This window comes from Variovorax sp. MPBD4-3 (genome assembly GCF_058809745.1).
The window spans coordinates 111,654-197,230 of the sequence record NZ_JBXASW010000005.1; the positions used below are offsets into that span (position 1 = coordinate 111,654).

Genomic DNA, 85,577 nt, shown 5'->3' on the forward strand with positions numbered 1-85,577 from the left:
GGCGACACCGCGAGATGAGCGACGTCATCCTCGAAACACGCCAGCTCACCAAGGAGTTCAAAGGGTTCACCGCGGTCAGCAAGGTCAACCTGTCGGTGGTGCGCGGCTCGATCCATGCGCTCATCGGCCCCAACGGCGCCGGCAAGACGACCTGCTTCAACCTGCTCACGAAGTTCCTCGAGCCGACCACCGGCACGATCCTCTTCAACGGGCAGGACATCACGCGCGAGCGACCGGCGCAGATCGCGCGGCGCGGCATCATCCGCTCGTTCCAGATCTCGGCCGTGTTCCCGCATCTCACGCTGCTGGAGAACGTGCGGCTCGGCCTGCAGCGCCGGCTCGGCACCTCGTACCACTTCTGGAAGAGCGAGAAGTCGCTCAAGCCATTGGATGCCAGGGCCCGCGAACTGCTGGCTGAAGTCGGCCTGGAAGAACTGGCTGACGAGCAGACCGTGAACCTGCCCTACGGCCGCAAGCGCGCGCTGGAGATCGCGACCACGCTGGCCATGGAACCCGAACTCATGCTGCTGGACGAGCCCACGCAGGGCATGGGCCATGAAGACGTGCACCGCGTGGCCGAGCTCATCAAGCGCGTGTCGGCAGGGCGCACGATCCTGATGGTGGAGCACAACATGAGCGTGGTCTCGACCATCGCCGACACCATCACCGTGCTCCAGCGCGGCGCGGTGCTGGCCGAGGGGCCGTACGCCGAAGTCTCGAAGAACCCGCAGGTGATGGAAGCCTACATGGGCACCACCGACGGCGAAATGCAAGGTGCCCACTGACATGACCGCCGCACTCGAAATCAAGGGCCTGCAAGCCTGGTACGGCGAATCGCACGTGCTGCACGGCGTCGACATGGTCGTGCAGCCGGGCGAAGTCGTCACGCTGCTGGGCCGCAACGGCGCGGGCCGCACCACCACGCTGCGCGCCATCATGGGCCTGACCGGCGCGCGCAAGGGCAGCATCGAGGTCAACGGCAAAGAGACCATCGGCATGCCGACGCACCGCATCGCGCACCTGGGCATCGGCTACTGCCCGGAAGAGCGCGGCATCTTCGCCAGCCTTTCGTGCGAGGAAAACCTGATGCTGCCGCCCGAGCTGAAGGGAGCGGGGCAGGGCATGTCGGTCGACGAGATCTACACCATGTTCCCCAACCTGGCCGAGCGCCGCCACAGCCAGGGCACGCGCCTGTCGGGCGGCGAGCAGCAGATGCTGGCCGTGGCGCGCATCCTGCGCACCGGCGCCAAGCTGCTGCTGCTCGACGAGATTTCAGAAGGCCTGGCGCCGGTCATCGTGCAGGCGCTGGCCCGCATGATCACCACGCTGCGCGCCAAGGGCTACACCATCGTCATGGTGGAGCAGAACTTCCGCTTTGCCGCGCCGCTGGCCGACCGCTTCTACGTGATGGAGCACGGCCGCATCGCGCTGACCTTCGGCGCGGCGGAGCTCGAAGCCAGGATGCCGGTACTCACCGAGTTGCTCGGCGTCTAGCATGAAGCCCACCCCCAGTCTTCGCGCACTTCGTGTCGCTTCGCCAACCCCCTTGCAGGGGGCGACACCGGTGGCCCGGCAGAGCCGGTTCCACGGTGTCCCCGGACAAACACCAGGCAATCACCCGTCCTTCAAGGAGACAACAGCATGAACAAAAAGAAACTCGGCCTCATCGCAACCGCGGTCGGCATCCTCGCAATGAGCGCGGGCGCCGTGCAGGCGCAGGAAAAAGTGAAGATCGGCTTCGTCACCGACCTGTCGAGCCTGTATGCCGACCTCGAAGGCAAGGGCGGTGCCACCGCCATCCAGATGGCCATCGACGACTTCGGCGGCAAGGTGCTGGGCCAGCCCATCGAGCTGCTGACGGCCGACCACCAGAACAAGGCCGACATCGCCGCCTCCAAGGCGCGCGAGTGGATCGACACCGCCGGCGTGACCATGGTCTTCGGCGGCACCAACTCGGGCGTGGCGCTGGCCACCGCCAAGGTGGCGGAAGAGAAGAAGCGCGTGTACTTCAACAACGGCGCCGGCAGCTCGGTGCTCACCAACGAGCAGTGCAGCCCGTACACCATCCACTACGCCTACGACACCGTGGCGCTGGCCAAGGGCACGGGCGCGGCGGTGGTCGATCGCGGCGGCAAGAGCTGGTTCTTCCTGACGGCGGACTACGCCTTCGGCCATGCGCTCGAAGCCGACACCACCAAGGTCGTGAAGGAGAAGGGCGGCACCGTGGTGGGCGCCGTGCGCCATCCGCTGAACGCGTCGGACTTCTCGTCCTTCCTGCTGCAGGCGCAGAACTCCAAGGCGCAGATCCTGGGCCTGGCCAACGCCGGTGGCGACACCATCAACTCGATCAAGGCGGCCAAGGAATTCGGCATCAACAAGACCATGAAGACCGCCGGCCTGCTGGTCTTCCTGAGCGACATCCACAGCCTGGGCCTGAAGAACACCGAAGGCCTGCTGCACACCACCAGCTGGTACTGGGACCTGAACGACGAGTCGCGCAAGTTCGCCAACCGCTTCTTCGAGAAGACCAAGCGCATGCCGACCGATGTGCAGGCCGCCGACTACTCGGCCACCATGACCTACCTGAAGGCCGTGGCCGCCGCCAAGACCACCGACTCCGACAAGGTGATGGCGCAGCTCAAGAGCATGAAGATCGACGACTTCTACGGCAAGGGCCAGATCCGCGCCGACGGCAGCTTCATCCACGACATGTACCTGGTCGAAGTGAAGTCGCCCGCCGAGTCGAAGAAGCCTTGGGACTACCTGAAGGTGCTCAAGACGCTGCCGGGCGACCAGGTCTTCACCACGAAGGCCGAGACCAAGTGCGCCCTCTGGAAGTAATGCTCGCCCCCAGGCTGCGCGCACTTCGTGTCGCTTCGCCTACCCCCTACCGGGGGCGGGCCGGCCGCTTCGGGCGGCCGTGCGCGGCGGCCCCCACGACTTTCCGTTTCCTCACTGGAGTCTGATGATCATGAAAAAGACAGCTGTGTTCTCGGCCGTTTCGCTTGCCATCGCGTTGGCCGCCGGCGCCGTGCAGGCGCAGGAGAAGGTCAAGATCGGTTTCATCACCGACATGTCGAGCCTCTACGCGGACGTGGAGGGCAAGAACGGTGCTCTCGCGATCCAGATGGCCATCGACGACTTCGGCGGCAAGGTCAACGGCATGCCCATCGAGCTGCTGCAGGCCGACCACCAGAACAAGGCCGACATCGCCGCCTCCAAGGCGCGCGAGTGGATCGACACGCAGGGCCTGACGATGCTGTTCGGCGGCACCAGCTCGGGCACCGGCCTGGCCATGGCCAAGGTGGCGCAGGAGAAGAAGCGCGTGTTCGTGGTGAACGGCGCGGGCAGCTCGGCGCTCACCAACGAGCAGTGCAGCCCGTACACCGTGCACTACGCCTACGACACCGTGGCGCTGGCCAAGGGCACCGGCAGCGCCGTCATTGCGCGCGGCGACAAGAGCTGGTTCTTCCTGACGGCCGACTATGCCTTCGGACAGGCGCTGGAAGCCGATGCCTCCAAGGTCGTGAAAGAGAAGGGCGGCACCGTGGTGGGCAGCGTGAAGCATCCGCTGAACACGTCGGACTTCTCTTCGTTCCTGCTGCAGGCGCAGAACTCCAAGGCCCAGGTGCTGGCGCTCGCGAACGCGGGCGGCGACACCCAGAACGCGATCAAGGCGGCCAGGGAGTTCGGCATCACCAAGACCATGAAGATGGTCGGCCTGCTGGTGTTCGTGACCGACGTGCACAGCCTGGGCCTGAAGAACACCGAAGGCCTGCTGCTGACGACCAGCTGGGACTGGAACCTCGACGACAAGACGCGCGCCTTCGGCAAGCGCTTCTTCGAGAAGACCAAGCGCATGCCCACCGACATCCAGGCCGCCGACTACTCGGCCACCATGACCTACCTGAAGGCCGTGCAGGCCGCCAAGACCGTCGATGCCGACGCGGTGATGGCGCAGATCAAGAAGACGCCCATCGACGACTTCTACGCCAAGGGCTACGTGCGCGAGGACGGCCGTTTCGTGCACGACATGTACCTGGTGCAGGTGAAGTCGCCGGCCGAATCCAAGCAGCCGTGGGACTACTACAAGGTGGTCCAGAAGCTGAAGGGTGAAGAGGTCTTCACCACCAAGGCCGAAAGCAAGTGCGCGTTGTGGAAGTAACCCCCCCAGGCTGCGCGCACTGCGTGTCGCTTCGCCAACCCCCCTTTGCAAAGGGGGCTGGCCGGCCGCTTCGGGCGGCCGTGCGCGGCGGCCCCCGCGAGAAAGAAGAAACGGCCAGAGGCTTGCTGATACGTCTATGAATATTTCCCTACCCGGCCTGCTGAGCCAGCTCCTCCTGGGGCTGGTCAACGGCTCGTTCTATGCCATCCTGAGCCTCGGGCTGGCGGTGATCTTCGGCCTGCTCAACGTCATCAACTTCGCGCACGGCGCGCTGTTCATGCTCGGTGCCGTCCTGACGTGGATGGCGATGGAGTATCTCGGCATCAACTACTGGGTGATGCTGATCGCGGCCCCCATCGTCATCGGCATCTTCGGCGTGCTGATCGAGCGGCTGCTGCTGCGCTGGATCTACAAGCTCGACCATCTCTACGGCCTGCTGCTTACGCTCGGCCTCACGCTGCTGATCGAAGGCGTGTTCCGCTCGGTCTACGGTGTGTCGGGCCTGCCCTACGACGCGCCCGATGCGCTCTCCAGCGCCACCGACCTCGGTTTCATGGTGCTGCCCAACTACCGCGCCTGGGTGGTGGTGGCGTCGCTCGTGGTGTGCTTCGCCACCTGGTACGTGATCGAGAAGACCCGCCTGGGCGCCTACCTGCGCGCGGGCACTGAAAACCCTCGCCTAGTGGAAGCCTTCGGCGTCAACGTGCCGCTGATGATCACGCTGACCTACGCCTTCGGCTGCGCGCTCGCCGCCTTCGCCGGCGTGCTGGCCGCGCCGGTCATCCAGGTGTCGCCGCTGATGGGACAGAACCTCATCATCGTGGTGTTCGCGGTGGTCGTGATCGGCGGCATGGGCTCGATCATGGGCGCCATCCTCACCGGCCTGGGCCTTGGCGTGATCGAGGGGTTCACCAAGGTCTTCTATCCGGAAGCTTCTTCCACGGTCGTGTTCGTGATCATGGTCATCGTGCTGCTGATTCGCCCCGCCGGCCTGTTCGGCAAAGAAAAATAAGGCGGACGGCATGAACATGAAAAAGATATCCACCGTCGTCTACGCGCTGCTGGTGCTCGCACTGGTGCTGGCGCCGTTCTTCGGCGCCTACCCGGTGTTCGTGATGAAGCTCATGTGCTTCGCGCTGTTCGCCGCGGCCTTCAACCTGCTGCTGGGGTTCACGGGGCTGCTGTCCTTCGGGCACGCGGCGTTCCTCGGCGGCTCCGCGTACGTCGCGGGCCATGCGATGAAGGTCTGGGGCCTCACCCCCGAGCTGGGCCTGGTCGCGGGTACGCTCACCGGTGCGTTCCTGGGCTGGATCTTCGGCGTGCTGGCCATCCGCCGGCAGGGCATCTACTTCGCGATGATCACGCTGGCGCTCGCGCAGATGATGTTCTTCGTCGCGCTGCAGGCCAAGTTCACCGGCGGCGAAGACGGCCTGCAGGGCGTGCCGCGCGGCAAGCTCTTCGGCCTGATCGACCTGTCGAGCGACCTCACGATGTACTACGTGGCGCTGGTGATCGTGGTGGCCGCGTTCCTGCTGATCGTGCGCACCATCCACTCGCCGTTCGGCCAGGTGCTCAAGGGCATCAAGGAGAACGAGCCGCGCGCGCTCTCGCTGGGCTACGACGTGAGCCGCTTCAAGCTGCTGGCCTTCGTGATCTCGGCCGCGCTGTCGGGCCTGGCGGGTTCGCTCAAGACGCTGGTGCTGGGTTTCGCCACGCTGTCGGACGTGCACTGGACCGCCTCGGGCCAGGTCATCCTGATGACGCTGGTGGGTGGCCTGGGCACGCTGTCGGGCCCGCTGGTGGGCTCGGCCGTTGTGGTGCTGCTGGAAAACAAGATCGGCGAACTCGGCAACTTCCTGGCGCGCATCACCACCATCGACTGGTTCAACACGCTGGGCGAATCGGTGACCATGGTCACCGGCCTTATCTTCGTGATCTGCGTGCTGGCGTTCCGCAAGGGGATCATGGGGGAGATCATTGCGTTCATCGAGCGGCGCAAGGGGCGGGTCAAGTAGCCGCCGCAGGCAAAGAAAAAGGGAGCCTCGGCTCCCTTTCTTCATGGCGGCCACGGGCCCGGGCTTGCGGATCAGCAGTTGCCCTTCTTCGCCTGGCCGGGCGGGCAGAAGTCGCGTTCGCGCTCATGCCAATGGTCGCGGTCGTGGCGGCGGCCGTGATCCTCGTTCCACTCGCGCTCCCGGCGTGCTTCGCGGTAGGCCTCGCGCCGGCGCCAATCGCCTTCGGCCCAGCGCCAGCCGCCGCGGTCCTCGATCCAGCGTCCCGGAGCGTAGGCATAGCCCGCGCGCTCGGGCTGCCAGCCGCCCGGGCGCCATGCGTAGGCACGCCCGTCCCAGGCCCAGCGGCCCGGCACCCAGACGAAACCGCCGCGCGGCGGTGGCAGCGGCTCGTAGCGCGGCGGCGGCGGGGGCGCCATCACCAGACCGGGCACATTGATGTTGACCGAGACCTGCGCATTGGCCGCCAGCGGGCTCGCGAGGATGCAAAGGGCGCCGGCCATGGCCAGTGCTGCGAATCGGATCTTCATGGTGGGGTCCTTTGTTTTGGATGGTTGTCGACATTTTCCCAACGCGGTCGGGAATGGTTCGGTTGTCGGTGTCTGCTCGGGGCTACAACAGTTACAGCTTCAGCGGCGCCGCGTAGCCCGTCATCTCGAGGTAGCCGCGCCCCAAGCGCCGCCCCTGTGCATCGAGCAGATCGCTCAGGCCTTCCCAATAGACGCCACCGGTCGAGCCGCGGCTGTCCAGCTCCTGGTCGTCGAGCAGCGCGCGCACCTCGAAACCGCCCGCTGGCGTCTGCATGCGCCACTGCGTAGGGTATTTGGCCTGCGTGCGCGGGCTTTCCCACGTCTTGAGGCTTTCGAAGCGCACTTCGTCGTTCTTGAAGATGCGCGCCACGCCGTCGCGCGGACGGAACGAGCCGCCGGCCCACAGAGCGCTGCCGTCGGCGCGGCGCAGGTGGAACGCGGTGAGGGCGCTGCCGTCGTCGAGGTTCATGCCTATCCAGTCCCAGCCGACGGCCTCGGGGTGCATCAGCGCTTCGCTCCATTCGTGGTCCAGCCACGCGGCGCCGTTCACTTCGAAGGACTGGCCCTTGAGCGCCAGCTTGCCCTGCGCCTTGAGCTGCGGCTCGCTGTAGTAGTAGCTGGCTTGCGATTCTTCCGGCCCCTTGCGCGAAAGGCCGGCATTGCCTTGCAGCAGCACCGGCTGCGTCGGCGTGAAGCGCAGGTCGAGTGAAAACTCGCCGGCCGGAATTCGCGCGACATAGATGCCGCCTTCCCGCGCCAGCGACCAGTCGCGGATGCGCACGTCGGTGTCGGCCTCGCTGGCCTGCGCCACGCCGAAGCCCGCGCGTGCGATGCGCTGGTCGTGCAGCAGCACGCGGCCTTCGAGGTCGGTGACGGCCGCATGCGCGAACACGAGGTTCTTCGCGGCGAAGGCCGAGCGCATGCCCTGCGTGGCCTCGACGCGCGAACGGAAGAAGGTCACCTGGAAGCCGAACTCGCGACCGGCTGCCGTCTTCGCATGGCCGGTGATGTACCACCACTCGGTGTGCAGGTCGGGGTGGCTTCCGAAATCGCGCGGGAACTGCAGCGTTCTGGGCGGCAGCGCCCACGCGGCGGGTGCGGCGCTCAAGGCTGCCATCAGCAGCGCGCGGCGCGACAGCAGGAAGGGCGAGGGAGCCATCGTCATCACGCAGCCGCTGGCGCGTCGACGTGTCGCTGCGCCGGCGCCATGTCGGCGGTTTCGCCGCGCACCCACGCCACCGGAGCGAGGCTAGGCACTTCGACCAAGCGATCGGCCAGCGTGCGTATGAAGCCGGGCTCCGCGCGCGGACGGCCGATGCCCTCGCTGCGGCGGATGGCGCTCTCGAGCCATGCGTTGCACGACGAGGAAGAGGGGGTTTGCTGCATATCGGACTCAGTCTACAAGTCAGGGCTGGCGTGCGGCGTAGGCGACGGGAGCAAGCCGGCCCCTCCGCCTACCAGTCTTCCTTCACCGCCAGCACCACGTCCCGCCCGGCCGCAGCCCGCCCCGCGAGCCACGCGGTGACGGTGCCCGCCACCACCACCGCGCCGCACAGTCCCAGCAGCCGCAGCCACGGCACCAGCAGATCCATGCTCCAGTGGAAGCTCTGCGGGTTCACCACCTTCACCAGCACCACCGACACCGCCAGTCCCAGGCCCAGCCCCGCGACGGCGCCGATGGCGGTCCATGCCGCGCCTTCGCCGGCCACCACCGCCAGCACCTGGCGCCGCGTGAAGCCCAGGTGCGCGAGCAGCCCGAATTCCTTGCGCCGCGCCAGCACCTGCGCGCTGAAGCTGGCGGCAATGCCGAAAAGGCCGATGGCGATGGCCACCGCCTGCAGCCAGTAGGTCACGGCGAAACTGCGGTCGAAGATGCGCAGCGAGGTCGTGCGGATCTGGCCTACCGACGCAATCTCCACCGACTCGGCGGAGCCGCCGGCCTGGCGCGCCGCCAGCTCGCGCACCTGCGTCTGCACCGCGCCTTCGGAGGCGCCGGGCGAAAGCCACAGCGCCACGTCGCTCACGTTGCGCTCGCCGGTGATGCGCTCGAAGTCTCGCGCGTCCATCGTGATGGCACCGAACTGCCGGGCGTAGTCGCGCCACACGCCGGCCACGAAGAACGCTGGCGGTTGCCCTTGCGCAGTCGTGGCCGCGCCCATGGCGGCGGACAGCGGTGCGAACACCGTGCCCGGCTTCGCGCCGTACAGCTCGACCATCGGCTCGCTCACGTAGATGCCGACCTGCCCCTCGGGCACCGGCAGCGCGCTGCCAACCAGCGGCAGCGACTGGGTGGCGCCGCCTTCGAGGCTGCGCGCGATCAGCGTGACGGCGGGCCGCGTGGCATCGAGCTGCAGCGTCTGCGTGCGCAGCGTGCCGGTGCGCGCCACGCCGGGCAGCTGCGCCAGGGCCTGCACGAAGGCAGGAGGGAAGGTCGCGGTGTCGGTGCTGTTGCCGTTGCCCGCGTTGCCGCCGCGCCCGCCCGAGGTGGCGCGCACATACAGGTCGGCCGGCAGCACGACGTCGAGCCAGTGCGTGACCGAATCGCGGAAGCTCGCGACCATCACGGTCAGTGCGACCGCCAGGCTCAGGCTCGCGACCACGCCGCTCACCGCCACGGCCGCGGTGCCGCGCATGCGGCGTGCGCGCTCGATGGCCAGCATCGGCAGCAGGCGCTGCGCGAACACCGGCGCGATGCGGTCGTACAGCAGCGCGATGAGCCAGGGCAGGGCGGTGATGCCGCCCACCAGCAGGCAGGCCACCGACAGGTACGCCGCCACCGGAATGCCGCCGATGGCCGGCACATTGGCCAGCACCGCGCCCAGCCCGATCAGACCCAGCGCGAGCCAGTGGCTGTTGCCCCGCGCGGGCGCCGCGCCCAGCCCCTTGAGCGTCTGCGCCTCGGGCAGCGCCTGCGCCGCCCGCGCGGGCCACCAGCCACCGACCAGCGCGGCCAGCACGCCCAGCCCGCCATAAAGCGCCGCAGCGCCTGTACTCCAGTGCAGCTTGGGCGCGACGCCTTCGAAATACCCGCCGCCCAGGTCGCCGCCGAGCACGCGCAGCGCGAAGGCCGCGAGCGCAGTGCCCAGCGCGAGCCCGGCCGCGCTGCCGATCAGGCCCAGCACCAGCGATTCGGCCAGCACCAGCCGCAGCCGTTCGCGCGGGGTGAGGCCCAGCACGCCGAGCAGCGCGAACTGCTGCGCGCGCTTGGCCACGCTGAGCGCCAGCACCGAGAACACGAGGAACGCGCCGGTGAACAGCGCGACCAGCGCCAGCACCGTGAGGTTCACGCGGTAGGCGCGCGAGAGGTTGCTCACGCGCTCCGCCGCGTCGCCCGGCTCCGCGAACTGCACGCCTGCCGGCCAGCCCGGCGATTGCCGCAGCGAGGACATGAAGGCGGCGCGGTCGGTGCCGGGCGCGAGCCGCAGGTCGATGCGGCTGAGCTGCCCCACCTGGCCGAACAGCTCCTGCGCGGCGGCAATGTCCATCACCGCGAGTGCCGTGCCGCCTGCGGCCACATGGCCGGCCACGTCGAGCCGTTGCCACGCGTCGCCGCTGCGCAGTTGCACCGTCTCGGCCGCGCCGCCGGCCGATTGCGCCGGCAGGCCCAGCGCGGTGCGGGCCGCGTTGTTGAGGAACACATGGCCGGGCGCGAACAGCGCGAAGCGGTCGGCGCCGGCCTCGGCCTGAGGCATCAGCGCGGGCGCGATGGTCGGCAGCACCAGCGCATCGACGCCGATCACGCGCATCGGCACCTGTCGCTCGCCTGCGGCCAGCGCCAAGCCCTGGAACTCCAGCACCGGGCTGGCAAGCGTGACCTGCGGCTGCTGCGCGATGCGCGCGAACACGGCCTCGTCGAAGCCGCCCTGCACGGCGCGCACCTCGAGGTCGGGCTGGCCGTTGACCGAGCGCACCGCGCTGGAGAACTCGTCGAGCGCCGAAGCGTTGATCAGCTGCACCGAGAACGCCAGCGCCACGCCCAGCATCACCGCCAGCACGGCGGCCGCGTTGCGCCAGGGGTGGTGGCGGAGTTCCTGCCAGGAGAAGGTCGTGAGCAATGCGCGCATACGCCGATTGTCGCGGCGCGCACGTTGTTACACAGGCGTGGCACGATGGCACCTCTTCGACGAAGCTGAGGAATCTCACGATGCGGCTGTTGCCCCGCGCCATGATCCGCGCCACGACCCGCGCCAGTCCCTGCCGCTGGCTCGCGGCCTGGCTCCTCGCACCGCTGCTGGCCGGCACCGCCGCCGCGCAACCGCAGCCGCAGCCGCAGCCGCTGACGCTGGCCAGCGACCCGGCCTTCATCGCCAAGGCCGCGCTCGGCGCGGAGCGCGGCACGCTGGTGGTCGGCACGCTGCGCAACGGCAAGCCCGCCTACGGCGCGGCCTACAACCCCGAGCCGCCGTCGCCGCCGCGCCCCATCGAGCCCAACAGCGCGGAGCAGCCGATGTTCGAGATCGGCTCCGTCACCAAGGTCTTCACCGGCCTGCTGCTGGCGCAGGCGGTGGAGCGCGGCGACCTCAAGCTCGACGACACCGTGGGCAAGCTGCTCGCGGGCAAGGTGCAAGGGCTGTCGCCCGCCGTGGCCTCGGTCACGCTGCGCCAGTTGGTCACCCACACCGGCTGCATGCCCGTGATGGCCGACGGCGTGAGCGGCGGCGCCCCGCTGGCGGAGCAGTTCCGCAGCTTCGACAAGCCGATGTTCTGGGCCGCGCTCACGCGCATCAAGCTCACGGCCGCGGCGCCCCCGTGCGAGGGCGCGTACAGCAACTTCGGCATGGCGCTGCTCGGCCAGTTGCTGGCGGAGCACTACGGCACCTCGTGGGGCGAGCTGGTGCGCGCGCGCATCACCGAGCCGCTGGGCATGAACGACACCGTCATCACGCTGGGCGACAAGGCTTCGCGCATGGCCCCTGCCTTTGCCGGCGACCGCCGCCAGCCGCTGTTCGACATGCAGGCCTATGCGCCGGCGAGTGCGCTGCGCTCCACCGCCGCCGACATGATGACCTTCAGCCGCGCCATCATCGCGGGCGCCGGCGGCCCGCTGGGGCCTGCCGCCGCGCGCATGCTGACGCCACTGGCGCGCTACGAGGGCGCCGAGATCGGCTACGCGGTGATGGTGCGCGGCCCCGAGGGCGGCCGCCGCACCTACTGGCACGCTGGCCTCACCGAGGGCTACCGCACGCTCTGGCTGATCGCGCCCGACACCAACGAGGCGATCGTCGTACTCGGCAGCAACGCGCGCGCGCCGCTGCAGCCGGTGATGCTGGCCATCGGCAAGAGCCGCTACCCGGTGCCGACGACCGAGGTGCCGCTCGACCCGCAGCGCCTGGACGATTACAAGGGCGAGTTCCGCATCAGCAAGGCCAAGGCGCTGAGCTTCACCGTGCGCGGCGCGAAGCTGCTGGTGCGGGAGACGGGGCGCGGCTACAACGCGCTGACGCCCACGGGCGCCGATCGCTTTGCCGTGGTGGGCATCGGCGCGCAGTTCGTGTTCCGGCGCGACGCGGCCAATGCGGTGGTCGCCGTGTCGCTGACGCAAGGGGGCAGCCAGCTCGATGCGCGTCGCGAGGGCGCTGCGGCGGCGGTGCCGTTGCAGCAGTGACCGCGCGGGCCGTTCAGCCGGCCAGCGCCAGAAGCTGGTCTGCCATCTGCTCGATCTCTTCTCGCATCACCAGCGGGCGTAGCCAGTCAGCCGGAATGGCACTGGCGCCGTAGAAGGCACCCGCCAGCTGGCCGCAGATTGCCGCGGTGGTGTCGGCGTCGTCGCCCAGGTTGGTGGCGGCAAGCACGGCTTCCTCGAACGAGCGCGTGTGCGCGAAGCACCAGAGCGCCGCTTCGAGCGACTCGACGCAGTAGCCCGATCCCTTGATGCGCTCGATGGGCTTCGACGCGTAGTCGCCGCGCGCGAGCGCCATGACCTTGTCGCTCAAGGGCGTCAGCGGCTTTGTCGAAAGAATCGCTTCCTTGCTTTCACCGCGCAATGCCGAGCGCAACTGCAGCGCGAAGAGCTGCGAGCATTCGATGGCCTCCAGGGCGCCGTGCGTGGTGCGCGTGCTTTCTCCGGCCTGCTTCCAGGTGGCCTGCGCGCTGGCCGCGTAGAACATCGGCACCGGTGCGAGCCTCATCAAGGCGCCGTTGCCGGCCGTGCGCGGATCGGGGTCGCCCGCGAACGGATCGCCGGACGCGAGATAGCGGGTGAGGGCGCCCGACACCGTGAGGCCGATGTCGAAGCAGTTGCCGGTGCTGCTCATGTAGCCCACGCTGCGCCAGTTGCAGTAGCGGTTCATCTGGTCGGCAGCATCGAAGCCCTTGCAGTGGATCAGGCTCGCGGCCAGGCACAACGCCATCGAGGTGTCGTCGGTCCATTCGCCGGCAACTAGCCCGAACGGGCCGCCACCCTGCATGCCCGTCACGGGCGTGAAGCTGCCGCGCGCGCGGAACTCGACCGTGGTGCCCACGGCGTCGCCGCAGGCCAGGCCGAGCAGGCAGCCGCGGTAGCGGTCGATGCCGTTGTTCATGGCGTCTGCCTCAAAGCATCGCGCGCGGCCATCAAGGCAAAGCCCAGCAGGTTGAGGCCCTTCCATTCGCGCGGGTCTTGCGCCGCGGGGTCGGTCGCGGCGCGTCCGATGCCCCAGATGGGATCGACCGGGCTGGCTTCCACCAGCACCTGATGGCCCGTGCCCAGCAGGAAGGCACCGAGCGCCGGGTTCTGCGCGAACTTGGCGATGTTGCCGCGCGTCACGATGTCCAGGCGAGCGGCCACCCATGCGGCTTCGTCGAAGTTGCGGATCTCGCGGCCCAGCTTCTTGGCTTCGGCGGGCGTGCGCGCCGCGAGGATGCGTTCGCAGGTCTCGGCGTCGCCGAACAGGCGCGCCTTGCCCGCCATCATGAAATGCTCGGCGGTGCGATAGCGGATGCCGTCGACGATGAACTCCGCCTCGAACCATTGGCTGAAGCAGCTCTTGTCGACGCCGATCTTCGGTGCCTGGTGGCCCCAGAACAGCAGATATTCGGGGCGGTGGCCCTGTGCGAAGTACGCGGGCAGGTCTCGGGTGCTGCGGGGTGTCGTGGTCATTTTTCTATTCTTCTTTCATGAGTTGCTCTGTGCAACTAATTGAGGGTTGTATAGTACAACTAACAAATCCGGCGTCAAGCCTTTCCCGTGAACACACCCAAGCCGAACTTCCCGCCGCTGACTTTTCCCCGCCCGCTGGTCACGGTCGACGTGGTGATGTTCACCGTGCTCGACGACGCCCTGCAGGTCCTGCTGGTGAAGCGGCCAGCCGACAGCGACGAGCCTTTTCCCGGCAAGTGGGCGCTGCCGGGCGGCTTCGTGAACATCCACGAAGACGCCACGCTGCTCGGCTGCGCCCTGCGCAAGCTGCGCGAGAAGACCGGCGTGGTCACGCCCTACCTCGAGCAGCTCGGCAGCTGGGGCGGTGCGCAGCGCGACCCGCGCGGCTGGTCGGCCACGCACTGCTTCTATGCGCTGGTTCCTGCGCAGGCAATGCAATTGCGCAGCGGCGCCAACGCGTCGGATGTGACGTGGTTCGAGGTCGGTGCCGCTTCGCGCAAGCGGCTGGCCTTCGATCACGGCGAGCTGCTCGAGGCGGCCGTCGCCCGGCTGCGCGGCAAGGTCGAATACACCTCGCTGCCGGCCTTCCTGCTCGAAGAGCCTTTCACGCTGCCCGCGCTGCAGCGCGTCTACGAAGTGGTGCTGGGCCGCGACGTCGACAAGAGCGCGTTCCGCAAGCGCATGCTCGACGGCGGGTTCATGGAAGAGGCCGGCATGGTCACGGGCAGCCTGGGCCGGCCGGCCATGAGCTACCGGCTGCGCGATCGCTCGCAGGCGGCATTGTTTCCGCGCACCTTCAACAGCACGAAGTAGGGCCGCTCAGAGCCGCTGCGACATCGCGTTGAGATACGCCCGCACCACCGCGCTGGTGCTCAGGCCGATGGCCCGGTCGTATGCCTGCCGCGCCGCCGCGCGTGCGCCGCCGGCAGCCAGCAGATGGGCACGCGCGGCCCAGAACGGCTGGTAGTTGGTGACGTCGGCCGCGGGGATCGCATCGAGCGCCTGCAATCCCGTCTCCGGTCCGCGCGCATTGGCGAGCGCGCAGGCAAGGCTGACCTGCGCGCCGATGCTGGGGCGCAAGGCCAGAAGGCCCTGGTACAGCGACACCAGGGTTTCGGGCGGCACGGGCGCGCCGGCGCGGCGTTCGCAATGTGCAGACTGGATGGCCGCCTCCAGCTGGTAGGCGCCCAGCGACTGCATCGACGAGGCCTGCCGCAAATGGTGCTCGGCCTCGGCCAGCAACTCGTGGTTCCAGCGCGTGATGTCCTGCTGGTCGAGCGGCACGTACGCACCGGCATCGTTGCGGCGCGCGGCGGTGCGCGCCTCGCAGAACAGCATGAGCGCGAGCAGGCCCAGCGGCTCGGGTTCGCGCGGCATCAGCTTGCACAGGATGCGGGCCAGGTCGATGGCCTCGTCCGTCAGGTTGCGCGGAATCGCATCGGCGCCGTCCACGTCGTCCCAGCCTGTGCCGTAGGCGGCGTAGATGCCGTCGAGCACGTCCTGCAGCCGCTGCGGCAGTTCGCGCGCCTGCGGGTATTCGAAGGGAATGCCGGCGGCGCGAATGCGTGCCTTGGCGCGCACCAGCCGTTGGCCGAGCGTCGAAGGCGAGGTCAGGAAGGCGCCTGCCATGCGCGCCGCGTCCAGGCCGAGCACGGTCTGCAGCATCAGCGGCGCGCGCGCCGGCGCGTCGATGGCCGGGTGCGCGCACACGAAGAGCAGGCGCAGCCGCTCGTCGGGCACGGCCGCGCCGTCGTTGGCGCTGTCACCGTCGTCGACCTCGCCCGCCAGCAGCATCAGCGCCTGGGTGGCCTCGTCCTGCACGCGGGTGTGGCGCCAGGCGTCGAGCTTGCGGTGCCGCGCGACGCTCAGCAGCCAGGCGTCGGGCCGGGCCGGTATGCCGTCGGCCGGCCAGCGCTCGAGCGCACGCGCGAAAGCGTCCGCCAGAGCGTCTTCCGATGCGGCGATGTCGTGCGTGCGGGCCGACAGGATGGCCAGCAGCCGCCCGTATGAATCGCGCGCCGCACGTTCGGCGGCCTGGTGAGCCACCGGGTCTTTCATCATGCGGCGACGGCGGTGGCCACGAACACGGGCCTCACTTCGACGCCGCCGCTGGTCGCGCAGGGCGCGCGCGCCGCCCATTCGAGCGCCGCGTCGAGGTCGGGCACGTCGATCACGAAGTAGCCGCCGAGCTGCTCCTTGGTGTCGGCGAACGGGCCGTCCTGCACCTGGCGCTTGTCGCCGCGCACGCGCAGGGTGGTGCCGGTCATGGGCGGGAACAGGCCGTGGCCGCCGAGCGAGATGCCGGCCTGGCGCACCGCGTCGGCATAGGCGACCCAGCTGGCGCGGTAGGCCTGGGAGGAGGCGTCGTCGCGTTGTTCGAATTCGGCCGCGGGTTGGTAGAACATCAACATGTACTGCATGGTGTCTCTCCGTCATGGAAAAGCTGTGCAGAGCAGGATCGCTCACCACAATGACGGCCCGCGTGCGGCCATTTCGACACGCCGTGGCGCGCCGTGGCAAATATTTTTTCCGTTATGGCGCGCGGGTGCAATGCAGCATTTCGCATTCACCCGCGCTGGGCGCTCACGCCACCCGCGCTTCCACCGCCGGTGCGAACATGCCTTCCATTTCGCCGCGAAGCTTGTACGCAGCGGTCGAAGTGTCGATGGCCACGTCGGCCCAGCTCAGGCTCTGGCCCTTCTTCACCGGACGCAGCAGGCGGATGCCGTGCGCCAGCCCCAGCGGCAGGCCGCCCATGCGCAGCGAGCGGTCGGCCGGCAGCAGCTTGCCCCAGACCGTGTAGCCGCCTTCGCCGTCGAGCACCTCGCCCACCGCGAGGTCGCGCTTGGCGGTGGCCACCACGTCGGCGTTCCAGCAGGTGGCGGCACCGGTGGGCTCGCCGCGCAGCGCCACGCTGGCCACCGACATGCCCACCTCCAGGCCGATCAGGTGCCAGCGCTTGTACAGCGTGAAGTAGCGCCCGCTCGGGTCGGTGTGGGCGTTGTACTCCTCGAAGCAGTTCTTGATGTACTCGGTCTCGGCCTCGACCGTGACCCACACGCCCATGCGGATGTCGTAGGGGATCTTGCGCCCGTCGGCCTCCAGCGATGAGACCACCTCCACCATGCCCTTGCGCTCGAGCACGCCGCCTTCGCTCCTGGGCCGCGTGACGAAGGGAATGTCTTCCACGCTCGCGGGCGGATAGAGCAGGCCGTCGGAAGGCACAGTGAGGCCGGTGGCGTTGGCCACCGCCGAGCTTTCGATGGACGGCTTGGAGCCGTCGAGAAAGCTGTTGAACATCTTCGGGTTGAGCCCGCCGCGCTTCGCCTGCTCGGGCGTGAGGCCGTAGTTGCCCCACACCGTCTCGGGCGTCGATTCGGTGAAGTGCGGCAGCCACTTGTGGCCGCGCCCGGCAGCCACCACCGGAAAGCCGCAGGTGCGGGCCCAGTCGACCAGGTCGCAGATCAGCGCCGGCTGGTCGCCGAAGGCCAGCGAATAGACCACGCCGGCCTGCTGTGCCCTGCGAGCGAGCAGCGGGCCGCAGAAGGCGTCGGCCTCCACGGTCACGTTCACCACGTGCTTGCCGTGCGCGAAGGCGTCCAGGCAGTGGTCTACCGCGGCGATGGGGTTGCCGGTGCACTCGACCACGATGTCGATGGACGGCTCGCGCGTCACGGCCTGCCAGTCGTCGGTGATCCAGGTGGTGCCGTGCTTCAGCGCTTCCTGCACGGATGAGGCCGCGGCACGTTCGCGCTGCCAGCCCACGCGCTCCAGGCTGACGCGGGCCGCGTCCGGTGAGAGGTCGGCAATCGCCACCAGTTGCACGCCGGGCGTGCGCGGAATCTGCGCGAGATACATGGCGCCGAACTTGCCGGCCCCTATGAGGCCGATGCGCACGGGGCGGCCTTCGGCGGCGCGCTGCTGCAGGCGGTTGTGCAGGCTCATGGGGTCAGGCCTCCGCGGTGTCGAGCACGTCCAGCGAGGTGCGCAGCGCGCTCTCGGGCAGGCCGTTCTTCCATGGCACTTCCACCGGATAGGGCTTCAACAGGCAGTCGTCGGGCAGCATCTCGATGGGCGTGAAGTCGCGATGCGCGATGAACTCGGGCCGCTTGTGGCGCCGGATGTGGTTGCTGACCGCGCACAGGCTCAGGTACACCGCCACGCGGTTGAAGGGCGACAGATTGCTGCCCGAGGCATGCACCAGGCAGCTGTGGAAAAGAATCATCGAGCCTGCCGGCCCCTTCGGCGAGACGATGCCGCCGCGCTTGCCGCCGGCACGGTCGACCAGCTGGCGGATCAGGTCGTTGTCGACCGTCCACAGCGGGTAGCTGGTGGTGGTCAGGTCATGCTTCGCATCGACCACGCCCTTGCGGTGGCTGCCCGGTATGAACATCAGCGGGCCGTTGTGCTCGTTCACGTCGTCCAGGAAGATCGCGACGTTCATCGCGCGCTCGGTGGGCATCAGGTCGTCGTTGAGCCAGGTGCCGTAGTCCTGGTGCCACTGCCACACGTCGCCTTCGAAGGCCATCTTGCCGTTGATCTTGAACTGGTGCATGTAGACCTCTTCCTCGAACAGGTCGGTCACCGGTCCCACCATGCGCGGGTGGCGCGCCAACCGCGCGAAGGGCTCGCTGATGAGGTGCGCGGCAAAGTTCGTGCGAACCGCGTCGGAGCCTTTCTCGCGCACGTTGAAGGCTTCGCGCCTGCTGTAGAGGTCCGGCACCGCGTCGGTCAGCACCTTCGTCTCTTCGGCCGAGAAATGGCCGGGGAAGAACAGATAGCCGTCGCGCTCGAACTGCGCGCGTTGCTCCGGGGTCAGCTTCATGCCTTGTCTCCTTTTCTGGTCGGTGGGGTCATGGATGCGGCGCGCGCCTGTTGCTGCGCGAGCCGCTCGCTCAGTGCCTCGCTGGCCCGCGAGACATGTTCTTCGCTCAGGCGCGCGGCACGGTCGGCGTTGCCGGCGGCGATGGCCGCGGCAATCGCCTCGTGCTCGTCCCACAGCGATTCGCGCTGCGGCTCGGCCTGCAGCACCGCGCCCATCGCGCGGCGCAGGTGGCGCCAGTGCGGATCGGCGCTCTGGCCGATCAGCGGGTTGCCCGAGGCCTCGTAGATGGCCTGGTGGAAGGCCACGTCGGCATCGAGCATGGCTTCCACATTGCGCCCGCGCGCCGCGCGACGGCCGCGCTCGATGAGCTTCGGATCGATGCGAAAGCGCTGCTGCGCCGCGAGCCGCGCGGCCAGCGCATCGAGCGCGCCGCGCACCTGGTAGACCTTGCGCATCGCCTCGGCCTCCAGCGGCGCAACCAGCACGCCGCGGCCCGGCGCGTCGAGCACGAAGCCGTCTTTCTTCAGCAGCCGCAGCGCCTGCAGCACCGGCTGGCGCGACACCGACAGGCGCTGCGCGATGTCTTCCTGCGTGATGCGCTCGCCCGGCGCGAGCGTGCCGCTGCTGATGGCGCCGAGCAGGGCGCGGTAGACCTGGTCGACGAGGTCGGGGGCGGCTTCGATGCTGACGAGCTGGGCTGGCATGGACGGGCTCCGGGTCTGAACTCTGTATACAGAGTACAAACTTCAGGGCGGCCGCGCATACCGGGTTTTTACCCATCGGGCCTGCAAAAGATTGCGAGGCGCCGCTAAGCTCGGCGCATGCAACTACCGACCTACGACGACGTCATTGCCGCTGCCCAGCGGCTCGAGGGCCATGCCCATCGCACCCCCGTGCTGCGCTCGACCACCGCCGACGAGCGCTGGGGCGCGAGCTTCTTCTTCAAGTGCGAGAACTTCCAGCGCATGGGCGCCTTCAAGTTCCGCGGCGCGTTCAATGCGCTTTCCAGGTTCGACGCGGCGCAGCGCAAGGGCGGCGTGATCGCCTTCTCGTCGGGCAACCATGCGCAGGCCATCGCGCTGTCGGCCCGACTGCTGTCGATGCCCGCCGTGATCGTGATGCCCAAGGACGCGCCCGCCGCCAAGGTCGCGGCCACGCAGGGCTACGGCGCCGAAGTGGTGATGTACGACCGCTTCACCGAAGACCGCGAGGCACTGACCAAACGGCTCGCGCAGGAGCGCGGCATGACGATGATTCCGCCCTACGACCACCCCGACGTGCTCACCGGCCAAGGCACGGCGGTGAAGGAACTGATCGAGGAGACCGGTCCGCTCGACCATCTGTTCGTGTGCCTCGGCGGCGGCGGGCTGCTGTCGGGCTCCGCGCTGTCGGCGCGCGCACTCGCGCCGAACTGCAAGGTCTACGGCGTCGAGCCCGAGGCGGGCAACGACGGCCAGCAGTCGTTCCGCGCGGGCAGGATCGTGCACATCGAAACGCCCAAGACCATCGCCGACGGCGCGCAGACGCAGCACCTGGGCGAATACACCTTCGGCATCATCCGCCGCGACGTGGACGACATCTTCACCGTGACAGACGCGCAGCTCGTCGACGCCATGCGCTTCTTCGCCGAGCGCATGAAGATGGTGGTGGAACCGACCGGCTGCCTCGCCTTTGCGGGCGCCATTGCGGCGGGCAAGGCCATCGCCGGCCAGCGCGTGGGCATCGTGATCAGCGGCGGCAACGTCGACCTGTCGCGCTACGCGGCGCTGCTTGCGCCGCAGTCATAGGTTTCAGATGGCGCGCAGCGAGCCGAAGAGCCCTTCGGTTTCGCCCTGCGGGCCCGCAGCAAAGTACAGCGCGTTGCTGTCGCCCAGCGCCACGCCATTGCCGAACTGCAGGCCCCAGATGCCGGCGATGGCGACTGGCCTGTCCTGCTCATCGCGCAGGTCGTCCACATACTGCCCGCTGCCCAGGTCGAACGCGCAGATGCGGCCTGCCCCGCCGAAATTGCCGACCAGCAGCCGGCCCGACAACGCACCGAAGTCGGCTGGCGCAATGGCCACGCCCCAGGGCGCGTTGAGCCGGCCGTCGTCGGCGTAGATGCGCAGCAGCCGGCCGTCCAGGTCGAACTCTGCCAGCTTGCCCCGCGCTGGCCGGTTGCCTGAAGCGGCTTCGGCTGCGGCGTCCAGGGCGTCTTCCTCGCCGGCGTGGAAGGCATCGGCACGTGCCGGGTCGGGCTGGCTGAGGGCATACAGCACGAACACCCGGTCGCGGGCTCCGTCGCTCACCACCTGGATGTTGAACGGCACCGGATCGCCCGGACGCGCCGTGCCTGCCGGCCCGCTCGCGAAGGGATTGGCGAAGCCCTGCGTCGGCACCGGTTGCCACCGTGCATCGAGCGTGCGTATTTGCGGCTGCGCGCCGAAGTCGGCGAGCCACAGGCGATCCCATCGGTCGGTGTGGATGGCGGCGCCGAAGAAGGCCATGCCCTGATCCGCGCCGTTGAAGACCTCCACGGCCGGGCCGTCGACGCGCACGATGGCGCCGCTGTCTGCATCGCGCTCCGTCCAGGCGCTGACGCTGCCGCTGTCGGTGACGAAGACGAAGCGCGCCGAGCCGTCGAGCATGCGCGTGCCGGCCGGCTGGCCTTGCACCCGGAACAGGTCCGAAGCCAGGGCCGCGCCGTTGAACACGACGCCCGTGACTTTGCCGGCGCTGTCCTCGCCCGTGCCTGCATCGGCGCCCGGCACGGCCACCTCGCGCAGGCCGTCCTGTTGCAGCGCATGCAATGCCGGGTCGGTGGAGCGCGTCACGTCGCCCAGGTACTGCCAGGAGATGCCGCCGCCGCCGACCCAGAAATGGCCGCCGGCACCGGCCGGGCGGATGGCGATGCCCCAGCCATTGATGAATTCAGGTTCTGTGAAACGGGCACCATGGCGCGCGTGGCTGGCCAGCAGATTGGCTTGGCGGTAGCGGTTGGTGGCCGTGGCGGCGCCGCTGCCAATGCTGCTGCTGCTGCTGCTGCCGCCGCCGCCGCCGCAGGCGACGAGCGTGGATGACGCGAGTGTGCCTAGAACGAAGTTTCTTCTGTCGAGCATCTGTGATCCCCCTGATTGCGTTGCAAAGCCGTTGTCGAGTTGGCTGGGCACGCGGGACCACCATGCCTTTGACGCAGATGAACTGCAGGCGTCGGTGTGTTCGCAGATGGCTTGGCTATGGGCCGCCGATGCTACGAGAAGCCGTGCTGTGGGCTCTGAAATCCGGCGCTGTTTCTGCCAACTTTTGCCGCACCCGGCATTGGCATCGAGCGCAGCCCGGAGATCTCAGGCAGCGATGCCGTCGGCGCGCAGATGCAGCAGGCGGTCCGCACGGGCCGCCGCGCTCTCGGAGTGAGTGACCAGCACCAGCGACGCACCATGCTCGCGCGTCTGGCCGATCAGCAGTTCCATCACCTTGGCGGCGGTGGCCGGATCGAGGTTGCCCGTGGGCTCGTCGGCCAGCAGCAGGGCGGGGCGGTGCACCAGTGCGCGGGCGATGGCCACGCGCTGCAGTTGGCCGCCCGACAGCGTCTGCGGCAGCCGCGCGCCCATGCCGGGCAGGCCTACTGCTTCAAGCATGTGCGCCACGCGGCCGTCGTCGCGCTGCTGGCCCAGCAGCATCAGCGGCAGCGACACGTTCTGCGCGACGTCCAAGTGCGGCAGCACATGGAAGGCCTGGAACACGAAACCCACGTGGCGGCGGCGCCAGAGCGCGCAGGCCTCGCCGTCGAGCGCGCCGATGTCGGTGCCGTCGTGCGTGACCGTGCCCTGGTCCCAGCTGTCGAGGCCGGCCATGCAGTTGAGCAAGGTCGACTTGCCGACGCCCGATTCGCCGACGATGGCGACGAATTCGCCGGGCTCGACGGCGAGCGTCACGTTCTCGAAGACGGGCGATTCACCGTAGTGCTTGCCGAGGTTGGAAATACGCAGCGTCATCCGGGGCTCTTTGGGCTCTTGGGGCTGTTGGGGCTCATGGCCTTTGCAATCAGTTGAACGGCGTTCTGCACCGCGTAGGGCGCGTCGCAGGCAATCACGGTGCGCTGCGGCATGCTGCGCAGCCAGGTGACCTGCCGCTTCGCGAGCTGGCGCGTGGCGGCGATGCCGCGTTCGCGCAGGTCGGCCATGGCCCGGGCGTCGGGTTGCGACGTGCCGCACGCGTCGAGCGTTTCCCACGCCTGGCGGTAGCCGACGCAGCGCATCGAGGGCAGGTCGGTCGAGAGGTCGCCGCGCGCGCGCAGCGCCTTGACCTCGTCGAGGAAGCCGGCCGCCAGCATCGCGTCGAAGCGCTCGGCAATGCGCTTGTGCAGCCACGCGCGGTCGGCGGGCTCGAGCGAGAACAGCACCCCGCCGTCGACGGGCCTGGCAGTCTTGTTGTCGCTCGCATGAAAGCTCGACAGCGGCTGCCCGCTGCTTTCCCACACCTCGAGCGCGCGCTGGATGCGTTGGCTGTCCTGCGGAGCGAGCCGTGCCGCCGTGACCGGGTCGACCTGCGCGAGCCGCGTGTGCATGGCGGGCCAGCCGAGCGTGGCCGCCTCGGCGTCGATGCGCGCGCGCACGGCGGCATCGGCTGCCGGCATGGCGTCGATGCCGTCGAACAGCGCCTTGAAATACAGCATGGTGCCGCCCACCAGCAGCGGCAGCGCGCCGCGCGCGCGGATCTCGCCGATGAGCCGCGTGGCGTCGGCCACGAAGGCTGCGGCGCTGTAGCTTTCATGCGGATCGAGGATGTCGATCAGGTGGTGCGGCACGGCGGCGCGCTCTTCGGCGGTGGGCTTGGCGGTGCCGATGTCCATGCCGCGGTAGACCAGCGCCGAATCGACGCTGACGATCTCCACCGGGCGGACCATCGCCATGGCCAGCGCCACGGCTGTCTTGCCGGATGCGGTGGGGCCGGCAAGTGCGACATAGCGCGGTGAATCGGGAAGGGTCGCGGCGCCCGGCGATGCCGGGGAGGCAGCCGCGTTGGCCGCGGCGGCCGGGGGGAAGCTGGGAGACATGATGCGCCGAGGGTAGCAAATGGCGCGGGGGCGTCGGCGCCGCGGGGCTTGCCCGCGCACGCCGTTGCGTGGAATCGTCGCTCAGATGGCCGCTGGCACCGGCGCAGGCGCGGCACCGCGCACGTCTTGCGCGGTGGGCGCATTGGCCGGCGGTGCGAGCCGGGGTGTCGGGCGGGCCGGGCCGCCATTGCTGGCGAGCGTGGTCTCCGGCTTCATGCGGAACAGTTGCGCCAGCGCCGCGCGGTACTGCGACTCGCCAACCGAGTTGGTGTCGTGGTGCGAGCCGCCCTCGACCAGCACGAACAGCTTGGGCACCGTGGCCGCGTCATACAGCTTGCGGCCCAGTGTCGGGTTGATCAGGCTGTCGGCCGTGCCATGCACCACCAGCAGCGGCGCGGAGATGTTCTTGACCGTGTTGATCGCCTCGAAGCGCTGTGTGATGAAGGGGCCGAAGGGCAGCCAGCCCCACTTGAAGCCGCTCACCACGTCGGCGATCGAAGTGAATGTGCTCTCCACGATCACGCCGCTTTCGTCGTTCACGTGGGCCGCCAGGTCGATGCCAATGGCGCCGCCGAGCGAATGGCCGAATATGTAACGGTGTTGCTTGGGATGGCGCGCGGCCAGCCAGGTCCAGGCGGCGCGGGCGTCTTCGCGGGCCGATTCCTCGGAGGGCAGGCCCTTGGAGCTCTTCCCGAAGCCGCGGTAGTCGATGGCCAGCACCGAGAAGCCCAGCTCGTGCATGCGCTGGATGCGCGGTGCCGAGCCGGCGACGTTGTAGCGGGCGCCGTGCAGGTAGAGCAACACGGGCGTGTCGGTCGTCTCGGGCTTGCCGCCCAGCCACAGGCCGTGCAGGCGCGCGGGCTCGCCGGTAAGGGAGGACTGGAAGTCGATCCACACGTCTTCCATGCCCTGGGCCATGGAGGCGGTATTGCCCCAGCTGCGGTCGCTGGGCTGGAAGATCCACTGGCGCTGCTGTTCGTCGAGCGTCGAGCAACCCGCCGCCAGCAGGGCGCAAAGCGAAAAGACTGACGCGAGGAGGGTCCAGCGTTTCATCATGAGGTTGAGGGACAGCGAAGTCGGCGGAAAAGTTCACCTGCGTTGGCCGCGGCGTGCCGACATCGCGCCGCGGTTAACTCCCTGAAACAACGCCCGCAGGCGCTTTGTGGAGCCTATGCAACGTGCGTGCCCGGAACGCGGATGACCGCCCGAACCCCTCGAAAACCCTCTGAAAGGCGCTTTCCGGGGCTATCGGCCGCGCATGAACAGCGAATCCAGCTCGCGGATGGATAGCTGCCGCCAGGTGGGGCGGCCGTGGTTGCACTGGTCGGAACGCTCGGTCGCCTCCATCTGGCGTAACAGTGCGTTCATTTCGTCGATGGTGAGCTTGCGGTTGGCCCGAACGGCGCCGTGGCAGGCCATGGTGGAGAGCAATTCGTTCTGGGCACGCTGCACAACGGTGCTTGCGTCGTGCTGGCCCAACTCGGCCAGCACGCTGCGCGCCAGCTCCACCGGGTCGCCGTCGGCCAGCGTTCCGGGTACCGCGCGCACCGCAAGCGTGCGCGGCGAGAACGGCGTGATCTCCAGCCCCAGCGTCGGCAGCACCGACGCGCAGGCTTCGGCCGTGGCCACTTCCTGCGGCGTGGCCGCGAAGGTGGCGGGAATCAGCAGCGGCTGGCTGGTGATGGCCGCGCCGTCGAGCTGGGTCTTGAGCCGCTCGTAGACGATGCGCTCGTGCGCCGCGTGCATGTCGACCACCACCAGGCCCTGGCTGTTCTCGGCCAGGATGTAGATGCCCTGCAGCTGGGCCAGCGCGCGGCCCAGGGGCCAGGCCTCGTCGTTGGTCGCCGTCGGCGCCGGCGCTGCAGCGGGGACGACCGCCGACAGGCCGAGCCCGGCCGGCGGACGAAAGGCTGTTTCAGTCCGTGGCTGGTCGTCGGAGCGGTCGGCGCGTTGCTGGGGCCACAGTGCCTCGAAATCCCCGGCGCCGCGTTCCTGAGCTACGAAATTGATAGCAGGCTGGGCCCAGCTGGCGTTCGGTGGCAGCGGTGTCTGCCTGAAGAAGGGCTGCGGCGGGCCGGATGCGGCCACGGCGTCGCCGGCGCGCGGCGCCGCCAGCGCGTCCTCGATGGCATGGCGCACCGCCTGGTGGATCTCGCGCCCGTCGCGGAAGCGCACCTCGATCTTGGTGGGATGCACGTTCACGTCGACCCGCGACGGATCGATCTCGAGGTACAGCGCGTAGATCGGCTGGCGGTGGCCGTGCAGCACGTCTTCGTATGCGCTGCGCACGGCATGCGACAGCACCTTGTCGCGCACGAAGCGGCCGTTGACGTAGAAGAACTGCTGGTCGCCGCGCGAGCGGGCCGCATCGGGAATGCCGGCACGGCCGACCACGCGCACCGGACCGCCGACGCGGTCGACCGCCACGCTCTGCGCCACGAACTCGTCGCTCAGCGCATCGGCCAGCCGCTGCTCGCGGACCTCGGCGGCGCGCCATTGCTCGACCAGCTTGCCGTCGTGCCAGATCGAGAAGCCCACCTCGGGCCGCGCCAGCGCATGGCGGCGCACCGCCTCGATGCAATGGGCGAGCTCCGTGGCGTCGGTCTTCAGGAACTTGCGGCGCGCGGGGGTCGCGAAGAACAGCTCGCGCACCTCGACCGTGGTGCCGGTGGAGCGGGCCACCGGCCGCAGTTCGCCGGTGCGGCCGTCCAGGGCGAAGGCCGTGTCGGCGCCGGCAAAGCGCGAAAGAATGCTGAGTTCGGCGATCGCGTTGATGGCCGCGAGCGCCTCGCCGCGAAAGCCCATCGTGCCGACCGTTTCCAGGTCGTTGAGGCTCGCGATCTTGCTGGTGGCATGGCGGCGCAGGGCCACGGTAAGTTCTTCGCGCGGAATGCCCATGCCGTCGTCCTCGACGGAAATCAGCCGCACGCCGCCCGAGGCCAGCCGCACCGTGATCTGGCGGGCGCCCGCGTCGAGCGCGTTGTCCAGCAGTTCGCGCACCACCGAGGCGGGCCGCTCGACCACTTCTCCGGCGGCGATCTGGCTGATCAGCTCGTCGGGCAGTTCCCGGATGGGGCGGCGTTCGGTGGGAAGGGGAGAGGTTGGGAGGGCACTCACCGGGCCATTTTAGGAGGCGTGCCGCGCTGCCCGATGTTGGGGTGATTCAGGGGGCGTTCGGGTTCACCAAGGATAATCCGCGCCCATGGAAATCATCAGCTTTCTCGTCGACTTCATCCTGCATGTCGACAAGCACCTCGAGCAGTTCGTCATCGCCTACGGTCCGTGGGTCTATGCGCTGCTCTTCCTGATCGTGTTCGTGGAGACCGGTGCGGTGGTGATGCCGTTCCTGCCCGGCGACTCGCTGCTGTTCATCGTCGGCGCGCTGTGCGGCGCGGGACTCATGAGCTATCCGCTGGCGTGCGGCATCCTGATTGCGGCGGCCATCCTGGGCGACCAGTGCAACTATTCGATCGGGCGCTACTTCGGACCGAAGGTGTTCCAGTGGGAGAGTTCGCGATTCTTCAACCGCAAGGTCTTCGACCAGGCGCATGGCTTCTACGAACGCTATGGCGGCATCACCATCGTGCTCGCGCGCTTCATGCCCTTCATTCGCACCTTCGCGCCCTTCGTGGCCGGCGTGGCGGAAATGAACCGTGGCAAGTTCACGGCATACAACGTCGCCGGCGCGCTGATCTGGGTGCTGGGCATCGCGACCGCCGGCTATTTCTTCGGCAACCTGCCATTCGTGCGGCAGCATCTCGACAAGATCATCTGGGCGCTGATCTTCATTCCGGGCCTGCTCGCCATCTTCGGCGCATGGCGCGCTTCCAAGGCCGAGAAGGCGCGCGCAGCGCAGTTGCCCGCGGCCTGATCCGCGATCAATTCACCCGAACAGAAACAGAAAAGCGCGCCACGAGGGCGCGCTTTTTTTCATCCCTGGGCCTGAGCCGGATCAGTAGTTCGGGCCGTTGCCGGGGTAGTAGCCGCTGCCGCTCGGGTAGCGCTGCTGGTTGTAGTAGTTGCGTTCGTCGGCATTGCGGCCCACCTGGTTGCCGATGATGCCGCCGATGGCTGCACCGCCGACGGTGGCTGCCGTGTTGCCGCCGATGGCATTGCCCACCAGCGCACCGCCTACCGCGCCCACACCAGTTCCGAGGTTCTGGTTGGGGCCGCTTGCGCAACCCGCGATAGCCATGACGGAAGTGGCTGCAGCCGCTGCGATCCAGAGTCGTGTCTTCATGATGTGCACCTTTCAAGGAGTGATGAGCCATCATGTCCAGGTTGCGCTTTGGCACGGTGTAGGAGTCTGCCGCGCCTCCCTGTGCGCTGTCACGGGCCGCCCCGCGTGGGACAGCAGGGCATGCTTTGGCTTTACAAAAGCCCCGCCGGCGGCTCAGAGCTGGCGGCTGCGCGCAAGCGGCGGGTTCTGTGCAAAGTAGCGCTGGATGCCGCGCATCAGCGCATCGGCCAGGCTTTCCTGGTAGTCCACGCGGCGCAGGTTCGCTTCTTCTTCCGGGTTGCTGATGAAGGCGGTTTCGACCAGCACGCTGGGAATGTCGGGCGCCTTCAGCACCGCGAAGCCGGCCTGCTCGACCTGCCCCTTGTGCAGCCGCGCGCCGATGTTCTTGATCTCGCCGAGCATGGCGCCGCCGAGCTTGAGGCTGTCGTTGATCTGCGCGGTCGTGCTCATGTCGAGCAGGGCGCGCTGCACCTGTGCCTCATGGCCGCCCACGTTGACGCCGCCGACCTTGTCGGCTTCGTTTTCCTTGTTGGCCATCCAGCGCGCGGCGCTGCTCGACGCGCCGCTCTGGCTGAGCGCGAACACGCTGGCACCGCGCGCGGCGGGCGTGGTGAAGGCGTCGGCATGGATGCTCACGAACAGGTCGGCCTGCACGCGCCGTGCCTTCTGCACGCGCACGCCCAGCGGCACGAAGAAGTCGGCGTCGCGCGTGAGAAACGCGCGCATCGGGCTGCCGTTCACGCTGCCCGCGTTGATGCGTTCGCGCAGGCGGTGCGCAACCTGCAGCACGATGTCTTTTTCGCGCGTGCCGCTGGGGCCGATGGCGCCCGGGTCTTCGCCGCCGTGGCCGGGATCGAGCGCCACGATGATGATGCGGTCGGTGCGGCTCGCCGTGGCGGTGCCGCCGCGGGGCGCAGCCACCGGCGGCGGCGATGCGGGTGGCGCCAACGGCCTGACGGGCGCGGTGCCCACCACAGGTGGCGGCGGCGCGGAGATCACCGGCGCCTGCGGGCGATCGTTGCCCGCCACCACGGCTGGCGGCGGCGTCTGCGGGCCGGGTCGCATGGCCTGCTGTGCCATCAGGTCGCCGAGCGGGTCGCCCGCCGGCGCGGTCGGGTTCGAGGGCACGATGCCGGCCACGGGCGGGTTGCCGCCCTGTGGCGCGCGGGGCGCGTCGCGCAGGCGCTCAGCGATCAGCGCTTCCATCGGGTCGACGGCCTGCTCGGGGTACAGGTCGAGCACAAGGCGGTGCTTGTACGCGGCCACTGGCGCGAGCGAGAACACCTGCGGCACCACGGCCTGCTTCAGGTCGAACACGATGCGCACCACCTTCGGCGCGTTCTGCCCGACACGCAGGCCGTTGATGTACGGGTCGCCCGGCTTGATCTTGCCCACCAGCTCGCGCAGTTCGGGGTTGAGGTCGATGCCCTCGATGTCGACCGCGAGCCGCGGCGGGCTGCCCACCACGAGCTGTTGCGAATTGAGGCGCGCGTCGGACTCGATGGTCACGCGGGTGTAGTCGGCGGCGGGCCATACGCGCACCGCGAGGATGGTCGCGCCGCGCGCGATCTGGTGCACGCCAAGCATCAGCGCGATGCTGCCGCCCTGCAGAAGCACGCGCCGTTTCAGGCCGACCGCCTTCATGCGGCGATGCGCGCCAGCAGATCGCTGCCGCGAGGGGTGTTCGCGAGGAGGGTCACGCTGCGTGTGTCGTCAGTCATTGCTTCTATTTTAATAGCGAGGTCGGCAATTGGTGTGCGGCCCGCGGCGTTGTCGGGCCATTCGGCCAACTTGAGGCCCGGCCCCGCGAAGATGTCGCGGAAACCGGCGTCGTCCCATTCGCGCGGGTCGGCGAAGCGATAGAAGTCGAAATGGAAGATCTGCAGGCCGTCGGGCGCATCGTGCGGCTCGACCACCGCGTAGGTGGGGCTCTTGATGCGCCCCGCGATGCCGAGCGCGCGCAGCAGGTGCCGAACGAAAGTCGTCTTGCCGGCACCGAGGTCGCCGTGCAGCGCGATGAAGGCGTCGCGCAACGCGGGCGATGCGGCGAGCGCCTGCGCGAAAGCGGCGGTGTCGTCTTCGCTGCGCCAGCGCAGGGTGCGGGTGCTCGTTTGCGTTTCTACAATCGGCAAGTGATCGTCAGCCATCCACTCGTTGTTCGTATTCAGGCTTTGGCCCGGGAACTCGGATTCTCCCAAATCGGAATCGCGGGCGTCGATTTATCGAGCGCCGAGGACGGTCTGATGCAGTGGCTGGCCCATGGGTTCCATGGCGAGATGCAATACATGGCAACACACGGCACCCGCCGCGCCCGCCCGGCCGAACTGGTGCCGGGCACGGTGAGCGTGATCACCGCGCGCATGAACTACCTGCCGCGCGACACCGCCCCCGAGTGGCAGGCCGTCGAGTTCGACCGCCTCACGCGGCCCGGCGAAGCCATCGTGTCGGTCTATGCGCGGGGCAGGGACTATCACAAGGTGCTGCGCAACCGGCTCGCGAAGCTGGCGGAACGCATCGCCGAAGAGGTCGGGCCATTCGGCCACCGCGCCTTCACCGACTCGGCCCCGGTGCTCGAGGCTGAGCTGGCCTCGCGCAGCGGGCAGGGCTGGCGCGGCAAGCACACGCTGGTGCTCGACCGCGACGCGGGCTCGATGTTCTTCCTGGGCGAGATCTACGTCGATATGGCGCTGCCGCCGAGCGAGCCCGTGACCGCGCATTGCGGCAGTTGCAGCGCATGCATCGACGTGTGCCCGACGCAGGCCATCGTGGCGCCCCGGAGGCTCGACGCGCGGCGCTGCATTTCCTACCTCACCATCGAGCACGGCGGCGCCATTCCGCTGGAGCTGCGCCCTTTGATGGGCAACCGCATCTACGGCTGCGACGACTGCCAGCTGATCTGCCCCTGGAACAAGTTCGCGAAGAAGAGCGAGCTGCCCGACTTCGACGCGCGCGAAGGGCTCACCGGGCGCACGCTGGCGGAGCTTTTCGCATGGACCGAGGCCGACTTCCTGCGCCGCACCGAAGGCAGCCCGATCCGCCGCATCGGCCATGAGCGCTGGCTGCGCAACATTGCGGTGGCGCTGGGCAATGCGGTGCGCGCGGGCGAAGACGGCGCAAAGGAAGCGCTCGCCACGCGCGCGGAGCACCCCAGCGAGCTCGTGCGCGAGCACGTGGCGTGGGGCCTCGGGCAAGAAGTGCCCGCCTAGCTTTTCTTCGCGGGCAGGATCTCTTCGACGCGCTGCCACGGCCGGCACATCAACGTGCCGCGCGGCGACACCACGATGGGCCGCTGCAGCAGGATGGGGTGCGCCACGATGGCGTCGAACAGCTGGTCGTCGCTCAGTTTCTCGTCGGCCAGACCGAGCTCTTCGTAGGGCGCTTCCTTGGTACGCAGCAGGTCGCGCGCGCCCAGGCCCATGGCCTTGGCCAGCTCGCGCAGCTTCTTCTTGCCCGGTGGGGTTTCCAGGTAGAGAACGATCTCGGGCTCCACGCCGCTTTCGCGGATCAGCTGCAGCACGTTGCGCGACGTGCTGCAGTTGGGCTTGTGGTAGATCGTCATCGGATAGTCGGTGGTGGGGGTGCGAGCGGTCATGGCGTCGATTATGAAAAGAGCAGCGCGCTACGCTCCCGTGGTTTCCCAGCCGGGCGTGAACGGAAATCTCTCGGCCCAGAAACCGGCCAGGCGCGGATCGGCGTCCACGCGCTTCACCACCGGCGCCATGCGCGGCGCCTCGCGGTAGAAGCGCGCGCGCCGCGGCGTCCAGCGCGACATCACGGTCACGTACAGGTCGAGCATGCCGAGCCTGTCGCCGAGCAGGTAGGGCGCGGGCTCGTCGATCTGCGTGTCCATCAGGTGCCAGCAATGCGCGATGCGCTCGGCCGATCGATCGAGCATCGCGGGCTGGCCGGCGGGGTCGGGCACGAGCCGCGGGGGATCGTCGCGCACCCAGAACAGCGAATAGATGGCGGCCGGCAGGTAGACCATCCAGCGCAGGTAGCGCGCGCGCAGCGGGCTGTCGGGCGCGGGGCAGAGGCCGGCTTCCGGGTAGCGGTCGCCGAGCCAGATCAGGATGGCCGCGCTCTCGGTCATCACCTCGCCCGAAGGCAGCACCAGCGCGGGCACTTGGCGCATCGGGTTGACGCCCGAGACGCGTTCGCGCTCAGCTTCTCCCTCCCATGCGGCCACGTCCACGGTGTCGACCTGCGCGCCGATGAGCGTCAGCGCCGCATGGATGGGCGTGGCACCGGAGCCGGGCGCGCCGTAGAGTGTGTAGCGGTCGTTCGAGGCGGATGATGAAGAGCTCATCCGCCCAGATTACTTCAGCCTCGCGTCCGTTGTCACGCGGCCAGCAGCGCGTCCACCTGCTTGAGCGCTTCGAGCGTCCTGACGCAGGCCTCGGCCACTTCAGTCCCTTTGACAGCGAAGTGGCGATGGAAATACTTGCGGTGCTCCACGTGCTCATGGAAGTGGTGCGGCGTGAGCACGGCCGAGAAGATCGGCACGTCGGTCTCCAGCTGCAGCGACATCAGCGTGCTGACCACTGTGTTCGCGACGAACTCGTGGCGGTAGATGCCGCCGTCCACCACCAGCGCACAGCCGACGATGGCCGCGTACTTGCCCGAGTTGGCCAGCCGCTTGGCATGCAGCGGGATCTCGAAGGCGCCCGGCACGTCGAAGATGTCGATGAGCTCGCGCGCCACGCCGAGCCGCGCCATTTCTTCGAGGAAGGCGTCGCGCGCCTGGTGGACGATGTCGGAATGCCACTGCGCCTCGACGAATGCGATGCGCGTGCCGCGCGGCGAACCCGACGCGGTGATGGCGGAGAGGGGAAGGTCGTTGATCTGACTCATGGTGTGCCTCTTGAAAGCAGGTTTCCTGAATCAGGGCGCACGAAACCACGAGGCCACCCGCGCGCCTGCATGGCAGGGCACGCGGGTCGACCCGCATTTCGCGCTCTCTTTCATCCGGACTGTGACCGTCGGCTTCGGAATCGCACCGAAATCTGCTGACCCTGGAACCCGTTGAGGGCGCCAGGCGCTCGCGGGCTTGTGCGGCATCCCTTTCGAGAAAAAGCCGCCATTACCGCCGGTGGGGAATTGCACCCCGCCCTGAGAACGCTTGCCGTCCGGCTGGCCGGACGACGGCGCGATTCTAGGAGCGCGCCGCGGCCGGGCTTGTCACCCGCGCGCCAGACCTTCGGCTGCGCGGGGATTTTCGTCAGAAGCGATACGTGGCTGATGCAGTCACTGTACGGCGCTGGCCGTAGAAGCAGTCGCCGCGCGCCAGGCACGTGGTGAGCTGCACCTTGTCGGTCAGGTTGGCCACGTTGAGCGACAGGCGCAGCGGGCCGTTGTCCCAGGCGAACATCGCGTCCAGCAGCGTGACCGCCGGCACCGGGTTGGCGTCCATGCCGTCCCACGACTTGCCGACGTAGCGCACGCCCCCGCCCGCCGAGAAGCCGGGCACGCCGCCGATGGAGAAGCGGTGCGTCACCCATGCCGAAGCCGCATGCGTGGGCACGCCCGAAATGCGCTTGCCCAGGTCGGCGGCGTTGCTGCGCGAAACGCGCGCGTCGGTGTAGGCGTAGGTGGCGATCCAGTCCCAGTCGCGCGCAATGCTGCGCTTGTATTCGAGCTCCAGCCCCTTCACATGCACTTCGCCGAGCTGCACGCTGTTGAGCGGGTTGGTCGGGTCGGTGGTCTTGCGGTTGGTGTCGCGCAGGTCGTACACCGCCGCCATGAACGAGCTGCGCTGGCCTTCGGGCTCCCACTTCACGCCGGCTTCCCATTGCTTGCCGCGCTGGGGCTTGAAGGGCGTGTTGTTGACGTCTGCGCCGGCCAGCGGAAAGAACGATTCGGCGTAGCTCAGGTAAGGCGCCCAGCCGCCGTCGGCCAGGTACACCAGGCCGGCGCGCTTGGTGGTGGCCTTGGCGTCGATGCCCTCCGCAGGGCGGCCCTGGGTGTCGGTGGTGGCCTTGTCGTGGCGCAGCCCCAGCACGCCGATCCAGCGGCCGTACTTGACCTGGTCCTGCACGTAGATGCCGGCCTGCTTCTGCACCACCTCGGGCGAGCGCGTGTAGCTGGTGGGCGGCGTGTAGTTGCCGTACACCGGTGCATAGACGTCGAGCGCGCCGGCGCGCCCGCGGCCCGACAGCTTGGAGGTGGTGTTGCGCTGGAAGTCGGCCCCCAGCAGCACCGTGTGCTCGAAGCCGCCGGTCTTGAAGCCGGCCTCGGCCTGGTTGTCGATCAGCAGCATCTTGCCGCCGTTGATGTCGCTGCTCAGGTCGCGTTCCAGCGTGCGCTGGTCGGCGTTGAACACCGGCCGCGCCGGTCGGCCGGTGAGCCGGTTGGCGGTGAAGCTGGTGTACGACGTGTTGTAGACCACCTTGCTCTCGGTCGAGCGCAGGTTCTGGCGGAAAGTCCAGGTGTCGTTCAGGCGGTGGCTGAACAGGTAGCCCAGCGACGTGGTGCGGGTGTCGTAGCGGTCGAAGCCCGGCTCGCCCAGGAACGTCGAGGTGGGAATCTGCCCGTAGAGCGAGGGCAGCAGCGTGCCCTGCCATGGGAAGAAGCCGATCAGCGAGCCGCTCTTGTCCTTCTGGTAGAGCGCCTGCAGGGTGAGCGAGGTGTCCGCGTTCGGGCGCCAGGTGAGAGAGGGCGCGACCAGGATGCGGTCGTCCGGCACATGGTCGACCTGCGTGCCGCTGTCGCGGTTCACCGCCACCAGCCGGTAGAGCCACTTGCCTTCGGGGTCGACGGGGCCGGTGAAGTCCGCCGCGACCTGCTTGCGGGCGTTGCTGCCCAGCTGCAATTGCACTTCGCGCTGTGTCTCGGCCTGCGGCCGCTTCGACACCATGTTCAACACGCCGCCGACGCCGCCTTGCCCGTAGAGCACTGAAGACGGGCCGCGCAGCAGCTCCACGCGTTCCAGCATGTACGGGTCGAGCTTGCTGGAGTTGTAGGTGCCATAGGTGCGCAGCAGCCCGTCGAGGTACTGCGTCGCGTCGCCGCCGCGCACCTTGAACGAATCGACGCGGCTGTCGAAGTAGCTCGACACCACACCGGCCGTGTAGTTGGTGGTCTCGCGCAGCGTGAGCGCGCCCTGGGCCTCCATCTGGTCGCGCGTGACCACCGAGATGGCCTGCGGCGTCTCGATCAGCGGGGTGTCGGTCTTGGTGGCGCTGCCGCCGCGCCTGGCGACGAAGCCGGTGACCGGGCCGGTCGCGGTCTCGCCGGCATCGCCCGTCACGGTGACCGTGGGCAGCGCCTTGCGGGTTTCGGCGGCGTCGTCCTTCTCCTCGGCGTAGGCCGGCACGGCGGCGCCGAGCGCCAGGGCGGTTGCCGCGAGCGTGACGCGGCGGGTATGGGAATGGCGCCAAGCGGGGCGCCGATGCTTCTTCGATGTCATGTGCAGCTTCTCCTGTGTCCTGCGTTTGGGGGGAGTGGCTGCGGCGCGCGACGAATGCGGGCGCGCCATGGCTTCTCGTCTCTGATCCGGTCGATGCGGTTCGGACGAGCGCAAACCGGCGGCTCGCTTCGGGCTGGCGGCCGGTGGGTTTTATGGGTTCTTGTTGCGTCGTCGCGGGCAGCTGTCGAAGCTGCGGTCTTCGTTCCTTCGAAGACGGCTGGCGCCCGTTGCGGGCAGCTGGCTGAGGCTGGCGATTATAGGAAGAAAGGCGTCATCGTCCCGCGAGAAACAGCGCCATGCGCTGCAGTTCGTCGTCGAGCGCCGCGCGGAATGCCGCGTCGCGCGGCTTCCTGCCGGCATAGCCGAACACCGGCTTCAGCCGTCCCTCGGCCGAGCTGCCGAAGTTGCCCCAGCCGATCACCCGGTCGTGCCACAGCATCGGCAGCGCGTAGTAGCCGAACTGGCGCTGGGGCGCGGGTGTGTAGGCCTCGAACTTGTAGGTCCAGCCCCAGAGGAGCTCGAAACGGCGGCGGTCCCACACGACGGGGTCGAAGGGCGCGAGCAGGCGCACCGCATCGTCGGGCGCGTGGCGGCGCGAGGCCGGGTTCTCGTCGGCGGGCCAGTACCAAGTCGTGCCGTCGATGCGGCAGCTCGCGAGTTCTTCTCGCGCGATGCGCAGGGCCGCCTGCGTTTGCGCCGAGAGATGCGGCGCGCCGTAGCCGAGCAGGCGCACGAGGTAAGTGAGGCTCGCGGCCGGCAGCGGCGCGTATTTGCGCACCACCAGTTCGATGAGCGCAGCGGCGCGTTGTGCGCGGCCGGCGGGGCTGTCGTCGGCGGGCTGGTGCGTCACGGCTTCGTAGACGCGCGTGCCGCTGTCGCGCCGCACCACGCGCAGCATGCCGCGGTAGTGCATGCCGTCGAGCAGGTGCGTGGTGGCGTTGCTCGAGCCGCCCCAGTAGTTCGTGATGCGGCCATGCGCGAAGTGCTGTTCGACTTGTCGTGGATGCACAGGGCCGTGTTCCTGCACATAAGCCAGCACGTCTGCAGCCGTGCGCCGTGTGTCGGCGTCCCACACGCGCTTGGCTTCGCGCGGATGCATGAGCGCAAGGTGTTCGCGCGGAAGGAAGCCGTAGTTGACGAGGCAGTCTTCTTCGATGGCGAGCCGCGAGTAGCGGCTTTCCAGATCGCCAGCGCGGTAGTCTTTTACGCGGTGGCGCAGGGTGAGGTCTTGTGCGCGCGCAGGTGCGCGGATCGGGTCGGCCTGCACGAAGCCGAGTTGTCGGATCGCTGCTGGCAGCGTGGTCGGCTTGAAGAGGGTGCGCGCGACGGCGTAGCGGCGCAGGTCGTCCAGGGTCGGGGCGGGCATTCGCGGATTGCAGCACAGGTCGCGGCTTTGCGCTTTGCTGCGCTGTTGTTCAGGGCGCGATCACGCCGACGGGGTGCCTTGCTCCGCGAATGTCCCCCGGCCTTCGGCCTCCTCCTTTATTTCGCTGCGCAAGGCACCCCATCGACATGATCGTGAAGCGCCGTCGTGGAAGCTGCATTTGTTGGCGCTCTGCGGGACTTCGTGTCGCATGAAACGGCTGCTTTGCCCAGTTCTTCTCTAGAGTGAATGCCCCTGTCACTCAGCACCCCACCAAGGGGAGAAGGAAGGCGCGACACCCCCACCACTACCCGGATGTTTGAAGGCTGCTTGCCTCGCGGCAGGTCGTCGGTGCGAAAGCAGCGATGCAGATGCGAGGTATCAAAAGGCGACGGCCGGGGTGTTAGACGCACCCCGGCCGTCTAACCAAGTTCGTGCACACACCTTGGAAGGAACGCACAAAAATGGCTAGCAAGACTATAGCCCGGCCTCGTACGTCGGTAGCTTCCGCAGAAACCGCCCAACAAGACCCGGCGGATCTTCTTGAAAACGCCCTCACTCAGCTCGAAGCCCTCCTGTGGGTCTGCCACGGCGAAGAGATCGACTGGTGCAGCGGTGACGGGCCTCGACGACTGGACAACCTGCTCTGGCTTGCGGCGGATCTCGCTCGCAAGGCGGGCGAGCTGTTTCAGCTGAACGAGAAGGCGAGGGGCGCCGACTGACCCCCAAACCCCACAGCCGCTGTCACAGTGCACAGGGCGCCGGGTGCTCCCCGCAGCGAAATAAAGGAGGAGGCCGCAGGCCGGGGGACATTCGCGGAGGGGAGTACCCGGTGGCCTGTGCACGCGCCCCGAACAAAGATCGGCTTTAGACAGCCTGCTTGTGCCGCTCGATGCAGACGTCCAGAGTCTCGTGACCAGCCCGCTGCCACCAGTCGAGATTCGAAAAAATCTCCACTTCGCTGAAGCCAGAGAACCCAGCGTCCTCCACCCACCCCCGGATCTTCTTCAGCTCGACCACCCCGTCACCCATCATCCCGCGATCGCTCAGCAGATCGCGCGTGGGCGTGAGCCAGTCGCAGACGTGATACGCCAGCAGCCGCTCGCGGCCGGCGCGGGCGATCTGCTGCTGCAGCTTCGGGTCCCACCAAACGTGATAGATGTCCAGCGCCACGCCCAGCATGCCGCTCTTGCCCGCGTCGAGCTCGTCGCACAGATCGAGCGCATGCTCCAGCGTGTTGATGCATGCGCGGTCGGCCGCCTGCATCGGGTGCAGGGGCTCGATGGCCAGCGGCATGCCGACCTCGCGGGCGTACTCGAGCGATGCGGCGATGCCGTCGCGCACTTGTGCGCGCGCGCGGCCGATGTCCTTGTAGGCCGCCTTGCCATCGAGCGCACCAGGCAGCGCGCCGACCACCAGCACCAGGCAGGGCGCATCGAGCGTCTTCGCTTCGTCGATGGCGCGGCGGTTGTCTTCCAGCGAGGCCTTCAGTCCGGCTGCATCCGGCGCGGGGAAGAAGCCGCCGCGGCAGTAGCCCGAGAGGCCGATGCCGTGCGCCTTCAACTGCTTCGCCACCTTGTCGAGACCGACAGCCGCCACTTGGTCGCGCCACGGGCTGATCGCGCGGATGCCGCGCTCGGCGCACTGGTCGATGATGCGGTCCAGCGGCACCTCGGCGCCCAGTTGCTTGCGAACCGTGGCGGTGTTGATCGACAGCCAGTCGTGGTCTTGCGAGAAATCGCGCATGGGCTGCTTCAACCTTCCACGCCGTGCAGGGCCAGCAGCGTCTTCATGCGCTGCACAGCCAGCTCCGGCTGCTCCAGCAGATTGGCCGCATCGGCCAGCCGGAACAGTTCCGCAAAGTGCTGCAGCGAGCGTGTGCTCTGCTGGCCGCCGACCATGGTGAAGTGCTTCTGGTGGCCGTTGAGCCAGGCCATGAACACCACGCCGGTCTTGTAGAAGCGCGTGGGCGCCGCAAAGATGTGGCGCGACAGCGGCACCGTGGGGCCGAGGATGTCGTGGAACTTCTTCTCGTCGCCCTGCGCCAGTGCCCCGAGGGCCGCGCTGGCCGCGGGGGCGATGGCGTCGAAGATGCCCAGCAGTGCGTCGCTCTTGCCGTGCGTGGGCTCGCTGCCGAAGCCGTCGCCCGCGATCAGCTCGGCGTAGTTGAAGTCGTCGCCCGTGTACATGCGCACACCGGCCGGCAGGCGGCGGCGCATCGCGATTTCCTTGTCCTTGTCGAGCAGGGAGATCTTGATGCCGTCGACCTTGTCCGGGTGCGCGGCGATGATGCCCAGCGCCGTGTCCATGGCCGCGTCCACGTCCTTGGTGCCCCAGTAGCCGGCCAATGCGGGGTCGAACATGTCGCCCAGCCAGTGCAGCACCACCGGCTGCTTCGCCTGGCTCAGGATGCGGTCGTACACGCGCTCGTAGTCGGCAGGGCTCTTCGCCACGCGGGCGAGCGCGCGGCTGGCCATCACGATCAGCTTGCCGCCCAGGGCCTCGATGGCGGCCATCTGCTCTTCATAGCCGCGGATCACGTCGTCGACGCTCTTCACGCTGTCGATGTCCAGGTGGTCCGTGCCGCAGCCCGAGGCGACCAGCGCGCCGGGCACGTCCTTCGCGGCATCGAGCGAGCGGCGGATCAGCTCCAGCGACGTGGGCCAGTCCAGCCCCATGCCGCGCTGCGCGGTGTCCATGGCCTCGGCCACGCCCAGGCCCAGCGAAAACAGGTGGCGGCGGTAGGCGATGGTGGTGTCCCAGTCGACCGTGCATTGCAGCCACGGGTCGATGGCGGCCAGCGGGTCGGCCACCACATGCGCGGCCGAGTACGCAATGCGGTTGAACTTCACGCCCGCGCCGGGCTTGACCGGCGCGGTGCCGCGCAACGCGTAGGGCGCGAGCGCGCCGCTTGCGGAGGGGAGGGTGAGAGAAAGCGCCATGCCTGCCTCAGACCTTCAGCGCCGGCACGTCGACCCAGCGGCGGTCCTGCCACGATTCGAGCGCGGCCTCGACCAGCTGCACGCCCTTGGCGCCTTCGGGCAGCGTCCACTTGTAGGGCGCGTTCTCGACCACGTGGCGAATGAAGTGCTCCCACTGGATCTTGAAGCCGTTGTCGTAGACCTGCGAGTCCGGAATCTCCTGCCACTGGTCGAAGAAGTTCATGGTCTGCTTCTCGTCGGGGTTCCACACCGGGCGCGGCGTGGCCACGCGCGACTGGGCGCGGCAGCTCGACAGGCCGGCCACGGCGGAGCCGTCGGTGCCGTCGACGTGGAAGGTCACCAGGTCGTCGCGGCGCACGCGCGTGACCCAGCTCATGTTGATCTGCGCGATGACCGGCTCGCCGTTGTGGCCGGTGAGTTCGCAGGTGGCGTAGGCAGCGTCGTCGGCGGTGGCTTCATACGGCTTGCCGGCTTCGTCCCAGCGCTTGGGGATGTGCGTGGCGCCAATGCACGACACCGACTTCACCTCGCCGAACAGGTTGTCCAGCACATAGCGCCAGTGGCACATCATGTCCAGGATCATCCCGCCGCCGTCTTCCTTGCGGTAGTTCCAGCTCGGGCGCTGGATGGGCTGCAGGTCGCCTTCGAACACCCAGTAGCCGAACTCCAGGCGCACGCTGAGCATGCGGCCGAAGAAGCCGGCGCGGCGCAGCATGTCGAGCTTGCGCAGGCCGGGCAGGAAGAGCTTGTCCTGTACCGCGCCGTGCTTGAGGCCCGAGCCTTCGGCCAGGCGTGCGATTTCGACGGCCTCGTTCAGGTTGGTGGCAATCGGCTTCTCGCAGTACACGTGCTTGCCGGCGCGGATGGCCTTGGCAAGCAGGGTGGGGCGCATCTGCGTGGTGCCGGCGTCGAAGAAGATGGTGTCGTCCTTTTTCTCCAGGGCCTTGTCGAGGTCGGTGCCCCAGCGCGGGATGTTGTGCGCCCTGGCCAGCGCTTCCATCTTCTCGGCGTTGCGGCCGATGAGGATCGGGTCGGGCATCACCTTGTCGCCGTTCGACAGCGTGACGCCGCCTTGCGCGCGGATCGCGCAGATCGAGCGGATCAGATGCTGGTTCATGCCCATGCGGCCGGTGACGCCGTGCATGATGATTCCGAGACGTTGGGTGGCCATCGTTTTCTTCCTTGAGATGCGAGAGAGACAGGGATTGAAGAGGGTGCTTCAGTAGACGGAACGCATGGCGTCCCACGAGATGCCGGCGCCGGGTTTGCCGGTGGCAAAGCCGGGCGCGTTGGCGAGCGAGGACAGATCGAGCTGCCCTTCGCGGATGGCGAGGCGCACTGCGCCGTCGCTGGGTTCGTAGAGGCCGGGATGCAGCTTCAGCAGCGCCTGCTGCTCGGCCTGGGGCGAGGCCGCGAGGCCGTTGACGTAGTGGTGGCCGTTGCGTTCGACGTGCGAGAGCCCGAGCCAGGCGACCAGCGCCAGGTCCTGCTGCACGCCGATGCCGGCCTGCATGGTGAGGTCTTCGCCGGACAGGAAGTGGCGTGCCGTGTCGCCGGCCGCGTTCCACTGCGCGCAGCGCGCGGCATTGACGATCGACTTGTAGAAGCCCTTGCAGCTCTTGCTCGACACGCCGGTGTAGCCGAGCGCGCGGGCCTGCACGAAGGCGTCGAGCGTGCTGTCGGATTCGTCGATGAGAAGCGGAATGCGCTTGCCCAGTGCCGACACGTCGCGCTGCAATGCGGCGTCGCGGCGGATCGGCTGCTCGACGAACGCCGTCTTCCGCACCAGCGTGCGCAGCGAGGGCGTGGACAGCATGCGGTCGAGGAACGCGCCAAAGGCGTCCGCGTCGGCGTACTGCTCGTTGCCGTCGAGCGTCACGAGCTGGGCGTGCCCGTCGATGACGCGGGCGATGCGTTCGAGCCGCGCGATGTCCTGCGCGGTGTCGCCGCAGAGCTTGAGCTTGAAATGGGTGAGGGCGTAGCGGCGCACGGCGGCTGCGAGCGTGGCGGGCAGGCCGTCATCGGGCGCATCGGGCAGCGCGTCGCTGTCGTCGATGGCATCGGCCAGGCCCACGGTGTGGCGCGCGGCGATGCGGGTTCGCGGCGATTGCCTGGCCAGGAAGCCCGGCATGTCGAAGCCCGCGAGGTCGTCGGCCAGGCCGCTGCCCGCGATGTCGATGCCGGCGAGGTTGCCGCTCATCGCGGTGGCAAAGCTCAGGCCGCTGTGCAGGCACAGGGCGTCGAGCAGTGCGCGGTCGATCAGCGCCGGGCCGTAGCTGGCCACCAGCGGCTGCAGGCCCTTGGCCCTGGCGCGGCTTTGCAGCGCGGCGTAGTTGGAGGCGAAATGCGTCCACGCGGTCTGGGCGTCGGCCTCGGCGGTATAGGCCTCGCGCGAATCGCGCAGGGCGAAGCGCAGTTGCTCGAAGTTCTGTTCGTTGGTGAGCGCGGGATTCTTGTCGAACCACTTGGGCACCATCATCTCGGCCGCGCAGCCCTCGGCCGTGCGGCCGTCCGCGAAGCGGATGCGGGCCTTCACGTAGACCTGCGGGCAGGCCGTGACCGTGGCCGCGCCGAAACGGAACGGCAGCCGCAGCGCCACGTTGCGCTCGGCGAAGCGGATCTCCTCGACATGAAAACGGATCGCGTCCATGGCCGTCGCCTTCAGTGGTCCAGGATGCCCTGCGAGAAGAAATGCGCGCGCACCAGCTTCGTGTAGGCGCCGAACTCGGGCGAGGCCATCATGTCGAGCGTGCGGGCGCGCGGCAGGTCGATGTCGTACACCGCGGCAATGGAGCCGGGCCGCTCGCTCATCACGATCACGCGGTCCGACAGGAAGATGGCCTCGGGAATGCTGTGGGTGATGAGCATCACCGTCTTCTTCGACGCCATCCAGATGCGCTGCAGCTCCAGGTTCATCTTCTCGCGCGTCATGGCGTCCAGCGCGCCGAAGGGCTCGTCCATCAGCAGCACCGACGGGTCGTGCAGCAGGGCGCGGCAAATCGATGCGCGCTGCTGCATGCCGCCAGACAGCTGCCACGGGTACTTGCCCTCGAAGCCCTTCAGGCCGGCCATCTCCATCAGGTTGCGTGCACGGGCCTTCGCGGCGTCCATGGGCAGATGGCGCATCTCGGCCTGCAGCAGGATGTTGTCTTCCACGCTGCGCCAGGGCAGCAGCACCGCGCTCTGGAACACGATGCCCACGTCCTTCTGCGGGCCCTTGATGGGCTTGCCGGCCAGCGTGAGGCTGCCGCCGCTGATCGGCAGCAGGCCCGCCACCATCTTCAGCAAGGTGCTCTTGCCGCAGCCCGAGGGGCCGACGACCGAGACGAACTCGCCTTCCCCGATGGCGAAGTCGAGCGGCTTGAGCGACTCGACCGGGCCGTCCTTGCTTTGGTAGATCTTCGAGACGCCGCGCGCTTCGATCAGGTTGACTTGGGACATGGAATGCGTGAGAGGTGGCGGCAGCGAAAGGCGCGCGGGTTCAGGGGCAGGGGCGGGTCAGGGCAGGAAGTCGAGGGTGACGTAGTCTTCCGGTTTGCCGCGCGTGGAAGCGTCCATGCCGCCGTACTGCACCAGCAGGTCGAGCGAGTCGCTGACGTTCTTCATGGTCACGCGGAACGGGCGCTGGTTGGCGGTTTCCTTCGTGTGATAGAGGGCGATGCTCTGCTTCATGCCCACGATGAGCGTGTCGCGCACGCCGGCCTTGGCGTTGGCCTTGAGCATGGCGTCGACCGCCGCCTCGGGGCTCTTCTCGGCGGCTTCCGCGGCCTTGGTGGAGGCGCGCATGAAGCGCTTCACCAGGTCGGGGTTCTCGGTCAGCAGGTTCTTGTTGGTGATGATCCCGGAGCTGATCTGGTTCACGCCGGAGTCGGCGAAGCGGATCGGCGTCACGGGCTTGCCGGTGGCGTCCTGCAGCTTGATGGCCTGGTCCATCACATAGCCCAGCAACAGGTCCGCCTGGCCGTTGGTCACGGCATTGAGCTTGGTCTGTCCGTCGCCCGAGACGATCTTCACCTGGTCGGGCTTGATGTCGTTGACCTTCAGGAACAGCGGCCACATCTGCGACATCGAGTCGCCCGGTGTCACGGCCACGGTCTTGCCGATGATGTCCTTCGGCGTCTTGATGTTCTTCTCGGTGAAGCCCATGACCGACATCGGACTCACCTGGAACAGCACGCCGGTCGACTTCAGCGGCGCGCCCTTGGCGGCGGCCTTGATCATGGTGGTGACGTCGATGTAGCCGAAGGTGGCCGACTTGGCGGCCACCGCCTGCGCGGTGACGGCGGAGCCGCGGCCTTCCTGTATGTCGAGGTCGATGCCCTCTTCGGCGTAGAAGCCCTTTTCCTTGCCGAGGAAGAAGGGCGCGTGCTCGCTGTACAGGTACCAGTTGAGCATCAGCGTGACCTTGTCCTTGGGCTTGTCGCCCTGGGCATGGGCCGGCGCCATGGAAAAGGTGGCGAGCGCAGCCGCGGCGAGCAGCGAGGGAAGCAGTTTCTTCATGGTGTTGTCTCCGGGAGTTGTCGGTTTTTGCGAAGTAACTCAGTGCGTGTGGCGCTGCGAGGCATGCCACGGAATCATCACGCGCTCGACCAGGTCGACCGCGACGAAAAGAATGACGCCGATGCTCGACAGGACCACCAGCGCGGCAAACATCAGGGGCAGGTCGAAGTTGCCGTTGGCCACCTGCAGCACGTACCCGATGCCGGAGTTGGAGCCGACGAATTCACCGACCACCGCGCCCACCACGGCCAGCGTGACCGACACCTTCAGGCCGCTGAAGATCTGTGGCAGGGCCTGCGGCAGGCTGATCTTGAAGAAGGTCTGCAGGCGGCTCGCGCCCATCGAGCGAGAGAGATCGAGCATGTCGGGCTCCACCGACTTGAAGCCCATCACCGTGGACACCACCACCGGGAAGAAGCCCAGCAGGAAGGCGCTGATCACCTTGGGGAAGATGCCGAAGCCGAACCACACCACGAACAGCGGCGCGATGGCCACCTTGGGAATGCTCTGCGAGAACACCAGCAGCGGGTACACATACGACTCGACCACGCGCGAGTAGGCGATGACCATCGCGATCGGAATGCCGATCAGGATCGTCAGGCCGAAGCCGCCGAGCGTGGCGAGCGTGGTCTTCCAGCTTTCGGCGAGCAGGTGCGGCCATTCGGCGACGAGCTGCTTCACCACCTCCCACGGCGGCGGAATCAGGTAGGCGGGAATCTTGAAGAGGCGGATCGCCAGGTCCCACAGCACCAGCAGCATCAGGATCAGCAGGAAAGGGCGCAGGGCAGGGGAGAGCAGGAGCTTGCGGAGCATGGAGGTGCCGGGACTTTCTGGCTTACTGTTGGACCGACAGGCCGGCGGCCTTCACGAGATCGGCGTTGCTGGCGATCTCTTCCTTGATGTAGGCGTCGAACTGCGCGGGCTTGAGCGTCCACGGATCGGCGCCGAGCTTGGCGAAGCGCTCCTTCACCTCGGGCGTGGCCAGCGCCTTGGCCACTTCGGCGTGCAGCCGCTCGACGATGTCGCGCGGCGTCTTGGCGGGCGCCATCATTCCGATCCAGAAGTTGAACTCGGAGCCGGGCACGCCGGCCTCGGTGGTGGTGGGCACGTCGGGCAGCGCGGCGGCACGCTTGGGCGAACCGACGGCCAGCGCCAGCAGCTGGCCTTCCTTGATCTGGCCGATGACCGGCGCGATGGGCGAGAAGTAGTAGTCGACGCGGCCGGAGAGCACCTCGGTCACGGCTTCGCCCGATCCCTTGAACGGGATGTTGGTCGCGTCGATCTTCGCGGCCATCTTGAATTTTTCGGCGTTCAGGTGGGTGGCGCTGCCCTGTCCGGCCGAGGCGAAGTTCATGCTGCCCGGCTTGGCGCGCGCGGCGGCCAGCAGCTGCGGCAGGGTCTTGATGTTCTTCGACGGCGAGATCACCAGCGCGTTGGGCAACGACGAGATCGGCGTGATGCCGGCGAAGTCGTGCACCGTGTCGAAGGGCAGCTTGGCGAATGTCGATGGGCTGACCGTGTGCGACGACGAGTGGATCATCAGCGTGTAGCCGTCGGGCGCGGCCGTGGCCACCGCCTGCTGCCCGATGGTGCCGCTGGCGCCGCCGCGGTTGTCGATGACCAGCGGCTGGCCCATGCTCGCACCCATCTTGTCGGTGATGGCGCGCGCAATGATGTCGGTGGTGCTGCCGGCGGCGAAGGGCACGATCACGCGGATCGGCTTGGACGGATAGCCGTTCTGTGCCGAGGCGATGCCCGGCAGCAGGGCAGCGATGCAGGTCAGCGAGGCAACGACAGTGGTGCGTGCAGTGCTTGCAAAGAACTTCATGGATGTCTCCGCGCGGTCGGGCCGCTTCTTGTATCGATCAATTCACCATTGAGTGAATTATGGATTTTAGAAATGGCTGCGCCGCAGCGTCAACGGCCGCTGCCTAGTGAATACCCGGAGAGTCGGAGGGCGCGCCGCGGATGGGCGCGCCCGGTGCGTCAGTGCAGGACGTAGCCCAGCACGAGGTCTGTCATGTGCGAGAGGCGTTGCGCCATCGCCTTGGGGGCCCGCAGGTCACGGCCGAAGATGGCCGACAGCGTGTGGTTGTTCGACAGGTAGAAGTAGCACAGCGACGCGATGGAGATGTAGAGCTGCACCGGGTCCACGCCGGCGCGGAACAGGTTGTCGCGGCGGCCGCGTTCGAGCACGGTGTCGAGCAGCTGCACCAGCGGCGAGTTCATTTCCTGGATGCGCTCGGAGCGCTTCAGGTGCGACGCGCAATGCAGGTTCTCGCTGTTGAGCAGCGTGATGAACTCCGGGTGCTCCAGGTAGTAGTGCCAGGTGAACGACACCAGCTGGCGGATGGCCTCCACGGGGTCGATCTCGTCGAGGTGCAGGCGCTGCTCGGCCTCGCGGATATCGGCGTACACGCGCTCCAGCACCGCAAGGAACAGGTCGTCCTTGCTGCCGAAGTAGTAGTAGATGAGGCGCTTGTTGAGCCCGGCGCGCTCGGCGATGCTGTCCATGCGCGCGCCGGCGAGCCCGCGCGCGGAGAACTCGTCGCGCGCCGACGCGAGGATGGCGAGCTGCGAGCGATCGGCGTCGCGCGAGCGTGGCTCGAGCGTTTCGGTCGCTTCATGGGCGTCGGGCGTGGAGTCCTTGGGGGCCTTCATGTCGCGAATTTAACCAATTGGGGAATTAACGCAAGGCGTCTGCAGGGGGCGCACATAATTGCCGGAGACATTCGTAGCGAGGTTCTTCTTCACATGAGTACATCACAACCCGCAGGCCACCTGATCGTGGAGTGCCTGGTCGAGCAAGGGATGAATATCGCGTTCGGCGTGCCGGGCGAAAGCTTCCTGGCGGTGCTGGACGGTTTTCATGCCTACCGCGACCGCGCGCGCTTCATCGTCAACCGGCAGGAGGGCGGCGCGGCCTTCATGGCCGAGGCGCACGGCAAGCTCACGGGGCGCCCGGGCGTGTGCTTCGTGACCCGAGGCCCGGGCGCGACCAATGCGTCGATCGGCGTGCACAACGCCTTCCAGGACTCGACGCCGATGGTGCTGTTCGTGGGCGACGTCGGCAGCGACTTCCGCGACCGCGAGGCCTTTCAGGAGGTCGACTACGGCAGCTTCTTCGGGCCGAGCACCAAGGGCTTCGCCAAGCGGGTGGAGCGCATCGACGACGCCGACCGCATTCCGGAGTACGTGGCGCGCGCCTTCGCCACCGCAATGAACGGGCGGCCGGGCCCGGTGGTGCTGGTGCTGCCGGAAGACATGCTGCGCAGCGAGACCAGCGCGCGGCCGCTGGCGCGCGTGGAGGCGGTCGAGCCGTGGAGCGACCCTGGCGCCCTGCGCACGTTGCGCGAGCTGCTGCTGAAGTCGCAGCGTCCGCTGGTCATCGCGGGGGGCGGCGGCTGGACGACGCAGGCCGCGCAGGCGCTGCAGCGCTTTGCCGAGAACTGGCGGCTGCCGGTGGCGAATGCCTTCCGCTTTCAGGACACCTTCGACAACCACCATCCGCTGTACGCGGGCGACGTCGGCATCGCGATCAACCCGAAGCTTGCGCAGCGCGTGAAAGATGCCGACCTGATCCTGGCCATCGGCCCTCGCCTGGGCGAGATGACGACCGGCGGCTACACGCTGCTCGAGGCGCCCAAGGCGAAGCAGACGCTGGTGCACATCCACGCAAGCGCGGAAGAACTCAACCGCGTCTACCAGGCCGACCTGGCCATCAACGCCGGCATGAGCGCCGCCGCGCGCAGCCTCGAGGTGCTGAGCGCGCCGCCGACGCTGCCCTGGGAAGAATGGGCCCTGCAGGCCCACGCGGACTACGAGGCCAACCTCGAGCCCCAGGCGCTGGCCGGCATGCCCGCCGAAACGCCGCGCGGGCCGGTCGACATGGCGGCGGTCGTCGCGCTGCTGCAGAAGCACCTGCCGGCGGACGCCGCCATCACCAACGGCGCGGGCAACTTCGCGAGCTGGGTGCACCGCTACTTTCGCTATCACGGGCTCGCCAAGGGCGCCAAGACGCAGCTGGCGCCCACCAGCGGTGCGATGGGCTACGGGGTGCCGGCCGGCATTGCGGCCAACCTGGCGACGGGGCGGGTGGCCTTCACCATTGCAGGCGATGGCGATTTCCTGATGACGGGGCAGGAACTGGCGACGGCTTCGCAGCACGGCGGCAAGAGCATCATCGTGCTGCTGAACAACGGCATGTTCGGCACCATCCGCATGCACCAGGAGCGCGAATACCCTGACCGCACGAGCGGCACGGCGCTGCGCAACCCCGACTTCTGCGGCCTCGCGCGCGCCTACGGCTATGCGGCCGAGCGCGTGACGCAGACGTCGCAGTTCGAGGCCGCGCTGCTGCGCGCGCTGGCGGCCGACACGGGCACGCTGATCGAGATTCCGCTGGACCCCGAGGTGATCACCACGCGCGGCACGCTGGCGTCGATCACGCGCGCGGCAAAGCAGCAGCAACAACAGGCGCGGGGCTGAGCGCCGCGCGATGACGTGCCACCTCGGCGCGCAAGGCGGGCGACCGCAGTTCGAACACGTCGAACAGGCCCAGTGCGTCGAGCGTGGGAATCAGGGAAGCCAGGTCTTGCTCGGCGGCTTGCCTGTCGGCGGCCGGCGTGCTTGCGTCTTCGAGGATGCGCACGTTGGCGAGGAAGGCGGCCACCGATCCCTTGCGCAGGGGCTGGCCGTCGATGACGGCGAAGTCCTGGCCGTCGGGCAATACGTCTTGGGCTCTCATCTTTGTTCCTTTGAAGGGGCAGTGAAGATGAGACCGATGCTAGGCAGCAGCAGGTCTTCGGGCTTGCGGCGCGGGGCCAATCGATACCGCCGGCGGGCCACCCATGGCTGTTGATGGCCCTGTGAAGCTCTGGATCAGCGCCTACGAGGCGCCGCGCGTCACGGGCTACCACGCCCATGAGGACGGCCAGCTGTTCGCCTTGCGCGAGGGTTTGCAGGTCATCGAGACGCCGTCGGGCCGCTGGGTGCAACCGCCGGGGTGGATCGGATGGATCGCGCCGCGGTGCGCTCACGCGGCGCAGAGCTTCGGTCCTACGGCGGGCTGGAGCCTGCACGTCGATGCTCGGTTGGCCGGACTCCTGCCCGATGGGCCGCATGTGTTTGCCGCAACGCCTCTGGTGCAGGGGCTGGTCGACCGGCTGACCTCGCTCGATGCTTCTGCCGGTTCGCTCGATGCGCGCCGCGCGCGCTTGGTCGGCGTGCTGGTCGATGAACTCGCGGTGGGCGAACGTCCTTCATTGCACCTGCCGATGCCGCAGGACAAGCGCCTTGCCACGATGGCCGCCGCGCTGGCCGACGACCCGTCGCTGCCCGACACGATCGACGATTGGGCCGATCGCATCGGCATGGCCCGCCGCACGCTCACGCGCCGCTTCGCTGCCGAGACCGGGCTGAGCTTCGCGCAGTGGCGCCAGCAGGCGAGGTTGCTCAAGGCGGTGGAGCTTCTGAGCCTGAAGGAGCCGGTGACGGCGGTGGCGCTGACGGTGGGCTACACCTCGGTCAGCGCCTTCATAGAGGCCTTCCGCAAGCACTTCGGGCGAACGCCGTCGCGCTTCTTCGAGGCGTGAAAGGCACCTGAAAGGCCCCGCACGCAGGCGAAAAAAAAGCCGGCTGGAAGCCGGCTTCTTGATTCAGGAGCGCGAGGCCCCTGGGCGCTTACTTGACGTGCTTGCCGATCAGCGCGGCCAGTTCGAACATCGACACTTGGGCCTTGCCGAAGATTTCCTTCAGCTTGGCGTCGGCGTTGATGTTGCGCTTGTTGGCCTTGTCTTGCAGGTTGTTCTTCTTGATGTAGTCCCACAGCTTGCTCACGACAGCGGTACGCGGCAGCGGCGTGGACCCGACCACGGCAGCCAGTGCGGGGCTGGGGGTCAGTGCCTTCATGAACGCTGCGTTGGGCGTGCGCTTCTTGGCGGGAGCAGCCTTCTTTGCGGGAGCGGCCTTCTTTGCAGGAGCAGCCTTCTTCGCCGGTGCGGCCTTCTTGGCGGGAGCAGCGGCCTTCTTTGCCGGTGCAGCAGCCTTCTTGGCCGGAGCGGCGGCCTTCTTCGCAGGAGCCGCAGCCTTCTTTGCCGGAGCTTTCTTGGCCGGAGCCTTCTTTGCAGTTGCCATGGTTGATTTCCTTTTTTGGTTGAACACTCACCAATGAAAAACTTGCGTCTCCAGTGGCAATGCGGATGCTAAATGAGAAGAAACGCGTTTCCAAGGGAAAAAGCGCTTTTTTCATTGGGAGTTGTTGTTTTTTCAGAGGGGAGAAGCCCCGTTTTCACCGCCGGCGCCCGGGCCACGTCGCCAGCACCACGCCCACGAGTGCGATCACGAACGCGAGCAGCTGTGTCGAAGAGAGGCTCTCGCCCAGCACGAGCACGCCCACGAGGGCCGCGCTGACCGGCAGCAGCACGGCGAAAACACCCGCTTGTGCGGCTGGTACGTTGCGAAGTCCGGTCATCCAGAGCCACACCGTCCAGATGCTCGCCGCGAGCGCATAGGCCACGAGCAGTGCCCATGTACCGAAGCGCACGGCGGTGAAGTCGAACTGCAGCGCGAACCAGATGCCGAAGGGCATCGACAGCGCGAAGCCCCAGAGGTTGATGAGCGACGCGATGCGCTTGGGGCCGAGGCGTCCGGTGAGCGACTTGCCGATCACCGCATAGGCCGTCTCGCAGAGCACCGCGCAGAACACCAGCAGGTTGCCCAGCCAGGGCATCGACGCCGGTGAGGCGGAGGGCGTGGCCGATGCATGCGCGGGCGAGAGCGCCAGCAGGCCGATGCCGAGCGCGGCGCATGCGATGGCCAGGCCGATGCGCACCGTGATGCGCTCGCGCAGGAAGAGCCAGCTCGCGACGGCCACGCAGGCGGGGATCGACGCCATGATCACGCCGGCCGACACAGCGCTCGTCAGGCTCACGCCGAACAGCATGCAGATCGAGAACAGGAAGTTGCCGAGGAACGATTCGAGGAACACGAGCCAGCGCGTGTGCGCCGTCATGGGTGGCTCGTCGGGCGTGCGCTTGAGCCAATGCGGCATGGCCAGGGCGGCGATGCCGAAGCGCAGCCATGCGAGCAACAGCACCGGGAAGGCGGCAACGAGGGGCTTGGAGAGGGCAACGTAGCCGCCGACGAGCGACATGCTCAAGGCCAGGCAGCCGTAGGCCACGAGGCGGCCTGGTGTGGGGGCGGCGGAGTTCAATAGACTGAAGTTTTAGTAGTTGCTGGGAAGGCGGTTTTTCGATGATGCCCCACGTTTTTGTTTACGGCACGCTGCGCCGCGGCGGACGCAACGACATCGCGCGCTACCGGCCCGCGCCTGTGCTGGTGGGCGAGGCGGCGATCGGCGGCACGCTGTACGACCTGGGGACTTATCCGGGCGTGGTGCTGGTCGGGGCGCGGTGCGTGAAGGGCGAGGTGTATGCGATCGACCCCTCGGTGGAGGCGGCGCTCGATCTGCTCGAGGAGGTGGCCGACGACGACACGGGCGAGTACATCAGGCGGCGGGTGCGCGTGGAGGTGGGCGGGCGGTGGATCGATTGCCTGGTGTACGAGATCCATCCGTCGCGCATCGTGGGCCAGCGCGTGATCGAAAGCGGGGATTGGATCGCGCACGCGGTGCGCATCGGTGCTTGATTTTCACTAGCGAAAGATTGATTGCGCATTGCGAAATCTTCCACTGCTGCGCCGCAATATTTTTTCTCAATACGAGAAAAATAATTTTGCATTGAGAAATATCTCTGTAAGTTGTTGATTTTGATGGGTGAAAAATATGTCTTCTATAAGACATAAGAGTCCGCAGCCGGATTAAAGTAACTCCACGGCCGCAGCGCCCAACCCTCAATCAACCTCACGGAGTGACCATGCCCCAGACCCTCACAGAACAACTCAGCCGCGAACAGCAAATCGCCGCCCTCGAAAAAGAGTGGGCCACCGACCCCCGCTGGAAGGGCGTCAAGCGCGGCTACAGCGCGGCCGACGTGGTGCGTCTGCGCGGCTCGTTCCCCATCGAGCACACGCTGGCCAAGCGCGGCGCGGAGAAGCTCTGGGACAAGATCAACGGCGGCGCCAAGAAGGGCTACGTGAACGCGTTCGGCGCCATCTCGGCGGGCCAGGCAATGCAGCAGGCCAAGGCCGGCCTGGAAGCCGTGTACCTCTCGGGCTGGCAAGTGGCTGCCGACGGCAACACGTCGGAAACGATGTATCCCGACCAGTCGCTCTATGCCTACGACTCGGTGCCGACGATGGTCCGTCGCATCAACAACACCTTCCGCCGTGCCGATGAAATCCAGTGGGGCCGCGGCATCAACCCGGGCGACAAGGAATTCATCGATTACTTCCTGCCGATCGTGGCTGACGCGGAAGCCGGCTTCGGCGGCGTGCTGAACGCCTTCGAGCTGATGAAGAACATGATCGCCTCCGGCGCTGCCGGCGTTCACTTTGAAGACCAGCTGGCCGCAGTGAAGAAGTGCGGCCACATGGGCGGCAAGGTGCTCGTGCCGACGCAGGAAGCCTGCGAGAAGCTGATCTCGGCCCGCTTCGCCGCCGACGTGATGGGCGTGCCCACCATCGTGCTGGCCCGTACCGACGCCGAAGCCGCGAACCTGATCACCTCCGACCACGACGCCAACGACAAGCCCTTCCTGACGGGCGAGCGCACGCAGGAAGGCTTCTACCGCGTCAAGAACGGCCTGGAGCAAGCCATCAGCCGCGGCGTGGCTTATGCGCCCTATGCCGACCTGGTGTGGTGCGAAACCGGCGTGCCCGACATCGGCTTCGCCCGTGAGTTCGCGCAGGCCGTGCACGCTGCCTGCCCGGGCAAGCTGCTGTCGTATAACTGCTCGCCTTCGTTCAACTGGAAGAAGAACCTCGACGACAAGCAGATCGCGTCGTTCCAGGAAGATCTGTCGGAGCTGGGCTACAAGTACCAGTTCATCACGCTGGCCGGCATCCACGTCAACTGGTTCAACACCTTCCAGTTCGCCCACGCATATGCTCGCGGCGAAGGCATGAAGCACTACGTCAACATGGTGCAGGAGCCCGAATTCGCGGCGCGCGACAAGGGCTACACCTTCGTGTCGCACCAGCAGGAAGTGGGCGCGGGCTACTTCGACGACGTGACCACCGTCATCCAGGGCGGTTCGTCCAGCGTGAAGGCGCTGTCGGGCTCGACCGAAGAAGAACAGTTCCACTGATCCGCGGGTCTATTTCGCTGTCACTTTGAGCCCGGCCGCGCGCCGGGCTTTTTTGCGCCCGGGATCAGGCCTCGAGGATGCAGCGGCCGCATCCCGAGCGGGCAGCGGCTAGAATCGCGGACTCTGCACTCAACAAGAGCGAGAAAGGCACCTTGGTTATGACACCGCGAACTACTCCGGAAGGATTCAGCGGCTTTTTCTTCACTGAAGGAAAAGGCCGGTAGCCCCGCGCACGCTGGTTTCTGCCAGCGCTACAAACCAAGCAAAGCGCGGTCTTCCACCGCGCTTTTTTGTTTTTCTCCCCGAGGTTTTCACATGATCCAGATCACGCTCCCCGACAACTCGCGCCGCGAGTTTCCCGGCCCGGTTTCGGTGGCCCAGGTTGCCCAGTCCATCGGCCCCGGCCTCGCCAAGATGACGGTGGCCGGCAAGGTCGACGGCAAGCTCGTCGATGCCAGCGACGTCATCGACCATGACGCCAAGCTGCAGATCATCACGCCCAAGGACGACGAGGGCCTGGAGATCATCCGCCACTCGACGGCCCACCTGGTCGGCCACGCGGTGAAGCAGCTCTACCCGACGGCCAAGATGGTGATCGGCCCCGTGATCGACGAAGGCTTCTACTACGACATCTCGTTCGACCGCCCCTTCACGCCCGAAGACATGGCCGCCATCGAGGCGCGCATGCGCGAGCTGATCGCGCAGGACTACGACGTGATCAAGAAGATGACGCCGCGCGCGGAAGTCATCGAAGTCTTCAAGTCGCGTGGCGAAGACTACAAGCTGCGCCTCGTCGAGGACATGCCCGACGAGCAGGCCATGGGCCTGTACTACCACCAGGAATACGTCGACATGTGCCGCGGCCCGCACGTGCCGAACACGCGCTTCCTGAAGGTCTTCAAGCTCACGAAGCTGGCAGGCGCCTACTGGCGCGGCGACGCCAAGAACGAGCAGCTGCAGCGCATCTACGGCACGGCCTGGGCTGACAAGAAGCAGCTGGACCAGTACATCCAGCGCATCGAGGAAGCCGAGAAGCGCGACCATCGCCGCCTGGGCAAGGAGCTCGACCTGTTCCACATCGACGAAGTGGCACCGGGCGTGGTGTTCTGGCACCCGAAGGGCTGGGCGATCTGGCAGCAGGTGGAGCAGTACATGCGCGGCATCTACCGCGACACGGGCTACTGGGAAGTGAAGGGCCCGCAGATCCTCGACAAGAGCCTGTGGGAGAAAACGGGCCACTGGCAGAACTACCGCGACAACATGTTCACGACGGAGTCGGAGAAGCGCGAGTACGCGTTGAAGCCGATGAACTGCCCGGGCCATGTGCTGATCTTCAAGAGCGATCTGCGCAGCTACCGCGACCTGCCGCTGCGCTACGGCGAATTCGGCCAGTGCCACCGCAACGAGCCCAGCGGCGCGTTGCACGGCATCATGCGCGTGCGCGGCTTCACGCAGGACGACGGGCACATCTTCTGCACGGAAGACCAGATCCTCGACGAGTGCATCGCGTACACGGCGCAGCTGCAGAAGGTCTATGCCGACTTCGGCTTCACGGACATTCTCTACAAGGTCGCCACGCGGCCGGAGAACCGCGTGGGCTCCGACGAACTCTGGGACAAGGCCGAGCATGCGGTGATGGAGTCGCTGCGCCGCTCCGGCGTCGACTTCGTCATCGCGCCCGGCGACGGTGCCTTCTACGGCCCGAAGATCGAATACACGCTGCGCGACGCCATCGGCCGCCAGTGGCAGTGCGGCACGATGCAGGTCGACTTCAATACGGCCGAGCGCCTGGGCGGCGAATACGTGACGGAATCGAGCGGTCGCGCGCACCCTGTGATGCTGCACCGCGCGATTGTCGGCAGCCTCGAGCGCTTCATCGGCATGCTGATCGAACACCACTCTGGCGCAATGCCCGCATGGCTCGCTCCGGTGCAGGTTGCAGTGCTCAATATCAGCGAAGGACAGGCCGATTACGCTGCGCAAGTTGCGAAAACGCTGCAAAATCAAGGGCTTAGGGTCCAGCTGGATCTGCACAACGAAAAGATTACGTATAAAATACGGAAGCATTCGTTGCAAAAGCTCCCTTACATCGTTGTCGTGGGTGACAAGGAAAAGGAAGCAGGTGCCGTCGCAGTGCGCGCCCGGGGAAATCAAGACCTCGGTGCAATGTCCCTCGAATCGTTTGCACAACGGCTCGTCCAGGATGTTGCTGACAAGCGTTGATTTGTCTCTGAAACACCCTATATGTTTCCTTGCCAAATCGTGCCGCTTGTCCGCGAGGACTGAACGGCGTTCGCTACAAATTTTGTAGCAAATTTTGAAGGATTCTGACCATCGCTACTGCATTTCGCGACCGCCGCCACCGCGAGGAACGCCAACACCGCCTGAACCGGGAAATCATGGCCCCGGAAGTCCGCCTGATCGGCCCGGATAACGAGCAATTGGGTGTCGTGAGTCTTGCCGAGGCATTGCGCCTTGCCGGTGAGCAGGACGTGGATCTGGTGGAGGTCGTCGCGGCGGCCAATCCGCCGGTGTGCCGCCTGATCGAGTACGGCAAGTTCAAGTACCACGAGCAGAAGAAGGCGGCCGAGGCGAAGTCGAAGCAGAAGGTCATCGAGGTCAAGGAAATCAAGTTCCGCCCCGGTACCGACGATGGCGACTACAACATCAAGATGCGCAATATCAAGCGCTTTCTTGAAGACGGCGACAAATGCAAGATCACGCTGCGCTTCCGCGGCCGCGAGATCACGCACCAGGAGCTGGGTCTGGCACTGCTGCAACGCATTCGCGACGAACTGGGCGACCTGATCATGGTCGAGCAGTTCCCGAAGCTCGAAGGCCGGCAGATGATCATGATGATCGCGCCAGGGCGCAAGAAGGCTGGTGGCGGAGCGCCAAAGCCTGCGACTGACGCTGCTGCACCGGCGGCGACGCCTGCGGCGGCCTGAGGTCTGCGGTCGAGAGGTTTTGAAGGGATTTCGCCTTTGCCGGCGCTTCGCAAGAAGGGCTGGCAGGGGCGAGATAAAGAAGTGTCTCGGGGCCAACAAGTCCGTGGAGCATCCATGGCGCCTCACGAGCACAAACTAAAGGAGCATTCACATGCCCAAAATGAAGACCAAGAGCAGCGCGAAAAAACGTTTCCGCGTTCGTCCCGGTGGCACCGTCAAGCGCGGTCAAGCCTTCAAGCGTCACATCTTGACGAAGAAGACCACCAAGAACAAGCGTCACCTGCGTGGTGCAGTCGCAGTGCATGAAACCAACATGGTTTCTGTCGCCGCCATGCTGCCCGGCCGTGGCATTTAACTCAGACGAACAAGGAGTACACACATGCCTCGCGTCAAACGTGGTGTAACGGCTCGCGCCCGCCACAAGAAAGTTCTCGCACTCGCCAAGGGTTTCCGCGGTCGTCGCGGCAATGTCTTCCGCATCGCCAAACAGGCGGTGATGAAGGCGGGCCAATACGCCTACCGTGACCGCCGTACCAAGAAGCGCGTGTTCCGTCAGCTGTGGATCGCGCGTATCAACGCCGCCTCGCGTGAACTGGGCCTGACCTACAGCCAGTTCGCCAATGGCATCCGCAAGGCCGGTATCGAGATCGACCGCAAGATGCTTGCGGACATCGCCGTGCACGACAAGGCCGCATTTGCCGGCATCGTGGAGCAGGTCAAGGCCAAGCTGGCTGCTTGATTCTGCACAGCAGGCTGCCGCCTCCGGGCGGCTTCCTGCGCCCACGGCTCAAGGGCTGGCGCTTTAAAAGGCTCCAGCTCTTTTTTATTTCCCCTCGAAGATTTTTGTTGCTATGAACGAGTTGGACTCCCTTGTCGACACCGCACGCGCCGCCTTCGCCGAAGCGAAAACGCCCGCAGAGCTCGAAAACGCCAAGGCCCAGTTCCTCGGCAAGTCGGGCCGCATCACCGAGCTGATGAAGGGCATGGCCGCGCTGAGCGTCGAAGAGAAGAAGTCCCGCGGCGCGGCGATCAACGTGGCCAAGCAGGCCATCGAGGCCGCGCTGACCGATCGCCGCCAGCAACTGGCCGACGAAGAACTCTCCCTGCAACTGCGCGCCGAAGCCCTCGACGTGAGCCTGCCCGGCCGCCGCCGCATTCCGGGCGGCCTGCATCCCGTGAGCCGCACCCTGGAGCGCATCGAGGAAATCTTCTCGAGCATGGGCTTCGACGTGGCCGACGGCCCCGAGATCGAAAGCGACTGGCACAGCTTCACCTCGCTCAACAACCCGCCGAACCATCCTGCGCGTTCGATGCAGGACACCTTCTACGTCGACATCAACGGCGACGACGGCATTCCCTACAACCTGCGTCCGCACACCAGCCCGATGCAGGTGCGCTATGCGCATCAGCACATCAAGAAGTACGCCGCCGAGTTCGCCGCCGCGGCGGCCGACACCACTGGCACCGTGAAGGCGCCCGAGATCCGCGTGATCGCGCCGGGCCGCACCTATCGCGTCGACAGCGACGCCACCCATTCGCCCATGTTCCACCAGTGCGAAGGCCTGTGGCTCGGCGAGAACGTGAGCTTCAAGGACCTCAAGGTCGTCTTCACCGACTTCTGCCGCACCTTCTTCGAGCGCGACGACCTCGTGCTGCGTTTCCGCCCGAGCTTCTTCCCGTTCACCGAGCCGAGCGCCGAGATCGACATCCAGTTCGCCAGCGGCCCGCTGGCTGGCCGCTGGCTCGAGGTGTCGGGTTCGGGCCAGGTGCATCCGAACGTGGTGCGCAACATGGGCCTCGACCCCGAGCGGTATATCGGCTTCGCCTTCGGCATGGGCCCTGATCGGCTCACGATGCTGCGCTATGGCGTGAACGACCTGCGCCTGTTCTTCGACGGCGACCTGCGTTTTCTCTCGCAGTTCCAGTAAGCCCCCTCCATACATAGAAAAACCAGATCGAGATCGAAGAGATGCAATTCCCGGAATCCTGGCTGCGCGAGTTCTGCAATCCGCCCCTCGACAGCGCCGAACTGGCCGAAACGCTCACCATGGGCGGTTTCGAGGTCGAAGAGCGCCGTCCGGTCGCGCCGCCCTTCACGCGCATCGTGGTCGGCGAAATCAAGGAAGCCGAGCAGCACCCGAATGCCGATCGCCTGCGTGTGTGCCAGGTCGACGTGGGGCAGGGCGCCTTGCTCAACATCGTGTGCGGCGCGCCCAATGCGCGCGTCGGCATCAAGGTGCCGTGCGCTCTCGTCGGCGCCGAACTGCCGCCGGGTGAAGACGGCAAGCCTTTCCTCATCAAGCTGGGCAAGCTGCGCGGCGTCGAGAGCCAGGGCATGCTGTGCTCGGCGCGAGAACTGCACCTGAGCGAAGACCATGGCGGCCTGCTCGAGCTCGCTGCCGACGCGCCCATCGGCGCCGACGTGCGCGATGTGCTCAAGCTCGACGACTCGCTGCTCACCCTCAAGCTCACGCCCAACCTGGCGCACGGCCTGAGCGTGTACGGCGTGGCACGCGAACTCGCCGCGCTCACCGGCGCGCCGCTCAAGACGCCGGCCATCGCGCCGGCGGCCACGTCGTTCAGCGACGTGCTGCCCGTCAAGGTCGAGGCGCCCGAGCTTTGCGGCCGCTTCTCGGGCCGCATCGTGCGCGGCGTGAACACCAGGGTGGCCACGCCGGCATGGATGGTCGAGCGCCTGGCGCGCTGCGGCCAGCGCAGCGTGACGCCGCTCGTCGACATCTCGAACTACGTGATGTTCGAGTACGGCCAGCCCAGCCACATCTTCGACCTCGACAAGATCCATGGCGGCCTCACCGTGCGCTGGGGCAAGGCGGGCGAGCAGCTCAAGCTGCTCAATGGCACGACCATCACGGTGGACGACAAGGTCGGTGTGATTGCCGACGACCGCGAGGTCGAGTCGCTCGCCGGCATCATGGGCGGCGACGCCACCTCCGTTTCGGACGACACGCAGAACATCTACGTCGAGGCCGCGTTCTGGTGGCCTGCCGCCGTGCAGGGCCGCTCGCGCCGCTTCAACTTCTCGACCGACGCCGGCCATCGCTACGAGCGCGGCGTCGATCCGAGCCGCACCGTGCAGATCATCGAGCGCATCACTCAGTTGATCGTCGAAATCTGCGGCGGCCAGGCCGGCGCGATGGACGACCAGAAACTGCACGTGCCCGAGGCCGTCCCCGTCACGCTTCGCGTGGCGCGCGCCGCGCGCGTGATCGGCATGCCGCTGACGCAGGCGCAATGCGCCGACGCGCTGAACCGGCTGGGCTTTGCCATCACCGAAGGCGAAGGCACGCTGACCGTGACCCCGCCGCCGCATCGCTTCGACCTGCTCATCGAAGAAGACCTGATCGAAGAAGTGGCGCGCCTGATCGGCTTCAACAACCTGCCGACCACCGCGCCGCTCGCGCCGATCACGGCCCGTGTGCGGCCCGAGGCGCAGCGCGGCCGCTTTGCGGTGCGCCGCGCCGTTGCGGCGCTGGGCTATCAGGAAACGATCAACTTCAGTTTCGTCGAGGCGCATTGGGAGCAGGACCTTGCCGGCAATGCCAATCCGATCAAGCTGTTGAACCCGATCGCCAGCCAGATGAGCGTGATGCGTTCGTCGCTGCTGGGTTCGCTGCTGCAGGTGCTCAAGTTCAACCTCGATCGCAAGGCGCCGCGCGTGCGAGTGTTCGAGCTGGGCCGTGTCTACCTGCGCGACGACAGTGTCGCCACCACCGACAGCACCGTGCGCGGCGTTCATCAGCCGATGCGCGTGGCGGGCCTTGCGTGGGGCGATGCCGACGAAGCGCGTTGGGACGGCAAGCCCGAGCGCATCGACTTCTACGACGTCAAGGGTGACGTGGAAGCACTGCTCGCGCCGCTGGTGCCGAGCTTCGAGGCAGCAGAACATCCCGCGCTGCACCCGGGCCGTTCGGCACGCGTGCTGGTCGACGGCAAGGACATCGGCTTCGTCGGTGAACTGCATCCGCGCTGGCGCCAGAAGTGGGACTTTGCCCAGGCGCCGGTGCTGTTCGAACTCGATCTCGACGCAGTGACGGCGCGCCCCGTGCCCGTGGCGCAGCCGGTGCCCAAGCACCAGGCCGTGGAGCGCGACATCGCCGTCGTCGTGGCCGAAGCCGTCACGCACGACGCGCTGATGCAGACCATCCGCGCGGCCACGGCCGCGCAGGGCCTGCTGCGCGATGCGACGCTGTTCGACATCTACCGTCCCCAGCCGCTGCGCGATGGCGCCGTGGCTGCGCCCGGCGCGCTGGCACAGGGCGAGAAGAGCATGGCGGTGCGCCTGAGCTTCCAGAGCGACAGCGCCACGCTGACGGACGAGCAAGTTGAGCCTGCGGTGCGTGCCATCGTCGAACAATTGGGCGCCAGGCTCGGCGGCCGCTTGAGAGGATGAAGAGAATGAATGCTGCCGACTTCACGCTCGAGGCCCTGGAAACGCCTGCGCTCACCAAGGCGCACCTGGCAGACCTGCTGTTCGAGCAGATCGGCCTGAACAAGCGTGAGTCCAAGGACATGGTCGAGGCGTTCTTCGAGCTCGTGGCAAGGAGCCTCATCGAAGGCACGGACGTGAAGATCTCGGGCTTCGGCAACTTCCAGATCCGCGTGAAGGCGCCGCGGCCTGGGCGCAATCCGCGTACCGGCGAAGCCATTCCGATCGGTGAGCGCCGCGTGGCCACTTTCCACGCGAGCGCCAAGCTCAAGGAACAGATTCACGGCAGCATCGAGCCGCAGGGCGGTGCGGCGACCGAAGTCGAGTGGAGCCTTGGCACCGAGTGAATGAATAGTGCTTGGTGCTGCGCGCTTGCGTAGAGTAATCTCTAAGGTTTCCCGCGCACAGTCTTGATTTCAATGGAGAAAACGCTCCCGCCGATTCCTGTCAAACGCTACTTCACCATCGGTGAGGTGGGCGAGCTCTGCGGCGTCAAGCCGCACGTGCTGCGCTATTGGGAGCAGGAGTTCACGCAACTGCGGCCCATGAAGCGGCGCGGCAACCGCCGCTACTACCAGCACCACGAGGTGCTGATGATCCGCCGTATCCGCGACCTGCTCTACGACCAAGGCTTCACCATCAGCGGTGCACGCAACAAGCTGCAAGAACTGGTGCAAGGTGAGCGCGATCGCCGCAAGGCCGGTGGCGAACTGCCGCTCGAAGGCATGGAAGCGATCGAGATCGAACGGGAAGAATTCGATGCGGCGGTGCAAGATGCGCCGGCACCCGTGGCTGCCGCTGCGCCGAAGATGGCCGATCTGTCGCAGTTGCTGAACCTTCGACGCGAACTCTTTGAAATTCGTGAGCTGCTGACCGTCGGACACTGAATTTTCACAGCTATAATTGAGAGCTTCGGTGTGTGGCGCAGCCTGGTAGCGCACTTGCATGGGGTGCAAGGGGTCGAAGGTTCGAATCCTTTCACACCGACCAAATCAGTAGATGGAACAACGGCTTACGCTCACAAGGCGTAGGCCGTTTTTCTTTGCGCGTGACAAGCAGAGGTTCACCCGGCCTGGACCTGCGGTGACACTGACGCCCTCAGTCTTGGACGAGATGTTTTTCACGATTGGCAAAGGTTGTGCGCAATGCTCGACGAGCAGATTGGCGCTTGTGAACTAGTTCCTGTGCCTACGGGACGGTGCCTTTTATCCTCAAGACCATGATGAGAGCACCAACCCACATTCTTGACCTGCCCGATGGTTGGACTGCTGATTTCGAGATCGTTCGCACCCTTCATGGCTCTTATGCCGGCATTGCCAGGCTGAGCCTCAGTGGTGTGCAGAAGTGCGCGTTGGTCATCACCCAGCAACTGACCTGGGACGGCGCCTTCGAGCGCGCATGTGCGCGGGCGGCCCACTTCGTGCGGGAGTGGATCTCAAGCGCTCGGGAGTGATGCAGGCTTTTCTGCACGCATAGATAGCGCTCTTCTTGAAGGGCTCCGGCTAGATATCGCCGAGAACTGCCAAAAAGTACCGAATCGGAAGAGGGTTGGTCTCCGGACTGAGACGTCCTGTCAAGTCCGTGGATGACGAGCGAGCACTCTCTGTATCCGCCTTGCGACGCCAACGTCGCGGCGGCCCGGAGACCGCTTCCCGTCATGTACCTGCATCCACTTCTTGCCAAGTTGCCCACCCTCGAGCGCGACGCGCTCGTTCAGTCCAGCGAACTGCGCTCATACCGGCGCAACGCCCCGGTTCTCGCTGCCGGTGATTGGACAAGCCACATCTACTGTGTCGCGAATGGCCTGCTGCGCGTAGCGGCCCCGGGCGGCGGCGACGGCACGGACGTCACGACCGATTTCATTCGTCCCGACGACTTCTTCCTCGGCCCATCCTTGAGCGAGGACAGGTACCAAGCCAGGCAGGGCTTGATCGCGGTGCTGCCGTCGTCGGTGTATCTCGTTCCCGCCGCAGCACTGCGCGAGTTGTGCGCGAAGCATTCAGAGGTGGCGCTCGGTCTCCTGGGGCTTGCGATGAATCGCATGTCCGGCATTCGCGGGCAGATGCGCAGCGTGTCGGAACTGCCGACCGAAGACTTGGTGAGCCGCGTGCTTCAGCAGTTGACCCACTTGGCACCAGCAGGTGCTGGCAGCTACGACAGGCGCATCACGCAGTCGGTGATCGCCTCTTACTCGGGGCTCTCGCGCGAGGTGGTCAACAAGACGATGCGCAGTCTGGAGAGCAGGGGGCTCGTGCGACGCGACGAGGACGGAATTCATGTGCTGCCGCAGCTCGTGGAGGCTCCCGCGCCGCCTCGGGTTTTCGGTACATCGACCGGATGCAGCCAGCGCGTGTAGTGCGGTAGGGCGGCGGGCGACGAGGAAGGCGAGAGAACGATCGCGCCACTCGAAAAATCTTCTTCTCATACCAAGGAACTAATTCCTTGGTGTGACATTGCCCCCGGCCTATTCTCGGCGCATGAGTTCAACGCAACAACAACAACTTCTGGTCGAACTGCCCGACGGGTGGTCGAGCCGGATCGATATCAAGCAAACCACCAATGGCCGCTACGCTGGTGTCGCCGAACTGAGCCTGCAGGGGCTCAAGTGGGGCGTTCTGGTCTTCATGCAGCAGCCGTCGCTGGAAGCCGCGCTGGCACGTGTGCGGCTGCGGGCCAGCCAGTTCGCAAGAGAACGGATTTCGCTGCTCGACGTCGAAGCGCGGATGCAGTTGCACTGAGGCTCAAATGAAGAAAGCCCGCGCAAGGCGGGCTTTGGGATGCGGTCGTGGACTCCCTCACGCAGTCCACGGTTGCGGCAGATCTTCATTTGCCCATGTTTTTCCTATCCCGCGCATGAAGATTGCCAAACCACGCGCGATGGCAAACGCGGCACCATCGATGTTCTCCTTGGACAAGCTTGGAAGAACATCATGAAGACATTCAGAAAGCTCATCGGCGGCGCCATCTCTCTCGCAGGCGCGGTGGTGATCGTTGCCCAGCTTCATGTGATCGTGCCCGGGGCCTGAAGCCCACACCGGCCGGTTGATCTGATGGCGGAACGGCTCCCGGAGCCGTTCGCACAGCCATTGCGCCAGTTCGCTCTCGCTCCAGCTCAGTCCCCGTGAGCCGTCCGGTGTTCTTCGAACATTGTTTACAAATGTGAGCAGGAACACATCCACGGGCCGAAAGCGAATGCCAACGGCTACTGTAATCCGTAGTATTCATTTTGTTTCAAATGTCCTACGGAGCTTGCAACGTGATGGTTCAAAGATCCCCGTTCTTCCGAACGTACAAGCCACGCCATGCCGTGTGCGGGTCTGCCTCACGAACGCGTGGCGCCGATGAGTCGAGGGCCACGTCCATGCCTTATTCCTAGCTGCCAGAGCGCGAGCGCTGGCGTTCTCCGCCTGACGCTGCGCACCACCTCGCCGTGACCCGATAGCCGATCGCGAGGCCTCCTGAAAAGAAGGCCCGTCGTGTGACGGCTGTCGCCTGCGCGTCGAGTTTCCAAAAGTCCGGTTCGAACCCGCGTTGCGACGTGGGATGGCCGACTGTTGCCGCAAGAAACGCGGTGGCTCCTTCTTCTCTTGTGTGACTTCGACGCAGAAATTTTCGACCGAGGATGCAATGCCTGCTCTCTCTCCGCTGACAACCTGGCCTCTCGGCGCGGACCTGCCCGCCGGCTGGGCACCGCGTGCGTCGGCGACGGGCGACGCGGCAAACGACCGCCCGCCTCGCGACGCGAGCGACACGCAGGACACGATGCGCATTCCCTATGCGGACTCGGTGCCCTTCGTTTCCACCGTGCCCGCCGAGCTCTTCGCGCGCCAGCCGCGGCACAGGCCTTGCGCCTACGTCTTCATCGCGAACCTGCCGCACCTCGCCGAGGCCTACGGACAAGATTTCGCATCGAGCGCCAGCCGCGAGATCCAGCGCCGCCTGTGCGCGAATTTCCTGTGTTCGGCCGAGACCGATCTCGCCCGCCTGCGCGACGACTGCTTCCTGCTCTGGGCCAACGATGCCTTCGCGGCCGGCACGGTGCGCGCCGGCTCGTCCGTGAGCCGCGAGCTTGAGACGCTGCTGGCCGAACTCGGCGCGGAGCCGGTGCGCGCCGGCGGGATCGCCGCAATGGCGCAGCTGCATGCCGACTGGATCGAGGTGCGCCCCCCCGAGGAACTCGGCACCGCCGAGATCGAGCTCACGCTGTGGACCGCGCAGCCTTTCCCCGAGTCGGGCGAGAGCAGGGCGGACGGATGGCGCCAGCGCTACCGCGCCGACATGGACGTCGCCGTGCACGTCAGCGAGGCCGTGCTGGCCCAGGGGCTGAGCTTCGGATGGCAGCCCGTGGTGCACGCGGGCGGCATCGCCACCATCTTCTACAGAGAGGGCCGCCCGCGCATCGCGCCGAGCCGCGGAGAGCCCGCGTCGCTCGCGCCGGAGGTGTTCCTGCCATGCCTGCAGCGCCTTGGCCTTGCGCGCGCCTTCGACCGCCTCGTGCTGCGGCGCGCGATGGAGGCCCTGAGGCTGCGTCCTTCGGCGCACATCGGCGTGCGCATCAGCGCGCAGAGCGCCAAGCCCGATCACTGGTGGGCTTCGCTGCTGTCGGCGCTCGACGAAGAGTTTGCGTTGGCCTCGCGCCTGGTGATCGAGATCACCGGCAGCAGCGGCCTGCCCGACCTCGAGGCGGCGCGCGATTTCTGCGTGCAGCTGCAGTTGCGCGGCTGCCGCATCGCGCTGCGCGACTTCGGCGGCGGCGGCGACAACCTGGCGGCCGTGCAGGCCTGCCGCCCCGACATCGTGAAGCTCGACGCTTCCTTCCTGCGCCGTGCACGCAGCAGCGCCTTCGGCCGCGAGTGCCTGCAGGGAATGGTCTCGCTGTGCAGCCACTTCGCGACGCACGTGGTGGTCGACGGCGTCGAGCGCGAGGACGACGTGCACGTTGCCCTGGCCGCGGGCGCGCAGTGGCTTCAGGGTTACAGCGTTCGCGGCAGCGAGCCGCAAAGCCACGCCGAGGCGCCGGCCGCCCGGCGCCAACAGGTGGACTTCTCATGAACATGCCTACGGACCTGCACCTTCGCCTTGCCCGGTTGAACACCGAGCTGCTCCAGCTGCAACGCGCAGTGCAAGACCTGATGCAGCAATGCGTCATGCACTCGGACAACGCGAGTGCGGACGACATCGTCGCCAAGGCCCAGTACCTGGCGCTCGAAGCCGCGTTGCGCATGCCCGATGCGCGCAGCACGACGCGCGCATGACACCGCTTCTCCTTTCAACGTTTCCTCTCTCCCGCAGAAATCCTATGCCTACCCAACTCGTCCAGGTTCCCCCCGGCGCGCGCCACCTCCGGTTGCGCCAGCGCTTGTCTTTCGTTTCGCTCAGGCACTTCATGCAAGTGGGTGTGCATGCGTTCTTCGTGGTCGCGGCAGCGGGGGCTTCGGCCAACAACGTGGGCGAGAACAGCGCCTGGCAGTTCCAGACCTCCGCGGACAAGGCCAACCAGGCCGCGGTGCAGGACATGATCCAGCGCAAGAAGGCCGGCAGCTACGGGGCGGCCAACTACACCACCAACAACTACGTCGGCAAGCAATACAACTGCGACATCACGGCCACGGCACAGGGCAACCAGGGCACCAACAGCACGGTCGCCAATTCGCCCAGCACCAGCGGACCGGCCGCCAATTCCACGGGCAATGCCAACACGGGCTATGGCGGCGCGGGCACGGTGACGACGGGCCAGGCCAACACCGGCACCGTCGGCTCTTTCGTGAACGGGTCCACCAGCAGCAGCGTGCAGGGCTGGTCCAGCCAGGCCCTGAACTCCAACCAGACCAACACCGGCAACCAGAGCGCCAGCGTCGGCGGCAGCTCGGCATGCGCATTCGGCGCGCTCAACTGACAGGGAAGAAGAAAGAATGATCACGTTCGAGTCGATCCGCGCATTGCCGCGCGTCAAGAAAACGGCCGCGTCGCGCGGCCTGCTGGCGGCAGCCGCCGTCATGAGCCTGGCCGGTTGCGTGACCGCGCCGCAGCAGCAGCTTGCGCCGAAAGAGGCGCCCATCGTCCTCGGCCCCGCCGTGCGCGAGAACATCACGCCGATGGAGCCCGTGCTCGCCTGCTTCGGCGACCACGTGGCCGCCATGCAGCGCCCGCCCATCGTCATCACCGTGGGCGACGTGAAGGACTACACCGGCAAGTACAGCATCAACGAAGGCAATGCCATCACGCAGGGCGGCGCGCTGATGGTGTATTCGGCACTCGGCAAGCTCGGCGGCGCGGTGCAGGTGGCCGAGCGCTTCGACCCCGTCATCGCCGAACGCGAGCTCGGCTATGCCGACCGCCGCCAGCTCGGCGACGGCCGCACGCACCAGCTCGCCGGCCCCAACGGCGGGCAGGTGGTGCCGTGGCTGCCGTACTTCGGCGGTTCCATCAACAAGTCCGACTACTTCATCGTCGGCGGCATCACCGAGCTCAACTACAACATCAACTCCGGCGGCGCCGAAGTCGCGGTGAACCAGGTGGGCATCAAGGCGCGCACCTTCAGCCAGTCGGTGGGCGTGGACCTGCGCATCGTCGACACCAAGACGCTGATGATCGTCAAGACCATCAGCCTGACCAAGCAGTTCAACGGCTACGAGGTCGGCTTCAACGTCTTCCGCTTCTTCGGCAGCAAGCTCTACGACATCGACGTCGGCGCCAAGGGCCAGGAACCCGTGCAGATGGGCGTGCGTGCCGCGCTCGAAGAGGGCGTGGTGCGCCTGGTGGCCGCCGTCTCCAAGGTCGACCCCGAGCCTTGCCTGGGCATGCGCATGAACGACCAGCTGCAGATGGTGCCGGCCGAGAAGCTGCGCAGGGTCGCCAACCCGCTGGTCGATTCGGCCGGCACGCCGGTGCAGCAGGGCGAGGCCGTCAACGCGGCCAGCCAGACCGGCGCCAGCCTGTCGGGTTCCAGCGTGCAGATCCCGTTCGAGTTCGGCGCCGCCGCGCTCACGGGCGGCACGCTGAACCTGCTCGACCAGATCGCCGCGGCCGCCGCCAAGGGCGCGACCGAAGTCGTGCTCGTGGCACGCGACACCGAGAACTGGGACGCCGGCAAGCGCGACATGTTGACCGACCAGCGCATCGGCGTGGTCACGTCCGCGCTCGCGTCGCGCGGGATCGCCCCCGGCGGCATCAACGTCACATGGCGGCCTGACAAGGCGGACACGTCGATCCATCGCGACGGTCCCGGCCTGCAGGAGATCGCCAAGCTCCGCGTGCAGGGCGCGGGGAGGGGTGGACCGGCCCGCACGGTCCGCGAGGAGAACGCAACCGGAGGGAAGTAACCGACACCGAGTCCCCAACCGCACCACCACCACCACAACGCATCACGTTTCCAGATCGGTCCCCTTCGGGATCGAGTCAGTCATCCGATCCAAAAAGGAAAATCCATGAAGAAGAATCGCAAGAATCACGGCGCCGGCACCCCGGCGCTCGGCAGCGTCGGCCTTGCAGTGCTCGCCATGCTGATGGGCAGCGGCGCGCAAGCCGCTGATGTGAGCTTCGGCACCCCGTCCACAGTGACGGTCACGGGCCACAAGACCGTGCAGAGCGTGCAGGGCAACACCGTCGGTATTTCCGCCGACACCTCGGACACGACGACCGGCGTCACCGTGGTCGGCCCGCAGGCCGGCACCAGCAACACGACGACCAACAACCAGGTCAAGCCCACCGCCATCGGCAACACCTTCACCAACGCGATCGACCTGTCGCTGACCGGCAATGTTCCCGACTCGAGCGCCGAAGGCTCGGCTTCGCTCGGCGTGCAGACCAACAGCGGCGTGGTGTCGAGCACCGCCAACAACAACGTTGTGAAGGTCGACCTGACCGGCTTCACCAGCGGCAGCGCTTCGAACACGGCCAACACCATCGCGGCCAGCACCACGCTGAACAGCGGCTCCTCGACGATCGCCGGCACGGTGCCGAACGACTACACCTCCGGGACGGCAGGCATCACGAGCATCAGCTACACGCCCGGCGGCAACTCCGCCACCGCGCAAGGCAGCATCGCCATCACCTCGGCGCAGATGGGCACGGGCGCCGCCTCCAGCGCGACGGCCGGCGAGAACGAGGTCACGCTGAGCCTGACCTCTCCCGCCACCGCTACCGTGACTGCCGGTCCGGTGCTCGACAACAACACGGTCTCGGCCACTCTCAAGGGCAACGCCGCGACCAGCACGGCCAGCATCCAGCCCGGCGGCGCGCCCACGTTCGTCGGCTCGGCCGTCGTGTCGAACCTGCAGCTGAACCAGGCTGCCGGCGTCGGCGTGACCCACAGCGCTGTCACCGAAGGCACGACCATCGGCGCGACCGTGGCCGGCAACGCCCCGGGCGTCACCAACACGCTGACGGGCGGTCTCTCGGTCCAGGGCAACACCGTGTCGAGCGCGGCCACCGGCAATGAGTCGCTGGGCGCGGCGGGCGTGGCGGGCAACCGGATCGTGCTGGGCGACGGCATGTCCGTCACCGGCTCCGGCGGCCCGGGCTTCAACAACGCAAGCTTCAACGGCGGCGCCTTGTCGAACGTCGTGGCGGCCGACCTGGCGATTCTCAACAGCCAGGGCAATGTCGGCGTCTCGCTTTCCAGCCAGACGCAGGGCACGTTCATCGGTGCCGCGGTGCAGTCGATCGACAACGGCTCGGTCAACCTGTCGGGCAACAGCGTGACCTCGGCTGCCACCGGCAACGCGGCTTCCAGCGCCATTGCCAGCGGAAATAACGCGGCTGCATTTGCAGCCACCGCCGCGCTGGCCAGCCAGCAGAGCAACTACCGCGCCAGCGTGGAAGCCAGCACCGGCCCGTCGGCTGTCGGCGTGATTTCCGGTTCCGAGAATGGCACCAACAACGCCAGCACGCTGACCGTGGGCAACAACCGCATCGCGGCCACAGCCTATGGCAGCAGCGTGAGCCAGAACCTGTCGCTCGAAGCGAATGCAATGCCCCTGGTCGGGACCGCATTCCTCAACGGCGGCAGTACGCCCGACGGCAACGTGAACGCCAACGGCGCGGCAACGGTGTCGAACCTGCAAGGCAACTACGGCGCCGCGGTCAGCGCCACGAACGCTCTCTCCGTCCTCGGCCTGAGCGCCGATTCGCGCGGCACCGGCGGCGACACCATCAAGGCGAGTGCCTTCGCGGTCAACGGCAACACCCAGGAAGCGGTGGCTGTCGGCAACAGCGCGGGCAATGCGCTGTCGCTGACCGGCACCAGCGTGGGCTCGGGCGCCGGCGTGGCCAATGTGCAGGTCGTCGACGGCAACTCGCCGGTGCAGGCCGAACTCGTCGGTGCCACGGCCACCGCGTACCTCGGCACGCATTCGACCGACACCAGCGTGGCGCTGACCAACAACCTGCAGCGTGCTGTCGGCTACGCCAATTCGGCATCCAACACCCTGAACGTCGCGGCCAACGGCGCCAACGTGGCTGCGGCGGGTGGACCCGCTTCGGTCGTGTTCGCTGCCGGCAACAACGTCATCGCCGGCTACGGCGTGCTGAGCAGCCAGTCGGCGCTCGGCGACGTGACCGCCAGCGCATCGGGCACCGCGCAGATCCTGCCGGTGAGCGCACTGCAAGTGCTGGTTGAAGGCAACGTCACGCGCGGCACCGTCACCAATGAAGGCAACGCCTTCGTCGGCGCGGCCTACGGCAACGACGTGGCCAACGGCGCGAAGCTCGCGCTGGGCACCGGCTTGACGACCACCGGCTTCTCGTCGGTGGCGAACGTGACCAGCGTGCAGAACGCGGCCGGTGCCGTCGAGGCAGCCGCGTCCGGTGGCTCGGTGGTGAACACGAGCATCGAGGACAACCTTGCGAACTCCTCGGTCTCGACGTCGACCAACCAGATCCAGGCGCTGGCCTACGGCAACCGCGCGAGCGGCAACACGCTGTCGGTGACGGGCAATTCGCTGTCCACCGCAAGCACCGCAGGTGTTCGCCAGGGCGCTGTGTCGAACGTCGGGCAGCTGATCACCGATGCTTCGTTCAGCGTGCAGAACGTGCAGACCGGCTCGGGCTCCGTCACCGCCACCCAGCGTGACACGACCACGAACCCGGCTTCGCCCCTCGCCGCACAGGTGCGCACGGACATCGGCGGCTCGGTCACGGGCTCCACGGTCGCGTCCAACGGCAACAGCTCCAGCGCCGCCGCAACGAGCAACAGCGCCACCAACGGCCTGACGCTTGCCGGCACCACCATCGCCACTTCGGGCGCGCTGCAGAACTCGCAAGGCACCAGTGCCGACGTGAATGCGCTGATCGGGTTGGCGGGCATCCCGGGTAGCCCCGGTACGCCGGCAGCGCCGTTCAATTTCAATGCAACCGGCAGTGGTCTGATCGGCAACGTCGCGGACAGCCAGGTGACCTTGACGGGCGGTACGCTGACGGTGGCGACGTTGGGCCTGACGACTGCACAGATCAACTATCTGACGGCCAACGGCTGGACCATCACCGGCGGCAACATCAGCGGCCCGGCCACGCTTCTCGGCACGATTCCGCTGTCGTCGTTCGTCGCTATCAACAGCGGCGGCACAGCCCCGTTCTCGGCCACCATCCCCGGCACGCCCGCAACGGCAGCCGTTGCGAACCAGGGCGGCGTCACCGTCGCCGTGGCCGGCGCGGTCACCAACTCGCAGCTGAGCGTCAACGGCAACACCGCCAACGGCGCGGTCACCGGCAACACCGCCACCAACAGCGTGTCCGTCACCGGCGGCAACATCGCTGCGGGCAGCGGCGCCACCGTGGCAACGGCGGGCACGCTGCCGCTGGGTTCCGGCACCGGTGCGCAGGCCGACCATGCGCTGTCGAACGTGCAGCAGGTGAACGAAGGCGCAAGTCTCACGACCAGCCTGTTCGGCACCTATGCCATCGACACAACCGCGGGCGCGGCCATCTCCGGCTCGACCCTGAGCGTGTCGAACAACAGCCAGCGCGGCAGCGCGGTCGCCAACACGGCGGCCAACAGCGTGGCACTGAGCGGCAACAGCGTGCAGGCCACCACGGCGCTGGCGTCGCAGCAGAGCAGCGCGGCTGCGGTGTCGGCCGGCTCGGCACTCGAGCTGTACGCACCGGGTGCGGTGTCGAACTCGTCGGTTGCTCTTTCGGGCAACAAGAACGTGTCGCTCGGCGTGATCAACGACGTGACCAACACGCTGGCCGTCACCGGCACCAACGTCACGCCCGTCGGCGCCGCCGTCAACGCGACCCTGAACCCGGCCACCGCCACCGGCGACCATGTGCTGAACAACAACCAGGTTGCCTCCACCAGCGTGAGCAGCACGGCCAGCACGCGCCTGTACAACCAGGACCAGGTGGCAGCCGCCACCGCGGGCCTGGCGAACAGCAGCGTGACCGTGACCGGCAACAGCACCGCGGCAGAAGCCTCCGCCAACCGCGCCGACAACAGCGTGGCCCTGAACGGTGCGGCGCTGCAAGGCGCCAACGCCGGCCTGGTCAACACGCAGAGCAGCTCCGCGGCAGTGGCGTCCAACGCCACCACCTCGGCCACGTTCCAGCTGAACGGCACCGCACCGGCCTCGGCCGCGGCGCTGAACAGCGGCGTGACGATCGACGGCAACAGCACCACGTCGCTGGCTCGCGGGAACTCGGCCACCAACGCGCTGAACGTCGCGGCCGGCAGCAGCTACGGCGCTTCGACCGCGGGTACGGCCGGCAGCACGCTGGGTACCACGCAGGCCACGGCCGCCGTGCTGAACACCCAGGGCAACTCGGGTGCGGTGACGTCGAACGCCACGGGGACCTACCAAGTCGCGCTCAACGGCCAGGCCGTGGGCACCGTGCCGGGGCTGACCAACGGCACGGCGGCTGTCACGGGCAACACCGTGGCCGCGCAGGCGTACGGCAACAGCGCGACCAACACGCTGACCGTGACGGCACCGGCCACCGGTCGCCCGACCGCCGCCATCGGCAACTACCAGACCAACAGCGGCGCCATCGTCGCGACGGCCACGGGTGTGAACTACGGCGTGGGCGTGACGGGTGCGACCAACGGCAGCACCCTGCGCGCCGCGGGTAACCAGGTCACCGCCACGGCGGTGGGCAACTCCGCCGTGTCCACGATCGCGTCGGCCCGCTAAGGGTTGCCGCTCCAGCCCCGGCGGGATTTCCCTCGCCGGGGCTTCTTGTCCGCCCGGGCCGCTTGTGCGGTCCGGCGTCGCAGGCCCCAAGGGCGGGGCCATGCCGGGTTGGGCAATGCCGTACGCCGGTTCCGGATCGATCCGCATCGCTTCCGGCTTGCCCTCTCGCCAGGAAAACCTTCAGCCATGTATCTGCATCCCCTCATAGCCAAAGTGCCGCCCGCCGAACGCGCGGCCCTGGTCCAGTGCAGCGAGTTGCGCTCGTACCGGCGCAACGACGTCGTGCTCAACGCCGACGAATGGACGGACCGCATCTACTGTGTGGCGGGCGGCCTCTTGCGCGTGGTCGCGCACGGCCGCGAAGACGGCGGCGACGTCACCACCGACTTCATCCGCCAGGACGACTTCTTTCTCAGCCCCTCATTCTCCGAAGACCGCTACCAGGCCATGCAGACGCTCGTCGCGGCCTTGCCGTCTTCGGTCTACCTCGTGCCCGTGGCGGCCGTGCGCAAGCTGTGCGGCCAGTACCCGGAAGTGGCCATCGGCCTGCTGGGGCTCGCCATGAAGCGCATGTCGGTCATTCGCGGGCAACTGCGCCGCATTTCCGCGCTGTCGTCCGAAGACCTGGTCAGCCGCGTGCTGCACCAGCTGACCCAGCTCGCCCCGGCCGTGACCGGCGGATACGACAAGCGCATCACCCAGTCGGTGATCGCCTCTTACTCCGGCCTTTCGCGCGAGGTGGTCAACAAGACCATTCGCGACCTGGAGAGCCGCGGCCTCGTGCGACGCGACGAGCACGGCGTGCATGTGGACGCCGATTTCGCGGCCACCGACTTCGGCGGCCTGTTGCCGGTGGAGGAAAACCTCTCGCACATCGAGCCGCACCAGGGCAATCCGATGTTCGCGCCCGACATGCTCGACGGCTCGCGCGGCTCGGCCGAGCGGACCGGCAAATCCGGACGGCCCTGATCAGCTTGCCTGCACCTGCGAGGCTTTCCATGAGATGAACCTGGGGCGTGGATGAAGTTTCGCCCGCAGTCGCCAGTTCGGCGCGCGCGCCGTATCCTCGACGGCGTTCTGCGGATCCACATGAAAACTTCAAGACACCCACTTCTTCGCCCGCTGGTCGCGCGGCCGCGGCTCTTCATTGCCGCGGCCATCGCCATCGCGGTCGGCATCCTGCTGCCGTCGGCCATCGAGGCCCACCTGGTCACGCGGCTGCTCATTGCATGGAACACCGGCGCATGCCTCTACGTGGCGCTGGCCGCGACGATGATGATCCGGTCGTCGCCGCAGCACATGCGCTACCGGGCTCAGCTGCAGGACGAGGGGCAGATCGTCATCCTGGTGCTGGTGGTGGTGTCTGCCATCGCGAGCCTCGCGGCCATCGGCGGGGAGCTGGCCGTGGTGAAGGACATGCACGGCTTCGAGAAGATCGCGCACATCGCGCTGGCCGGGCTCACGGTGATGTCGTCGTGGGCCTTCACGCAGATGATGTTCACGCTGCACTATGCGCACGACTACTACGCCGCAGTCAGCAAGGGGCGCAAGCCGGGGCTGCAGTTTCCCGATGACGAGGTGCCGACCTATGGCGACTTCTTCTACTTCTCGGCAGTGATCGGCACTTCGGGGCAGACGGCGGACGTATCCTTCGTGTCGAAGCCCCTGCGGCGCATCGGCTCGGTGCACTGCATCCTCGCGTACCTGTTCAACACGACGGTGCTGGCGCTGCTCATCAACATCGGCGCAAGCCTGTTCTGAGCGGCCAAGGGAGGGGAAATGCGGGCGTGCCAATAATGGCGCCATGCTTTCTTCGAACCGACTTTCCCCGACCCGTTTCCTTCTGTTGCTTGCGTTGCTGCTGGCCCCCTTGATGGGGTGGGCGCAAAGCCGCGCGGAAGCGCTGCTGCAGTTCGAAGGCGTGCAGGCGCGCTACCAGGCTTCGTATGCGCCGGGCGCAGTGGCGCGAGGTGCGCGCGAGCTGCTGGAGCCCGACGACCAGGCCATCGCCGACAAGGCCCTGAAGGCACTCGACGCCGCCGCCAGCCGCGCATTCAGCGCCAAGGCTTCCGTGGCCGCGATCCAGCAGGAAGTGGCATCGGCCGGCAACGGCGGTGCCGCGCCCAGCCCCCAGGTGCTGGCCGCCGTCGCCCGCTTCGCGAAGCTGCGCGCCGACTACGCCGCCATGAGCGAGGCCGGAAAGGCCGAGTTCTTCAGCCGCGAACGCGCCAAGCCGGCCGACCCGGTGCGCACCGAACTGCTCGAACGCATGGCCGTGGGCGACGTGCGCGAAATCGATTTCTCGAGCCAGCTGCTGATGAGCGCAGTGGTCAAGCAGCTGGCGCGCGGCAACGGCGGCCAGCTCAGCGCCTTGCCCGACAGCACGCTCGACATGGCGCTGGACACCCTGTGGTCGCGCGGCGTAACCTCGACGCGCCCGCGCAACCTGATGATCGTGGCGCGCGAATTCGAAAAGCAGGTCACGCAGGCGCTGCTGGCCGCCTCGCCCGACGAAGACGTGGCCGCCTTGCTGGCCTGGCGCAACGAGCCGCAGGCGGCGGCCGAGCGCGAGGCGCTGGTGGGCACCTACCGCGCAGAGGTCAAGGGCAGCGGCGGGGTGGCGCTGCGCACGCTGATACGGGGCTGGCCGCGCTCCTGAGCGCAGCACCCGCGTTGCCGCAGGGGCGGCCCCTGGCGGTCGCCGTCGCATATCCGGAGGCGCGTGGCATCATGAAAACGCCCGGCGTCACGGGTTCGATCCTTCTTCCTCATATCCCACAACAACACAGGAGACCTCACTCATGTTTCCCATCCGCATTGTTTCGCTGGCCATCGGGCTTGCCGTGTCGGTGATCGCACAGGGCGCCGCCGCCCAGGCATGGCCCACCAAGCCGATCCGGCTGGTCGTTCCCTTTTCCGCTGGCGGCGCCAACGACCTGATGGCGCGCGCGGCGGCCGAGGGCGCGTCGAAGCAGCTCGGCCAGCCGGTCATCGTCGACAACAAGCCCGGCGCGGGCGCGATCCTGGGGGCCGACGTGGTCGCCAAGAGCGCCCCTGACGGCTACACCTTTCTCGTGAGCGCGGCCGGCGTGGTGTCGAACAGCATGATCAAGAAGAGCATGCCGTACAAGGACGATGCGCTGGTGCCGGTTGCGATGATCGGTCTGGCGCCTTCGGTCATCGTGGTGCCGGCCAATGCGCCCTACAAAGACTTGAAGGAGTTCGTCGCGGCCTCCAAGAAGTCCGGCGGCGGCTTCCACTGGGCCACCGCGGGCACGGGCAGCACGCCGCATTTCGTCGAAGGCATTCTCGAGACGAAGTACGGCAGCAAGCTCGACGTGGTGCCCTACAAGAGCGGCTCGGAGTCGATCACCGCGGTGCTCGGCAGCCAGGTCGAGGCCACCTCGGAAGCCAGCATCGTGGTGCTGCCCTATGTGAAGAGCGGCAAGCTGAAGGCGCTGGCCGGCACCTGGACGCAGCGCATTTCGGCGTACCCCGATCTGCCGACGGCAGCGGAAGAGGGCTTCCCCGAAATCCGTATTGCCCACTGGGCCGGCGTGCATGCGCCGCGCGGCACGCCCGACGCCATCCTGGACAAGATGGCCGCGGCCGTCGACGCCGCGATGAAGGCCCCGGCTACGGTCGAGCGCCTGAAGGGCATGGGCATCGAGCCGATTGGAGGCACGCGGGCGAGCTTCACCAAGTTCGTCGACGAAGAGCGCGTGCGGCTGGGCGGCGTGGTCAAGGCCACGGGCATGAAGGAAGACTAGCAACTGGCACGCAATGTGCGTTCAGCCTGTCGAGCCGGGAGCGGACACGCAAATCGGCACGTTTCCAGCGCATGAAAGGGCAATTGAGTTAGCGGCGTCAGAAAGTTCCTCGTCATTGTTTCAATTTCATGAACACTGCGGTTCGATTGAATAGGGTTTTCCCTAGGAATCGTGGTGCACACTTGAGGCACTCAAAAGCCCAATGAAGAAGGAAATTGAAATGAAGACCTCGAACATCCTCGCCGCCGCCGCTCTGTCCCTGCTCGCCGCCGCTGGCGCCCACGCAGAAACCTACGAAGGCGTGCAGCCCCTGACCTCCGGCTACAGCCGCGCCGACGTGGCGCCCCAAGCCGTGGCAGCCGCCCGTGCCGGCAACGCCTACGGCGACAACGAAGGCGCCGCATCGACCGCAACCCCGGTCCTGGCCGCTTCCATCGACCGCGCCACTGTTCGTAGCCAGGCCGTCGCCGCTGCACACGCACCCGGCCAGAACCTGCGCCCCGAAACCTTCGCCGGCAGCGTGATCCCCGCTCAAGCCAAGAGCCTGAGCTTCACGCGCCAAGCCGGCCTGTAATCGATGAAGGCGGCGCAAGCCGCTTCGGTCACAAGCCAATGAAAAACCGGACCTGCGAAAGCAGCGTCCGGTTTTTTCATTGGGGCCCGGCTTTGTGCCTGGCGCCGTGCCGGTGGCAGTCCGCGGCGTGGTCGTCGACGATGCCGGTGGCCTGCATCCATGCGTAGACGATCACCGGCCCGACGAACTTGAAGCCGCGCTTTTTCAGTGCGGCGGAGATTTCCTCCGACAGCGGCGTCTTCACAGGCACGCTTCCGGTGCGGTTCACGATGGGCTTGCCGCCCGCCATGCCCCAGATGAATTCAGAGAAGTCTTCGCCCGCCGCCTGCATGGCGAGGTAGGCGCGCGCGTTGCCGATGGTGGCCTCGATCTTCGAGCGCGAGCGCACGATGCCAGCGTCCTGCATGAGCCGCTCGATGTCGGCTTCGGTGAACTTGACGATCTTCTCGGGCACGAAGCCCTTGAAGGCTTTGCGGAAGGCGTCGCGCTTGCGCAGGATGGTGAGCCACGACAGGCCGGCCTGGAAGCCGTCGAGCATGAGCTTCTCCCACAGCGCGCGGCTGTCGTGCTCGGGCACGCCCCATTCGGCGTCGTGGTAGGCGGCCAGGAGCGGGTCGGTCTGGGCCCAGGCGCATCGGATTTTCGGGGGCTGCTGGCTCATCCCGCGCGCCTAGCCCAGCCTGTGCGCGTGCAGCATCGCCTTCAGCCGCCGCACTTCGTGCTGCAGGTCGAGGATCAGCGCCGCCGCGTCCAGCCCCACGCCGAAGTCGCGTTCCAGCCGGCGCGCCTCGAGTGCGTATTGCAGGTCGGTGCTCGAGAACTGCCAGCGCTCGGGCTGTGTCTCGGGCGTTTCGATGCGAAGGATGCCGACCTCGACCAGTTGCACCACCCATGCGGTGTCGGCGCCCACGGCATGCGCCAGGTCGCTGGCCGCGAGCGGCTGCGAGGCGCTGATGGCGGTGGCGGTCGTGAGTGTGAAATTCATTATGCTCAGACTCCCAGATGCTGGCGTGGGTTGAACGATGCCGTGGCTTGCGCCAGCTGCTCGTAGGCCTTGCGGGCATCGTCGCTGTCGGCGGGCGGCAGCGCGATTTCGATCAGCAGGTACAGGTCGCCGGGCGTCTTGCCCGCGAGGCCCCGGCCCTTGAGCCGCAGCTTCATGCCGCCGCGCGCGTTGCGGGGCACGGTCACCTCGACCAGGCCGCCGGTCGGCGTCGGCACCTGCACTTGCGCGCCCAGCGCCGCCTCGGCGGGCGTGACGGGCAGCGTCATGTACAGGTCGCGCTCTTCCACGCGGTACAGCTTGTGCGGCGCGATGCGCACTTCGAGGTACAGGTCGCCCGGCGGCTCGCCGCCGTGGCCGGGCATGCCTTGCCCCGCGAGGCGGATGAACTGGCCCGGGTGCACGCCCGGCGGGATCTTCACGCTGAGCGTGCGGTTCTCCCAATGGGGATGGCCCTGCGCGTCGAGCGTCTGCGCGCGCAGAGTGATCTCGCGCTCGGCGCCGTTGAGCGCGTCTTCGAGGGCGATCTCGATGGCCGCGTGGTGGTCTTCGCCGCGCGCCTTGTAGTTCTTGCGCGTGGCGCCGCGCCGCTCGGCCTCGCCGAAGAGCGAAGAGAAGAACTCGCTGAAGTCGGCGTGGTCCGCGGGGCCCTGGTTGGGGCCGCGGTGGAACTCGAAGCCTTCGTCCCAGCCCGGCGGCGGCTGGAAGTGGCCGTCGGGGCTGCCGCCGCGCGCGACGCGCTCGGCCAGCGCGTCGTAGGCGGCGCGTTTTTCCTTGTCGCCCAGTACGTCCTTGGCCTCGTTGATGTCGCGCATGCGCTTCTCGGCGTCGGGCTCCTTGCTGACGTCGGGGTGGTACTTGCGGGCGAGCTTGCGATAGGCCTTGCGCACCTCGTCGTCGGACGCGGTGCGGTCGATGCCCAGAGCGCTGTAGTAGTCCTTGAATTCCATGGTGTGTGGCGGTTCGTTGTATGGACGGCTGGTATGGCTCGGGGCGCTTCGCGGGGTGCTAGGCCAGGGCCGCCTCGCCGTCTGTGTCTGCATGCCGCAGCAGCGGCGTCACGGCCCATGTGGGGCCGCGGCGTTCGAAACGCAATGGCTGCGCATTGCCCAGGAGCTTGAAATCGACCGGCACGCCCAGCAGCGCGGCCAGGGCATACAGCGTGCCGCCGTGCGCCACCACCAGCACCGGGGCGGGCTGGCGCAGGGCTGCGTCGAGCGCGGCGCGCTTGCGCACGACGAACTGCGTGAGCGTCTCGCCGCCCTCGGGCTCGCAGGCCCAGTCGATGTTGGCCGACGAGGTGCCGATCAACGCGCCGAAATTGCGCTCGCGCAGCGCTTCGTGCGCCGTGGGCGCCAGCCGCAGCGCGGCGGCCACCGTGTTCGCGGTGTCGAAGGCGCGCCGCGCATCGCTGCAGACGATGGTGCGGATCGGCTCGCCCGCCAGCAGCCCGGCGGCGCGTGCCGCCTGCTGCAGGCCGAGTTCGCTCAGCGGCTCGTCCGGCGCCTGGAAGATGCGCTGCGCATTGCGCCCGGTCTGGCCGTGGCGCAGGAAGTAGAAATGGTCGCAGGCCGGCGAGAGCGGCTGCGCCGCCGCGATGCGGATCAGCTCGTCGAGCCCGCTCGCGGCGGTATGGGAAGGGGAAGTCTGTTGCGGCATGGGCGAAATGATGTCAGTACGCGAGCTGCAGCGGCGTGCCCTCGCGCTGGGCCCGCACATCGGCGGGGTGGAACGGCAGCGGGTGCCACTGCTTGGCCGCGAACAGCGGCAACTGGTCGTAGGCACGCGGCGAGGCCGGGTCGCTGCTCTGGCCGTAGGTCAGCAGGCCCTGGGCGACGGGGCCGTTGGCGTCGAAGGTCACGACCTGCATGTAGCTGCTGCCGTAGTTGACGTTGTAGCCCTTCGGGTCGATCAGCGACTGGCCCTGCGACTCCAGCTTGTTGAGCACGCCCTCGAACTCGTCGCCGCCATGCAGCGCGATCTTCTGGCCGCGCACCAGGCGCGATTGCGGCACGCCCAGCGGCACGTCGGCCGCGAAGCCGGCGGTGCGCAGGATGCCGACCGCCTCGCCCAGCGCCTTGAACACCGCGTCGCGCGTGGCGGGCGCGGCCATGTCGAGGCCGGCCGGCGTCGCCACGGGTTGGGTGGGGTCGAAGGGCACGCGCCAGACCTTCGGCACGTCCTTGGTCTTGCGCCAGAACTCGCGGAACAGCGCCGCGCCCTTCGAATCGGCATTGCTGGTGCGGTCCCAGGCCGACAGCACGCGGCAGCCCAGGGCCTGGTCGGCATTCAGCGTGCCGGCACTGGCCCGGCAGGCGGCCTGCAGGTCGTCCATCACCAGCATGCCGGCGAGGTTCTTGTCGCGGAAGATCACGCTGCGCAGCTCGGCCGCGCCCATGCGGTTGCCGGGCAGGCCGTCGCTGCCCGCCAGGCGGCCCCGGATTTCCATGATGGCGCTGCGCGTGCGCAGCCGCTGCGGCACGCCCACGGGGCCTACCAGCGGCGAGACGCCCGCCATCGGCGCGGTCTCCGGGTTGCTGAGCCAGAAGCTGTCGTTGCTGTTCTGCACGTAGTCCGGCGTGATGACCACCGGCATGCGGGCCGGCGCGATGACGCCGGGCGCGGCGGCCGCGCTGTCGCGGTTCCAGGCGCAGGCGCTGCGCGAACCGTCGAGCACCGGCAGCCCGGCCGCATTGAGCAGCGCGGCGGCGGCGGGCGAGGGCGCGCAGGCCTTGAGCATGTCGGCCGACACGTCGGGCACCACCGACAGGTCGGCGTACATGGCGTTGCCGTCACGGTCGGCGGCGATGGTGTTGATCCACGGCATGCCCTGGTTGCCCATGGCGGCGCGCAGCTCGGCCACGTTGCGGGCCTGGGCCATCTTCATCCAGCTCTCGGCCGAGCGCACGTTCAGCGTGTTGGCGTCGCGGATGGCGTAGGCCTTCTGCGCGGTCCAGCCCAGGCCGGCGCGCGGCAGCGAGATCACCGGGCCCCAGTCGGTCGAATAGAAGGTGTGCTGCAGCGGCGCGGCGCCACCGCCCGTTGCCGCGGCCGGCAGCACCACGGTGCGAGCCACCATCTTCTTCGGCTGGCCGTCGACCAGGTACACCGTCGGGTCGCTGGGGTCGAGCTTCAGCTCGTACAGCGTGAAGCGCTTGCCTGTCGACACGGTGTGCGTCCAGGCCACGTCCTTGTTGAAGCCGATGGCCACCACCGGGCTCAGGCCGCCGGTGGCGCCCATCACGTCGACCTTGCCTGGAATGGTGAGGTGCATTTCCCAGAAGCGGTTGGTGCCGGTCCAGGGGAAGTGCGGGTTGCCCAGCAGCAGGCCGCGGCCGTCCGGCGTGGCGTTGCGCCCGAACGCCCAGCCGTTGGAGCCGAGTTCGCCGCCCTCGGGGTTGGCGTTGAAGCTGTGGCGGCCGATTTCGGCAACGGCTTCCTTCAGCGCGACCGGCGCGGCGCTCGTCCTTGCGCCGGGGGCGGGCGGCACTGCGGCCAGCACCGCGCCGGCCAGCGCGCCCAGGCCGCCCTGGATCATCGACATCTCGGTGGCGCGCGACAGGTCGGCCGCCGTCATCGGCCGCACCCAGGGCTTGCCGCGGCATTCGGCGGGCAGGCCATTCGGGCCGGCATCCTGCAGGTAGCGGTTGTAGCCGGCCACGTAGCCGCGCAGCGCTGCCTGCACGTCGGGGCTGGTGGTGGCGCCCGCGCGCGCCAAGGCCGCGTCGTCCATGTGATAGCGGATGAACAGGTCGATCTGCGCATTCGGCGCGCGGCCCAGTCCGAGGTCGCCGGTGTTCTGCGGGCCCAGGAACTGCGAGCGGTCGCCGCGCAGCGTGAGCAGGTGTTCGGCCGTCTGGCAGACGTTGTCCTGCGCATGCGCATAGGCGCTGCCGTAAGCCAGCCCTTCGTAGTCGGGCGCGGTGATGTGCGCGATGCCGAAGGTGGTGCGCTCGATGGTCACGCTGCGCCCGCCGGGCGGCGGCGTGCTCGCGCAGGCGGCGAGCAGGGCGGCCAGGCCCATGGAAAGGGCGGTGAGCGCAAAACGGGAGGGCGTGGCGTTCTTCGATGTCATGCGGGCGTCTCTATTGTTGGAATGGAACAAGCAAGCCGATTAAAGGACGAGCCTTTGCCGCGCGATGTCACCAGCGCGGCATGCCGCGCCGTATTCAGCCGAATTTCATGCCCTTGGGACGGGCCTGCAGCCGGTTGATGTAGGCGTCGATCTTCGGGCGGTTCGAGCGGCCGCCGAATGCGCGGTGCCAGATGAACATGGAGCCGATCATCACGTCGGCCGCCGTGAACTGCGAGCCGAACAGGTAGGGCCCGTCGCCGAGTTCGCGCTCGACCGCATCCTTGGCGGCCTCGAAGTCGGTCCAGCCGCGAGCGCTGTTGTTGCTGCGGATCTTCAAGAGGCTGTCGCCCATCGCGGGCTCGAGCTGCGAGGTCGAATAGACCATCAGCGACAGGTAGCGCCCCCGGTCGACCGAGCCGACAGGCGGTGCCAGGCGCTTGCCGGGAAACTTCTCGGCCAGGTACATGCAGATGGCCGCGTTCTCGAACACGCGCGCGCGGCCGTCCACCAGCGCGGGCAGCTTGCCCGCCGGGTTGATCTTCAGGTACTCGGGCTTCTTGTGCGCCTTCTCGCGGATGAGCGTGGTCACGATCTCATAGGGCGCGCCGGTCTCGTCGAGCATCCATTTGGCGACCTGCGAGCGGCTTTGCGGGTCGAAGTAGAGCTTCATGGTCATCGCGGTGTCTCCTGGGTCTGGCGGAACTCAGAACTTCGGAATGCGCAGGGTCTTGCTGATCATCAGCGTGCCCGAGAGCGCGAACATCAGCGCCAGCGGATGCAGCTGCCACGGGCCGATGGTCCAGGCGCCGCCCCACACCGATGCACCGATGCTGCCCTGCCACGCGGCATAGGCCAGCACGGCCACCAGCACCACGCTGGTGGGAATGGGCGTGCCCTCGAAATACTTCACCTTGTCGGCCCCGGCGGACAGCGCCTCGGCCGTCACGTTGTAGCGCGCGAGCCGGCTCACGCCGCAACCGACGAAATAGATGAGCAGCACGCAGTCCCAGCCGCCGTTCAGCCCCGCCGCAAAGCCCAGCGCAGCCGGCGCCACGCCGAAGGAAATGATGTCGGCCAGCGAGTCGAGTTCGCGGCCCAGGGCCGACTGCGTCTGCCGCCAGCGCGCGATGCGCCCGTCGAACACGTCGAAGATGAAGGCCGCGGGCGCCAGCGCCGCCGCCCACAGGAACTGCGGGAGCGACTGGCTGGCCATGAAGGCCATCGCCAGGAACACCGCGCCCACCCCGCATGCCGCATTGCCCAGCGTGAAGACGTCGGCCAGGTGGAATTCCCGGATCATCGAAAAATGCTTGCGGGCCGGCGCGGGCGAGGGAGCGGTCATGGAAAGGTGTGGAGCGATGGGCGAATGGACCGCACCTTAACCCAAGCGCCGGATGCTCCTTGTAGTCGCGGTCCGACGGCTACAGAGGGCCGCGATGGACCCCGATCGCGCTCAAACGCCCTGGCGCGCCTCGGCGATCCGCGCAAAGCGGCCGAGCAGGCTGGCGGCCGCGCCGGTCTCGCTCACGCCGTTGCGCAGCGCTTGCGGGTCGGCGCCCATGGCGGTCAGTTCGCCGCGCAGGTTGTCGATGTAGCCGCGCATCGCCTCGGCGTCGAATTCCGGATGGAACTGCACGCCCCAGGCGTGCTTGCCGGCGCGAAAGGCATGCACCGGCTCATGCGCGCTGGCGGCCAGCGGCACCGCGCCTTTGGGCAGGCGCAGCGCGCTTTGCCAGTGCACCGCGTTGGCCGGAAACTGCGCGGGCAGGCCGCCCAGCAGCGGGTCGGTGGCGGCGGCCTCGGTGAGCGACACCGTCACCGTGCCGACCTCCGCGCCGCCCGGGTGGTTGCCGGCCTCGCCGCCGAGCGCATGCGCCAGCAACTGGTGCCCGTAGCAGATGCCGAGCACCGGCGTGTCGAGCGCCACCGCCTTCGCGAGCCACGCGGCCGTGGTTTCGCTCCACGGTTCGCGGTGCGACACCATCGCATGCGAGCCGGTGACGACCACGCCGGCCACCTGGACGGGGTCGGGCAGGGTGTCGCCGCGGCGCGGGTCGATCACCAGGATGGGAAGCGTCTGCGTGCCGAGTCCGTCGGCAACCCAGTGTTCGAAGTCGCCACGGCGGGCGCGCAGCGCGTCGAAGGTGCCTCCGACCTTGACGATGACGAGGGGGAGCGGGGGGCTGTTGTCCATGACGCGATCATGCCGCAGGTGCGCTGCGGCCCCGCTGCGGCTACAGTGGCGCGATGCGCGCATTGGCACTCCTCATTCCGGCGATCTTTGCCGTGGCCGCGGCGGCGTCCCCCGGCGGTGCCCGCGCGGAAGTGATCCGCTGCACCGATGCCAGCGGCGCCGTCTCTTACACCAACGTCGAATGCCCGGCAGGCAGCAAGCAGGCGCGGCAGGTGCCGATCCTCGAATCGCCCCCGCCCGACCCGGCGCGCCGCGACTCTTCGCCCACGCCGCAGCGCTCCGCGCCGCCATCTCCGCCGCCATCCTCGCCGCCCAGCCGGGTGGCGAGCAACCCGCCCTCGGGGCCGGCCATCATCCCGCGCTTCCCCGCAGAGACGCAGCCGCAGCCGGCTGCGGAGCCACCGGGCGTCGTCGTGTTGAGCCCCGATCCGTACTACGACCCCTATTACGACGGCGCACGCCCGATCCGCAGGCCGCGGCCCCCGCATGCGGTCGACCCCGGTCCGCCGCCCGGCCAGCGGCCCTGCCAGAACCTGGCGGGCATCAAGCGCAACAACTGCTGAACAAGAAGAGCGAATGAACGGCGACGGTTCCGTGGCCACGGGGCTCCCGTGGGTGGTTCACTGCGACGGCAGCGCCATGCCCAACCCGGGCCGCATGGGCATCGGCGCCGTCATCACCGCGCCCGACGGCAGCCGGCACACACTGTCGCAGGCCACGCACGCCATCGGCTGCAACAACGAGGCCGAGCTGCTGGCGCTGACCGCCGCGCTCCACGCACTGCGCGACAAGGGCGCCACCGCCGTGCTGGTCTACAGCGACAACAGCACGCTGGTCGAGCAGCTCGCCGTGCCGGGCGCCAAACCCATCGAGCGCATGGCCCCGCTGTTCGACGATGCCCGCGCGCTGCTCGGCAGCTTCGCGCAGGCGCGTGTGCAATGGATTCCGCGCCACCGCAACGGCGAGGCCGACGCACTGGCACGCGCCGCGCTCGGCTTCGGCCCCAAGCCGCCGCCCAGGCACGGGAAGAAAAAGCGTCGTTAGAGTGCCGCGAGGGGAGGGGCCGGCCGGAGCCCCTATCATCACGCGCCATGACCGAAGCCACTCCCACTCCTTCTTCTTCTTCCCTCCCGCCCC

At 67.6% G+C, this 85,577-nt stretch carries 84 protein-coding genes, 1 tRNA gene and 1 riboswitch; of the genes, 40 read left to right on the forward strand and 45 right to left on the reverse strand.

Annotated elements, in window-relative coordinates:
* The first annotated feature begins 14 nt into the window (after positions 1-14).
* The 6 genes from AC1RVW_RS04555 to AC1RVW_RS04580 all read left to right on the forward strand — a co-directional run bounded on the left by AC1RVW_RS04555 (position 15) and on the right by AC1RVW_RS04580 (position 6,180).
* Complete coding sequence (locus AC1RVW_RS04555; protein WP_081266594.1) at positions 15-785, forward strand: ABC transporter ATP-binding protein; 771 nt, start codon at positions 15-17, stop codon at positions 783-785.
* 1 nt (position 786) lies between these two features.
* A complete protein-coding gene (locus AC1RVW_RS04560; RefSeq protein WP_081266595.1) occupies positions 787-1,494 on the forward strand; it encodes an ABC transporter ATP-binding protein in 708 nt (235 codons plus the stop codon).
* 147 nt (positions 1,495-1,641) lie between these two features.
* Positions 1,642-2,841: an ABC transporter substrate-binding protein gene (locus AC1RVW_RS04565; RefSeq protein WP_081266596.1), complete on the forward strand. Its 1,200-nt coding sequence runs from the start codon at positions 1,642-1,644 to the stop codon at positions 2,839-2,841.
* A 130-nt stretch (positions 2,842-2,971) separates the two neighbouring features.
* Complete coding sequence (locus tag AC1RVW_RS04570; RefSeq protein WP_285412379.1) at positions 2,972-4,165, forward strand: ABC transporter substrate-binding protein; 1,194 nt, start codon at positions 2,972-2,974, stop codon at positions 4,163-4,165.
* 136 nt (positions 4,166-4,301) lie between these two features.
* Positions 4,302-5,177: a branched-chain amino acid ABC transporter permease gene (locus AC1RVW_RS04575; RefSeq protein ID WP_081266598.1), complete on the forward strand. Its 876-nt coding sequence runs from the start codon at positions 4,302-4,304 to the stop codon at positions 5,175-5,177.
* A 10-nt stretch (positions 5,178-5,187) separates the two neighbouring features.
* A complete protein-coding gene (locus tag AC1RVW_RS04580) occupies positions 5,188-6,180 on the forward strand; it encodes a branched-chain amino acid ABC transporter permease (RefSeq protein ID WP_172839792.1) in 993 nt (330 codons plus the stop codon).
* 71 nt (positions 6,181-6,251) lie between these two features.
* On the opposite strand, the gene AC1RVW_RS04585 is transcribed toward AC1RVW_RS04580, so the two are convergent.
* From AC1RVW_RS04585 to AC1RVW_RS04600, 4 genes are all read right to left on the reverse strand, one after another.
* Positions 6,252-6,707 (reverse strand): YXWGXW repeat-containing protein, encoded by a 456-nt coding sequence (locus tag AC1RVW_RS04585; protein WP_285412378.1) that lies wholly within the window; start codon positions 6,705-6,707, stop codon positions 6,252-6,254.
* 91 nt (positions 6,708-6,798) lie between these two features.
* Positions 6,799-7,872 (reverse strand): lipocalin-like domain-containing protein, encoded by a 1,074-nt coding sequence (locus AC1RVW_RS04590; RefSeq protein WP_493198271.1) that lies wholly within the window; start codon positions 7,870-7,872, stop codon positions 6,799-6,801.
* Positions 7,872-8,093 (reverse strand): hypothetical protein, encoded by a 222-nt coding sequence (locus tag AC1RVW_RS04595; RefSeq protein ID WP_493198273.1) that lies wholly within the window; start codon positions 8,091-8,093, stop codon positions 7,872-7,874. The genes AC1RVW_RS04590 and AC1RVW_RS04595 overlap by 1 nt, the downstream gene beginning before the upstream one ends.
* Positions 8,094-8,161: 68 nt before the next feature.
* Positions 8,162-10,771 (reverse strand): FtsX-like permease family protein, encoded by a 2,610-nt coding sequence (locus AC1RVW_RS04600; protein ID WP_493198274.1) that lies wholly within the window; start codon positions 10,769-10,771, stop codon positions 8,162-8,164.
* A gap of 80 nt (positions 10,772-10,851) precedes the next feature.
* Here AC1RVW_RS04600 and AC1RVW_RS04605 point away from each other — a divergent pair, with 80 nt between their 5' ends.
* A complete protein-coding gene (locus tag AC1RVW_RS04605) occupies positions 10,852-12,312 on the forward strand; it encodes a serine hydrolase domain-containing protein (RefSeq protein ID WP_493198276.1) in 1,461 nt (486 codons plus the stop codon).
* Between the two features lie 13 nt (positions 12,313-12,325).
* On the opposite strand, the gene AC1RVW_RS04610 is transcribed toward AC1RVW_RS04605, so the two are convergent.
* Together AC1RVW_RS04610 and ybiA are read right to left on the reverse strand one after the other, a co-directional pair.
* On the reverse strand, positions 12,326-13,228 hold the full coding sequence (locus AC1RVW_RS04610) for an ADP-ribosylglycohydrolase family protein (RefSeq protein WP_493198278.1): 903 nt from the start codon (positions 13,226-13,228) through the stop codon (positions 12,326-12,328).
* Entirely contained in the window at positions 13,225-13,785 is a 561-nt protein-coding gene (ybiA, locus tag AC1RVW_RS04615; protein WP_493198279.1) for a riboflavin biosynthesis intermediates N-glycosidase, read from the reverse strand. The genes AC1RVW_RS04610 and ybiA overlap by 4 nt, the downstream gene beginning before the upstream one ends.
* Positions 13,786-13,872: 87 nt before the next feature.
* Between ybiA and AC1RVW_RS04620 the strand changes: the two genes are divergently transcribed.
* Positions 13,873-14,598, forward strand: coding sequence for an NUDIX hydrolase (locus AC1RVW_RS04620; protein ID WP_493198281.1), 726 nt, complete (start codon positions 13,873-13,875; stop codon positions 14,596-14,598).
* Between the two features lie 6 nt (positions 14,599-14,604).
* Here AC1RVW_RS04620 and AC1RVW_RS04625 read toward each other — a convergent pair whose 3' ends face one another.
* The 5 genes from AC1RVW_RS04625 to AC1RVW_RS04645 all read right to left on the reverse strand — a co-directional run bounded on the left by AC1RVW_RS04625 (position 14,605) and on the right by AC1RVW_RS04645 (position 19,314).
* Positions 14,605-15,843 carry an RNA polymerase sigma factor gene (locus AC1RVW_RS04625; RefSeq protein WP_493198364.1) on the reverse strand — a complete coding sequence of 413 codons (1,239 nt, stop codon included), beginning with the start codon at positions 15,841-15,843 and terminating at the stop codon, positions 14,605-14,607.
* Entirely contained in the window at positions 15,843-16,205 is a 363-nt protein-coding gene (locus AC1RVW_RS04630; RefSeq protein ID WP_493198283.1) for a YciI family protein, read from the reverse strand. The genes AC1RVW_RS04625 and AC1RVW_RS04630 overlap by 1 nt, the downstream gene beginning before the upstream one ends.
* Before the next feature lie 163 nt (positions 16,206-16,368).
* Entirely contained in the window at positions 16,369-17,730 is a 1,362-nt protein-coding gene (locus AC1RVW_RS04635; protein ID WP_493198285.1) for an NAD(P)H-dependent oxidoreductase, read from the reverse strand.
* A gap of 4 nt (positions 17,731-17,734) precedes the next feature.
* Positions 17,735-18,610, reverse strand: a complete 876-nt coding sequence (locus tag AC1RVW_RS04640; protein WP_493198287.1) for a phytanoyl-CoA dioxygenase family protein — start codon at positions 18,608-18,610, stop codon at positions 17,735-17,737.
* Positions 18,607-19,314: a GntR family transcriptional regulator gene (locus AC1RVW_RS04645; RefSeq protein WP_409195251.1), complete on the reverse strand. Its 708-nt coding sequence runs from the start codon at positions 19,312-19,314 to the stop codon at positions 18,607-18,609. The genes AC1RVW_RS04640 and AC1RVW_RS04645 overlap by 4 nt, the downstream gene beginning before the upstream one ends.
* Before the next feature lie 117 nt (positions 19,315-19,431).
* Between AC1RVW_RS04645 and AC1RVW_RS04650 the strand changes: the two genes are divergently transcribed.
* Positions 19,432-20,397: a threo-3-hydroxy-L-aspartate ammonia-lyase gene (locus AC1RVW_RS04650; protein ID WP_493198289.1), complete on the forward strand. Its 966-nt coding sequence runs from the start codon at positions 19,432-19,434 to the stop codon at positions 20,395-20,397.
* Positions 20,398-20,400: 3 nt separating this feature from the next.
* Here the strand turns inward: AC1RVW_RS04650 and AC1RVW_RS04655 are convergent, their stop codons facing one another.
* The 5 genes from AC1RVW_RS04655 to mutL form a co-directional block, all read right to left on the reverse strand.
* On the reverse strand, positions 20,401-21,708 hold the full coding sequence (locus tag AC1RVW_RS04655; RefSeq protein ID WP_493198291.1) for a TIGR03118 family protein: 1,308 nt from the start codon (positions 21,706-21,708) through the stop codon (positions 20,401-20,403).
* A 225-nt stretch (positions 21,709-21,933) separates the two neighbouring features.
* Entirely contained in the window at positions 21,934-22,584 is a 651-nt protein-coding gene (locus tag AC1RVW_RS04660; RefSeq protein ID WP_285412363.1) for an ABC transporter ATP-binding protein, read from the reverse strand.
* Complete coding sequence (gene miaA / locus AC1RVW_RS04665; RefSeq protein ID WP_493198293.1) at positions 22,581-23,645, reverse strand: tRNA (adenosine(37)-N6)-dimethylallyltransferase MiaA; 1,065 nt, start codon at positions 23,643-23,645, stop codon at positions 22,581-22,583. Before miaA ends, AC1RVW_RS04660 begins: the two co-directional genes overlap by 4 nt.
* 81 nt (positions 23,646-23,726) lie before the next feature.
* The gene (locus AC1RVW_RS04670) at positions 23,727-24,698 is read right to left on the reverse strand and encodes an alpha/beta hydrolase (RefSeq protein ID WP_493198295.1); all 972 of its coding nucleotides are present in this window, start codon (positions 24,696-24,698) and stop codon (positions 23,727-23,729) included.
* Between the two features lie 192 nt (positions 24,699-24,890).
* Positions 24,891-26,762, reverse strand: a complete 1,872-nt coding sequence (mutL, locus tag AC1RVW_RS04675) for a DNA mismatch repair endonuclease MutL (RefSeq protein WP_493198297.1) — start codon at positions 26,760-26,762, stop codon at positions 24,891-24,893.
* An 85-nt stretch (positions 26,763-26,847) separates the two neighbouring features.
* Here mutL and AC1RVW_RS04680 point away from each other — a divergent pair, with 85 nt between their 5' ends.
* Positions 26,848-27,516, forward strand: a complete 669-nt coding sequence (locus AC1RVW_RS04680; RefSeq protein WP_493198299.1) for a DedA family protein — start codon at positions 26,848-26,850, stop codon at positions 27,514-27,516.
* Positions 27,517-27,597: 81 nt separating this feature from the next.
* On the opposite strand, the gene AC1RVW_RS04685 is transcribed toward AC1RVW_RS04680, so the two are convergent.
* The 3 genes from AC1RVW_RS04685 to tsaE form a co-directional block, all read right to left on the reverse strand.
* Positions 27,598-27,885 (reverse strand): YMGG-like glycine zipper-containing protein, encoded by a 288-nt coding sequence (locus tag AC1RVW_RS04685; protein ID WP_081266617.1) that lies wholly within the window; start codon positions 27,883-27,885, stop codon positions 27,598-27,600.
* A gap of 153 nt (positions 27,886-28,038) precedes the next feature.
* Positions 28,039-29,529 (reverse strand): N-acetylmuramoyl-L-alanine amidase, encoded by a 1,491-nt coding sequence (locus tag AC1RVW_RS04690; protein WP_081266618.1) that lies wholly within the window; start codon positions 29,527-29,529, stop codon positions 28,039-28,041.
* The gene (gene tsaE / locus AC1RVW_RS04695; RefSeq protein WP_081266619.1) at positions 29,526-30,032 is read right to left on the reverse strand and encodes a tRNA (adenosine(37)-N6)-threonylcarbamoyltransferase complex ATPase subunit type 1 TsaE; all 507 of its coding nucleotides are present in this window, start codon (positions 30,030-30,032) and stop codon (positions 29,526-29,528) included. The genes AC1RVW_RS04690 and tsaE overlap by 4 nt, the downstream gene beginning before the upstream one ends.
* On the opposite strand from tsaE, the gene queG reads away from it, so the two are divergent.
* A complete protein-coding gene (gene queG, locus AC1RVW_RS04700; RefSeq protein ID WP_493198301.1) occupies positions 30,018-31,091 on the forward strand; it encodes a tRNA epoxyqueuosine(34) reductase QueG in 1,074 nt (357 codons plus the stop codon). The genes tsaE and queG overlap by 15 nt on opposite strands.
* Here the strand turns inward: queG and arsC are convergent.
* The 5 genes from arsC to AC1RVW_RS04725 form a co-directional block, all read right to left on the reverse strand.
* Positions 31,088-31,477: an arsenate reductase (glutaredoxin) gene (gene arsC, locus AC1RVW_RS04705; RefSeq protein WP_493198303.1), complete on the reverse strand. Its 390-nt coding sequence runs from the start codon at positions 31,475-31,477 to the stop codon at positions 31,088-31,090. The two genes, queG and arsC, sit on opposite strands and share 4 nt — an antisense overlap.
* 27 nt (positions 31,478-31,504) lie before the next feature.
* Positions 31,505-32,191 carry a glutathione S-transferase family protein gene (locus tag AC1RVW_RS04710; protein ID WP_081266622.1) on the reverse strand — a complete coding sequence of 229 codons (687 nt, stop codon included), beginning with the start codon at positions 32,189-32,191 and terminating at the stop codon, positions 31,505-31,507.
* A gap of 32 nt (positions 32,192-32,223) precedes the next feature.
* On the reverse strand, positions 32,224-32,736 hold the full coding sequence (locus AC1RVW_RS04715) for a 6,7-dimethyl-8-ribityllumazine synthase (RefSeq protein WP_081266623.1): 513 nt from the start codon (positions 32,734-32,736) through the stop codon (positions 32,224-32,226).
* Between the two features lie 98 nt (positions 32,737-32,834).
* Positions 32,835-33,006: riboswitch (FMN riboswitch) on the reverse strand.
* A 97-nt stretch (positions 33,007-33,103) separates the two neighbouring features.
* Complete coding sequence (locus AC1RVW_RS04720; RefSeq protein ID WP_493198306.1) at positions 33,104-35,290, reverse strand: TonB-dependent siderophore receptor; 2,187 nt, start codon at positions 35,288-35,290, stop codon at positions 33,104-33,106.
* A gap of 271 nt (positions 35,291-35,561) precedes the next feature.
* A complete protein-coding gene (locus AC1RVW_RS04725) occupies positions 35,562-36,656 on the reverse strand; it encodes a DNA glycosylase AlkZ-like family protein (RefSeq protein WP_493198307.1) in 1,095 nt (364 codons plus the stop codon).
* A gap of 461 nt (positions 36,657-37,117) precedes the next feature.
* Between AC1RVW_RS04725 and AC1RVW_RS04730 the strand changes: the two genes are divergently transcribed.
* On the forward strand, positions 37,118-37,375 hold the full coding sequence (locus AC1RVW_RS04730) for a hypothetical protein (protein WP_081266625.1): 258 nt from the start codon (positions 37,118-37,120) through the stop codon (positions 37,373-37,375).
* A gap of 145 nt (positions 37,376-37,520) precedes the next feature.
* Here the strand turns inward: AC1RVW_RS04730 and AC1RVW_RS04735 are convergent, their stop codons facing one another.
* The 9 genes from AC1RVW_RS04735 to AC1RVW_RS04775 all read right to left on the reverse strand — a co-directional run bounded on the left by AC1RVW_RS04735 (position 37,521) and on the right by AC1RVW_RS04775 (position 46,756).
* The gene (locus tag AC1RVW_RS04735; protein WP_493198309.1) at positions 37,521-38,399 is read right to left on the reverse strand and encodes a sugar phosphate isomerase/epimerase family protein; all 879 of its coding nucleotides are present in this window, start codon (positions 38,397-38,399) and stop codon (positions 37,521-37,523) included.
* Between the two features lie 8 nt (positions 38,400-38,407).
* Positions 38,408-39,595, reverse strand: coding sequence for a dihydrodipicolinate synthase family protein (locus AC1RVW_RS04740; RefSeq protein WP_493198311.1), 1,188 nt, complete (start codon positions 39,593-39,595; stop codon positions 38,408-38,410).
* A gap of 7 nt (positions 39,596-39,602) precedes the next feature.
* Positions 39,603-40,766, reverse strand: coding sequence for a Gfo/Idh/MocA family protein (locus AC1RVW_RS04745; RefSeq protein WP_493198313.1), 1,164 nt, complete (start codon positions 40,764-40,766; stop codon positions 39,603-39,605).
* A 48-nt stretch (positions 40,767-40,814) separates the two neighbouring features.
* The gene (locus AC1RVW_RS04750) at positions 40,815-42,245 is read right to left on the reverse strand and encodes an enolase C-terminal domain-like protein (RefSeq protein ID WP_493198315.1); all 1,431 of its coding nucleotides are present in this window, start codon (positions 42,243-42,245) and stop codon (positions 40,815-40,817) included.
* A gap of 11 nt (positions 42,246-42,256) precedes the next feature.
* On the reverse strand, positions 42,257-43,036 hold the full coding sequence (locus AC1RVW_RS04755) for an ABC transporter ATP-binding protein (RefSeq protein WP_106934948.1): 780 nt from the start codon (positions 43,034-43,036) through the stop codon (positions 42,257-42,259).
* A 57-nt stretch (positions 43,037-43,093) separates the two neighbouring features.
* A complete protein-coding gene (locus AC1RVW_RS04760; RefSeq protein WP_285412342.1) occupies positions 43,094-44,095 on the reverse strand; it encodes an ABC transporter substrate-binding protein in 1,002 nt (333 codons plus the stop codon).
* 39 nt (positions 44,096-44,134) lie between these two features.
* On the reverse strand, positions 44,135-44,908 hold the full coding sequence (locus AC1RVW_RS04765; protein WP_106934946.1) for an ABC transporter permease: 774 nt from the start codon (positions 44,906-44,908) through the stop codon (positions 44,135-44,137).
* 22 nt (positions 44,909-44,930) lie between these two features.
* Entirely contained in the window at positions 44,931-45,923 is a 993-nt protein-coding gene (locus AC1RVW_RS04770) for a tripartite tricarboxylate transporter substrate binding protein (RefSeq protein WP_493198317.1), read from the reverse strand.
* Positions 45,924-46,081: 158 nt separating this feature from the next.
* Positions 46,082-46,756: a TetR/AcrR family transcriptional regulator gene (locus AC1RVW_RS04775; RefSeq protein ID WP_081266633.1), complete on the reverse strand. Its 675-nt coding sequence runs from the start codon at positions 46,754-46,756 to the stop codon at positions 46,082-46,084.
* Between the two features lie 93 nt (positions 46,757-46,849).
* Between AC1RVW_RS04775 and AC1RVW_RS04780 the strand changes: the two genes are divergently transcribed.
* Entirely contained in the window at positions 46,850-48,583 is a 1,734-nt protein-coding gene (locus AC1RVW_RS04780; RefSeq protein ID WP_493198319.1) for a thiamine pyrophosphate-binding protein, read from the forward strand.
* Here AC1RVW_RS04780 and AC1RVW_RS04785 read toward each other — a convergent pair.
* Positions 48,540-48,842, reverse strand: a complete 303-nt coding sequence (locus AC1RVW_RS04785) for a hypothetical protein (protein WP_493198321.1) — start codon at positions 48,840-48,842, stop codon at positions 48,540-48,542. The genes AC1RVW_RS04780 and AC1RVW_RS04785 overlap by 44 nt on opposite strands.
* A 103-nt stretch (positions 48,843-48,945) precedes the next feature.
* Here AC1RVW_RS04785 and AC1RVW_RS04790 point away from each other — a divergent pair, with 103 nt between their 5' ends.
* Positions 48,946-49,689: a helix-turn-helix domain-containing protein gene (locus tag AC1RVW_RS04790; RefSeq protein ID WP_493198323.1), complete on the forward strand. Its 744-nt coding sequence runs from the start codon at positions 48,946-48,948 to the stop codon at positions 49,687-49,689.
* An 88-nt stretch (positions 49,690-49,777) separates the two neighbouring features.
* Here the strand turns inward: AC1RVW_RS04790 and AC1RVW_RS04795 are convergent, their stop codons facing one another.
* Complete coding sequence (locus AC1RVW_RS04795; protein ID WP_081266636.1) at positions 49,778-50,230, reverse strand: SWIB/MDM2 domain-containing protein; 453 nt, start codon at positions 50,228-50,230, stop codon at positions 49,778-49,780.
* A gap of 154 nt (positions 50,231-50,384) precedes the next feature.
* A complete protein-coding gene (locus AC1RVW_RS04800; RefSeq protein ID WP_106934941.1) occupies positions 50,385-51,308 on the reverse strand; it encodes a DMT family transporter in 924 nt (307 codons plus the stop codon).
* A 41-nt stretch (positions 51,309-51,349) separates the two neighbouring features.
* Here AC1RVW_RS04800 and AC1RVW_RS04805 point away from each other — a divergent pair, with 41 nt between their 5' ends.
* The 14 genes from AC1RVW_RS04805 (at position 51,350) to AC1RVW_RS04870 (ending at position 63,434) form a co-directional block, all read left to right on the forward strand.
* The gene (locus AC1RVW_RS04805; protein WP_493198325.1) at positions 51,350-51,742 is read left to right on the forward strand and encodes a gamma-glutamylcyclotransferase family protein; all 393 of its coding nucleotides are present in this window, start codon (positions 51,350-51,352) and stop codon (positions 51,740-51,742) included.
* 227 nt (positions 51,743-51,969) lie between these two features.
* Positions 51,970-53,301: an isocitrate lyase gene (gene aceA / locus AC1RVW_RS04810; RefSeq protein WP_007832492.1), complete on the forward strand. Its 1,332-nt coding sequence runs from the start codon at positions 51,970-51,972 to the stop codon at positions 53,299-53,301.
* A 315-nt stretch (positions 53,302-53,616) separates the two neighbouring features.
* The gene (thrS, locus tag AC1RVW_RS04815; protein ID WP_106934939.1) at positions 53,617-55,524 is read left to right on the forward strand and encodes a threonine--tRNA ligase; all 1,908 of its coding nucleotides are present in this window, start codon (positions 53,617-53,619) and stop codon (positions 55,522-55,524) included.
* 101 nt (positions 55,525-55,625) lie between these two features.
* A complete protein-coding gene (gene infC, locus AC1RVW_RS04820) occupies positions 55,626-56,249 on the forward strand; it encodes a translation initiation factor IF-3 (RefSeq protein WP_285412465.1) in 624 nt (207 codons plus the stop codon).
* Positions 56,250-56,400: 151 nt separating this feature from the next.
* A complete protein-coding gene (rpmI, locus tag AC1RVW_RS04825; protein ID WP_007832497.1) occupies positions 56,401-56,604 on the forward strand; it encodes a 50S ribosomal protein L35 in 204 nt (67 codons plus the stop codon).
* A gap of 24 nt (positions 56,605-56,628) precedes the next feature.
* Positions 56,629-56,988: a 50S ribosomal protein L20 gene (rplT, locus tag AC1RVW_RS04830; RefSeq protein ID WP_012747009.1), complete on the forward strand. Its 360-nt coding sequence runs from the start codon at positions 56,629-56,631 to the stop codon at positions 56,986-56,988.
* Between the two features lie 112 nt (positions 56,989-57,100).
* The gene (pheS, locus tag AC1RVW_RS04835; RefSeq protein WP_081266641.1) at positions 57,101-58,177 is read left to right on the forward strand and encodes a phenylalanine--tRNA ligase subunit alpha; all 1,077 of its coding nucleotides are present in this window, start codon (positions 57,101-57,103) and stop codon (positions 58,175-58,177) included.
* Between the two features lie 41 nt (positions 58,178-58,218).
* A complete protein-coding gene (gene pheT / locus AC1RVW_RS04840) occupies positions 58,219-60,660 on the forward strand; it encodes a phenylalanine--tRNA ligase subunit beta (protein WP_493198328.1) in 2,442 nt (813 codons plus the stop codon).
* A gap of 5 nt (positions 60,661-60,665) precedes the next feature.
* On the forward strand, positions 60,666-61,043 hold the full coding sequence (locus tag AC1RVW_RS04845) for an integration host factor subunit alpha (protein WP_081266764.1): 378 nt from the start codon (positions 60,666-60,668) through the stop codon (positions 61,041-61,043).
* 72 nt (positions 61,044-61,115) lie between these two features.
* On the forward strand, positions 61,116-61,583 hold the full coding sequence (locus AC1RVW_RS04850; protein ID WP_493198330.1) for a MerR family transcriptional regulator: 468 nt from the start codon (positions 61,116-61,118) through the stop codon (positions 61,581-61,583).
* 26 nt (positions 61,584-61,609) lie between these two features.
* A tRNA-Pro gene (locus AC1RVW_RS04855) sits at positions 61,610-61,686 on the forward strand.
* 232 nt (positions 61,687-61,918) lie between these two features.
* Positions 61,919-62,149: a hypothetical protein gene (locus tag AC1RVW_RS04860; protein WP_172839801.1), complete on the forward strand. Its 231-nt coding sequence runs from the start codon at positions 61,919-61,921 to the stop codon at positions 62,147-62,149.
* A gap of 204 nt (positions 62,150-62,353) precedes the next feature.
* A complete protein-coding gene (locus AC1RVW_RS04865) occupies positions 62,354-63,052 on the forward strand; it encodes a Crp/Fnr family transcriptional regulator (protein WP_493198332.1) in 699 nt (232 codons plus the stop codon).
* Positions 63,053-63,173: 121 nt separating this feature from the next.
* The gene (locus AC1RVW_RS04870; protein WP_081266673.1) at positions 63,174-63,434 is read left to right on the forward strand and encodes a hypothetical protein; all 261 of its coding nucleotides are present in this window, start codon (positions 63,174-63,176) and stop codon (positions 63,432-63,434) included.
* Between the two features lie 57 nt (positions 63,435-63,491).
* On the opposite strand, the gene AC1RVW_RS04875 is transcribed toward AC1RVW_RS04870, so the two are convergent.
* Positions 63,492-63,875, reverse strand: coding sequence for a hypothetical protein (locus AC1RVW_RS04875; protein WP_493198334.1), 384 nt, complete (start codon positions 63,873-63,875; stop codon positions 63,492-63,494).
* Positions 63,876-64,323: 448 nt separating this feature from the next.
* Here AC1RVW_RS04875 and AC1RVW_RS04880 point away from each other — a divergent pair, with 448 nt between their 5' ends.
* From AC1RVW_RS04880 to AC1RVW_RS04925, 10 genes are all read left to right on the forward strand, one after another.
* Complete coding sequence (locus tag AC1RVW_RS04880; RefSeq protein WP_493198336.1) at positions 64,324-65,748, forward strand: EAL domain-containing protein; 1,425 nt, start codon at positions 64,324-64,326, stop codon at positions 65,746-65,748.
* Positions 65,745-65,951, forward strand: coding sequence for a hypothetical protein (locus AC1RVW_RS04885; protein ID WP_081266675.1), 207 nt, complete (start codon positions 65,745-65,747; stop codon positions 65,949-65,951). Before AC1RVW_RS04880 ends, AC1RVW_RS04885 begins: the two co-directional genes overlap by 4 nt.
* A 131-nt stretch (positions 65,952-66,082) precedes the next feature.
* Positions 66,083-66,592, forward strand: a complete 510-nt coding sequence (locus tag AC1RVW_RS04890) for a hypothetical protein (RefSeq protein ID WP_493198338.1) — start codon at positions 66,083-66,085, stop codon at positions 66,590-66,592.
* 16 nt (positions 66,593-66,608) lie between these two features.
* Entirely contained in the window at positions 66,609-68,018 is a 1,410-nt protein-coding gene (locus AC1RVW_RS04895) for a CsgG/HfaB family protein (protein ID WP_081266676.1), read from the forward strand.
* 105 nt (positions 68,019-68,123) lie between these two features.
* Positions 68,124-72,824 (forward strand): beta strand repeat-containing protein, encoded by a 4,701-nt coding sequence (locus AC1RVW_RS04900; protein ID WP_493198340.1) that lies wholly within the window; start codon positions 68,124-68,126, stop codon positions 72,822-72,824.
* Positions 72,825-73,010: 186 nt separating this feature from the next.
* Entirely contained in the window at positions 73,011-73,793 is a 783-nt protein-coding gene (locus tag AC1RVW_RS04905) for a Crp/Fnr family transcriptional regulator (RefSeq protein WP_493198342.1), read from the forward strand.
* Positions 73,794-73,913: 120 nt separating this feature from the next.
* Complete coding sequence (locus AC1RVW_RS04910; protein WP_234382670.1) at positions 73,914-74,585, forward strand: DUF1345 domain-containing protein; 672 nt, start codon at positions 73,914-73,916, stop codon at positions 74,583-74,585.
* A gap of 43 nt (positions 74,586-74,628) precedes the next feature.
* Positions 74,629-75,483 (forward strand): hypothetical protein, encoded by an 855-nt coding sequence (locus AC1RVW_RS04915; protein ID WP_493198344.1) that lies wholly within the window; start codon positions 74,629-74,631, stop codon positions 75,481-75,483.
* A gap of 142 nt (positions 75,484-75,625) precedes the next feature.
* A complete protein-coding gene (locus AC1RVW_RS04920) occupies positions 75,626-76,594 on the forward strand; it encodes a Bug family tripartite tricarboxylate transporter substrate binding protein (RefSeq protein WP_106934930.1) in 969 nt (322 codons plus the stop codon).
* 220 nt (positions 76,595-76,814) lie between these two features.
* Positions 76,815-77,168 (forward strand): alpha/beta hydrolase, encoded by a 354-nt coding sequence (locus AC1RVW_RS04925; RefSeq protein ID WP_493198346.1) that lies wholly within the window; start codon positions 76,815-76,817, stop codon positions 77,166-77,168.
* Positions 77,169-77,244: 76 nt separating this feature from the next.
* Here the strand turns inward: AC1RVW_RS04925 and AC1RVW_RS04930 are convergent, their stop codons facing one another.
* From AC1RVW_RS04930 to AC1RVW_RS04965, 8 genes are all read right to left on the reverse strand, one after another.
* Entirely contained in the window at positions 77,245-77,829 is a 585-nt protein-coding gene (locus tag AC1RVW_RS04930) for a DNA-3-methyladenine glycosylase I (RefSeq protein WP_493198348.1), read from the reverse strand.
* Positions 77,830-77,838: 9 nt separating this feature from the next.
* A complete protein-coding gene (locus AC1RVW_RS04935; RefSeq protein ID WP_493198350.1) occupies positions 77,839-78,153 on the reverse strand; it encodes a chaperone modulator CbpM in 315 nt (104 codons plus the stop codon).
* Between the two features lie 5 nt (positions 78,154-78,158).
* Positions 78,159-79,121 carry a DnaJ C-terminal domain-containing protein gene (locus AC1RVW_RS04940; protein WP_081266683.1) on the reverse strand — a complete coding sequence of 321 codons (963 nt, stop codon included), beginning with the start codon at positions 79,119-79,121 and terminating at the stop codon, positions 78,159-78,161.
* 58 nt (positions 79,122-79,179) lie between these two features.
* Positions 79,180-79,830, reverse strand: a complete 651-nt coding sequence (locus AC1RVW_RS04945; RefSeq protein WP_493198352.1) for a histidine phosphatase family protein — start codon at positions 79,828-79,830, stop codon at positions 79,180-79,182.
* Between the two features lie 13 nt (positions 79,831-79,843).
* A complete protein-coding gene (locus AC1RVW_RS04950) occupies positions 79,844-82,246 on the reverse strand; it encodes an acylase (RefSeq protein WP_493198354.1) in 2,403 nt (800 codons plus the stop codon).
* Between the two features lie 94 nt (positions 82,247-82,340).
* Complete coding sequence (locus AC1RVW_RS04955; RefSeq protein ID WP_081266686.1) at positions 82,341-82,922, reverse strand: glutathione S-transferase family protein; 582 nt, start codon at positions 82,920-82,922, stop codon at positions 82,341-82,343.
* 27 nt (positions 82,923-82,949) lie between these two features.
* Complete coding sequence (locus AC1RVW_RS04960) at positions 82,950-83,588, reverse strand: CDP-alcohol phosphatidyltransferase family protein (RefSeq protein WP_493198356.1); 639 nt, start codon at positions 83,586-83,588, stop codon at positions 82,950-82,952.
* Between the two features lie 111 nt (positions 83,589-83,699).
* Positions 83,700-84,440, reverse strand: coding sequence for a glutamine amidotransferase (locus tag AC1RVW_RS04965; RefSeq protein WP_493198358.1), 741 nt, complete (start codon positions 84,438-84,440; stop codon positions 83,700-83,702).
* Positions 84,441-84,493: 53 nt separating this feature from the next.
* Here AC1RVW_RS04965 and AC1RVW_RS04970 point away from each other — a divergent pair, with 53 nt between their 5' ends.
* Together AC1RVW_RS04970 and AC1RVW_RS04975 are read left to right on the forward strand one after the other, a co-directional pair.
* Positions 84,494-85,003, forward strand: a complete 510-nt coding sequence (locus AC1RVW_RS04970) for a hypothetical protein (RefSeq protein WP_493198360.1) — start codon at positions 84,494-84,496, stop codon at positions 85,001-85,003.
* Between the two features lie 13 nt (positions 85,004-85,016).
* Positions 85,017-85,484, forward strand: coding sequence for a ribonuclease HI family protein (locus tag AC1RVW_RS04975; protein ID WP_493198362.1), 468 nt, complete (start codon positions 85,017-85,019; stop codon positions 85,482-85,484).
* Positions 85,485-85,577 lie beyond the last annotated feature (93 nt).

Bases quoted from the DNA above. Each gene is read 5' to 3' on its own strand.
- AC1RVW_RS04560 (WP_081266595.1), top strand. From the start codon at position 787: ATGACCGCCGCACTCGAAATCAAGGGCCTGCAAGCCTGGTACGGCGAA.
- AC1RVW_RS04565 (WP_081266596.1), top strand. From the start codon at position 1,642: ATGAACAAAAAGAAACTCGGCCTCATCGCAACCGCGGTCGGCATCCTC.
- AC1RVW_RS04610 (WP_493198278.1), bottom strand. From the start codon at position 13,228: ATGAACAACGGCATCGACCGCTACCGCGGCTGCCTGCTCGGCCTGGCC.
- AC1RVW_RS04895 (WP_081266676.1), top strand. From the start codon at position 66,609: ATGATCACGTTCGAGTCGATCCGCGCATTGCCGCGCGTCAAGAAAACG.
- miaA (WP_493198293.1), bottom strand. From the start codon at position 23,645: ATGTCTCCCAGCTTCCCCCCGGCCGCCGCGGCCAACGCGGCTGCCTCC.
- rplT (WP_012747009.1), top strand. From the start codon at position 56,629: ATGCCTCGCGTCAAACGTGGTGTAACGGCTCGCGCCCGCCACAAGAAA.
- AC1RVW_RS04795 (WP_081266636.1), bottom strand. From the start codon at position 50,230: ATGGCAACTGCAAAGAAGGCTCCGGCCAAGAAAGCTCCGGCAAAGAAG.
- AC1RVW_RS04960 (WP_493198356.1), bottom strand. From the start codon at position 83,588: ATGACCGCTCCCTCGCCCGCGCCGGCCCGCAAGCATTTTTCGATGATC.
- AC1RVW_RS04770 (WP_493198317.1), bottom strand. From the start codon at position 45,923: ATGAAGTTCTTTGCAAGCACTGCACGCACCACTGTCGTTGCCTCGCTG.
- AC1RVW_RS04680 (WP_493198299.1), top strand. From the start codon at position 26,848: ATGGAAATCATCAGCTTTCTCGTCGACTTCATCCTGCATGTCGACAAG.
- AC1RVW_RS04755 (WP_106934948.1), bottom strand. From the start codon at position 43,036: ATGTCCCAAGTCAACCTGATCGAAGCGCGCGGCGTCTCGAAGATCTAC.
- AC1RVW_RS04750 (WP_493198315.1), bottom strand. From the start codon at position 42,245: ATGGACGCGATCCGTTTTCATGTCGAGGAGATCCGCTTCGCCGAGCGC.
- AC1RVW_RS04725 (WP_493198307.1), bottom strand. From the start codon at position 36,656: ATGCCCGCCCCGACCCTGGACGACCTGCGCCGCTACGCCGTCGCGCGC.
- AC1RVW_RS04920 (WP_106934930.1), top strand. From the start codon at position 75,626: ATGTTTCCCATCCGCATTGTTTCGCTGGCCATCGGGCTTGCCGTGTCG.
- AC1RVW_RS04715 (WP_081266623.1), bottom strand. From the start codon at position 32,736: ATGAGTCAGATCAACGACCTTCCCCTCTCCGCCATCACCGCGTCGGGT.
- AC1RVW_RS04745 (WP_493198313.1), bottom strand. From the start codon at position 40,766: ATGGCCACCCAACGTCTCGGAATCATCATGCACGGCGTCACCGGCCGC.
- AC1RVW_RS04805 (WP_493198325.1), top strand. From the start codon at position 51,350: ATGATGCCCCACGTTTTTGTTTACGGCACGCTGCGCCGCGGCGGACGC.
- pheT (WP_493198328.1), top strand. From the start codon at position 58,219: ATGCAATTCCCGGAATCCTGGCTGCGCGAGTTCTGCAATCCGCCCCTC.
- AC1RVW_RS04870 (WP_081266673.1), top strand. From the start codon at position 63,174: ATGAGTTCAACGCAACAACAACAACTTCTGGTCGAACTGCCCGACGGG.
- AC1RVW_RS04930 (WP_493198348.1), bottom strand. From the start codon at position 77,829: ATGAGCCAGCAGCCCCCGAAAATCCGATGCGCCTGGGCCCAGACCGAC.
- AC1RVW_RS04925 (WP_493198346.1), top strand. From the start codon at position 76,815: ATGAAGACCTCGAACATCCTCGCCGCCGCCGCTCTGTCCCTGCTCGCC.
- AC1RVW_RS04880 (WP_493198336.1), top strand. From the start codon at position 64,324: ATGCCTGCTCTCTCTCCGCTGACAACCTGGCCTCTCGGCGCGGACCTG.
- AC1RVW_RS04585 (WP_285412378.1), bottom strand. From the start codon at position 6,707: ATGAAGATCCGATTCGCAGCACTGGCCATGGCCGGCGCCCTTTGCATC.
- AC1RVW_RS04595 (WP_493198273.1), bottom strand. From the start codon at position 8,093: ATGCAGCAAACCCCCTCTTCCTCGTCGTGCAACGCATGGCTCGAGAGC.
- AC1RVW_RS04660 (WP_285412363.1), bottom strand. From the start codon at position 22,584: ATGACGCTGCGTATTTCCAACCTCGGCAAGCACTACGGTGAATCGCCC.
- AC1RVW_RS04790 (WP_493198323.1), top strand. From the start codon at position 48,946: ATGGCTGTTGATGGCCCTGTGAAGCTCTGGATCAGCGCCTACGAGGCG.
- AC1RVW_RS04630 (WP_493198283.1), bottom strand. From the start codon at position 16,205: ATGCAGTACATGTTGATGTTCTACCAACCCGCGGCCGAATTCGAACAA.
- AC1RVW_RS04670 (WP_493198295.1), bottom strand. From the start codon at position 24,698: ATGAAACGCTGGACCCTCCTCGCGTCAGTCTTTTCGCTTTGCGCCCTG.
- arsC (WP_493198303.1), bottom strand. From the start codon at position 31,477: ATGACCGCTCGCACCCCCACCACCGACTATCCGATGACGATCTACCAC.
- AC1RVW_RS04850 (WP_493198330.1), top strand. From the start codon at position 61,116: ATGGAGAAAACGCTCCCGCCGATTCCTGTCAAACGCTACTTCACCATC.
- AC1RVW_RS04635 (WP_493198285.1), bottom strand. From the start codon at position 17,730: ATGAGCCTGCACAACCGCCTGCAGCAGCGCGCCGCCGAAGGCCGCCCC.
- thrS (WP_106934939.1), top strand. From the start codon at position 53,617: ATGATCCAGATCACGCTCCCCGACAACTCGCGCCGCGAGTTTCCCGGC.
- AC1RVW_RS04590 (WP_493198271.1), bottom strand. From the start codon at position 7,872: ATGACGATGGCTCCCTCGCCCTTCCTGCTGTCGCGCCGCGCGCTGCTG.
- AC1RVW_RS04605 (WP_493198276.1), top strand. From the start codon at position 10,852: ATGCGGCTGTTGCCCCGCGCCATGATCCGCGCCACGACCCGCGCCAGT.
- AC1RVW_RS04890 (WP_493198338.1), top strand. From the start codon at position 66,083: ATGCAAGTGGGTGTGCATGCGTTCTTCGTGGTCGCGGCAGCGGGGGCT.
- AC1RVW_RS04900 (WP_493198340.1), top strand. From the start codon at position 68,124: ATGAAGAAGAATCGCAAGAATCACGGCGCCGGCACCCCGGCGCTCGGC.
- AC1RVW_RS04760 (WP_285412342.1), bottom strand. From the start codon at position 44,095: ATGAAGAAACTGCTTCCCTCGCTGCTCGCCGCGGCTGCGCTCGCCACC.
- AC1RVW_RS04580 (WP_172839792.1), top strand. From the start codon at position 5,188: ATGAACATGAAAAAGATATCCACCGTCGTCTACGCGCTGCTGGTGCTC.
- AC1RVW_RS04885 (WP_081266675.1), top strand. From the start codon at position 65,745: ATGAACATGCCTACGGACCTGCACCTTCGCCTTGCCCGGTTGAACACC.
- AC1RVW_RS04950 (WP_493198354.1), bottom strand. From the start codon at position 82,246: ATGACATCGAAGAACGCCACGCCCTCCCGTTTTGCGCTCACCGCCCTT.
- AC1RVW_RS04655 (WP_493198291.1), bottom strand. From the start codon at position 21,708: ATGCTCGACAGAAGAAACTTCGTTCTAGGCACACTCGCGTCATCCACG.
- AC1RVW_RS04625 (WP_493198364.1), bottom strand. From the start codon at position 15,843: ATGAAAGACCCGGTGGCTCACCAGGCCGCCGAACGTGCGGCGCGCGAT.
- AC1RVW_RS04905 (WP_493198342.1), top strand. From the start codon at position 73,011: ATGTATCTGCATCCCCTCATAGCCAAAGTGCCGCCCGCCGAACGCGCG.
- pheS (WP_081266641.1), top strand. From the start codon at position 57,101: ATGAACGAGTTGGACTCCCTTGTCGACACCGCACGCGCCGCCTTCGCC.
- AC1RVW_RS04910 (WP_234382670.1), top strand. From the start codon at position 73,914: ATGAAAACTTCAAGACACCCACTTCTTCGCCCGCTGGTCGCGCGGCCG.
- AC1RVW_RS04640 (WP_493198287.1), bottom strand. From the start codon at position 18,610: ATGAAGCTGACCCCGGAGCAACGCGCGCAGTTCGAGCGCGACGGCTAT.
- AC1RVW_RS04720 (WP_493198306.1), bottom strand. From the start codon at position 35,290: ATGACATCGAAGAAGCATCGGCGCCCCGCTTGGCGCCATTCCCATACC.
- AC1RVW_RS04780 (WP_493198319.1), top strand. From the start codon at position 46,850: ATGAGTACATCACAACCCGCAGGCCACCTGATCGTGGAGTGCCTGGTC.
- AC1RVW_RS04645 (WP_409195251.1), bottom strand. From the start codon at position 19,314: ATGCCAGCCCAGCTCGTCAGCATCGAAGCCGCCCCCGACCTCGTCGAC.
- AC1RVW_RS04650 (WP_493198289.1), top strand. From the start codon at position 19,432: ATGCAACTACCGACCTACGACGACGTCATTGCCGCTGCCCAGCGGCTC.
- AC1RVW_RS04955 (WP_081266686.1), bottom strand. From the start codon at position 82,922: ATGACCATGAAGCTCTACTTCGACCCGCAAAGCCGCTCGCAGGTCGCC.
- AC1RVW_RS04685 (WP_081266617.1), bottom strand. From the start codon at position 27,885: ATGAAGACACGACTCTGGATCGCAGCGGCTGCAGCCACTTCCGTCATG.
- AC1RVW_RS04735 (WP_493198309.1), bottom strand. From the start codon at position 38,399: ATGCGCGATTTCTCGCAAGACCACGACTGGCTGTCGATCAACACCGCC.
- AC1RVW_RS04740 (WP_493198311.1), bottom strand. From the start codon at position 39,595: ATGGCGCTTTCTCTCACCCTCCCCTCCGCAAGCGGCGCGCTCGCGCCC.
- AC1RVW_RS04975 (WP_493198362.1), top strand. From the start codon at position 85,017: ATGAACGGCGACGGTTCCGTGGCCACGGGGCTCCCGTGGGTGGTTCAC.
- tsaE (WP_081266619.1), bottom strand. From the start codon at position 30,032: ATGGCTGACGATCACTTGCCGATTGTAGAAACGCAAACGAGCACCCGC.
- AC1RVW_RS04935 (WP_493198350.1), bottom strand. From the start codon at position 78,153: ATGAATTTCACACTCACGACCGCCACCGCCATCAGCGCCTCGCAGCCG.
- AC1RVW_RS04555 (WP_081266594.1), top strand. From the start codon at position 15: ATGAGCGACGTCATCCTCGAAACACGCCAGCTCACCAAGGAGTTCAAA.
- AC1RVW_RS04865 (WP_493198332.1), top strand. From the start codon at position 62,354: ATGTACCTGCATCCACTTCTTGCCAAGTTGCCCACCCTCGAGCGCGAC.
- ybiA (WP_493198279.1), bottom strand. From the start codon at position 13,785: ATGACCACGACACCCCGCAGCACCCGAGACCTGCCCGCGTACTTCGCA.
- AC1RVW_RS04600 (WP_493198274.1), bottom strand. From the start codon at position 10,771: ATGCGCGCATTGCTCACGACCTTCTCCTGGCAGGAACTCCGCCACCAC.
- aceA (WP_007832492.1), top strand. From the start codon at position 51,970: ATGCCCCAGACCCTCACAGAACAACTCAGCCGCGAACAGCAAATCGCC.
- AC1RVW_RS04970 (WP_493198360.1), top strand. From the start codon at position 84,494: ATGCGCGCATTGGCACTCCTCATTCCGGCGATCTTTGCCGTGGCCGCG.
- AC1RVW_RS04570 (WP_285412379.1), top strand. From the start codon at position 2,972: ATGAAAAAGACAGCTGTGTTCTCGGCCGTTTCGCTTGCCATCGCGTTG.
- AC1RVW_RS04730 (WP_081266625.1), top strand. From the start codon at position 37,118: ATGGCTAGCAAGACTATAGCCCGGCCTCGTACGTCGGTAGCTTCCGCA.
- AC1RVW_RS04860 (WP_172839801.1), top strand. From the start codon at position 61,919: ATGAGAGCACCAACCCACATTCTTGACCTGCCCGATGGTTGGACTGCT.
- AC1RVW_RS04965 (WP_493198358.1), bottom strand. From the start codon at position 84,440: ATGGACAACAGCCCCCCGCTCCCCCTCGTCATCGTCAAGGTCGGAGGC.
- AC1RVW_RS04710 (WP_081266622.1), bottom strand. From the start codon at position 32,191: ATGAGCTCTTCATCATCCGCCTCGAACGACCGCTACACACTCTACGGC.
- AC1RVW_RS04775 (WP_081266633.1), bottom strand. From the start codon at position 46,756: ATGAAGGCCCCCAAGGACTCCACGCCCGACGCCCATGAAGCGACCGAA.
- AC1RVW_RS04915 (WP_493198344.1), top strand. From the start codon at position 74,629: ATGCTTTCTTCGAACCGACTTTCCCCGACCCGTTTCCTTCTGTTGCTT.
- rpmI (WP_007832497.1), top strand. From the start codon at position 56,401: ATGCCCAAAATGAAGACCAAGAGCAGCGCGAAAAAACGTTTCCGCGTT.
- AC1RVW_RS04945 (WP_493198352.1), bottom strand. From the start codon at position 79,830: ATGCCGCAACAGACTTCCCCTTCCCATACCGCCGCGAGCGGGCTCGAC.
- AC1RVW_RS04765 (WP_106934946.1), bottom strand. From the start codon at position 44,908: ATGCTCCGCAAGCTCCTGCTCTCCCCTGCCCTGCGCCCTTTCCTGCTG.
- AC1RVW_RS04940 (WP_081266683.1), bottom strand. From the start codon at position 79,121: ATGGAATTCAAGGACTACTACAGCGCTCTGGGCATCGACCGCACCGCG.
- AC1RVW_RS04785 (WP_493198321.1), bottom strand. From the start codon at position 48,842: ATGAGAGCCCAAGACGTATTGCCCGACGGCCAGGACTTCGCCGTCATC.
- AC1RVW_RS04845 (WP_081266764.1), top strand. From the start codon at position 60,666: ATGAATGCTGCCGACTTCACGCTCGAGGCCCTGGAAACGCCTGCGCTC.
- AC1RVW_RS04575 (WP_081266598.1), top strand. From the start codon at position 4,302: ATGAATATTTCCCTACCCGGCCTGCTGAGCCAGCTCCTCCTGGGGCTG.
- AC1RVW_RS04690 (WP_081266618.1), bottom strand. From the start codon at position 29,529: ATGAAGGCGGTCGGCCTGAAACGGCGCGTGCTTCTGCAGGGCGGCAGC.